The sequence below is a fragment of the Sphingobacteriaceae bacterium genome (assembly GCA_002319075.1).
In the GTDB taxonomy this organism is placed as follows: domain Bacteria; phylum Bacteroidota; class Bacteroidia; order B-17B0; family Aurantibacillaceae; genus Aurantibacillus.
The window spans coordinates 5,071,323-5,186,665 of the sequence record NVQB01000001.1; the positions used below are offsets into that span (position 1 = coordinate 5,071,323).

Sequence of the window (115,343 nt, forward strand, 5' to 3'; positions counted from 1 at the left end):
AGGTGGAAACGAGAGTAATTGCTAAAAGTGAGATCCTATTCATGATTTTATAATTTTAGATTTAATTTTTTATTCTTTTACAACGTTGTTGGTTTTAAGAATAAGACGCTTATTCATTTTAAATTGTTACAGGTAAAAGTTATTTTTTTTCTACACTGAAAGAATTAAAAGATAAACGGTAATTGTTTTTTGAATTTTCCTGACCATCAATAGATTTAACGCCAAGTTTATTTGCCTGCTGAGCCAGTTGCACAGCGCGCCTCCATAATCCTTTTTTTCCGTTAAGAGAAGATTCTTTTACTTCTATCAACTCATCTTCATAAGCAATGTCTTCTGCCAGTGGCAAATAATTCTTTTTATCTGTACTATCCAGTATTTCGGTGTTTAGAATACTCGCAATTTCGGTTTTATCTTCTTTTTCGCTTGAAGTTTCCTTATTAACGGCTTCTTCTTTGTTTGCAATTTCCTTAACGTCTTTCTCTATCCCTGTTTGTAACGCTTCTTCAGGCTCTACTAAGGCAAACATCTGTTTTGTCGCTGAAAAAACAGCCTTCTTATTTGAAGAATCGTTTTTACCCTTGTTTCCTCCACTATTTACTTCAGTTCTCAAAGTTGCAGTTGGTGCAGTTGGTGCAGTTAAAGTGTCGATGTCTTTTTTTGAAGAGGTATTAGCAGATAACGCAGAAGACTCAGTTCTTTTATAACTGTAGTAGTTATAAACAACGGCAAGTCCGACTACTAAGAGCAGAGCTGCAGCTATAGAACCAGCTATTCTTAAATTAAAGAAAATGATTTTGGCTTCTTTTTTAAGCGCTTCTTTATCCGGATGCAAAATGCTTTTATCTGCAACTAAAACTGTTTTAGTATAAAGATCTAATTCTTTCTGAAGCGATACATGAGTGCGGATTTCTTTTTCAAATTCTGATTTTTCTGAATCAGTTAATTGATTTTCGAAATAAGCCAGTAAACGGTCGTTCACCACCAGGTCGTTTTCAGATTTATGAAGGCTGGTTTTAGAACTAAAAGTAATTTCTGTATCGGTAACAAGGATAGTTTTTTTGTACTTTTCAAAAGATGCTGATAGCTCTTTGTCATGCTCAAGCTTTAACTCCAAACGGATAGTTTCTTCTAAAGACAAATTGCCTTCGAGGTAATTGAGAAGTTCTTCATCCGGAACCTGCTCTTCGGTTTTCTTCAATTCTTGTTTGAACTCAAATCTATGATTCTCTTCATTAAGATAAACAAGACTAAAATCTTCAAGATCAATTTCAAGTTCGGGATGTTCCAATAAAAAGGAACTTAACTCAGCAACTTCCGCAGCATTTAAGTTTCCTTCACTGTAATCCAGTAAAAAGCCTTCATAATTATGTAAACCAATAGCGCTCATTAAATAACGGCTTCAACTTTCCCGATATAGTTTTTTAAAAAAGTCCTGGCTCTGAAAATATAAACCTTGACCTGGCTTTCGGTTAATTGGGTAATATTTCCTATTTCCGCATAATCGTAACCTTCATAATCTCTCAACAATAAAACAGTCTTCTGAATTTCAGGTAATTGCTCGAGGCCTTTATTCAAAACTTCTTTGAGGTCGGAGTATTGTTTGTTATGGCTGTGTTGATTAAAATCTACTTCATTAAAACTGGCCTGCTTTGCTCCCCTTCTGGTGTAATCTACCAGGGTATGATAAGCTGTTGTAAAGAGATAGGTCTTTGATTTTGAAGCATCAATTGTTTCAATCTTACGCCACATTTTTTCAAAAGCATCCTGAACAATGTCCTTAGCCACATCTTTATCTTTAATTTGCTTCAATATAAATCTATACACGCCATCGGCATGCAGATCTACACAGCTATTATAATCAGATAAAGTCAATTTCTAAGTGTAAGACGAAGTTAGCCAGGATTTGTTACAGACTAAAATAGATTTTAACCGACTGGTTATTAGTATTTTAGCTAAACGCTGAAATTTTTAATCTTCTCCGAAGTCGTTAAGAAACGAATTAACGTGTCGTGATTTTTTTCGCCACCGCTTACTTCGTAGGTGATGATGAGATCGCTTTCTACTTTAGTATAATTTAGCCACACGAATTTTAGTTTGTATGATTTTATAGCGGCTTCAATTTCAAGTTTTAATTCCAGATCGTTAGAAATAGTGATTCGATAAACCATTTCTTTATTGTATTTATCTATGAATTGCTGCACCCAGGCAAACCCCAAAAGAATTAACAATACGGTTACCGTTACCATTACAGCAAGTTCGTACTGACCAATACCACAGGCCATTCCAATCGCAGCGCTGATCCAAATAATAGACGCGGTTGTAACGCCCCTCACACTCACGCCGTCTCTGAAGATGGCGCCGGCACCCAAAAAACCTATTCCTGTTACTATGTTAGAAGCAACTCGTGCAGGATCATTTTTCTCTCCTATAATAAAAGAAATTATTGTAAAAAAAGTAGAACCTAAAGTAATCAGTATAATAGTTCTAAAGCCAATGTTTCTGCCCTTGTACTCCCGTTCTGCTCCGATTGAAGCTCCCAGAATTAAGGATACAAGAAGTTTTATAGATGTGTCATAAAAAAAGTGGTAATCAAAATGCATAAGCAAACTAGTTTAGCTGACTCAAAATTGCCTTTTCAATGTCAGGAGATTCCCAATTTGTTTCAATGTCAGGGCGCTCCATTATTTTATCCATGATAGCCTGTTGCTTGTTACCCTGATTGTATGCAGTGCTGTATCGTATCTCAGGACTAAATGTCACCATACTGTAAAGTGGCATCCATTTATCTGGATGTTTTTGAGAGAATTTTGCTTCAATTTTTTTCTGCAATATAAATTTGGGGTCTGCAGTTTTATCACGCATTTCTATAAAATTATCTACAGCCAAACTTGCAATAGCGTCCGCATCGGGCTTGCGCAGTAGTTCATACTCTTTTAAAATGGCAGGCCAGTTCTCTTTATGTTTTTCAATGAGATCATTTAGTACAACACAGTCTTCAAAGCCGCAATTCATACCCTGTCCGTAAAATGGCACAATTGCATGAGCTGCGTCGCCTATTAAAGCGATTTTATCATCAAATGTCCATGGAAAACATTTTACTGTTACTAACGACGACACTGGATTGGTTTTAAAATCTTCGAGGTAGGTTGGCATTAAAGGCAGAGCATCATAAAACTCTTCTTCAAAAAAACGTTTAATTTGTTCATCTGTTTTTAAGGCGGCAAAAGATTTTTCGCCTTCAAAAGGTATAAACAAGGTACATGTAAAATTTCCATCGGGGTTAGGCAGGGCAATCATCATGAAGGTACCTCGAGGCCAGATATGCAGAGCATTTTTCTCCATCATAAACTTGCCATTTTCGCCTGGAGGAATAATGAGTTCTTTATAACCGCAATTGATGTAATGTTGATTGTATTCAAAACGATCACTTTGCAACTGCATATTTAAGCGTGATGCGGCAAAAGCTCCATCAGCTCCAAAGAGAAGATCTGATTTTACTTCTGTGATTGCTTTTGTAACATTGTCCTCAAATGTGGCTTTTAAATCCACACGATTGATATTGGCACATCTTTTATCAAAATGGATGTTTACACCGGGTTGTTCCTCTGCAAGATCCATTAATTTCATATTGATGTCGGCGCGTGATACTGAATAAATGGCCTGGTTGTCTTTACCATAGGGAATGTAAACCTGTGTGCCATCTTTATGGTGAATTTGCCTTCCGTACATTGGAATTCCGATCTTTTTAATTTCTTCGGCAATACCAACAGCCTCCAAACCTTTCCAGCCTCTATCGCTCAATGCAAGGTTAATAGACCGCCCTGCCAGCAAATTGTTTTTGCGCATATCAGGGCGACGCTCATAAATATTGATTTTATATCCCTTTTTCGCTAGATAAAGAGATAACAGAGATCCTACTAAACCGGCTCCTACTATAGTAACACTTTTACTCATGCGTCAAATTTACTTAAAATTAAGTGCTGGAATTCAGTTTATGATAAATTTCATACCCCTAATTTTGCCACACAGCTAATTTCTTTTTTTCTTTTTTAAAAGAGCCTGCTAAAAGCGGATATAGCTTTTAAATCAAGCGCTTTGTTGCCTTTTAAAACAAAATGCACCTCCTTTTGTTCAGTAGTTTTCCAGTATTTTACAGCTTGTGCTTTATAGCGAGCTAATGGTCGTTGCAAAGTCTGATTCTCTAACAAGCCCCCCTTATCATCGCTTGTTTTTTATTGTAAATAGCGAAATAAGGTTGTAAATAAATCACCTTCCCGATGTTTTGTTAATCTGCTATTTAGCTTTTCGCTTCAGTTTATCAGCAGACATTGCCCGTAGTTTCAAAACAGCCTGGGATATACGCCTGATACGGGTCTCTTCTTTTTTGGCCAATTCTATCCATTGCGTGTGAAACTTTTTTTGGGAAGGACTAAGAGCTTCAAATTGTTTCAGAACGCCTGCTGCTTTAAATTCTCTTTTTATATTTCCACTTAAAGCTAGGTCTGGTGCAATTACTTTCTTACCAGCCTTATTGTTGTCAATGGCCTCAAAAACATACTCAAGAATAATGTCCTCATGAATATCCTTAGCGCTCTTTATGTGAAAATGGCGTGTGTTAATACTTCCTGTATTTTCCAGTAGTTTACGCTTGTCTTTGAGCAAAGAGCCTTTAAAGAAAACAAAATTCACATGTTTTTGAAAGGCCGCGTAGCCACAAACCATTCCGTTCAGGTAATAATTCGGACCCCATTTCCAATCTTCAATTATCTTAGGATCACTCTTTAAAACGATCTCCCGTAAGCGCTGACATATTTTTTTACTGAAGTCGGGTAAACCATTTATATAGTCATTTACGCGTTCATCTGCGTTGCTTACGTGTTTTGCTGCCATTTTACTACCTTTATAGGGTGTTAAAAGAATTTGAGTCAAACATAGTTAAAAAGGAACTTTTTCACAAAAAGGAGAAGTTGCTTTTGGCAATCAGTGGTGGCAGTGACTCTGTTGTTTTGGCTCATCTCTTAAAAGCAGCGGGGTATAAATTTTCTTTAGCGCATTGTAATTTTCAGTTGCGCGGAAAAGATAGTGACACTGATGAGAATTTTTGCAAAGCGCTTTCTAAAAAACTCGGTGTTAAACTTTACACAAAACACTTCGACACTCAGGCCTATTGCATAGCAAACAAGGCAACAATTCAGGTGGCTGCCAGAAATTTACGTTACCAATGGTTCAACGAACTCCTGAAAGAACATGACTATGCTTATCTGTTAACCGCTCATAACGCCAACGACGTTGTAGAAACAATTTTTATTAACTTATTGCGTGGAACGGGCATAAAGGGTATAAAGGGTATCTCAGAAAAAGCAGAGCAGCTGATTCGTCCCCTGTTAAACTTCACCAAAGAGGAAATAGAATCTTATGCTAAAAAAAAGGAGATTCAATTTCGTCTGGATCAAAGTAATCTGGAAGATAAATATGAACGTAATTTTTTACGATTAAATGTTATTCCGCTTCTAAAAAAAATAAATCCAAACCTGGAAGAAACTTTTACAAAGAATGCAGGCAATTTTAAAGAAGAATCAGAAATAGTAAAAGATTACCTTGAGCAGCGCTCTATGGACTTATTGACACAAACTCCCGGTCTTATATTTATAAATAAGAAAAAATTAAAGCGTGAAAAATATATAAAAAGTGTACTTCATTATATAGTATGCGGTTATGGCTTTAACGAGACCCAGGAAAAAAATATCCTAAAAAACATAATAACTGACGCTTTGCCGGGAAAGACCTTTACATCCGGCACACATCAGTTAACTATTGATAGAAATGACCTGATTATTAAGCCGCTTTTAAAGGAAGTTTTCAGCGATGAGATTTATTCTACATTTGAGGATCTTGAAAATCAGAAAACCTTTATTGTTCAAACACTTAAGAAATTTGTAATACCTGAAAAAAATGAACTTATTCTTCAAAAGGATCACTTAGTTTTTCCTTTAATTTTAAGAAAAAAACAAACCGGCGATCGCTTTAAACCCTTCGGTATGAAAGGCTTTAAACTTCTGAGTGATTTTTTAAAAGATGAAAAGGCGAATTCTGTGGAAAAAGAAAACTGTCTGGTACTGGTGAATGGCAACGCGGAAATTATTTGGGTTATCGGTCGAAGAAGTGATGATCGCTATAAAGTAGATCAAAATAAAAAAGTATTTTTAAAACTCAGTTTAATTGAATAGCGACGAAATACTCTTCGAAGAAAAACAATACCTCGGACACAATCGTCTAAGCATGGTGATCCGTACCATGTTTGCATTATTTTGCTTTATGGGCTATTATTGGAGCGAAAATCCGAAACCAGTGCAGGTATCTTTTTTTAAAATAGGCTCCTACCCTATTCAAAATATCAGTAATTCTGGTTTAATATTTTTTATTGTAGGTACCAGTATTCTTGTTTTGAGCGCTGGACTTACCTATGTTTTACACATACAAACAAAGGTCTATCACGGCTATATGATTCTTGATGGATTCTGGACTTCCCGCAAAATAAAAATAGACCTGAGTAACATTACTTCGATCAGAAAGAGCCGTTATAAAAAAAATATTTTCAGAAGAGCGGTCTACAATTTGCACAATATGGGCGTTATCAGGTTTTACACGAGTGGCGATGATTTTATTGAACTTATTGATAATACAGGGTTTACCTATAAAATTGGAAGTCAAAAACCCCAGGAGTTTTACACTATTCTTAAAGCAGAACTCGAACAAAAATCCTGATTTTACTTGTTTTTGTAGCCTCTATTTTTTAAATTTGATATTGAGTAAATAAACCAAAATTAATTTAACCCCCCGATCTATGGTTGCTACAGATTTTGAAAACATTGAAAAAGAAATGATTGAGAACCTAAAATTCCCATCATCGGAAGTATTAAATGATCCAGCAAAAATTACACAAAGAACTGCAGATCTCGAACGCGCTCTGTCTTTAGGGAACCTGGAACATTCGAAGATTAAGATTTATTTTGAGGATGAAAATTCCTGCAAGCTTGTTGAAACTACAGTTTGGGCGGTTACTGACAAACGCGTTATCTTAAAACAAGGCGTTGGTATTCCGATAAACAGGATACATTCTTTAAGCGTTTAATAGCTTAACCACTACATAAACAAAAGGAGCAACAAATATCAGACTGTCAAAACGGTCTAAAATACCTCCGTGTCCCGGCATCAAATTACCTGTATCTTTTATTCCGGCCTGACGTTTGATCATACTTTCTACCAGGTCGCCAATGGTTGCCATTACTGGCACTACAGTTCCTAAAATTAACCACATGAAAGTGTCTCCATGAATGAAAAATCGCGCTACAATGTAGCCTGATCCTATCGTCATTAAGAAGCCAAAGAGTGTTCCTTCCCAGGTCTTTCCTGGAGAAATACGTTCAATCATTTTGTTTTTTCCGAAAAGACTACCTCCCAGGTAAGCAAAAGTATCGTTACTCCAGATCAATAAAATAATCCCAAACAAGATCGACGGATCAAAATAAGGAAGTACCTTCTCGCCTTCCTGGCTTATAACTATGCCATGTAAGAGAGCAAACGGTACTACTGAATAAATAAGTCCCGCAATAGTAAAAAGTGAATTTTGAATAGGTTTATCGCGTTTTGAAAAAAGTGCTACTGTAAAAATGATAAAGGGAATTAGGATCAGAAGAAGCCTGAAATCAGGAAAAGGATTGCTGTAGTCATTTAAATAATTGAAATCAATGAAGCTTGCGTAAAGTACTATTGAGCAAATAAACCCTGTGACTCTATAGGGTTGCGAATTTAAATTAACTGACAGTTTGTAAAACTCATTTAAACCCATTAAGGATACAACAAAAAAGAAAATACTGAACGAATAGTAATTCCAGAGCAAACAGCCCAATAGAACAACTACGAATACCAGTGCTGTTAGTGCTCTTGTTCCTAATGTTTTTAAGTTTAATGCCATCTGGTCGAATTTGTGCACGCAAAAATAGTACAATTTTGTTTGTATTTTATTAACGAAAAAGATAAATAAGCGAGTATATTGACTTGCTTTAAAAACTTATTTTTGCGCGCATGTTTGACCCGGCATTATTTATAACCATTCTTATCGGTTTGTTTTCTTTAATAAATCCATTAAGCGCTTTGCCGATCTACTTGGGTTTAACGCAGGATGATTCGGAAGAGAATAAATTAAGAACGCTTAAAAAAGCCTGCCTGTATGTTTTTGTCATTTGCTTAGTATCGTATTACCTGGGCGTTTATCTGCTTCATTTCTTTGGCATTACTATTCCAGCCCTGCGTGTGGCCGGCGGACTTATTATCTTTAGATCAGGTTGGCAGTTATTAAATGTTCAGCACAAAAAAGAATTGCGTGGCAATATTAAAGAAGAAGTTGGAAGCCGTGATGACATTTCTTTTTCGCCACTTGCCATGCCTCTTTTGGCAGGTCCCGGCTCAATGTCTTTTTTAATTACCTTATTTTCGAACAGAAGCAATAATGTTAACGAGGCCATTTACCAGGATGTTTTCGCAATCATCGCAATTCTTCTTGTTATCCTGTCCATTTATTTTGTGTTTAAATTTGCCCCAAGGCTTATGAAATACGCAGGACAATCAGGCTTGACAGCGCTTTCAAAAATAATGGGCTTTATTGTAACTGGTATTGGTGTTCAAATGATTCTCTCGAGTTTATCCACCGTAATAAAAACAATTTACCTCGATTTACACAGTTAGTTCTTTTTCACCAGGTTTAAGAACTCAATGTAAAACAACTTCATTTTAGTAGTGAAGACATCGTTATGGAAAATGGAAATGAGTTCTCCATTGTATTTTTTTACTTCATTCACTAATGGATTAGCAAGATCTACAAGACTTTTCCCTTCTTTTTCCTGCGCCAGAAGATTATTTTCGGTAATGGCAAAAGAATGAATGGTTAAAGAACTTACCGATTCAATATCAAGACTGTACCATTTGTAGGGATAACAGTACGAAGACCTAAAACCATTAGCATTCTTGTATCCCATAGAATAGTCAGCCGTTAAACCAGCCTGCAGTAGATCCTTATAGGTAAGAGGAAAAGTTAACATGGAAAAATGCTGGCGCGTTTTTGTAATGAGTTTATGTGTGATGTTACCAAGTCGGCTTGTTTCAACTTTGAGCTGACGCAAATTGTTGTTGGACCCAAATGAAGGATGCACTCCTACCATGGAGTAATCGGCCAGGTGTTTTATCAAGGATTGAAACCGGAGGTCTGACGAAGAGTGATTTTTATCGTTCGGACCGTAATCGCCTAAAAGAAAAAAGTAAATAGCCTTTGTTTCCGTTTGTTTGTGGGCATCAATTAAAAATTCATAACAATCGAAGGGATCTTTTTCTTTACCAAGAATGATGCGCATGCGTTGTTTAATTTTTGCGAAGTTGCGATCAGAAATTAATCCCGCCAGTGTTCTCACGAAGCCCTTATTTTTGTATTTATAAACGTTATCAATATCTATGGTAGAAATAAAATTGTAGGTCCTTTTCTTAAATTCAAGATCCGGGAAGTTTTCAGCGAGCAGTTTTTGAAATTCGCTCAGCCAGACGTTTACCAGCGGATAATGCAGGAACTCGTATTGATAGGCCAAACTCGATTTAAAATTGAATCGATTATATTGATCTCCTTTGTGTGGGAGATATTCCTCGTAACGTGATAATAACCAAAAGGCAGCGCCAAACAAATCGAAAGGAACAGGATGTGTTGAATTCTTAAAAAATATTTTTTCAAACTGAGCATTCGTATTCACCTGTAAATGGTAGTCGCGGATGCCATGATCAAAAAGAATAGTATGTGGCTTTATGGCAAAGGCATCTTCAAATGGAAGTTCTGAATAATTTATCTTTGGTTCAGCACTCTCTGTAAATTCTTCAGGGGCGGTAGTAATTCGGAAATCAAGACCTAGTCCTTCGCTGAGCAATGTCTTTAAAATATAAGTAAGACGATTACTGTTTTTTTCTGAATATACAAGTATAAAATTAATAGCCCTAAGTTAAAAAAGCTCGGTGGATTTGAAAAACAAACCGTGGAAAGTTATGGGGAAAAGAATGTTAATTCTCCCTGCTCATATACTGCAATACAGATCCCGTGTTAAATAGTTGAGAAACTGATATATTGAGAAAGCGAGTAATGCAATGGCTAAAAGAGAATAGGTAAAGGCTTGAAAAAAAACAATAAAGCGATCCTTTAAATTTAAACGCGGGTGTAGTAGTTTTTTTCTTTTCAAAAATTCTTTATTCAAGGCAATCAGAATAATTGGAAAAACGATAAAGATTATTACGGCGGCTATTGCACACATTAGCAGCCCCAGAGCTATCGCGGCTTGCAGATGAATCAGTACAAACATAAAAATCAAAAATAATGTGAAAAAACAATTATTCCGGCAGCAACAGCAAACAAACAAACTATAAGAACCGCGCCGGCAGAAACGTCTTTAATATATTTAATTCTTGGATCAAGTTCAGGCTTAATAATATTGCAGAGCTTCTCAACGGCTGAATTTAGCATCTCTAGGGCAATCACCAATGTGATAGCTAAAAGTAGTAGGATCCAATGTTCGTTACAGACTTCAAAAAAAGCAGCGAGTCCGATCACTAAAAGGGCAATTACGGCATGTATCTTAAGATGCGTTTCCTGCCGAAAAGCTTGGTAAATGCCTGAAAATGCGTAGCCAAAAGCATTTATTCTATTCTTAAAGTAGCCCATTTGTTTTTCCCCCCTCTCTCGTTTTAAACGAGTCGTAAATTTCGTAAACTAAATATAGAAAAATAGTGAATGTAAACGTTACTCCCAAAGTCTCTTTGCAATTCTTACTATCAAAAACGGAGTAAAACATTTGCAAAACCAAATCATCGGGATTTGAGAGAACATCCCAGCTATTAAATCTTAAATACCTTCCCAGGTAAATGCCATAGCCGTTTGACAAGAGAATCAAAAATTTAAAGAGGTTAAGTTGTACCCTTGATTTTATCTGATCAGAGAGAATATCTAAAATACGTGCGATTGTCATAACAAAAAGGGAGAGACCCAATAGGGAAAAACTGAGGATCAGAATCAGATCAAACCACATAGGGGCTATTAAATTTTTTGTGAGGTGAAAAAGATCGGTCAGGATATAGGGTGCGTTTGGTAAAAAGAGTAATGTCAGCACTAAAATTAAATTTCTCTGAATGGCTTTAGCGAAGGGATTATACTTTTTGATGAGTGCATAAGGGATACAGGCCAAAAAAAGATTCCATAAAAGGAAGAAAAAACTCAGGTTACCAGTTTGTAAAGCCCTTAAAATTAATAAGAGAATACAGAAAGCAAATAGCTTAAGAAAATAAGTCGTCTTCATACTTTAATAGTTTATGCTGTTTAGAATATCCCGATCTCTAAGATCCCAACTCTGCCACTCTTTTTTATAATCTTTGAGATAATATTTGATTTTCATTTTCATAAGTGCCTTAAAAGTTCTTCCTGTATGGTTCTGTGTTTGGTAAACTCGCAAATCTTTAAAGTTTTTTAAAGGACCATTTATAAGTTTAAAGTTTTTATCCTGCGAAACCTTAAGAAGCTCGGGGATGTTAGCATCTGATAACGAAAACAGGTAGTTAAAATCTACTTCGGTTAAAGGTTTATTTTTTAAATTATACCGGGTAATTAGAACGTCCCAATTAAAAACGCTGCTTATAGCGAGGAAAGCGAACCATACCGTAAAATTGCTGCTAATAAGAAACCAGTTAGATCGCTCTTTCAAGATTTTGTAAAAGGTAATACTCAAGCCAACAGTCGCTAGAATCAACCAGACATACACTCCTACTCTTTTGTAGGTAAAATTGTAATCGTGAATGTAGAGCTGATTGCGTGTTGCCGTTGAAAATAACATGATGAGATTTTGGAAAATCCATGCATAAACCATAAATCTCAACAGTTTAGAGTTCCTGATTGCCTGGAAATTTTTCCGAAACAAAAACATAATCAGAGCTGTGGCGATAAGTATTGAAAGAACAATCATGTTAACGCCATCATGTACAAAATCAGAATGCGAAATTCCTTTTGGAAGTGCTTTATGAAACCAGATTGTATTTACATCTCCACTATTTAAAATCACGAGCATAAAATTTAAAAAGAGAAACAATAGAATTCCTGCGGAAATTTCTGTTTTAAAATTGGATTCCTTTTGAAGGTCTGCCGCTTCGTTTAAAGACTTTAACCCTTGTTCAAAATCTAAAACCGTTTTAATTTTTCTGCTATAGAATAGGCCGTAAACAGTGAAGAAAGCAAAGGTTGTAAATAAGAGCCAGGAGAAACTGATAAAGTTAAAATTGATCCATTCTGTATTTGCTGCGAATAAGGGATTCGCCTGTTTGTAGAGAACGAAAAATAGAATGCAGAGTAAGCTCACTATAAAAACGCTTAAGAAACCATAGCTGGAGAAAACATGTTTTTCTTTCTCTTTATTTTTTTCAGAGCGGATGGCTGCGTCCGTCACCGCAAAAATAACCGAACTTACGAGTGAATAGCAACCAAACAGAAAGGCAAGAATTGAAGAATTTGTTCGGTTCATAGAATAGGCAGATAACAATAAGAGTCCGCAACAATTCGTAATAATAGCCAGTGCACTCGAGTTAAGTACTATGCCTGTTGCTGAAATCAGGCACATTGTAGCAGAAAGTATCCATGGCTTTTGACGGAGGAGACTTTTGTCCCGGTAAACTAATACAGAAGTAAACACGAGGTTAAACAACAAAAAATTGATACCGGCATTTTGCTGGTAAAATAAATAGGTAAAAGCTGCCGTAGCAATTATTATTAAACGATCATTCGATTTCATATCACAGAGTTTTAATTTTAGTAGTAAATAATTGACTTCTTATTTGTTGTAAATCCTCGGAAAGAATACTTTTTAAATTCAGTTGAGAAATATCTATGCAGCTTTTTCCGCGGGCGAAAGATGTACGTAGGTAAGACCAATGAAAAGGAAGAAGGCACCAGGCGCCGATCGCAGTGCTGAAAGAAGCTATAGAATTTTTACCATTACCTCTCAGAAAGAACTGAAGTGCTACTTCATCTTTAAAAGAAGAAGTAAAATCAAACAGCACATGATAGACATCGTGTGATTCAGCTCCGGCAATGGGTTCAAGTTTGTTTAGTTTTAAAAACTCACCAAGTTTTCTACCGACAGTTTCCTCGGGAAAATTCAAAAACTCGTTCGTTTTCATGTTCCAGGGAGTTTCCTTTGTTCCGAAATTGAAAACAACAGGACCTATGAGATGTGCGGTATAGGAAGAAACTTTTTCGTGTATTCTCCATAAAAATGCGATGAGCTTTGGACTCTGTTTAACGGGTGTATTCATGAGTTGTAGTATTAAGGTGTTTAACTTTTTTGTAGACATAGAAAAGGGGTATAAAACCAAAGAATCCGAAAGAACAGTCTATGAGTTGGTGAAAAAATGGAATACCTCTAACTGGTCCACAAATAAAGGCCAATGGAAATACCGCAAAACAGGCGGCCATAGCAATGATGAGATTTGCTTTGTACCTTTTAGGATCGATAAAGACAGGAATGAAAAATAAAGCTATGATAATATGTGCAAAGGCCAACCAATCTGTTCCGTAAAGAACAAGATCGGGTGTTTGTGAAATGGCCAAATAAATAGCTTCAATCCATAAAGTGATAAAGTCTGGAAACGCATTTTTGTGTTTGATTAAAAAGTCCATTTCTGTTCTTAGTGGAAAAGCGGTGACACCGCTTATTACGAGTAATACAATAAAAATGACTAAGGCTGCTCTGATTTTAGTTAGTGGTTTCATGTGTTAAATGTTAGGGTTAAATATTTTGTTTTGTAATAGACCTAGATCTTCATTCAGCAACTGTTTGAAATCCCAGTGCCTTATAGAAGTAGATTGTAGTCCTTTTTTAAAAGACAGAGTGAAATAGCCTATTTTGTCGGGAAATAATAGAGCCGTGAAGATACAGGTACCTGTAGTGAAAAAAGAAGGCTTACCATTTCCGAGTAGGAAAAATTGCATCGCTGCTTCGTCTATAACATTTGTTGAGTAGTTTAATAAAATATGAAAGATATCGTGTCGTTCTGCTTTAGGAATGGGTTCAAATTTTTCCTTTTTATAAAATTTACCTAAACATTTTCCTAGTGTTCCATCCGGGTAATTTAAAAAGTCTTCAGGCGTTAAATCCCAGGCAACCCTACTCTTGTTTAATCCGGCATGAATAGGAACACCTTTTTCAAGTAGCCATAAAACTGTCTTGGCTCTCCATGATTTCTCGGTTTGATAATTAATTTCAATCATTTTACATTATATTAAAAAGCACTTTGTATTTCAAAGTAATTGGACAAAAAAATATTAATCTAATTTTCTCAATAATTTTTCAAGAGCATCGAGGTGTTCTTCAAATGCCTTCACCCCGGTTTTAGTCGCGCTATAGGTAGTTAAAGTCTTTTTTCCAACAAACTCTTTTTTTATGTGTACGAATCCTTCTTTCTCCAATGCAGAAGAATGGCTCGCGAGATTCCCATCTGTTACCTGCAGTAAATCCTTTAAAGTATTAAAATCAACACTATCGTTCACCATAAGTACACTCATAATGCCAAGTCTAACCCTGCTTTCGAAGGCCTTGTGGAGTTTATGAATGTTAGGATTGATCATTGATAAATAAAACTATTAACTACTGACTATGTTATTTCCTATCGTACTTAAACCACATGATTGTTCCGTAAACAATATGCAGACCACCAAAACCAATAGCCCAGAACAAAATGCCGTGATTCACATAGAATGCTGAGATTAATCCCAGAAGTATCTCCAGGCAGCCCAGGTAGCGGATATCATGGATGGTGTACTTGCTCGAATTCACTAAAGCTAAGCCATAAAAGATCAACATACTTGGCGCCACAAATTCAAGTGAAGCATAGCCTCTCAAAATAAGTGCAATGCAAAAAATACCGCCCGTACTTAAAGGAATCATCATATTAATAAGTAAACGAATGGCTGTAGGTTCTAATAATTTCTGCCCGGTTTTTGCTGCTTTCTTTTTTGTTAAAATTAAAGCCGTAGTAACAGCAGCTACCAAAATAGCTGCGCAGATTAAAAATCCTTTGAACATGGTCCAATAATAAACTTGTTGGTCACGTTCGCTATAAGAGTATTTCGTGACGTAGTCATGAATAAGTTCATGACCGAAATAAGCACCAATGAGCGCGTAGATACCAGCTAAAATACCTGAGAAACCGCTCAATGATAAAAACCGGGTTGACTGTTTCATCATCTGGCGAATGTCCTGTAAAGCTTCGAGTTGTTCCTGATTACTTTTCATGTTTAAAGCACTTTGTGATACAAAGTTAAAGCTAATGTTTCGATCCGCAAGTTTTTTTCTTCTTTTTAACATTCAACTTATTAACAGGTATCTTTTTTTGAGTTCCTAAGATGAGACTGTTGATATAAAAATAGATTGCAGGACTCTGAAGCACTAATGAATTTTACTTTTAGAAGATATAATTACACTTGCATGAGCGATATAGCCCATTTTTTTAGTCCTGTAAACACAGAAGATCTTCTTGAAGGCAGACCGTTAAAGGAATTTCAGTTTGGAACAATGTTTTCTATTCACGATGATTCCGGTTTTCCTATTTTAGATATGGTAGATATTGCTATTATCGGAGTAACCGAAGATAGGAATGCTGAAAATAATGATGGCTGTAATCTTGCCCCAGATGCTGTGCGTGCTTATCTCTACAAGTTATATGGTGGAAGTTTTTCACTACGCGTTGCTGATCTTGGCAATATTAATCCGGGACATTCTACCGAAGATACTTATTTTGCACTTAGAAGCACTATAGATGCTCTGATCCGGAGAAACATCGTGCCCGTTATCATTGGGGGATCGCAGGATCTCACTTACGCGCAGTTTCTCGGATACAAAGATCTGGAGCAAACGATAAATATTGTGGCCGTGGATAGTGTATTTGATCTCGGTAATCCGGATGAAGACATTACCAATACTTCCTATCTTGGAAAAATAATTTTGTACCAGCCAAATTTTCTCTTCAATTATAGTAACATTGGTTATCAGACTTACCTGGTAGATCAAAACAGTTTGCAGATGATGAACAAATTGTATTTTGATGTTTATCGCTTAGGCCAGGTGCGTGATAAAATAGAAGAGGCTGAACCTATCATTCGTCAAGCCGATATGATTACTTTTGATATGACTGCCATTAAACACTCAGATGCGCCAGCCAATCCAAATGCTTCCCCAAACGGATTTTATGCTGAAGAAGCCTGTCAAATGATGCGTTACGCCGGCATGAACGATAAATTATCTTCTCTTGGAATTTATGAAATTAACCCGCAGTACGACGAAAGTGGAAAAACAGCACACCTTGCAGCACAAATGATCTGGTGTTTTATGGATGGATTTTACCATCGCAAGAATGATTTTCCAAATCGTACAAGTCCGGATTACACACGTTTTCATGTGATCCTGCAAGATGACAAATACGAAATCAATTTTTATAAGAGTAAAAAAAGCGACCGTTGGTGGATGGAAATCCCCTACCCGCCTCACAAAGATTTAAAATTTGAAAGACATACTTTAATTCCCTGCAGTTATAAAGATTATGAAATGGCCACCAACAACGAAATTCCTGACCGCTGGTGGCAGACGTATCAAAAGTTAAGTTAATTTAAAAAGTAAAAGCCTCTTTGCAGGGGCTTTTACTTTAGTGTAGTATTTAAACGTTACCGTAGGAATTGGATTGTCCGCCATCAATTGCAATTACCTGTCCGCTGACATAGCTACAATCATCACTTAATAAAAACACAACAAGTTTACCAACTTCTTCAGGCAAGCCCAAACGTTTGGTAGGATTAGCCTGAGCATATTCTTCTTCCGCTTTCTTCGGATCTTCGGCATTAACCTGTTTAAAGGCTTCAGCCACCATAGGTGTTAAGATTGCTCCCGGAGCTATAGCATTGGTTAGAATGCCATAACGTCCATATTCCAGGGCCGCATTTTTAGTAATCCCTGCAACTGCGTGTTTCGTTGCTACATAAGGAGTTTGGTTCATTACACCTCTTATACCTCCCACAGAAGCTACGTTTACTATTCTACCATAATTTTGTTTTTGCATTATAGGAAGAATATGGCGCATGCCGTAATAAACCCCCATTAAATTAATGTCCACTACTTTTTTAAAAACATCCAGATCGTATTCAATCATGGACGCCTGCTTACCTTCGATACCCGCATTGTTGTAAAATCCATCAATACGACCATATTCTTTCACTGTTTCAGCGATGTAGTTTTTCACGGCATCTTCATTTGAAACGTCAGCAACGGAAGTATGAATTTTTGTTTCTGGATAATTTTTGAGAATCTCTGCCTTGGCTTTTTTAAGCATCTCTGCATTATAATCTACCAAAGACAAAGAAGCTCCGTTCTTTGCTGCTTCTAAAGCTGTTGCGTAGCCAAGTCCCATAGCTGCGCCGGTGATTACGATTACTTTGTTTTTTAATCTGCTCATGTTTTCTAAATTTTAAATTAAACTTATTTTAAGTAAAATTCAGAAAACACTCCTTCAATGATAAGCATAATCCGGCCAATGATTAGCACAATTTGAACATTGTATTTAATTGTGAATTACTTTAAATTTCTTACTGTCTTCTTCTCTGAACCGCTCGGGTGTTGTGCCTGTATGTTTTTTGAAGAAGCGGGCAAAGTAAGACTGGTCAGCGAAGCCGAGGTTGTAGGCTATTTCTTTTACCGAAGATTCACCATGAAACAATGCCCGTTTCCCTTCAATTAAAAGTAATTGAGAAATTAACTGACTCATGGTGCTTCCTGCTTTTTCTTTCAGGATTTCGTTTACGCGCTTGGGTGTTAAACCAATTTCTTTGGCGTAAAAATTCGGCGATCTCTTCTCTTTAAAATTCTCTTCCATTAATTGGAAAAGCTTCATCATGCGGATGTCTTCGCCAGCTGCTGCATGCAGACGGTGTTTTCCGAAACGATTGAGATTTTGTAAAAGCGCTGTTGTGTATTTTAAAAGCAAGCTTCTGTCTGAAGAGCCTTTATACTCAAGAAGTATCAGATCAAATAAATTTTCTAAAGGTTTAACCATTTCATCTGGAATTCGGACGCCTTCATTTTCAAAAGGTAAGAATAACTGGCGCAACTGTGTTTCCTCTATGTGATGAAAAAACTCCGTAGAAAAAACTATCACCCTTGATTTTGGCAGTTTAGCTGAAGGAATGGAATGCACCTGATTTTTGGAAATAAAGTAGACAAGGTTTTTCTTAATGGGATAAGATGTGAAGTCAATAAAATGCTCGCCAGCGTCCTCTATAAACCAAACCAGGGCGAAGAAATTAATCCTATGACTGGATGTGTGCTCTCCAAAAGCAAGTGATACATCAGATGCCAGAAACTGTGCATCGGGAAGTAAATGCAATGGAATACCGTCTGGTCTTGAAATTGCAGCCATTAGTTTTCCAGAATTTTTATTTCGACACGACGATTAACTTGTTCATCCGCGGGTGACCTTTCAACCTCTATTTTTGGATAACGGTGTCCATACCCCTTATACGTAAGCCGATCTGCGCTAATGCCATTTCTCACCAGGTAATTATAAACAGCCTTCGCCCTGTTTTCAGAGAGATTTCGCTCTTTTGTATCAAAGTCCAAACCGTCTTCTTCATCCGGATCGAGGCAGCAAATGTGACCCTGTATTTCTATTTTCAATTCCGGATGTTCTTTTAATGTCTCCAGTAATTCTTCCAGAACACGGATAGCAGATTTGACAACAACATGTCTACCGGGAATAAAATTTAACCCTTGTATAGCTAATGTTTCTCCTTTCTCCAGATCTTCCAGACTTTTTCTTCCTGAACTTGTTTTTGGTTTCCTCTTGTTTTGAAGGGTATTAAGTGAATCTTCCTGAATGACATTTTCTCTTGTGCCAATTTTTTTCACGACCCTTCGCTGACTTACTATTACATCCACTCTTCTCTGGGAAGCGTCACCCTTTTTATCGTTTCTGTTAGCTGAATTTTTCTCACCCAGACCTTCGCATTTTAAAAAAGACATAGTGGTGGAAGCACTAGTTTGTTCTAAATATTTTTTAATTTCATCGGCCCGCTTTTGAGACAACTTTAAATTATAATCTGTGTTGTGCAAATAGTCTGCATAACCGTAAATAGTAATTTCGCAAGTTCCAGAGGTTAACAAAGAAATAATGGAATCAACCCTTCTGAAATTATCCTGAGAGTTTGATTCATTAATAGCATAATAAAGACTAAGGGTAAATGTTTGATTTTGCGCATGAACCCTATTGAAAAAAAACAGTCCCGCTACGATAGAAAAAAGCCATTTCATACAACTACTAAGTTAAGCATCTAATACTCTTTTTAAAGAAATTAATTGTGCTTAACAAGGAGTTTTTTGATCTCGAAGGTTTTATTAACAGACGAGCTAATTTGTAAATAATAAATACCTTCTTTTAAATTTTCGGTCGTCAATTTAATGGAGCTTTCTGAAGGGAGAATAAGAGATTCAATAGCAATCTCCTGGCCAAGTGCATTTTTTAATGAAAGCTGAGAGGCATTTATTACACTTTCTAATATCAAGGTTTCATCTGATGGATTTGGATAAATCTTAATTTCAGGAGTTTTGACTAAATAATTGATTACAGCTAAGGGCGAGTAAGATTTTACATTATCCAAATCTACCTGCTCTAAGCGGTAATAAGAGATTCCTTCAATGGGTTTTTTATCTATTTCCACGTAAGATAGTGTGGTATTGGAATTTCCCTTCCCTTTTATTTCTTTAAGCGTCTGCCAGTTTACACCATCCGCTGATCTTTGCAAATTAAAATGATCGTTGCCTCTCTCTGATGCAGTCTCCCAGTTTATGCAGACTTCGTTCTCACACGTAAAAGCTTTAAAATTTAATAGTTCCACGGGCAATGGTGTTGCAGAATTATTAGAGCCTATAGTCATATATCTTGTCGAGCCTGACGGAATCATGACTGTTGAAATGCCCTGCACTGTTATGAGAGAGGTAGCATACGAAAACGTTAATCCGTCGGCTGTGGAATATGCTGTTGCGTCAGAAAAGTCTCCATCAGTATCAACCAACAATCTTAAATCGCTGGTTGCAACAGACCCCGGAATACCAATGGCATTTAATTTCATACTAAAATTAAAAGTGGAAGTAAGTCCTGTATTGGTAACTTTCCATTCTCTCTGGATACGCGAATAAATACCGCCAGGTTTTTCCGTTTGCACACCGGATAGTCGGCCGTTGTTTGCACCTATCACAACAAATTGATTATTAGCGAGAGTGCCGGTGTTTGCGCTATTGGCTGCGCTTAGTGCAGAGATAAATATGCGGGTGCTATCATTGTAGTTTTTCGACTGTTTTTGATATAAAAGACTATTGTCATCGCGCCCTATTCCTATAACGTTTGCTGTATACCCGCCGGCGGGCGAGAAAATTACGGTGCCTCCGGAGTTTATATAATTGGCATTTAAAGTAATTCCATATTTAAGCCCGAGGTAAGAATTTATTTTTGACGCGTTGGTAACACTTTGTCCGCTATTGTAAACGATTATTTCAGCTATATCTCCGTAAAAACAGTACTGTGTTCCCGAACCATAGCCTGTACCGATATAAGAATTTCCATTGTCGCCCACAGATCCCGGTGTATAAGCATCGGTGCCTTGTGAACTCGCATCCTGAAAATACTGCACGCTATTTGTGGTGGTTCCATTCCAAATACCTGACATTAAACTTGGAACAGAAAGCGTTGTGGCTTTTGACACCACGTTTGTGCTATAGTCTCTTACCCAAAAACCAAAAGAAGTGTTCCCGGAATTTGAAGCTGTTAAGCCGTAACCTCCGCCGGTCCAGGCTGGACCATTAGCCTGACCTAAAATTATACTTCCCCAGGTATCGTTTCCGGTTCCGGTTTGCATTGCTACTGCAAAGGCAGACAAGCCCGTTACAGTAGAGGTAGTAAGATCTGGGATATTTAAAAAATTATCAAGCCCGTCAAATGTAATGGTGGGATTGTAATTAAATCCTGCAGAATTAATAGAAGGTCGCAAAGAGCCATTCGTTTGAGTTCCATGAAACAAATTTCCGCTCTGGTCATCCCAGGTACTTACATTGCTTACACCCGAGAGAGTGACGCCCCTGGAAGCATCGTACCAACCGCGTAAATTTGTTGATATTCCACCAGGATATTGCGCTGCACAAGCAAAGCACAATAACTGGGACAAATAGAATGATAGGAGCGTTTTCATCTGATTAATGACTGTCAAAATTAGTAACAACAATCAAAAATAGTTTAAGAGAAAACTTTAAAAGAACTAAGTGTTTTATTGACTACTGTTTTGAATAGCCTGGAAACTGTTTCGGGTAATTTACCGCCACTTAAAGTGAAACCTGAATTAGCATCAGACGAATTTCTGAAGTTTGTTGTAATGGCATAGCGGGTGTTTGCGCTTTATAAATAATGTCGCAATAAATAACACAGAAAATAAAAACTGTCTCATTTACGCACTATCAATTTATTCAATTTAATTAAATTATTGCAGTGATAGTACTACGCTGAGAGCACAATTTAACCGGTTTCGCCTCTGTTATCTTTTATTCTGCCTTGTTTAAATTACTTCTGCTTTTGCTGTAAAGGAAGTAAACAAGAATACCAAAAGCGCCCCATATTATAAAGAATACCCAGGTAGCAGGACGAACCTGAGTCATTAAAAACAGGTTAAATAAAACACCTAAAGTTCCAACTACATATACAGCAGGCGTTCTGTAAGGCCTTTCCAATTCTGGTTTCTTATAGCGCAAAATCATAACAGCCACGCAAACCATAGCAAATGCCAGTAAAGTACCCATGCTGCACATCTCAGAAATCTTATCGATTGGCGTAACCGAAGCAACTATAGAAATTACTGCGCCTACAAGAACAGTACTTTTGTAAGGTGTTTTGAATTTAGGATGTAAGGTGGCAAATAAACTTCTTGGCAAAAGTCCGTCTTTAGCCATCCCTAAAAATATTCGGGTCTGACCGAGCATCATCACAAGCATTACTGAAGTTAATCCGGCAGTAGCAGCAATAGTAATAATAAACACTGCCCAATTAATTCCAATACCTGAAAAGGCCGAAGCAACTGGAGCAGCTTTATCTAACTGATCATATCTAACCATGCCTGTTAAAACCAGCGATACGAGTATATAAAGTACAGTACAAATAATCAATGACGCGATAATGGCAAAAGGAACGTCTTTTTTCGGATTGATGGCTTCCCCTGCTTGCGTTGAAACAGCGTCAAACCCGATATAAGCAAAAAACACAATGGTAGCGGCAGTTAAAACGCCTCCAAATCCAAATTTAAAGCTGCCGGTGGGATTTCCCAGACTATCTAAAACAGCAACTTTATCAGGAATGAAAGGTGTCCAATTGGCAGTGTTCACATAAAAAGCACCTACTACAATTACAAATAATACAACTGCTATCTTAACTATAACTATAACATTATTAGTATTCGCGGCCTCCTTAATACCTTTCACAAGAATATAAGTTACAACCCAGGTGATTAAGAATGCGGGAAGATTGAACGCCCATGTGGGAGCTTCGAGTCCTAATGTTGCGCATTTATCGGTTGCTGTAGCCAAATCGTTACACCATTGAATAGGAACTTCTATATTAAAAAGGTGAAGCAACTTTACAAAATAACCACTCCAGGCCACTGCAACAGTTGTTGCGCCCATCATGTATTCTAATACCAAATTCCAGCCAATAAACCAGGCGAACAATTCTCCCACGGTTCCATAAGCATAAGCATAGGCTGAACCTTCTACCGGAAGCACTGAAGCAAATTCGGCATAGCACAAAGATGCGAACATACAGCCTATCCCGGCAATAACAAAAGCAAGGGCTAACGCGGGACCGGCGTAATCATGAGCTGCGATTCCCGTCAATGTAAAAATTCCACCGCCAATAATGGCTCCTATTCCTAAGGAGGTAAGCCCCCATCTTGTTAAAACACGTTTTAGATCACTTTTTTTCATATCGGCCTCAAACGCCGATACCGGTTTTACTCTCCAAACTGACATATATCTAGGATTGTTTTATTGTATGTCCAAATTAACTAATTTAAGTCCAAATAACCAAAACTACAAAGCAAATCACCCCTTTGGTTTTAAGTAAAAATCCATTTCGGGAAACCTGGTTATTTGGTTTTGTACCTTTTAACAGAAGCCTTAACTTTTCTAAATTAAAATTGCCGATATTTGTGCCATCAATTTATTTAAAAAATATTTATTCGCCCTTATCGTTAGTTCTTACGTAATTACGGCGATCGGCATACCTGTTTACTATCACTATTGCGGTGGCGAGCTGGAAGAGATTAACTATGTTTTAAAAGGTAATAGCTGCTGCGGGGCTGACGAAGATGAATCAGAAACTGCTAACGATTGCTGCAAGGACGAAAATCTTATTTTAAAAAGTGATCTCGATTTTACGCTTAAAAGCTTCCACGATTATAGCGTGGTAAAAACTTTTAGCGAGGTGTTTTTTATTTCACTTCCTTTTTCAGTTTCTTTACCTGAACCTGCTTCTTTTTTTGAAAATAATTTTACTGAATCTCCTCCTCCCAAACTGGTGCAGGATTTTATTGTTTCGACTTCTGTTCTCAGAGTCTAGAATGTGTTTGTGCCAAAATCTATTATTTTCAGTTATCTGAAAAACAAACAATTTTCTAAACAATTAAAAACAAGATCATGAAAACAATCATTTTAGTAATTATTTCCCTAGTTATATCACTTTCAGGCTTTGCACAAGACGCTACTTTAAAGACATCAACACTTAATGTAAAAGGCAATTGCGAAGAATGCAAAAAACGTATAGAAAATGCTGCCGACATAAAAGGCGTTAAAGTTTCGAATTGGGACGAAAATAAACAAACCCTTACAGTGACTTACAAATCAGATAAAGTTACACTTGAGCAAATTGAAAAAGCTATTGCTGCCAGTGGTCACGATGTTGCAGATTTAAAAGGCAACGAGGCTAATTACAAAAAACTTCCCGAGTGCTGTAAATACCGTGACAAAGCGTGTGAGAAAAAATAATCATGCGAAACATACGGTATTTAATTGCTTTTGCTGCCATATTATGTTATGCCGGCATTAAAGCTCAGGTGCAGGGAAAAATTGTAGAAATCTCTAAAAAGTCAGATACCACGGTAGTTCCGGGTGTTGTAGTGGTTTGGGAAGGTTCAGCCATTGCCGCCACTACAGATGAAAATGGCAATTTTTCCCTTCCTGTTTTTTCAGAAACAAACAGACTAAAAATTGGGGCTGTTGGTTATGAGGATAAACTGGTCGTGGTAAAAGACACCAGTAAATTTCTTTTACTTGTTCTTAAAAGTGGTGTTGATCTGAATGAGGTGGAGATAACTTATTTCACCAGTGGTACAGAAATTTCCTATTTAAATCCTATAAAAATGGAAGTTATGAACGAGCGTTCTTTAATGAAGGCAGCCTGTTGTAATCTTTCTGAAAGTTTTGAAACGAATCCAAGCATTGACGTAAACTTTGCGGATGCTGTAAGCGGAACAAAACAGATCCAGATGTTGGGATTATCGGGCCAATATGCTCAAATAACCAAAGAGAACATGCCTTATTTACGGGGACTAGCAAATAACTACGGATTGACTTTTGTTCCCGGAACGTGGATACAATCTATCCAGCTTAGTAAAGGCGCAGGTTCTGTAGTAAACGGATATGAAAGCTTTACGGGACAAATTAACACTGAGCTTCAGAATCCTGAAGGGACCGATAAATTAAATTTCAATACTTACGTGAATGAAAATGCACGTAACGAGTACAATTTAAACTTGTCGCACCGCCTCAATCCCAAATTATCTGTGGGACTTTTGAGCCATGTGAGTTATAATCCTTTGGTGCAAGATCTCAATAAAGATGGATTCGCCGATATTCCTACAGGAAGACAATACAACTTTATGAATAAATATGCCTTTAATCATAAAGGATTTGAGGCGCAAATCGGCGCAGGATACCTAAAGGATGAACGCAAGGGTGGTCAGTATGCTAACCTACTAACACATTATACCGATACAGTGCCCCTTTATAAAATTGGCATTGATAACGAAAAATGGGAGGTCTATAGTAAAACCGGTTATGTTTTTAAAAAACATCCCGGAACAAGTATGGGACTTCAATTGTCGTATCTCGATCATAAGCAGCATAATTTTTATGGTTTAAATGATTACAACGGACTTCAAAAAACTTTTTATGCCAACTATATTTTCCAGGGAATTTTAGGCACAACTGATAATACCTATAAAATTGGAGCAAGTTTTATGAATGACGAGGTGGGCGAATCTTTTAATTTGTTCAAATATAAACGTACCGAGCAAGTTGGCGGCGCATTTATCGAGTATGCCAAAAACTACAAAGAGAAGTTTAATTTGATTGCGGGTATTCGTGCAGATCAGCATAATTACTATGGGTTATTTTTTACTCCGCGTTTGCATTTGCGTTATGCGTTTAAACCCAGCACAGTGCTGAGATTCAGTGGTGGAAGAGCCTTACGGACCGCGAATATTTTTACGGACAATTCTTACCTTATGGCTTCATCGCGTCAATGGATAGTCGAAAGTTCAGACCTGAGTTTACCTTATGGTTTAAAGCCCGAAACAGGTTGGAATTACGGATTAAACTTTACGCAAAAATTTAAGATCAATTACCGTGATGCATATATTACATTGGATGTATATCGGACGGATTTTACAAACCAGGTGATTACTGACATTGATGCCAATACACAGGAAGTTCACATTTACAATTTAAAAGGCCCCTCCTACTCCAACACCTTCCAATTTGAATTTAATATGGAACCACGCAAGCGTTTGTTCATTAAAACCGCTTACCGTTACGTGGATACGAAAGTTCAATACAAACAAGGTTTGCTTCAGAAAGCAATGGTATCAAAGCACCGGGCTTTCATAAATTTTGGTTACGAAACTAAAGATTCGCATTGGTTGTTTGATTTTACAACTCAGTATAATGGAGCTAAACGTTTGCCATTAACGCAAACAAATCCTTCAGAATACCAGAGAGAAACTTTTTCACCAGGATTTTTTAATTTGTTAGGCCAGATAACTTATGTTACAAAAATTAAAAAAGCTGATTTTAATGTTTATCTCGGTGTTGAAAATCTTTTAAATTACAAACAAGCCAATCCCATAGTTGCGAGCGACGCACCTTACAGCAAGTATTTTGATGCAAGTATGGTTTGGGGTCCTATTTATGGCAGGATGCTTTACGCGGGGCTAAGACTAAAAATTAAATAATTTTTAAATAAGTCTGAAGAGCATTTACGAATGATTTGATCACATAGTATTAATAAAAAAAGATCCCCGGTAAATTTACCGGGGATCTTTTTTTTAGTTGTTGTTATTTCGTTTTCTTTTTTGTTTTGTCTGCAGGAATCGGCTTAGGTTCAGTTGGAGTGGTATAGTTTCCGTTCTTATCAAAATAATATGTTTGCCCATCTACAGTGCTATAATAACTCTTAATGCCTGTAGTATCTTGTTTGGCGTATACTTTGTAACGCGTTCTGCTTGGAAGATTTGTTGTGTGGTAATCTCCAATACTTCCGGGATAACTGTTTGCCTGAAGTTCTGATTCAGACCTTAAAGTTCGTCCATTTCTGTTATATACTACCATACCGGCAAGGTTAGTTGCAGGATCTGTATAATCGGCTCTCCAGTCGTCACCTTCACGCGACCATATAGGATTAAAAGCCGGGTAGTCTTTTTTAAATTGTTTAGCTATAACCTCCGGAGTTTCAGAAGACGAAGTTTCGTTCTGTCCTTTAGCGATGCCAAAGGTTTGTGATTGAACATTAAGAGCCGTAATAACGAATAAAAGAATGATGAGTTTTTTCATAATACATAGTTTTACTACTGAAATACACAATACTATGCCAGTAAACAAAACCACTGAAAACACTATTTCAGAAGGTAGCCTTGTAGAAATAATTCAACGCTTTTAGAAATACCTTACAGGTTAACTGTTCTTAGAAAGATTTGCTATTCAGTAAAACCAGAATAATGGGCCCTACGAACAGAAAAATATAAAATAGTAAAACCAGAATGCGTTTAAAAACATTCAGGTCCTGTTTTAAGTTGACCTGCAATACTGCTGTTATTTGCTGAACAATAACTGGCTCGATGGGTGAATATTCATAGTGTCCTGCTCTGATACTACTATATTTTTTTGGGAACGAAAAAATAAGACAATCCCTTATTAACCAGTAATCTTTGTCGGGAAGATTTTCATAATCGGTGTAATAATTTATTCTTTCCTGTTTTAAATACTCTCTTATTTTTTGATGTTTGCTTTCATTAAAGAGTTCAAGTCCGATCATAACAGGAATTACAACCAGAAGCAAACTTTTTGTAAAAATAAAAATACAGGTCAGGGCGATAATCGAAATAATACCAAACACCAGACGGATAATATAATTTTCTTTAAAAAATAAGGTCTCCACTAATCGTCCGCCATCTAAAGGATGAAAAGGTAAACAGTTTAAAAGGTTTATCGCCAGGAAACAAGATGCCAGCATTGTTAAAGTCTCGTTGTGCAAATCTTTGTTTAACCAAAAAATCACCGAACCAATTATAATCCCGCTAACAGGTCCGCCCAGAATAATTAAAGTTAATTGCCATTGCGAGACTTTTTGCTTTTTTCCTGAAGTAAATGCACCTAGTAAAGGAACAATGAAAATTTTGACATTACTGTAATTAAATAGTTTCATAAAGAGAAAATGGCCCATTTCATGAACTATTATTACAAGCAGAATGGCTGCGATGTACACGATGTTTTGATTGAAGATAAAATAAAACAGCAACGCGTATACGAAAAGACTTATCAGCGAACGCACTAAAGAATTTTGACTTTTCTCAGCAATTATCGGCTTTGGTGGAAAAATTCCCCGTGAAGGGTTTTCTTCTGATGAATTCTGAGCTGAGTTAAAGGGTTCGTCCACTGGAAATTTGGTTTTTGTTGAATAAATGAAAGATCAGGTAAATGCAACTTAAAAATAGGAAAAATGCACCAGTTTGGTGCAAAGCTCCCATAATAACGGGAACATTATAAAGCAAAGTTAGTACACCTAAAATGAATTGAATGGTTACGCCAAAAATAAGCATGTTGATTGCTAATGTCTGTTGTTTAGTTAACTGTAATTTATCAGACTTGTACCAGAGCAGGCAAACCAATGCCACAATAATTAAAGCAATTGTTCTGTGCATAAACTGAATCCCGCTGGGATTTTCAAGGATATTTTCAAAAAACGTATCCTTCATATACACCTGCTCTGCTACCCATTGGTCGCCCATTTTTGGCCAGGTATTAAAGATATGTCCAGGTCTTATTTTTGAATTATCGCCTTCAGCATACCCTGCTGTAAATGCGCCATAAATAATTTGAATAATAAGCACGCAAAAAAACAAAATGCTTAAGCCTTTTAATTTCTTTCCTTCCGTTTCAACCACCTTTTCCTTTGGATAAAGTAATCTTAAGGCAAACCAAAATGTAAAAGCAAAAAGCGTAAAGGCACTCATTAAATGGGTTGCCAGGCGGTAATGACTAACGGCCGGTTGATTCTGAAGTCCGCTATAAACCATCCACCAGCCAATTACAGCTTGCATAGCGCCCATAAAAAATAAGAGAATAAAGCTTGGCACCATAGTGCGGTTTATTTTTTTCTTAACGAGAAAATAAATAAACCCAATTGCAAAAACGTACATCATAACACGACCAATCATTCGGTGTATGTATTCCCATAAAAAAATCGGTTTAAATTCTTCCAAAGTCATTTCAAAGTTTACCTTTTGAAATTCAGGACTCTGTTGATATTTTGCAAAACGCTGCATCCACATATCATCGTTTAAAGGTGGAATAGAACCCATAAAACTCCAGTCTGTTATGGAAAGTCCTGAGTGTGTTAAACGCGTGAGGCAGCCAACAACTACCATTACATAAATTAAGAAACAACCAGTTAAAAGCCAGTAAATAATCTGCTTGTTGGGGGTCTGAGAATTAATCTCTTGCGAATTTGAAGTCATTGTTAATTGCTCGCAAAGTTAAAACGAAATTGATTAGCTAGCAATTAAATAAAGTATTAATGGCAATGATTTTTAGCAATTGTCATGGAAGTATCATCGCCTTTAAAAGAAATCTTCTTACTGTGTCTCGTAGGCACCAGCGGTTACGCTAGTTGTATTCCTAAGCTTGGCGTTAATGTCCACATAGGGCATGCCAAAATATTTGGCGTATTGTTCGGCAAGAGGTCCGGTAAAATTTGTAATGCGATTTTCTTTTGCCAAAGGCTCGAAATTATAAACAGCAATATCTTTGTACTCCAAGACGTCAGCTTTTGCACCTTTCCTTACGTTGATAAAATTTAATGGATCGGTGGTGTTAATATTCGTTTTCAACCAGCAATTAGCAAATGTATAAGTTACCTGGGTGTTTACAGCGGTTTTAATATCCAGGTTTACCTCATTCTCAAGTTTTCCGTCCACAATACAATTTGCTATAACAAGATTTAGAGGAAGGGTTTGAACGTCGTTGTAATTATTAATACTTAGCGTGGCCTTCTCTCTTACTTTATCCTTACTCCAATAGTTGGCAAATGTGCAATGGGCAAACCGGTAACCCCCGCCCAAAGAAATGTTAACGCTATGTTCCTGGCAATTACTGATTACGGTGTTGTTTGCATACACTGTAAAGTATTTGCAATATAAGCCCCAATAGCTCATGTTTTGAATTTTTGTATTAGTCAACACCAATTGAGCTGTATCCTTGTATTTTACATCATCTCCAAGAAATTCGCACTGCAAACCTATATAACCATTTTTAATAATAGCATAATCAATAATATTATTGGCTTTCCCTTCATTGATCCAGATTCTGTCCCACTGCCCTGCTTCGTCAGCATAATCTTTTTCGCGGCGAGCTCCCTGGAAAACCACTTCCTTATCTTTTTTACCAAGTACTTGTATTTGACCACCTGCATATACCCAAATACCAGCTTTATAATTCAGGTAGACTTTAGTATTTTCAAGTATTTTTAATTTTTGGTACTCGTCCACTACGAGGTAACCGTATATAACGTGGGGTTTATCATTCTTCCACACTATTTCGTCACCCACTTTATTATACGAATTTGGAACGGCGGTAGCTACTGAGTATGGAAACTGAGACCCATCCTGGAATTTAATAACGCTATCTGGGCGGTGATAATAAGCATCCTGGCCCCATGCTTCAAGAATCATTGTTTGTTCATTGCCATTTACTACAAATTTTATCGCATCCGAAATAATAAGTGGGGAATTGACATTTGTAGGATTTACATTTACCTGCACAAAAATATACATGCTGTCGTGGGCAGCAATTTCCAGATCGGTAAAATTTGTGCCCTTGGCTCCATCAACGTTGATAATGAATGGAGATGCACTACCCCCTAAAAGCTGAATCGAAGAAATTTTAAGCTTTTGATTGTAGGTATTTCGTATTCTCACGTTTCTAGTAGCTGAACCTATGCCCGTAAAAACGGTGTCGAAAAGAACGGAATCCTGCGAGAATTCCAACTTTGCACTTGCGTCTTTTAAGAGTTTATCTTTTTTGCAAGAACTAAAATTGCTCACAAAGAAAATAAAGAGACAGAATGCGGTTATTTTAAAAATTAGTTTCAAGACTTACAAATATACAACGTATATCTTGCTAAAATAGTATGAATAAAATAAAAAGAGGTCGTCCTTTTGAGACAACCTCTTCTTTGTATATCTAAAAAAATTATTTACTAACCACAATCTTATTTTGAATAGCGCTTCCACCATTTAAACCTTTTATGAAATAAATCCCGTTGCTAAGATCGGTTACATTTTGTTTATACTCATTTTCCTGATTAAAGCTTAATTCTCTTACAACCTGTCCGAGTTGATTAACTAAGCTCAATTGCATTTGTGATTTAACTTCTATCACAAAATTGCCATTGTTTGGATTAGGGTAAAAGTTCAGCGAAGATTCATCATTTTGATATTCAGCCAGCCCTGTGCAGGCGTTTACCTTTACTGCAAATGTACCGTTAGATGCACAGCCGTTTGCATCAATACCAGTTGCAGTGTAAATAGTTACCGAATTAACAATCGTCGGTCCAACTTGTACGGTGCGTGTTGCTGCGCCTAAACTTGGCCAGGTGTATGTTGAGCCGCCATTTGCAGTCAATACTAATTTTTCGCCTTTACATATAGCTGTTCTCGTTGCAGCAACTGTAATAGTTGGGTTGGGATAAATACCTAGTTCTACCGTTGCGGTAGTAGTGCAATTGGAAGCTCCAGGAGTACTTGTTTTAACTGTTACCGTATAAATTGCAGCCACCGTGGCAGTAATATTATTTGCGTAAAAATAAGTACCGTTGCTCCATGTATAAGTAGAGCCGGCTCCAGCACCTGCAGTGAGTGTAACAACCGATCCATCACAAACCGTTGCAGAGCTACTTACTTGTAAGTTAGGGATAAAGACTGCAACTTCCACCGTTTTTGATGAAGCACATCCAGTACTTGTGTAGGTTCCGGTAACGGTGTAAACTGTAGATGTTACGGGATTAACTACTGTAACGCTGTTGGTTGCAGTAGTACTCCAATTATAAATGTTTGCCCCATTTGCCGTTAGCGTTGCAGAACCAGCAGAACAAACAATAGTTTTATTGGTTATAGCGTTTACAACCGGATTCGGGTATAAAATTAAAGGGTGAGCTGCACTGGCAAAACAACCTGCACTGCTTAAACCAATAACGTTGTAAGCAGCAGTTACACTGGGTGTAATAACAAAAGTTGATCCACTGTTTATGCCTTCCCAGGTATAGGTTGACGCGCCGGTAACGGTTAATGTGGCAGTTTGTCCATCACACACTGCGGATGAAGAGGCTGCGGTCATCAAAGTAGGAGTTGGATTAACGGGTACATTTATAGTGGCAGATCCTGTTCCACATGAGTTGGATCCCACAAGTGTATATGTTTGCGAAACTGATGGTATAAAAACGATACCATTAGTTGGAGTTACCGCACTACCAGACCAGCTATAACTGGTTGCACCTGCACCTGTTAATGCCAAAGTATTTCCTGAACAAACCATAGAGCTGCTACTGCTAGCAGTAACTGTAGGAGCCGCTGGGTCTACACTAATAGTTACAGCAGTTAGTGAAGAGTTACAGGTAGATTGAATTGATCCCATTACAGAGTATGTAGTTGTTGTTGATGGATTAACTACGTATGCAGAGGTTTGCGGACCTCCCGACCACGTGTAGGTAGTAGCACCTGTAGCGTTTAATGTATATGAAGAATTAGCACATATACGCGGCGGCGCAGCAATAACAACGTTCGGAGCAGGAATAACAGTTACTATTACTGGAGTTAATGTTGAGTTACAACCTATAGTGGTGTAAACTTCTACTCTACCAATACTACCTCCTACTTCCGTCCAAAGGTCCTGAGGCGTAGTATTTGCGAGATCGTATTGCATTCCCAGCCTTGTCAAAGTTAATGTATTGGTTCCTACTCCCAACGTAGATGTATAAGGGCTCGCAGCATACGAAACGTCGCTTCCTCTTTCTCCAAGAATACCAATAATGTCACCTGCGTAGATAGGAATGTTCACAGCAACAACATTTGTACCCGTAATGGCCTGATCAAGATAAAGGGTATTAAAAGAACTAGTAGTTGTTGCATATGTAGGAGGTACGGCGCTGAATTTCATAACGGCAATTCCTGAATTTGCAGTACCCGTAATATCTAATGGAACTCTTAATCCGGTTATGATAAAATCAACGGGTGCAGTAAACCAAAATCCCCGTGTTAAATGACCAGTATATATACTCGCCTGAGCGGGCAAAGTCATTGATGCACTTAGGGCACCAGAAGCCTGACCTACATAATAAGTAGCTCCTGAAGTCAATGTTGGAGAGGTAAAAACTGAATTAGTTGACAGAGCATTTCCTCCAAAAGAATTTGCATACCAGCCTACGGGGTTAGTTCCGGTTCCGGAAGCCGTTAAAGTAAATGCGCTACTTGACACGCATGCGGCAACTGTTGAACCTGAAACGGCCGGTGGTGCCGGAGCAGTGCATTGAGCTTCTACAGTGTTTACCGAAACAGTAAACAAAGACAGAAGGGATAGAAGTGTTGAGTAGTTTTTTTTCATAAGTCTTACAGGTTTGTTAGTTATAAATTGCGAGTCTTATAAAAATATTTAATTTATAATGAAAACCTGAGTTTTTTCTGTTAAAACTTTCCGAAATCTTGGCTGAAAGAGGAGTGCTTTAAAATTTAAATCTATAAGCGTATCCTAAAAAAAAGAGGCTACCATTTCTGGTAGCCTCCCTTAATCACTTAAGACCTCACTAGTTATTCACTACAATCTTATTTTGAATAGTACTTCCACCATTCAAACCTTTAATGAAATAAATTCCATTGCTAAGATCCTTTATATTTTGCTTATAATTATTTTCCTGGTTAAAGCTTAATTCTCTGATGACTTGTCCCAGTTGATTAACCAAACTCAACTGCATTTGCGATTTAACTTCGATTACAAAACTTCCGTTGTTTGGATTAGGATAAACATTTACCAAAGTTTTATCGTTTACCAATTCAGTAAGTCCCGTGCAGGCATTTACTTTTACCGCAAAAGTAGCTGTAGCTACACAACCGTTAGCATCTGTACCTGAAACCGTATACACAGTAATAGAGTTAATTACTGTAGGCCCAACTTGTAATGTTTTAGTAGTAGCACTTGTGCTTGGCCACGCATAAGTGGAACCTCCGTTAGCAGTTAAAGTTAATTTTTCTCCCTTACAAAGCGCTGTGCTTGTGGCTGCAATAGAAACAGTAGGATTCGGATTAATGCCTATTTCTATTGTACCGATACTTTTGCAATTAGAGGCTCCAGGAGTGCTTGTTAAAGCTGTTACAGTATAAATGGCTGCTATGGTTGCTGTGATATTATTGGATGCGAAACTACCTCCGTTGCTCCATGAATAGGTTGAGCCTGCTCCGGCATTCGCTGTAAGTGTTATCGCTGATCCATTGCAAACTGTTGCCGAATTACTCACCTGTAAATTTGGTAAGAATACTGCAACATTCACTGTTTTTGTAGATGAACAACCTGTTGCCGTGTAAGTTCCCGTAACTGTGTAAACAGTAGACACTGCAGGATTTACAACGGTTACATTAGAAATTGATCCTGTACTCCAGCTATAAGTATCGGCGCCATTTGTAGATAATGTTGCAGGACCCGCTGAACACACTATAGTTTTATTTGAAGCCGCGTTAACTGTGGGATTTGGATATACTACCAAAGCTTGTGCACCTGACGCCGGACAACCTGCAGCGCTAACGCCCGTTACATTGTACGAGCCAGATTGTGTAGGTGTTACGACAAAAGTTGCACCCGGAGCCGTAGCATTACTCCAAACATAAGTAACTGCACCACTAGCGGTAAGCGTAGCTGTTTGTCCTTCACAAACCGATGTTGGACTGGAAGCAGTTAAAAGCGTTGGTGTTGGATTTACCAGAATGGAGACAGTCTTAGTGCCAATGCCACAGGAGTTAGCTGAAGATAAGGTGTAAACCTGACTAGACGCTGGTGTAAAAGGAGAGCCATTAATAACAGTACCGCTTACAGCAGACCAGGTTAATGTTGTAGCTCCACTACCCGTTAATGTTATGGGATCACCAGAACAAACAACTGTGGTAGTAGCTGTCACACTTAATGAAGGAACCGCTGTTTGTACACTTATTGTAACTGAACTCAGTGTAGAGTTACAAGTTCCCAGTACACTTCCCATTACCGAATAAGTGGTGCTGGAAGAAGGAGTAACAACGTAGGTGGAAGTCTGAGGACCTCCGGACCATGTATATGTAGAAGCACCGTTAGCCGTTAAGGTATAAGGTGAATTCGCACAAACGAAAGGAGGTGGTGTTACTGTAATAGTAGGAACAGGAACAAGACTAACCGTTACAGGTGTTAAAGTGGAATTACAACCTCTCGAAGTATAAACTTCAACTCTGCCAATATAATTGGTAGTCTCAGTCCATAGATCTGGCGGGGCTATTGTATTAATATCATTTTCGGTTCCAAGTCTGAACAGACTTACGGTTGTACCAGCGATACCCAAAGTGGAAGTAAAGGCATTTGCACCATAAGACATTTCATCACCCCTCTTGCCCATTACTCCAATAATGTCTCCCTGGGAAACAGGAATGTTTACTGAAACAACATTGGTGCCTGTAACACTTTGATTTAAATAAAGTATACTAAAAGTGGTTATAGCATTTGCTGTCCCAGCAAGAGGTACAGCCGAAAGTTTCATTACACCCATCGCAGAATTAGAAGTGCCGCCTACAGAAAGCGGTATTCGTAAACCTGTAATTATAAAATCGTGAGGGGCGGTAAAAAAGAACCCCCTGGTAACCGAAGCATTTACCAAAACTGATGTTTGGGTTGGCAGAGCCAAAGTATCTAAACTTGTTATGGTCGACTGTCCTACGTAGTAGGTTTTAGTTTGTGTGACTGTTGGTGTGCTAAACACGGTGTTAGTGGATAAAGCATTTCCACCAAACGAATTAGGATACCATCCTATTACGTTCGTTCCCGTGGCGGTTCCGGTTAATGTAAATACTGCACTGTTTGTACAAGCGGCTATTGTTGTTCCTGAAACGCTTGGAGGAGAGGGCGTGGTGCACTGTGCATTAATTAATTCTCCCGAAGTAGAGAACATTAATGCAGTTAATAAAATTTTAACGTAGGTTTTTTTCATAGTTGACGGGTTTTGTATGGATAAAAGAGTTATAGTGTGCTAAAAATATCTAATTTTAAATCAAAGCCGGCTTTTTTTCTGTTAAAACTTTGAGAAATTGATTATCGTGTCAAAAAGCAGTAGCACTGGGATCCCACAAGATTAATCAAACATACAAAAAAAGAGGCTACCGTTTCTGGCAGCCTCCCTTAATCACTTAAGACCTCACTAGTTATTCACTACAATCTTATTTTGAATAGTACTTCCACCATTCAAACCTTTAATGAAATAAATTCCATTGCTAAGATCCTTTATATTTTGCTTATAATTATTTTCCTGGTTAAAGCTTAATTCTCTGATGACTTGTCCCAGTTGATTAACCAAAGTCAACTGCATTTGCGATTTAACTTCGATTACAAAACTTCCGTTGTTTGGATTAGGATAAACATTTACCAAAGTTTTATCGTTTACCAATTCAGTTATTCCCGTACAGGCATTTACTTTTACCGCAAAAGTAGCTGTAGCGGCACAACCGTTAGCATCTGTACCGCTAGCAGTGTAAACATTTACAGAATTAATAATAGTTGGTCCTACTTGCACAGTACGTGTAGCTGCGCCTAAACTTGGCCATGTGTAAGTTGATCCGCCATTTGCCGTTAATACTAGTTTTTCACCCTTACATATAGCTGTTCTGGTTGCTGCAATTGTAATAGTTGGATTTGGATAAATACCTAATTCTACTGTTGCCGTAGTAGTACAATTCGAAGCTCCGGGAGTGCTTGTTTTAGCTGTTACAGTATAAATGGCTGCTATGGTTGCTGTGATATTATTGGATGCAAAGCTACCTCCGTTGCTCCATGAATAGGTTGAGCCTGCTCCGGCATTCGCTGTAAGTGTTATCGCTGATCCATTGCAAACTGTTGCCGAATTACTCACCTGTAAATTTGGTAAGAAAACTGCAACATTCACTGTTTTTGTAGATGAACAACCTGTTGCCGTGTAAGTTCCCGTAACTGTGTAAACAGTAGACACTGCAGGATTTACAACGGTTATATTAGAAATTGATCCTGTACTCCAGCTATAAGTATCGGCGCCATTTGTAGATAATGTTGCAGGACCCGCTGAACACACTATAGTTTTATTTGAAGCCGCGTTAACTGTGGGATTTGGATATACTACCAAAGCTTGTGCACCTGATGCCGGACAACCTGCAGCGCTAACGCCCGTTACATTGTACGAACCAGATTGTGTAGGTGTTACGACAAAAGTTGCACCCGGAGCCGTAGCATTACTCCAAACATAAGTAACTGCACCACTAGCGGTAAGCGTAGCAGTCTGTCCTTCGCAAACCGATGTTGGACTGGAAGCTGTTAAAAGCGTTGGTGTTGGATTTACCAGAATGGAGACAGTCTTAGTGCCAATGCCACAGGAGTTAGCTGAAGATAAGGTGTAAACCTGACTAGACGCTGGTGTAAAAGGAGAGCCATTAATAACAGTACCGCTTACAGCAGACCAGGTTAATGTTGTAGCTCCACTACCCGTTAATGTTATGGGATCACCAGAACAAACAACTGTGGTAGTAGCTGTCACACTTAATGAAGGAACCGCTGTTTGTACACTTATTGTAACTGAACTCAATGTAGAGTTACAAGTTCCCAGCACAGTTCCCATCACCGAATAAGTGGTGTTGGAAGAAGGAGTAACAACGTAGGTGGAAGTCTGAGGACCTCCGGACCATGTGTATGTGGAAGCACCGTTAGCCGTTAAGGTATAAGGTGAGCCAGCACAAATATTAGGCGGAGGTGTCACTGTAATAGTAGGAACAGGAGCAAGACTAACCGTTACAGGTGTTAAAGTGGAATTACAGCCTTGTTTGGCATATAACTCTACAAGGCCTATAGTCCGGTTGCTTGTTTCCGTCCAAAAGTCAGCAGGTGCATCCACCGAAAGATCTTTGAAGGTTCCTAATCTATACAAATTTAACGTGTTAGTAGGTATTCCAAGAGTGGATTGGACTGGAAGTACATAGGGCCCGTAACAGCTGTAGCCTCCTCTTGCCCCTAACACCCCGATAATATCTCCTGCATAAACCGGAATGTTTACGGGAATAACATTTGTTCCTGTTGCTGCTGGATTATAAAACAGCGTCACAAAACTATTCGAAGTACTGGCGTACAAGGGAACAGGCGCCGAAAATTTAACAACAGCAAGCGCCGAAAGCGTTGAAGAGTTAATAGCCAAAGGTGCGCGAAGACCGGTGATAATAAAATCGTTAGGTGCAGTGAAGAAATACCCTCTGGTTTCATTGCTTGCAACGGTTTCGGAATATTGAGGCATTGCAAGGGTATCAATCTTTGTTGAACTGGCTGATTGCCCTACATAATAGGTTTTAGTCTGGGTTAAGGTTGGTGTAGTAAACACAGTGGATGTAGATAAAGCATTTCCACCAAACGAATTAGGATACCATCCTATTACATTGGTTCCTGTGGTTGTTCCAGTTAATGTAAACACAGCACTGTTTGTACAAGACGCGAGTGTTGTTCCTGAAACGCTTGGGGGTGTGGGCGTTGTACATTGAGCATTCACTACTTCTCCCGAAGTACTTATGGTTAATGCAGCCAATAAAATTTTTAAGTAGTTTTTTTTCATGGTCAAGTGTTTAGTGTGTATAACAAGAAATGTCATTATAAAAATATCCAAATAAAAATAAACCCCTACTTTTTTTCTGTTAAAACTTCCGGGAATCAGCTTATTCAGGAATATTATACAGCTCAGGTAAAAAAATAAATAAACTTCAATTAAGTTTAAATACACAGAATGGCAAGCAGTGTTAAAAAATTGAGGGTGCTCAAACTAAACAATGTATAAACTTTTTCATTGAGGTCTAATACAAAAACAAACACCGAGAAGAAAGACATGAGACCACATAAAAATAATAGGGGACTCGCAGCAAAAAGTCTATAAGCCTCGTCCGATTCTTTCAGAGAGCCTTTTAGCTCTTTCTGCAATAAAAAGTCTTTACCTATAACAAACTGAATTTTTTTTGGTTGTGACGGTAAATAATTTTCGATCATAAATTTATACAGCGGCTTACCTGCTTCATAAATATCCAACGAATTTATAAAGGGTTTCGCTGCAGAAACACTTCCCGGACCATAATGCTGTACTGTATTTATAGACGTTCGGGTTTCGTAATGGCAGGGCCCGAAGAAACAAAATAAAATTTCGAGGTAAATAAACATACTCAGAATATTGAATACATTTAGAAGCTTATAAGTTTTACTTTTTTTAAGTTTGCGAAGCTCAACAAGTTCTTTCTTTTTCTTGTGAGCAATAATGTTGGCTACTTCTTCAGAAGATAAAGGATTACGGCGAGGTCTCTTATAAGGTTCGCTCGTCATGACCTTTAACTTATTTTTTTGTCAACCAGGTAGGTATTTCGTATCGAACTGTTTCGGAGAATAAGCTCTCCTATAAATCCGGCCAGGAACATCATACTTCCTATAACCATACAGGTAAGCGAAATATAAAAGGAAGGTCTTTGTGTAATAAGTCTTGCTGGATGATGCGTAATAGCTGACCATAATTTATAAGCACCAAGATAAAATGCAAAACCAAACCCTAAGAAAAACAGAAGAGTTCCGATCACCCCAAAAAAGTGCATGGGACGTTTCCCGAATTTTGAAAGAAAAGTAATTGTAAGCAGATCAAGAAAACCATTTATAAAACGGTTCCAGCCAAATTTACTTACACCATATTTGCGAGCCTGGTGCTGAACTACTTTCTCTCCAATGTTTGAAAAGCCTGCATTCCTTGCCATTACTGGTATAAAGCGATGCATTTCTCCATAAACCTCAATACTCTTCACTACTTTGTTTTTGTAGGATTTTAAACCACAGTTCATGTCATGAAGCTGTATGCCACTGATCTTGCGATTTACGTAATTATAAAGTTTAGAAGGCAGGTTTTTTGTAAAAGCATTATCAAAGCGTTTCTGTTTCCAGCCACTCACCAGATCATATCCCTCGTCTTTAATCATGCGGTAAAGTTCTGGGATTTCATCTGGACTATCCTGTAAATCAGCATCCATGGTAATCACCACGTCGCCCTGTGCCATTTCAAATCCTACGTGCAAAGCAGGCGATTTTCCGTAATTTCTCTGGAAATGAATTCCCTTTACATTTTTGTTTCTGGCTGAGAGTTTTTCCACAACAGACCATGAATTATCGTTACTTCCATCGTCCACGAAAATTATTTCATACGAAAAATTATTTTTTTCAACCACACGCACAATCCAGTCATGCAGTTCAGGCAGAGACTCTTGTTCGTTAAATAAGGGGATTACAATTGATAGATTCATAAAATGCTGCGTAAATAACGCAATTCATTAGACACAAATTTTGCTATTTTTATTGTAAAATAAAAATAATTGTTACTTTTGCAGCGGGTAAGTCTTTCACGACCAGCTCCTGCTGAATCCCCCAGGTTGGGAACGAAGCAAGGGTATGTGGTTGAGCGGTGCGATGGAAGTAGCTTACCCATTTTTTATGCCCTAAAGTCTGGGATTTCAAAAACCAATACCTTTTTCCTTCAAGTGCTTCCAAACTAAAACGGAATCATGCTCAAATGCTGTGGTGAAGAAACTAAAGTTTGATTGTAGCGTGGATGCTAAGCCTATAAATAGCTTTCTATCTGCGGGTTTAACCGAAAGCGGTGTTACCCTGTATTTGTTTCTGGCTTAAATATAAGTGTGACGGCAGAGCTTTAGAAAAAGTATAAAAAGGCGAAAGCTTTTTGGTTCGTCTTCGTTTAATAGCTGCTGACGGGATAGCAGGTGTCTTGCATGTCTTCACTTTTTCATGAGACTTTTTAATCAGCCCTTTTATGAGCAGAAGATCATACAAGCAAAGGTTTTCGCTTATTTTGAATTCCTTTAAAAGTGCCAGGGCTTCTATTGTCTGCATGCCCTTCATTGGGTCGCGCTTTCCACGAAGGGAGACCTGATCGTTATCTGCGAGCAGGCGCATCAACTTAATAAGGCGGTGGTAAAGGCTTTTGTCTTTGTGAGCAGTTTGTACTATTACCAGGCGGCGCAGAGCAGCAGCAGCCCGTGCACAAGTTGTGAATTCCTCGCTGTTCTCTCTTGATCGGACAAATACTGGTGAGGTTTTGAATTGTTTGCGCTTTGGCCCTCCCTTGGCCCTGACCAGCCAGCCAAAGACGCTTTTGTAGAAAGAAATACCATTTACAGTACCTGAGAGTTTTATATCACCGACCTGAAATGCCATATACAAAGATAGCTGGAAATTGAATGAAAAATTTGACGAATGAGTAAGAGTGCCTTGACCTCTGAGGGAAGGTGTATGGGAAGCTGAGTGAACGGATGTGTTTCGTACTAAAAGACGGGATATGTACGGGGTAAGTAGGGAGTATTGCGCAAGGAACCAGGGAGCTGGTATAAAGCTGGTGAATTTTACATCACTCTTCTTGGGCCTGATCCCTAAACTGTCGCAATTGGCCTTTCATTTGTCGCATCCGGATACCAGGTATCTAAATTGAGCATGTAACTTTATCATAAAAATATGGATACGGAACTTTTAAACGGTATTGAAAAAGCATCTGCGGATCTTATCACTCTTCTTTCATCTTTAAGCGACGAACAACTTAATAAAGTTCCTTTTAAAGGAAGCTGGACTGCCGGGCAAGTGGGTGACCACGTGTTTAAATTTTATGGTATAGGAGATGTCATTAACGGGACTGTAAAAGATACTGACCGCGACCCCGGTGAAAAAATTCCGATGCTGAAAGAAACCTTTTTAAATTTCGAAATAAAAATGAAATCCCCTGATTTTATACTTCCGGTAGAAACTTTCATTCATACAGAAGACCTTATAAAATCTATTAAAGAGAAAGTTGAGCAAGTTAAAGGAATGATTCAGACTTTAGATCTTACCAAGACCTGTCTTGATTTTACCGTTCCTGGCGAAACAGCTTTTACTGGTTTAGAATGGCTTTACTTTATACTCTTTCATACTCAAAGGCATTTACATCAATTGAAAAACATAATCAAATATCTCTAGTTGGAACGAGGCCTGACACTCGCTAATAGCAGCAGAGCCCGAATGAATTAGAGAATGCCCACCCCTACTTTCTTATCTTTTTAGAAAACAAACCTCCTTACAAAGACTTCGTTACTCTTTAATGACTTTTAATTTTTTTAGGACCCTGCCAGATTTTAATATAACTACCTCATAAATGCCGCTTGCAAAATTCATCAAATTGATTTTGGTATCAAGCGGCGTATATTTCTGGCTAACAAGCCTTTCGCCATAAAGATTGTATACTTCCACAAGTTCAGCGCCTTGTTTAGGATCTATTTCCAAATTAAACATTCCGTTAGTAGGGTTAGGATAACCCGAGATTGAACTTTCTGACCCTGAAAGGTCGCCAAGGCCGGTACAATCATTTACTAATTGAGTTGCAGAAAATTCAGCTGAACAGCCGTCTGATGAAGTTCCAATGACGGTATAAGTGCTTGTTATTGTCGGAAACTTAACCATCGTGAAAGTAGAGTCTCCTGTACTCCAGCTGTAAGTGCTCGCACCCGATGCGGTAAGAATAATTTTTTCGCCTGCACAGATTGGATTAAGGTTACCCATAATAGTTACTGTTGGCAAAGGAGCAACATCTATTTGAACAGCATTTGAATTTTCGCAACCGTTCACATCTACACCCGTCACCGTATAACTGTTAGAAATTTGGGGTGTAAAGGATATGTTATTAATAACACCATTTGTCCAGCTGTAAGTTGCAGCACCACTTCCGAAGAGGAGCAGTTCTTTGCCTTCGCAAATAAGTGTTGCACTGCCATTTGCCATCACCATGGGTAATGGATTAACTGTTACAAATTTGCTTGCGGAATCCCGACAACCGTTAGTTCCGGTGACACTTACAGAGTAGCTTGTGCTTATTGTAGGAGTGAAAACAACAAGATTCGCATTGGAGCCATTACTCCACGTATAGGTTACAGCAGAGCCATTGACAAGTAAAGTTACAGGTAAGCCTTTACAAACACTACTACTGCCACTTAAGGTAAAAACCGGAAGCGCATTCACAACTACTGTAGCTATGACTGTGTTTGTTGATTTACAGTTGTTTACACTAAACCCTGTTATGGTGAAAGATGAATTTGTTAAAGGACTTACAACCTGATTGCCTCCCGAAAAAGAATAACTGGCTGCGCCTGAAGGATTTAAAGTGAAGACGTTGCCGCTGCAAATAGTTCCATCGTTAACAGCAATAACAGGCAGGGAATAAACGCTGACAGCTATACTCGCCCCCCTGATGCATCCATACTGATTCTCTCCGCTAACAGAATAGGTAGTACTGGTTAATGGAGTATCCATGAGTGAATTTGTATTGGTGCCACCCGTCCATGAATAAGTTAAAGCGCCATTAGCAGTAAGGGTAACTGTCGAACCAAAACAAATACCGTTTGTACCTGTTATTGTGACTGTTGGACTTTGGTTAACACTTACAGTGGCAGTCACCGAGTTTGTTGCCGGACAACCAAACGAACTTGTTCCTGAAATTAAATACGTACTTGTATTAACCGGGCTAACGACAGCACTACCACCGGAATACGTGTAATTAAATGCACCCGAAGGACTAAGTGTATAAGAATCTCCCGAACATATAGAGCCGCTGACAACACTCAAAGTCGGATTTGGGTTTACTGTAACAATAAGTGTGGCCCTGGTAGCGCTGGCATTACAGAGTTTTGCCTCTGCAAAATAGCTGTACGTGCCCGCTGCAAGAACTGGTGTGGCCAGAGTTGAACCGGTTCCCAGGCTAACGCTACCTGTTAAGTTTGTGTACCAGGTAGCGGGAGCATCGGACAAAACTGTTAAAGTTGTGGTTGTAGCTGCGCAGATGTTCTGCCGGGCTGGAACTGTGGTATTTACAGGAACTGCAGGTGTGGAGCATAGTTCGTACTTCCATAGTTCGTTTACTACCACAAAACTACTCGATAAGACACTTCCCGATCCTCCAAAAGTCCACAAATTATTTGAGGCGTCTTTGAATGCAGCCATTGTTTGTTTGGAGCCTGCCATATTTAAAGTTGATGCTAAACCTTGAACACCATAAACGCCTGTTTGTGCATTTTGATCGTTACCGTTAACCCAGGTCCAGATATTGTTACTAACCGAATATTTCCAAATATCATTTAAATGAACGTAACTAGTATTAGCATTTTGCCCGGAGCCTCCAAACATGTATAAATCTCCGTTTATTTCAGGCCAAACGGCCGAAAAAGCCCGCCCTCCGGGAGTAGTGGTCGCATTTCCAACACCCATTGTTCCGTAGAGTCCAGTACTGCTAAGTCCGCTACTGCCTCTTACCCAGGTCCATTGATTATTCGTAATATCATATTTCCATAAATCAGACAAACTACCTGCACTGCTGCTACTCGAAGCATAACCATTTCCTCCATAAAGCCATACAAAGCCTGATGCATCTTTCCAAACCGCGGACCCGTTTCTAGCGCCCGGACTATTTGTAGATGAGGCAACAGACTGTGTGCCGTATTGTGCAGCCTGATTTAATCCATTGCTGCCACCCATCCAGGTCCATTGATTGGAAGCAATGTTATATTTCCAAAGATCTTTCAAATATCCAAAACCGCCGCTGGCAGCATAACCTTGTCCACCAAAAAGCCAGAGATTTCCTGAAGCATCGCTCCATTTACTATAACAACTTCTGCCACCGGGATATACGGTTGCGTTAGAAACACCCATGGTGCCATATAAGCCATTCTGAGCAGTGGAAGTACTTCCACTAATCCATGTCCACTGATTTGTGCCCGGAGCATACTTCCAGAGATCATTTAAATGTCCAACTCCAGAAGACGTATAACCAAAACCTCCAAACAACCAAAAATTTCCCGAAGCATCTACCCAGCTGCAAGAACCAGATCTGCCACTAGGCATATTTGTTGATGACGCTACGCCTTGTACTCCGAATGAACCCACATTATTGGCGGTAGCCGAACCGTGCATCCATGTCCATTCATTCGTGCTAACATTATATTTCCAAAGGTCGTTCGAAGAAGCCGAAGCTGAAAAAGAACCTGATCCGCCAAACATCCAAAAATTTCCGGAGGCATCCATCCAGGTAGCAGCATTTGTAGTGGCGCCGGGATAATTAGAAGAGGAGGCAATTCCCAACGTTCCATAAACTGCAGAAACCGGCGCTACAGAACTTGTTCCGTTACCTCCGCCCATCCAAGTCCATAATTGTGCTGAACTGAACTGTGACTGCGTAAGCAGTAATACTAAAATAAATAATCTCATAACGCAGGGGCTTTTATAAAAGTTTGGAGAAGACTCTCAAAAATAGAAAATAGAAATTAAAATCGCAATCCATCGATTACAGGTTAATGGGTGGTAAACCTGCTAAATACGGCTCTACTTCTCCATTATGAGTTTTAAAATTCAACTACGACGTCTATTCTTAACCGTTCGTTCTGACTTCCTATAAAAACCTTACTTTTGTACTGTTCAATGCAGAAATTCAAAACCTATATTTCTATTCTTTTTCTCGCTTTGCTGCTTCTTCCGGTAGCCGAAAAAGTTATGCATGAGCTGGGACATTTGGAAGAAGATCAATGCAGGGTTTCGGAAACACATTTTTGCAAAGCAGAGCACCACTGTTCTATTTGCGCATATGTGTTCGCGTCATCTTCTACTCCACCCCACAACAGCGAACAGCTTTCTATTGTCCCGAGTCCTGCTAAAGAAAAATCATTTCCTGTTTATCAGTGTGAAAAATTCAGCAGAGCTACATTGAAGCTCCTGCTACGCGGACCTCCTGCTGCTTAATAAACAAAATCCAATTTATTAATCAGAAAATTATCATGCTTAGCATGATCACATCTCATGTCCTTAAAAAAACACATATTTTTATGTGTTCTCATCTTAGCATTTTCGCTTGCAAGATCACAATCCTGCAAACTGCAAATGAAGGGAACACTTATAGATGAAGACAATAGCGAAGCACTTGAATTCGCCGTTGTAAAACTTTTATCTCCCGAAATAATTCTACAGACAAATGAAAAAGGTGAATTTGTTTTTGACAATCTATGTTCGGGCAAATACGATTTACTTGTAAAACACATAGGTTGTAAAGACACCATTTTCACTGTAGATCTTCAAAAATCGCGGAAAGTGATTCTGAAACTTCCACACAGTTCTCATAATCTGAGTGAAGTAGACATAATGGATAAACGGGTAGAAATGAAAAGGACCCAGGCTGTGGATGACTTATCTGAAGAAGACATTCAGAAAAGCAAAGGACAAAGTCTTGGAGAAACCTTAAAAAACATAAGCGGTGTTACTTCTTTAAATACAGGTGCAAGCATCTCAAAGCCCATGGTTCATGGCATGCAGGGTTACCGTTTACTTATTTTAAACAATGGGATACGGCAGGAAGGTCAGCAGTGGGGTAATGAACATGCACCTGAAATAGATCCCTTTATGGCAAAGAAATTTTCTGTAATAAAAGGAGTTGGTGCCATTCGTTACGGAAGCGACGCTATTGCCGGCGTTGTGTTAGTTGAACCAAACGAGCTTCCCGATACCGCCGCTGTAACCGGAGAAGTGAATCTTGTTGGATTAAGTAATGGGCAAACAGGGGCTGCATCAGCCATGCTGGAAGGAAGTTTCGACAAGCTCAAAGGCTTAAGCTGGCGTGTACAGGGTAGTTTAAAAAAAGGAGGCACTGTAAAGGCTCCTAATTACTACCTGAACAATACCGGCACGCAGGAGAGAAATTTTTCTTATGCTCTGGGATATCATCATAAAAAATGGGGCGTAGAACTCTACTACTCTCAGTTCAATGCCAGCATTGGAATTTTTACGGGCTCTCACATCGGTAATCTTACTGATCTTAATAACGCCTTACGCTATAATAAACCACTCGATAGTCTTGCCGTATTTTCTTATTCAATAGGCAGGCCAAGACAGGAAGTGGCCCATGAATTAGTGAAAGGATTGGCTCATTACCATTTTTCGCCGCGCTGGCGTGCGAAGTTGCAGTATGCCTGGCAATATAATCTGAGACAGGAATATGATTTAAGAAGATTAACCACGATAGAAAAAGAAACCGGCATTGTAGCGCCTGACCTTGACTTGCATGTAGCTTCGCAAACAATAGATGCACTCATGGAACACGATAATATAAATTCTTTCAGAGGGTTGTTTGGCGCTAGTTACATGCAGCAAAAAAATGTTTATACTGGAAGATTTTTCATTCCCAATTACCTGAACCAAACCTGGGGGGTATTTATTACCGAGCGTTATGTAAAACACATCATTGAGCTGGAAGCAGGGGTGCGTTACGATGAAAAGTACCTTACTTCTTATTTCTTTGAAGGTAGTGTTTGGACAGAACATGCCCGCACTTTCAAAAATTTGACTTATAACGCCGGACTCATCTGGAAACCGGCGAGTTCCTTCAATTTATTTGTGAACGCAGGTTCTGCCTGGAGGGCGCCGGCACCAAACGAACTGTATAGTAACGGTATTCACCAGGGTGCAGGGACTATTGAACGAGGTAATCCAAACTTTAAATCAGAAACTTGTCAAAATATTACTGTAACAGGAATTTATAAACGTAAAAAATTCAGTCTTGAGCTAACTGCTTATCATAACCAGTTTAAAAATTTTATTTACTTAAATCCCTCAGGTGAATTGGAGCTTACCATTCGTGGTGCATTTCCGGTGTTTATTTACAAGCAGGACAATGTGCGCATAAGTGGGATAGATCTTAAAACTGATTTTCAACTGTCTAAGATGCTTTCTTTCGTTGCTAAAGGCATGATTGTGAGAGGTTGGAACGCCAGTATAAAAGATTATTTAATTTATATGCCCTCCGACAGAGCAGACCTGAACCTGAAAATAAAATTGCCTACTGGTGATAGATTCATAAATAGTTATTTCCAGCTCAACAATCAATTTGTGAGTAAACAATGGCGGGCCCCTGCAAATGTAGATTTTTCGGCACCCCCACCCGCTTATTCTCTTTTAGGTGCAGAAGTATCAACAGAGATTCATGTAAAGAAACAAAAGATGATCTTACACTTTAGCGCTACAAATTTATTAAACAGTCGTTACCGGGAATATTTGGATAGATTTCGTTATTATACCGATGCAGTGGGCGTATCTTATAACTTGAGGCTTACTGTTCCCTTGGTTTTGTACGATAAAAAATAGCAGGTATTACCTTTGAATTTGCCAGCCGAGGGACAAAAATGCCTTGGATTCAATTGGAGTTTATATTCTCCACTTCCCCGCTATTACTTAATGTCGTCATTAAAGGAGCAAAACACTCTTTAATCCCTTTAATGACCGGTAATACGTCAGACTGAAACCTCCCTGAAAAGAGAATGCCTTACCAGTTTCCCGATAAGGCATTAATTCACATTTTACCCAAAAAAAACATGAATGATCAAAATTAAATTTTTCTTCAGAATTTTGCAACTATTATTTTGCCCTAAACTGCATTCTTCTTCAAATACGTTGATAATCAATAGAATTAATTTTTACTGGTTTAAGCGAAAACTCTGAATTAGACACAAAGACCTGTTTAATTGCAACACACAGTGCCTAATTAAGAGAAAAAATTAAAATCCGGAACTTTGGTACCTGATAAAAATCAACATTTCACCCAGGAATTATTTCATTCACTCAGTCAAAGATATGTTTCACTCAAAATTTTAACTATTTTAACAGTTTTTCATTGCCCCTTAGTAAAAATGGATTAAATTTGAGAAACTTTAAACCTTAACGCCATAGAATAGACATTTACTAGCATTAATCATCTAAACGCAAGTAAAATCATGTCTATCCAGTCATTAAACGATAATGAGTTAATTCAACTCTACATTGGCGGAAACGAAGAATCCCTGGCCACCTTATTACAAAGACACAAAAGAAAAATCTTTTCTTCTATCATTGTTGTTGTTAAAGATCATCAGTTGGCTGAGGATATTTTTCAGGATACCTTTTTTAAAGTTATTCAAACTCTTAAAAAGGGACAGTACAATGAAGAAGGCAAGTTTTTGCCCTGGATTATCCGTATAGCGCGTAACCTCATAATAGACCATTATCGCAGAGCAAAAAAAATGCCCCCCGTGCCTGTTTACATAAATGATGAAGGAGAAGAAATCAGCGTTTTTAATTCCTTAGCCGCTCCTGATGATGATATGCGTTCTGCTGAAACCACAAAATTCAAAAAAAGTATTCGTACCCTGATCAATGAACTTCCAAACGATCAAAGGGAAGTTGTGTTAATGCGCATGTATTATGACATGAGCTTTAAAGAAATCTCTGAATTCACAAATGTATCTATCAATACAGCCCTTGGAAGAATGCGTTATGCTTTATTCAATCTGAAAAAAATGATTGAAGAGCGTAAAATGGAAGTTGTTTTAAGATAAGTTATGCTGGCAGATGTTTTCTTGTTTTTGAGCATCTACCTGTGTTTCCTGTTTTTTGTATTCTTCTCTGGATTTTTTTCCCTTCAATTTTTCAAAAGTATTTTTGTCTTAAAAGGGTTTTATACCAAAACTTTCGTTTGTTTGTTATGCGGATTACTGGTGTCAGTGACACTTTTCGCGATTTTTAAGACCCAGTTCCTAACGGTTACTGTTTTTTTTCCTATTGTCTGCATTTTTGCATTTAAGGGTAAGATCATACGTTTACAAGCAAAAGAATCATATATCGACCAAAGAAAACCTGTATTCTTTTTTAGAAACGTTTTCCTGGTTCTTTTGCCCTTTATTTACTTTGCTCTGCAGGTTTTTAAAACGGGAGGCTACCATTATAAAGCTCTCGAATACGATAATGCGGTTTACGGCCATCTTTCTAATTATATAGCCAGTACAGGTATTGAGAATAAATGGTTCAGTTATTTTACGGATCATTCTTCCATTAAATCAATAGAGCCCTATCATTATGTTGAATGCTGGCTGAACGCTTTTGTTAGTTCTGTTTTTAAAACAAATTCCCTTTTAAATTTTTACCTGGTAACCTATCCCCTACTCATCCTCATAAGCTGTTTCGGGATTTTGGCGATAATGGAACACTATGCAAAAGTAACTTTCACCGGAGTTATTTTATCGTTCCTGCTTTTGTTTATTGGCGCTGTTTTCAGCATTAAACAGTCAAACTATCATTTTAATACACTTGCTGCAGAAGTTCCTCTCCAACACTATGGAGAAAAATTTTCGGTGTATTATCCATTCGTTCTTTTTAGTGTATTACTGCTTTTAAACAAGTTGCACGAAGAGGCTTTACTTTTTGGGTTAAGTCTTTGTATTGTTTCCTCCACCATGCTTCCTGCGATTATTGTATTTACACTAGTTATTACTCTGTTTTTTTTCCGACGCCTGAATAAAGTTGTTTTCTTTCGTGCGTTCTTATTCTTATTCTGTTTTTTAGCGTTTTATAAGTACTTCGCATCTTCTGATTATACTTATACTGATAATTGGAGACTTTACGAATTCAGCGATCTGGAAACTCTTAGCTTTTCATTTCAATGGTTTAAACTGGCAATTTCTAATTTTATTTACGCCTTTTTTAAGAGTCTGGTTTATTTCCTTGCGAATTATTTTTATTTACCAATCTTATATCTGGCTGGCTTTGTTTTTCTAAAAAGAGAAGTTGTCAGGCCATTGTTATTTCTCTCAACGCTTTGTTTGTGTGGCCTTCTAGTGGCTTGCTTTTTTTACAAAATGCTGGACAACTATCAACTCTTTACCAATACTTTACCACTACTTCATGTTTTGAGCATTGTAATCCTTTTACAACTTTTACATACTTCTACCGCTTTGGTAAAAACCTTTTCAGGACTCTTTATCCTTGCATTTTTTGGCTACACGGTTTATTGCTCTGTAAAAGAGTATAACATCCTAGATAAAAGTATGAGCGTTTCAAACGATTACCTGATCAAATCAAAAGCCTTGATCTCCGACTCAGAAGATCACCAGGTGGCTTTTATTTATAATCAGGCTGACGCTGATACTTTGCTCTTGAATCGATCGAAAAATTACCTTTACCACTTAAGCTACCTCGGTATGGATGCTGTTCCATTAAGAATGTCTTTGCCTGAAGTCCGTTATACTTCTCCTTTGCCTGTGGTACAGGCCGACTACGATCGATTATTGGAGCATGAATTATTTTACAGTTTTTACAACCAACAAACCGCTGACCGAATTGATAAAGACAGCCTGGAGCTTAACTTTTTAAGAAGTTACAAGATCCGGTATGTGTTATTGAGTCCTACCGTGGCGGTTCCAAATTACATGAATTCTCAGAATTCAATTATTGTAAACGATTCAAAAACCGGGGTACGTTTCATAAAGCTACTTTTTAACTAAAGTCAACCAGATTATAGGCTTTAAAACAGGGTATTCCACAACATTGTGGTGAAACACTTAGTTACTTGCTTTCTTTTTAACAAAAAGCGGCTTAATGGGTCTTAGTGCTATGAAATAAAGCAATTATTTTATACTTTTGCCCACCATTTTATTTTGAAATTGAGGACTTTGCGGTAAAATTTCCGGTGATAAATAATTTCAAATTTTAAGTGACTTGAAGAAGAAACTATTAACCAGCTAATAAAAACTTAAAGACATCTACATATGAAAATTTTAGTTGCCATCAGCAATGTTCCGGACACCACAACAAAAATTCAGTTTACGGACGGAGATACAAAATTTAATGCAGCGGGAGTTACATTCGTTATTAATCCTTACGATGAGTGGTATGCACTTGTAAGAGCTCTTGAATTAAAAGAAGCAAACCTAGCCGAAAAAGTAACTCTGATTCACGTTGGCCTTGCCGATAGTGAAGCTACTATTCGTAAAGGGCTGGCTTTAGGGGCTGATGATGCAGTAAGAATTGATGCTGAAGGTCCTGATGCATTATTCGTAGCAGATCAAATAGCTGCTTACGCCAAAGCAAACGCTTACGATTTAATATTAGTTGGAAAGGAAACTATCAATTATAATGGATCTTCGGTAGGAGCTATGATTTCAGGAGTTTTAGACCTCCCATTTATTTCTTTAGCTAATAAATTAGACCTTGCAGGTAACAAAGCTACCGTTGAACAAGAAGTAGATGGCGGTACACAGATTGTAGAATGCGAATTGCCATTAGTAATCAGCTGTGCAAAAGGAATGGCAGAACAACGCATTCCAAACATGAGAGGAATTATGGCGGCAAGAACAAAACCTTTAACAGTGGTTGCCTCTAACGGTGCAGCGCCCTTAACCTCTGTTAAGTCGTTTACACTGAGCGCAGGTCGTACTGCAGTGAAAATGATTAGTGAAGATAATATGGATGAACTTGTTCAATTGTTGCACACCCAGGCTAAGGTTATCTAATTTAAAAAAATTAATAAATCTAAAATTCAAAAAATATGTCAGTTTTAGTATATACAGAAATTAATAAAGGCCGTGTTAAGAAAGCATCTTTAGAGTGCATTAATTACGCAGCTAAGATCGCTGAACTAACTGGTTCAACAGTTACAGCTTTTGTAAACAATGCAGATGCCGCTCAATTAGAAGAGATTGGTAAGGCAGGAGCAACAAAAATCTTATCGGTAAAAAATGATAAGTTTAATGCGGATAGTATGCTGGTAAGTGCTGCTGTTGAGCAAGCTGCTAAAGCAGAAAATGCTAAGGTAATTGTGTTTGCTTTCGATATAGTTGGTAAAGCCGTAGCTCCAAGACTTTCTGCAAAACTAAAAGCAGGATTAGTTGCAGGCGCTGTAGATTATCCAAGCGTAAACGGATCGTCTTTAGAAGTTAAGAAAAATGTATTCTCTGGTAAAGCAACAGCTTTATACAGCATTAATAGTGAGGTTAAAATCATCTCTTTATTACCTAACAGTTTCCCTGTAACCGCAGGTGATAACAAAGCTACAGTGGTAGATTTTTCGGTTGATCTTTCTTCTGTTAATTCAAGAATTGTAGTTAAAGAGGTAAAGTCAAACGATGCAAACGGCACTACTCCCCTTCCTGAGGCTGAATTAGTTGTGAGCGCAGGCAGAGGTATGAAAGGTCCTGAAAACTGGAAAATCATTGAAGATCTTGCCGGTTCATTAGGAGCGACTACTGCTTGCTCACGTCCTGTTGCGGATATGCACTGGAGACCGCATCATGAGCACGTTGGACAGACGGGTGTTGCTATTCGTCCGAATTTATATATTGCCGTTGGGATCTCAGGAGCTATTCAGCATTTGGCGGGTGTAAACGGTAGCAAAACCATAGTGGTAATTAACAACGATAAGGAAGCCCCTTTCTTTAAATCGGCTGATTACGGTGTTGTGGGTGATGCGTTTACCATTGTTCCTAAGTTAACTGAGGCTATTAAAAAATTTAAAGCAAACCAAAATTAAGCCGGTATTTTTCTTAAATTAGAATTCAGTTAATGAAAAAAGTTCGATTAGAAATTGTTGGATTATCCTACAGCCAGACACAAAGCGGGGCCTATGCTTTGGTTTTGGGTGAAAGCTCAGGGTCAAGAAGGCTTCCCATTATTATTGGCGGTTTCGAAGCTCAGGCTATTGCGATAGAGCTTGAAAAGATGAGTCCCAGCAGGCCCTTAACGCACGATCTTTTTAAATCATTTGCACAGACCTTTGATATTTCAGTTACAGAAGTGTTGATTTATAATCTCGTAGAAGGTATTTTTTATGCAAAACTGATTTGTACAGATGGTACACGCGAAGTGGAAATTGATGCCAGAACGAGTGATGCGATTGCCCTGGCGGTACGCTTTAGTTGTGAAATCTATACTTATGAGTTTATTTTAAAGAGTGCCGGTATTGTTCTCGATGACGATATTGAGGTGAGTTCTATTTCTGAACCCGCATCCAGTGTTTCAGAAGTAAAAGAAGCTGCCAAAAGTGGCGATTTAGATGAGTATAAAGGAAAAAGCAGCGAAGAATTGAAGAGTATGCTGCAGACGGCTTTAGATGAAGAAAAATATGAGATGGCTTCTAAGATAAGAGATGAACTGAATCAACGTAAAAAATCATAATTTTACACAGGTTAAAGACACAAAAAAACCTCTAATCCAGATATCTACTGGGATTAGAGGTTTTTTTAATTAGTAAAAGTATTAGTGTTTTTCTGTTTTTGCAGGCTCAGTTTTCACAGCTTCAGGTTTTTTCTCCACCGGCTTTTTTGACGCAGGAACACCTTTTTCAGTTATTGCCATACGTGTACCACCTTGTTGTTTTTGATCTTTAGAAGTATTAGTTTGTGCTTCTGTAGCTGCCGGAGCTGGTTCAGGTGCAATTAGTGTACCATCAGGATTTACAGTTTCTTTAGCGGCAGGCGCTTTTTTTGCTTCTTTTTTAGTATCCTGAGCGTTAGATGCAAAGCTTATCAGGGCAATAAATCCAAGTGTTAAGAGAGTTTTTTTCATGAGAATTTTTATTTTAAAGATAAGTAAAAGTAATGAATCCCTTTAGAACTACAATTGGCTATCTAGATTTTTTAACTCTTCTACTTTTTCAAGGTATCCCAACTTTTCGTAAGAAAAAATGAGGTTATTGAGACACCTTTTCAAAATCTCGATGTTATTGCAGGGTAGATAGTATTTTGCCTCCGGTTCGAGGTTTAATTGTTTCAAAAACTGATCTATGTCTTTTTGTGTAAACATAAGTCCTTTACTAAAAGGGTTTATGTAGAACAAGATGTTATTTGAAAGTGATTTATTGTTAACATCCATCAAATTTGCGTTGTCGTTAATATAGGCCAATACAAAGTGCTGGGGCAGGTTAATGCCATATACCGGAATATTAAGTTCTTTACAGATGAGCATGTAAACCACGCTCAGCATTAAAGGGTTTCCTTTTTTGCTTTCGAGAACGTTATTTATAAATGAGTTTTGTGGTGCATGATAATTAGTAATGTTGCCACTAAAATTATGAACCTCAAAAATAATGTGATTTACAATCTTTACTTTTTCAAGCGCAGTAAGATCTTCGTGAAGTTCTAACCATACATCCTGTTTGATAGTTTGTAATTGTTTTCTCACTTTAGCTTCATCCAAATCGGGATACTGATAATGTGCGAGAATTAAAATTCCTTTCATCAAATCGTCTGAATCGTCTTTGGCCCACAGTTTAAGAGCCTTTTGAAGCGTCTCAAACTGAATAGTATGGATGATAGTTTCAATGCGCTTTTGCATGATAGCGTCAAAACTGTTCTCCCAGGCTGTTTCAAGGTGCGGAATGGTGGGTGGACCCAGCGTTACAAAACGTTCTTTTACCTGAGAGTAAATTATTTCATCGGGATCGTCCAGTAACGTGATAAGTGCTATCACTTCCTTCAGGCTTATTTCTGTTTTACGTTTCGCTGCCATTACCAACAAAAATAGAGGTATAATGCGCTCGGGACGTTTCGATATTTATTAATTCTTAACAAAAGCTGTGTTTATACATTTTAACAAAGTAGTCTTCATAAAAAATGCTCCTAAAAACGGAGCATTTTTTACTACCTGAAAGCGGTCTTTTATTTGGTAAGTACCAGGCGTTTAACGGTTTTTTCAGTGCTGTTTCCTAATACTACTGAATACACACCGTTTTGATAAGCACTTAAATCAATGTTAATAGTGGGAGAATCAGAAGATGTATAAGCTTTAGTTAGGACCGTTTGTCCTAAAGCATTGTAAACAGTTATTTGTAGACCTTCAGAGAAATTTCTAAGGCTTGAAACAGTAAATACTCCAGATGTTGGGTTAGGAACCAGGCTCACATTAAGGGATGATGCTTTATTAGTTTTAATTCCCGTGCAGTCTTCAGCTCTTGTGGCAAATGTTGCAGTGGTTGATCCCAGACTGTTTGTAGCAATAACGGTGATTGTATAGTCGCCGCTGGCAGGAAACTGAATACGAGGGGTAGCGTTTGTGCTTGAAGGTGAAAAGGTAACGCCGACCGAAGGCTTTACAACCCAAGAATAGGTGGGCGTCGGAGAGCCGTCAGTACCATTTGTAGGAATCCAGCCATCTGAACATACTGAAGCATCTCCAAAAATATCAGCCAGTGGCATGCCTGTGCATTGTGTTGCGGAGCTTGCGCTCAACAGATTGCGAAAATAACTGTTTGCCAAAGCGGTTTGTATGCGGTCGTTTTGATCTGGCGTAAACATATAGTTGTAGGCATCATCGGTGTAATCCATAAAATTCATAAACATATCGCCTTCGGTTGATGCGCAAACGTTAGGATGCAAAGGATAACTTGGCCCACCAAAATTCTGGCCATAAGAACCCCCGTTCTCCCCGCCTTTTTGCGGTGGTGTATCTTCACAATAATCGGTAGCGTCGCAATCACCGGCGGGATTTCCATTTCCATCGCCACCGATATGACGAAGTCCAAAATAATGTCCTGTCTCATGTGTTGCTGTTCTGCCCAGGTTATACGGAGCCTGCACGGAGCCTGATGTTCCGAAGGATCTTGTCCATACCCAAATACCATCATCGCTTCCATTTCCAATATTTGAACTGATACCGTTTAAGCTCGATCCGCCTGGAAAAGTAGCATAACCTAAAATTCCTGCGTTAACATTTACGTCACTGATCCAAATATTAAAATAGGAAGCTGGATCCCAGATGGTGTTTGCCTTAATAGTACCGTCCATGTATGTTTTAAAGTTGTTCAAGCTTGAAAACGAGGTAGGATTTGAGGAAGTTATGGTGTTATAATTGACACGGTGGATGCCCGGCTCGTCTAATACATTGCCATCGGGATCAATCTGCGCGGGACAAAAGGTAATGTTTGTATTAGCCACACCTACTGTAGAAAAACTTGTATTAGCCAGTTGGTAAGAGTTATAACCCATTCCACCAAAATCTTTATTTAAAACATTGAATTGTGAGTACACTTGCGCTGCAGTTACGTTTGGAAAAGTACCTTTTGCAGCGCCATTATGAATAATGTGTACGATTACGGGAATAGTTATAGATACATTCTGCGTTGTTTTATTCGCTGATTTATTTTCTTTATATTCTTTTACTTTTGCGTTAAACCAGGCATCCCAGGCTGCATCTGGCGCAGTGGTTCCGCAGCCCCGTTTTATCATGAGCGATTCTGATGATGTGTTTTGAGAGCTAACCGATAAGGACAATCCTAATGCTGCAAAAAGTAACTTAAAATTAAAATTCATTGATCTTAAAAAAATTAGTGTGATTAATTTCGGAGATTTAAGGCAATTTACAACTTTAAGGCTGAGATTACAAAAAGAAACCGACGTACTGCGGTATTATTGCGATAAACTGGTTGATCTTGCGTTTTTTTATTCGCTACTTTTTAAGCGCTGGGTGCATGGTTCTCGACTACGCTCGAACTGACATCGACTACGCTCGAACTGACATCGACTACGCTCGAACTGTTCTCGACTACGCTCGAACTGACTTTGGCTGTGCTCGAAGTGACATTGGCTGTGCTCGAAGTGACATTGGCTGTGCTCGAACTGTTCTCGACTACGCTCGAACTGACATTGGCTGTGCACAGGCTGGCCTTAACATCCACTGGATGTTAATCCTGCTTGAACTGTTCTCGACTACGCTCGAACTGACATCGACTACGCTCGAACTGTTCTCGACTACGCTCGAACTGACTTTGGCTGTGCTCGAAGTGACATTGGCTGTGCTCTAACTGACATTGGCTGTGCTCAGGCTGGCTTTAACATCCACTGGATGTTAATCCTGCTTGAACTGTTCTCGACTACGCTCGAACTGACATCGACTACGCTCGAACTGTTCTCGACTACGCTCGAACTGACATCGACTACGCTCTAACTGACATTGGCTGTGCACAGGCTGGCCTTAACATCCACTGGATGTTAATCCTGCTCGAAGTGACATATTACGAATTTTTCGCTACAATATATTTTTCCAGGTAATTCTGTAAAAAAAATGTCTTTTTGGAGTGGTCTTTTTTTCGAATTTAAATTAGGTTTACGCCCGGAAAAATACTTCTTATGATTGGTGAAGATCACGTGAAAAAGCTGGCAAAATGGTTGGCGAGGTTCAGGCGCTACACGGTTACCTATAAAAAGGGAGCATATCATTTGTACAATTTGTTTAATTCCCCCCAAACCATGCTTGATAGCTTTGAGAATACCCCTTTTTGCCATCATGATAAAGTAAAAAAGACACAGGTGTCGGATACCATGTTTTTGAAATCAATGAATTACTACTGCAATCCCGAAGATGAGTTGTGGGTATTTATGTCGCACCTTTACTTTAAAAAAAACGTGTCCATGGTAAACCTTTACGATAGAGATTTACCGGTTGAATATCATTTCCTCAATATTCACATTAAAGAAAAAAGTATTGCCAGCAAGTCCTTAATTAATGGCTTGCTTCTTACAGATAGAACCTGGTCAATGTTCAAGGCTGGTCATGCTATTACCGAATTTCATTTTAAAGAATCTACCGAAAAAAACATAACCATTTTTTTCACTAGCCGTTGGCTTGAAAAACAAAAGCAAAAGCATCCGCATTTCAAAAACAGTAAATTCAGTGATTTTTTTGAGTCGCCCAATACCTATATGTTGCTGGAAGAGCAAAGCACCATTTACGATCATATACATGAACACATGATGCGCTTATCTGAAGAAAATTCAGATGGTAAAAACACCAGAAGCATTAAAAATCATGCGTTCGAAATCATTGAGAATTTTATTGTAAAAACCAACCGTGAGCTTATAGCGCAGGGGCACTTTAATTTGAATGACAAAGATCGCAAAAACATACAGCGTGCAGAGCAATTCTTAAACGAAAAATTATTCGGCGAATTTCCAGGCATCGATACTATTGCAAAGAAAATAGGCATATCTCCTACTAAGCTCAAAAACGACTTTAAATGTATTCATGATACGAGTCTCTATAAATATTTCAGTGACCAACAAATGAAGGCGGCACATCAACTTATTACCCAAAAAAAACTTCAGGTTAAAGATGTTGCAAAACTGCTGGGATACGAGAACCCAAGTAAGTTTTCGGCTGTATTTAAAAAGAAATTTGAAGTGACACCTTCTGATTTAATGTTGCAATAGACTATTGCAACGAATAGTTCTGTACCAAGTAAATGTTAAGCTCACCTTCCTGTTAATTTTTTCCGCATTCAGATTTTCACTCTGGTTAAATTATGTCTTATCGGAGCAGCGGTATTTTAGACTCATAACTTACTTTTGCGCAAACCAAAATAAAAAAAATAAAATAGACATGCTTGACAACTTATTTAAACTCTATAAAGCTATTTGCATAGTAGCTTTACTTGCATTTACCCACACAATTAGAGCCCAGGCCGGGGCGGCTCTTAATTTCGATTCAGGCGGAAGTGCAGATAACATTTTATTGCCACAAGCAATAAGCACAAACTATTTAGTAGGCAATAATAAAATCACTGTGGAAGCCTGGGTAAGACCTACATCCGTGACTGGACTTGGCTGTATAGTTGGTAATTATGGCACGCCTTTTAACCAGGTACAGTTTATGTTAAGGAGAGACTATTCCTATTATACCTTCTCAATTGGTTCGGGGGTAGGAACAACGTCGTCGCCAGCAGGTACAGCCCTGGGTACTGCAAGCACTAACGTTTGGCAACATGTTGCCGCGACTTACGATGGAACCTTAATTTCGATTTACATAAATGGGGTTTTAAGTGGAAGTGCCGTGGGCAGTTACACTTTTGCGGCAACTACAAATTCTATTATTCTAGGCACCAACTCCATTAGCGAAAGTTTCGATGGAGACATTGACGAAGTGCGAATTTGGAATACCTCAAGAATGCAATGTGAAATTAGTTCGTTTAAAGACTGTGAGATCCCGACTTCCTATACCAATTTAATTGCCAACTACCATTTTAATCAGGGCTTAGCTTCAGGCAGCAATTCAACAGTAACCACATTGGTGGATGCTTCTGGAAATTTATTTAGCGGAACATTAAACACTTTTTCTCTTACGGGTTCCACTTCCAACTGGGTTGGTACAGGTGGGGTTGTTTCAGGTGCTACCACAACATTAGCGCCAATCAGCATTAGCATTACCGCTAGTCCTTCGTTAACCGTTTGTTCAGGTAACACACTTACCTTAGCCGGCGCTGGGGCTACTAATTATACATGGACCGGAAGTATTTCAAACGCAGCAGCATTTACCCCAACAGCGAATAACACTTACAGCGTTATAGGAACAAATACACTTACTGGTTGCAGCAATAGTGCTGTGGCAACAGTCTCTGTAAAAACTTCACCAAGCATCACTGTAAATAGTGCTACAATTTGTTCAGGCAGCTCGGTGACCATTACCCCGGTTTCCACTGGTATCAATGCTTTTAACATCACTGGTGGCAATTTCACAGTAACGCCATCTACAACCACTTCTTATTCTGTAACTGGAACCGGAACTAATGGCTGTGTAAGTTCTAATACTGCCGTATCAACTGTTTCAGTTAATACAACGCCAACTATTACCGTAAACAGCGCTACTATCTGTTCAGGCAATTCTGTGACCATTACGCCGGTTTCCCCGGTTATCACTGCTTTTAACATCACTGGTGGTAGTTTCACTGTGACGCCATCTACAACCACTTCTTATTCTGTAACCGGAACCGGAACTAATGGCTGTGTAAGTTCTAATACTGCCGTATCAACTGTTTCAGTTAATACAACGCCAACTATTACCGTAAACAGCGCTACTATCTGTTCAGGTAATTCTGTGACCATTACGCCGGTTTCCACTGGCATCACTGCTTTCTACATCACTGGTGGTAGTTTCACTGTGACGCCATCTACAACCACTTCTTATTCTGTAACCGGAACCGGAACTAATGGCTGTGTAAGTTCTAATACTGCCGTATCAACTGTTTCAGTTAATACAACGCCAACTATTACCGTAAACAGTGCTACTATCTGTTCAGGTAATTCCGTGACCATTACACCGGTTTCCACGGGTATCACTGCTTTTAACATCACTGGTGGTAGTTTCACTGTGACGCCATCTACAACCACTTCTTATTCTGTAACCGGAACCGGAACTAATGGCTGTGTAAGTTCTAATACTGCCGTATCAACTGTTTCAGTTAATACAACGCCAACTATTACCGTAAACAGTGCTACTATCTGTTCAGGTAATTCCGTGACCATTACACCGGTTTCCACGGGTATCACTGCTTTCAACATCACGGGTGGTAATTTCACGGTGACGCCATCAACAACCACTTCTTATTCTGTAACGGGAACGGGCACCAACGGTTGTGCAGCGTCTAACACTGCAGTAAGCACCGTTTATGTAAATGCTAATCCCACTATTACTGTAAACAGTGGTACCATCTGCGCAGGTCAATCATTTACCATAGTTCCAGCAGGCGCAAATACTTACACGATCCAGGGAGGAAGCACGGTTGTAAATCCCACTATCATGACTTCTTATACCGTAACCGGGGTGAGTAGTTTAGGTTGCTTAAGTACAAATACGGTAACAAGTCACGTACACGTAAATACACTACCGGCAGTAAATGCCGGCAGCGGGAAAATAACTATTTGTAAAGGGGAATCTACAATCCTTAGTGCAGATGGAGCATTGACGTACGTTTGGAGTACTTCAGAAAATACAAATACGATCAGTATTTCACCAACCATCACAACTATATATACGGTTACTGGTACTGATGCAAATGGTTGTGTTAATACATCTACAGTGTCACAGGACGTTTCTGAGTGCACGGGCATTGAAAACCGTTCTCAATTAAGTTCTTCAGTAAAAATATTTCCTAATCCTTCCACAGGTGCTTTCACAACTCAGTTTGAATTTGAAGGGACTAAAGAAATTTTGATCTTGAATGAAATTGGTCAAACGCTTGAAATACGATCTACTGAAAATCAATCTGAGACCTTTGACATAACAAAACATGGGAATGGCATTTATTTTATCAAAGTAAGAAGTAATGTCGCTTCAGGCAATTTCAGAGTTATTGTACAATAAAAGGGATCTAAATTCATTTAAATAGACAAGAGAGGCCTCAGCAATGTGGCCTTTTCTTTTGATTTAATTCTGGTAGAAAACATCGCATCCATTTTTTAAATATTTACATGACACACTTTTTATGACCCGCTCGATGCATCTCGACTGTGCACTAGCTGGCCTTAACATCCACAGGATGTTAATCCTGCTCGATGCATCTCGACTACGCTCGATGTGACAGTCTGAATTGCTCGATGTGACAGTTGAGTGTGCTCGATGTGACAGTTGGCTAGGCTCGATGTGACAGTCTGAATTGCTCGATGAGGCAGTTGGCTAGGCTCGATGTGGCATTGCATGATCTTGAATAGGCTCGGGTTGAACGCAAAACTTTATATTGATTTTGATGGAGCCAATACAATGCACTCAAAAAAAAAGAGCTTCCGTTGAGAAGCTCTTATCTGTGTTTAATCTGCCTGTAAAAAAGGATACTTATAATCTACTGGCGGTACAAAGGTTTCTTTAATGGTGCGTGGAGAAACCCAACGCAATAAATTGATTTTAGCTCCGGCTTTATCATTGGTTCCGCTACCTCTGGCTCCTCCAAAGGGTTGCTGACCAACAACAGCTCCGGTACATTTATCATTGATGTAAAAATTACCAGCAGCGTTGCTTAATTTTTTGGATGCTAATTCAATAGCGTAACGGTCTGTAGCTAATATAGCTCCAGTTAAGGCGTAAATAGATGTGCTATCAACAAGCTCTAATGTCTCTTCAAATTTATTTTCATCGTAAACGAAGATTGTTAGAACCGGACCAAACAATTCTTCGCACATGGTTACATAGTTTGGATCTTTGGTAACAATGATCGTTGGCTCAATGAACCAGCCTTTGCTCTTATCGTAATTTCCACCGGCAATAACTTCTACGTTGCTATCTTTTTTAGCAGCATCGATGTATTTTGCTAGCTTATCGAAACTCTTTTCGTCAATAACTGCGTTGATAAAGTTGGTAAAATCTTCTGTAGGTCCCATTTTCATAGACTTAAGATCAGCCAACACAAAGTCTTTTACTTCAGGCCATAAATTCGTTGGAATATAGGCACGGGAAGCGGCAGAGCATTTTTGTCCCTGGTATTCAAAAGCTCCACGCGAAATAGCTACTGCTAAAGATTTCGCTTCAGCCGATTTGTGAGCCATAATAAAATCTTTACCGCCCGTTTCGCCCACTATACGTGGATAGGACCTGTATTTATGAATGTTATTTCCGATAGTTTGCCAGATGTTTTGGAAAACTTCTGTGCTTCCGGTAAAGTGGATACCAGCAAAGTCTTTGTGGTTAAAAATCACTTCGGCCGCATCGGGACCACTAGGATAGATTAAATTGATTACACCATCCGGCACACCAGCTTTTTTGAAAACTTCCATTAATACGTTAGCGCTATAAACGGCAGTATTACTGGGTTTCCAAACTACAACGTTACCCATCATGGCACAGCTGCTTGGTAAATTTCCTGCAATGGCCGTAAAATTAAATGGTGTAAGTGCATAAACAAATCCTTCCAAAGGTCTCCATTCTAAACGGTTCCAGACTCCAGGTGAAGAAATAGGTTGTTCAGAATAAACTTCGGTCATGTACTGCACATTAAATCTCAAGAAGTCAATGATCTCACAGGCACTGTCGATCTCTGCCTGGTAAACGCTTTTACTTTGTCCCAGCATTGTAGCGGCGTTCATTTTAGCACGGTAAGGACCGGCAATTAGTTCAGCAGCTCTTAAAAAGATACTGGCGCGGTGTTCCCAGCTTAAAGCAGCCCATTTTTCTTTTGCGGCTAAAGCGGCATCAATTGCCTGCGTTACATGGTTTTTATCGCTTTTGTGAAAATGTCCAAGTACATGCTGATGATCGTGCGGCGGATAGATGCGGACGGTTACGTTGCTTTCAACCTCCTTGCCACCAATGTGCATTGGAATGTTAGTTTTTACGCTACGTAATTCTTTTAGCATAGCTTGTAATTCCTTGCGCTCCGGACTTCCAGGTGCATAATTTTTAATGGGTTCGTTAACCGCTACGGGCACTTTATAAATTCCTTTTGGCATATCTATTTATTTCGAGTTGTTTATTTATTATTTCGGGTTAGGGCCGATTTAAAAGAGTTCAAAGATACTATCTTTAGTGAAATTTTGAGGCATATTAGGAATTTTTAGTGTTGGTTTTCTAGTACAGGAAGGTTGCCGCTCCCGATAGCTATCGGGACTCGGATTTCAATCATCCAGGGTGGCGTTCACGCTGATTGCCCAGATAACACTGATCTTTGTGCCTGTGGTTGCCGCTGATTGCACCAATCTGTGCGCCTAAAATTAACGGAACTGATAACCATCGGGATCGCTTGTAGCGAACTGATGGATTTAGCAGAACTTTATGCCTAGTTTGACGCTGATCGCACACATATCGCTGATCAAAACCGCGGAAAAAAATGAAACAGATAAAATCGCCTTTGGCGATTTATTGGATTACAAAGATTTTATGAAATTTTAAAAGGTGCAAACTTTTTTCATGACGGGTCAAAAAATAATCGGCGAAATCTGTGCAATCTGTGGCAAAAAATGCCGTGTGTATTTGTTTTGTGTGTAGCTTTGTGCCGCTATTAAAAATCAGAGGACATATTACCTTCTTACACTTTTTTTTGTTCTCGCTTTTTCGGTGTTTTGCGGCACCCGCCTTTTAAATCTCAAATTTAATTACGACTTCGAAGCTTTTTTTCCCAACGAAGATGCGGAACTTGAGCATTATAACACTTACCGTAAAACTTTTGAGTACGACAATGAGTTTGTATTGGTTGCTGTGGAAAATAAGGCCGGAATTTTTCAAAAAGATTTTCTATTGCGGGTTGATAGTCTCACTAAAGAAATTGCTCAACTGAAACATGTAAAACAAGTTACCTCACCCAGCAACTTAAAAACATTATCGCTAGGTGGACTCTTTCCTGTTCAAACGCAGGTGTTACATATTGAAGATCCCACCTCGTATAAATCAGATAGCACAGCTATTTACAATTCCCCTTTTTTAATAGGCTCGTATTTTCCTAAGAACGCAGGGTCGCTGAGTTTATTTATTAAAACGGACGACATTCTCACCAAAAAACAATGTGATTACCTGGCTTCGCATTTAGAAAGTACGATAGCAAATTATCATTTTGATGAAGTGCATATGGTAGGGCGGATATTTGCGCAGAATGTTTATCTCGTCACGCTGCAAAAAGAATTCGGCATCTTTTTAATCCTTGCCTTTATTGTTGTTATTATTTTTCTGTGGTTAAGCTTTCGCTCTGTTTACGGCATTGTGGTTCCGGTTAGTATTGTTCTGATCGCTATTTTGTGGACGCTTGGCATCATGGATCTTTTTGGCAAGCCTATTGATATTATGAGTGCCATGTTGCCTACCATGATTTTTATTGCCGGAATGAGCGACGTGGTCCATTTCTTTTCCAAGTATTTTGAGGAACTGGCAAAAGGAACCGAACGCGAAAAAATTTATCCGCTTATTTTGAAAGAGGTAGGCTTCCCTACTCTGCTTACTTTGATAACCACCATTGTAGGTTTTTTATCCTTACTTTTTTCCAGTATTAAACCTATTAAAGAATTTGGTATATATACTTCTGTGGGTGTTACAGTAGCATTTGTTTTAACCTATACTCTTCTTCCGGCGCTTCTTTATTTTTTCACGCCAAAAAAATTAGTCACCGTACACGGCACTAACAACCGCACAAATAATTTATTGCGTAAGGGACTTTTCTGGATCTTCAGAAGTCAGAAAACTATTTTAGCGATAACCGCTTTGTTAATTGTTTTTTCGGTTATTGGAATCAGTAAAATAAGGGTTAACAATATTTTACTGGAAGACCTCAGTGACAAAGTAAAACTGAAACGCGATTTTAATTTCTTCGATACCAATTACAGTGGTGTTCGTCCATTCGAGCTTAATGTTGTTTTAAAGGACAAAACAAAATCTGTTTGGGATTATGAGGTGCAGAGCGAGCTTTATAAGATCGATGAATTTGTAAAAAAAGAGTACGGCGCGGGATTTATTCTTTCGCCTTCCAGTCTTGTAAAGACTATTTATGCGAATTCAGTAAATGATCCAACCGATGGATTTCCCGGCAAGGAGGATTACGAACCTATTGCAGATTATTTAAAACAGAACCGTAAGAATAAAGATATTAAACGGATCGTCAGCGTAGATGGTCTGCATACCCGAATAAGTGCCAAGATCAGCGATCAGGGAAGCCTAAGAATAAACGAGCACGATAAAAAACTAATGGCTTATATTGAAAAGAATATTCAAAAAGATCTTTTTAAGTTTGAAGTCACCGGTGCTGCCCATTTAATTGATCGTAATAATGAATATATGGTAAGCAACATGACCCAGGGTTTTGTTTTTTCCATTATTGTTATTGGCATTTTGACTTTCTTTCTTCACCGGAGTTGGCGCATGGTTTTGGTTTTTATTATCCCAAATGTTATCCCACTGATTATTATAGGAGGTATTATGGGCTTTGCAGGAATTGAGTTAAAAGCCGCCACCTCATTGGTTTTCAGTATCGCTTTTGGCATCGCTACGGACGACACTATTCATTTTATTTCGCGTCTCAAAATAGAACTTGCTTATGGTAAAAGTTTGATGTACGCTTTTAAACGTACTTATTTTGAAACAGGTAAACCCATTATTCTCACTACCTTTATTTTATTGGGAGGCTTTATGAGTTTGATGATCAGCGATTTTAACAGCACTTTTTATTTTGGATTTTTAATTTGTATTACGGTGGTAATTGCAGTGATGGCCGATATATTTTTATTGCCCGTATTGTTGTTTTTGATTTATAAGAAGAAGTAGTTTTTATCCGCTTACAATTTTTCTTATACAGTCTTTGGCTTTCGACCCAATATTTTTATTTCAACTTAGTAAATGTAAAGATGAAGACCACCGAACAAACTAAAATAGAATCGCTTATAAAGAGTTTTTTAAGCTCGGCTAATAAATTCGATGTCGAAAAAGTGCTCACACTTTTTGCTCCTGAAGCGGTTATCGATGACGTATCGGTTGGTAGTGAATTTAAAAACACCTCAGGTGTCCGAAGATATTTAGAGACTTTTTTTGTGGGTTACAAAACCAAAACAAAATTACTGTCATTAAAAGTGATTGATTCGTTACACTTTCATGCGCACGTAGATTTTACAGGAAATTTTGGCCACGAGACCGGAACTTTAAATTTTACAATCAACGCTGGTGGATTGATTACAAGGATTGATGCGGATTTGGATTGATTATTAAATTTTAGATGAGCTCTTTTGATTTTTTTTCGAATGCGCTTAAGACATAGATTCCGTTCGGTAAATTCTCTAATTGAGTATGTTTAATCTCTGACTTCTTATTCTTAGTCGCATTTATCCCCTTGCAATCAGCAACATCGTGCGTGATAACTTCTGCATTGATACAACTGGCAAGAATCGCGACATAAAACAGACCCGAATTTTTCAATCGACGCGCCTGCTTGTAAACCACTCCCTTTTTTCTAATGCCCGTGGGCCAAATCCACTTTAAAACAAAGGAAAAATTCACCATTTCGAATCTTTAATTTAACAGAAATTTTCTCTAAAAAGTCTATATTTGATCTGCTTAATAAACCCTTTTTACTTCACCCTTTATAATTTCAATATTTTGAAATCATTTTTATCTAAACTCAACGTCGTTCTTTGCTGCATACTAATCTACACAAGTTCATCCGTTTCGGCACAGACGGGCTCTTCCCTTAATTTCGATGGGTACAATACTAATGTGACCCTTCCTGACTATGCATCCTCCTGGGATCTGGGTGACGACTTCACCGTGGAAGCCTGGATAAACCCAAGCACCGTATCGGGCACGCGTCTCATTCTATATTCCGGTTTTGGCTGCCTGGCTTGCCCCTCCTGGGTTATGTCGCTTGGACCTGAATCTACCTGCGGAGGCGGTGGCACTTCTGGTCACCTCGTATTTAATGCTGCAGGCTTCGTTGTAGAATCTGATAACGTGATCTCTACAACTGGGTGGACACATGTAGCCGCTACTTACAACGGTTCAGTAATGCGCTTGTATATTAACGGGGCTTTGCAAACCTCTTCTGTTGTGGCCACCTTTACCGTAACCAACTCACAGTACAGGGTTATTGGCGGTGATCCCAGTTATTGGTTTGGCTGTTCTCCACGGTATATGTACCAGGGCGACCTGGATGAAATTAGAACCTGGAACCGCGCCCTCTGCGCTTCGGAGATTGTTAACACCATGAGTTGCGAAATTCCGACTAACAGCACAGGGCTTACGTCCAATTATCACTTTAATCAAGGAGTTGCAGCCGGTTCTAATACAGTTACAACGCTCACGGATGCCACATCCAATGCTATTCATGGTTCACTCAACGGTTTTTACCTTAATGGCACTACGGGAAACTGGGTCGGAACAAGTCCTTTCCTGTCCGGTACCAGCTGCACTATGACTTCCTTACCAGATATTAAAATTTATGGGAATGGAAATTACATTCCTTTAAATTTTGCTACACCAGCAACTAGCAATAACACCCAATTTGGAAATGTTGCACTGGGATCAACGCTATCACATTCTTTCGTTATTAAAAACAATGCTTCAGGAACGTTGAGTATAACGGCTGCAGCTATATCCGGGAGCGGTGCCTCTCACTTCTCAATTACTACACCAACTGCTTTAACTGTTGCTGGAACTTCCAGCACCTCTATTGTTGTTTCTTTTTCGCCATCAACGGTAGGAACAAAATCGGCAACGCTGACTTTAACCAGTAACGACTGTGATGAAAGTCCTTATGTTATAGCTTTGGAAGGAACAGGTACAACCCCTGCTTCTGCCCTTGATTTTGATGGGACGGATGATTTTGTGGGCGCTCCAAACTCTTCTACGCTTATGTTAACTACCGCTTTAAGTCTTGAAGCCTGGGTAAAACCAACAAACATATCCGGCGTTCAGTATGTTGTTTCGAAAGGCACGAACGATATGTTGAATGGACAGTATGGACTTGTACTGATTAATGGAATACCACAGTTTCACATGTATAATGGCAACGCTCATATAGGCGTAACCTATAACTATACAGTAGCCTCTGGAGTGTGGACTCACCTGGCAGCCACCTGGAACGGCACAATGATGAATGTTTACGTAAATGGTACTCTTAATTTATCTGGGCCTTACCAGGGAACATTATCCGCCAATACCGAATCTCTGCAAATAGGAAGGCTAACGGCGTTAGGTTATTATTACAGCGGATCGCTGGACGAAATCAGAATTTGGAATTTGGCTAGATCTGCTTGTGATATACAAGCTTACATGAATTGTGAGATACCGGGCGCGGCTACCGGACTCATTGCCAATTATCATTTTAACCAGGGATCAGCCGGCATAAATAATTCTCTGGTAACTAGTTTGAACGATGCCTCTGCCTATAACATTACGGGCACGCTAAACAACTTCAATTTAACAGGCACCAACTCTAACTGGATTTCTCCCGGTGCAGTTACGAATGGTTATACTGTAGCAGTTCCGTCTACAGCTTCGATCAGTGTAACGGGTAATTCAAATCCAATCGTTAACAACTCGACAACGGTTACCCCTCTTAATTTTACAGATTTTGGTTCTGCGGGCAGTCACACTTTTGTTATCCAGAATTCAAACACGGGTACATTGAACATTGGCGTTCCTTATTTAACGGGTGCAAATGCAGCCGAATTTTCCATTACAGGGCTACCTTCTTCCACGCTGGCAGCATCTGCCAGCAGTTCTTTTGTTGTGGCTTTTACGCCTACTGCCGGCGGAACAAGAACTGCAACTGTGCGCATTGATAACAACGACTGTAATATTCCTATTTTTAATTTTGAAATTCATGGTGCAGCACCGTTGGCTTCTGCGCTTAATTTTGATGGTATCGACGATTATATCAGCGTTCCTTTAAACGCAAATATCCCGGTAGGAAACAGTCCTTATACCATTGAAGCCAAAATAAAACCAAATTTCTTCGCTGCAGAAGGCATTATTGGCTGGGGGAATTATGGAACAACTAATCAAGTTAATGCCCTGCGTCTTGGACCGAGCGGAGCTGTATACAACTATTGGTACGCTAATGATTTAATGATCACTGCACCAACACTTACAAATGGCAGCTGGCATCATCTGGCTGCAACCTTTGATGGCACAGTACGTTCCATCTACGTAGATGGTATTCTCTATGGGCAGGATTTTCCTGCAGGTCATGCAGTACCCAATAATGCCAATATGCAAATTGGTTATACCTGTGGTTTTTGTGGCGGCGAACCCTTCAACGGAAATATAGACGAAGTGAGAGTTTGGAATATTGCCCGTTCTCAGTGTGAGATTCAAACTTACCAGGATTGTGAAATTCCTGCGGGGGCAAGCGGATTGGTTTTAAACTACCATCTCAACCAGGGGGCAGCCGGTTTAAATAACACAGCAATTACAACTGTTACCGACGCTTCTTCGAACGGTTTAAACGGCACGCTTACAAACATGAGTTTAAACAGTGCAAACTCTAACTGGGTTGTACCAGGTTCGGTTGCCAATAGTTATTCCATTACTAATGCACCTACGGCCTCTATAAGTGTTAGTGGTAATGGAAATACAATTTCCTCTAATGCGACAAGTGCGAGTACATTAAATCATACCGATTTTGGAACGGTAACTACCCGCACCTTTGTGATACAGAATTCAAACACCGGAACTTTGAATGTGGGTGCTCCATTTTTAACAGGCTTAAATGCTGGACAATTTTCAATCACCGTCTTACCTTCGCCAACCCTTTCTGCAGGAGCAACAACCTCGTTTGTTATTGCATTTACACCCACTGCAGGAGGCGTGCAAAGCGCTGTTGTGAATATTAAAAATAATGATTGTACCATTCCGACTTTTAACTTCGTCATTAATGGACACGCGCCGCCCGGAGAGGCCCTTAGCTTCGATGGAGCCGACGACTATATAAATCTGCCTTCTACTAATTTGCCTACAGGCAATTCAGATTTTACCGTGGAGTTCTGGGTGAAAATAAACTCAACACAAACCAGTCACCGCTGGATAACATATATGGGAACTCCTACCGCCGGCTCTATGGTGACAATTGGCTATGACGGAAGCAATGGCAATAAAATCAGAATTCATCATCTCGGACCTGATCTTATGGCTTCAACCGCATCCATAACTCCAAACGTATGGACGCACGTTGCAGTCAATTATAGAGGATCCAGTTATACTAATGATCTATTTATTAATGGAAGCTATATTGAAACATTAAGTTTTGGCACACCGCTCACTTTGCCTGCTGGTGGAGCTTTTCAAATAGGCACCTTCGATTCCTATAGCCAATACTGTCCTAATGTTGATCTGGACGAATTCAGGATCTGGAACCGGGCACTTTGTGAGAACGAAATTCAAAACAATATTAGTTGTGAGATTTCGTCCACAGCGCCAGGACTTATTAGCGCTTACCATTTTAACCAGGGGAATGTGAACGTAGATAATACAGCAGTAACAACCCTTACTGATGCAACAAGCAGCGCTAATACAGGGACACTTGTAAATTTCGCATCTACTTCAACAGTTTCAAATTGGGTGGCGCCGGGCGCAGTTACTACAGGATCTTCCTGTACGGTTTTTCTGAACTCAGAGATTGGTATCACAGGCAACGGATCAAGTATTTTAAATGGGTCCAGTACGCCTACCCTAAGTAACTTTACCGATTTCGGAGCCCTCTGCAGCAATACGGCTATTGTAAAAACATTTTCTATTCAAAATAGCGGCACAGGCGCTCTCACCATTAGTTCGGTGTCGATGAGCGGAACGGATGCATCTTTATTTGCTGTGGGAGCATTAAGTGCAGCATCGCCTATTGCCGCGGGATCTGGTGCGTCGTTCAATGTTACGCTAACTCCTGGAAGTAGTGGAATTAAAACTGCCACACTGAATATCACGAATAACGATTGTGATGAATCTGCTTTTACGTTCGTTATAAGTGGAACCGCTTTGGCATTGCCAACGGTTACCGCTTCTACAAGTCATTCTATCATTTGTAATACCGCCTCTACCAGTGTTTATGGTTTGGGGGCAGATACTTATACATGGACAGGTAATATTCCGGTAATTAATAATATACCTTTTAACCCTACGATTACGGCAACTTACACGGTGGCAGGCTCAAGCACATTAACAGGTTGTACCAGCACTAATCTCGCTGTTCAGATCATAACGGTAAATGCCTTACCGACAGTGACGGCAACAACCAGTAATTCCTTGATTTGTAATAGCGGCACAACCTCTTTAATTGGAACGGGTGCAGATACCTACACCTGGAATCCTTTAATAAGTAATGCTACAAGCTTTGCTCCGTCCTCAACGGCTACTTATACATTAAGTGGAACTTATACACTTACCGGCTGTACAAACACTAATCTTTCTGTACAAACTATCAGTGTAAATCCCAGCCCTACTATTAGTTTAAGCGTTATCAATCCAACACTTTGTGCAGGCAACGTGCCTACTCTTACAGCGGCTAACGCGGTCACCTACACCTGGATTCCTGGTAACTTTACAACAGCTATTATAAGCCCCACCCTTAATGCAACAACAATTTTTACGCTTAACGGAAGCAGTGCCGCTGGTTGTTTAAGTAGCAATACACTTACTCAATCCATTACGGTTTATGCCCTTCCGGTAGTAACTGCAAGCGCTTCTAACCTTGTAGTTTGCTCAGGAAATACAACGTCTGTTTTCGGAGGCGGTGCACAGTCTTATGTTTGGACTGGCGGCATTTCAAACAACACAAGCTTTTCTCCATCAGCGACCAGTGTTTACACGGTGACCGGGACAGATGCTAACGGTTGTCAGAATACCGCTATTTTAACCCTAACTGTAAACCCTACGCCTAACGTAAGCACTAATATAAGCTCCACAGTAGTATGTGCCGGAACCTCTATAACACTTTCGGGAACTGGCGCTGCAACTTACAACTGGTCAGGTGGTATTACAGATGCACAGGCTTTTGCCCCTGCCGTCACTATGGTTTATACTTTAACTGGAACCAGTGCCGCTGGTTGTACAAGTACTGCCAGCGCGCAGACTTCTGTAACGGTGAACGCCTTGCCAACTGTAACAGCAAGTGCAACAAATCCGGTGATCTGCTATGGTCAGACCAGTACTTTGAATGGTAGCGGTGCGTCTACCTATACCTGGTCAAACGGTGTAACCAATGCTATCTCATTTTCTCCAACGCTTACAAACGTTTACAGCCTCACTGGCGAAGACGCTAACGGATGCAAGAATACGGCAACTGCAACCATAACCGTTAACAACTTACCGATCGTGAATATTGTAAGTTCCAGTACCCTTCTTTGTGAAGCTGCTGAAGCTACGTTAAGCGTTAATGGAGCCTCTACCTACACCTGGAGTACAAAAGTTACTTCTTCTGAATTGGTTATTACCCCAACTGTAAGCACGACATACTCTGTAACAGGAACGGATGTTAACGGCTGTATAAACTCAACAGCCTTTACACAATCGGTATCTCCTTGCCTCGGTACACTTACTGCCATAAGTGCATTTACCAATGTAAGCTGTGGCGATAAGACTGATGGAAAAATAACCATTAACGCCAACCAGACCTATTCAAACAGCACCCTTTCTTATCACTGGTCAGCAAACATCCCATGTGCATCCATGACTTGCAGTACGCTGGAAAATTTACCGGTAGGAAACTATAGTGTGATTGTAAAAGCTACCTACACTTTGAACAACATTTTGGTGAAACAAGATTCTATTGTTATTCCCTCAATAACCATTGCGAGTGACAATGGTCCGTGTAGCCTGAAGATCTTTAATGGCATAAGCGCTAACGGTGATGGCATTAACGACACCTGGGCAATTGAAAATATCAGTGAGTTTCCAAAAAACAAGGTGATGGTATTTAATCGCTGGGGCATAAAAGTATATGAAGTAGAGGGCTATAACAATCTTGACAAAGCCTGGCCGACTGGAAAAGATCTTCAGACAAATGGATCAAACACCTACTTCTACATTATTGACCTGGGCAACGGTAGTGCTCTAATTAAAGGCTGGATAGATTTGAATGTGAATTAAATTGGTTAGTTAGAACGCTAAGGAATATTTTGCCACACCCACTATAAGTACATCATAGTTTGTAGCGGGAACTACTACTAGGGGCTATATTACTAGTAGTTCCTGAAGGCAGTTTGTAACACTTCTGTAAAGGCCTTTTAACAGCTATTGTCTCTTCCTCAAAATATCGCTTGTTGGGAGGAAACAGATGGAAAAACAGGTCTAGTTTCTATGCAGAGACATTCCAACGGTATTCTATAGTTACATCTGGACTTCTTACAGGTAGTGTGGTTAAAATTCTACCGGCGGAAATTTACTGCGTTACTATAAAAGTTACATATGCGCTAAACACATATTTGTTAAACAAGAGTCAATTGCGATTAAGCCAATTACTATTCTTAACGAGAACGGCGCTTGTAGCATAAAGATCTTTAACGGCCTAAGGCCAATAGGTATGAAGTTTACGAGACATGCCAAATTGAGAATATTACGGGCATTCTCAAAAACACAGTATTACTTTATAACCGTGGGGGTGTTAAGATTTTTGAAGCAAAAGGTTATGCTAATGTGGAAAAGTATGACCAACAGGTGCTGATTTATAACTTGCGGTTTAACCCCTATTTTTATGTAATTGACCTGGGAGACAACAGAAAGCCCATTACGGGCTGGATGGATCTGAACACAAATCAGAAGACTTGGTTTACAACTTTATCATGAATCGTTAAGTTGAAAAATGCAAGGATTTAGCCTTACTTTGTCTAAAACCTTTATATTTGTATTCCCTTGGATATTAAAATTTTAGGTCCACAAACCCGATCTTTTACTACAACAAAAAAAAGAATAGACAAACACACTTATATACCGTGAAAAACATTTACAAAACCTTGATCAGGAATTCCTTCCTTTTTATTTTATTTTTTTCATTTCATACTTCTTTTAAAGCCCAGATTGGTGAAGCTTTGAACTTCGATGGAACTAATGACCACGTTCAAATGTCTTCGTTTTCTTTTGGTACAAGCTGGACCGCCGAAGCATGGATAAGACCAACAAATTTAACCGGAAATTGGAATACTGTATTAGGACAATCCTATTACAATAACATGCAGGGCTTTGTGGTTGCTGTTCAAAATGGTTCTGTGTTTGTTGATGGTCCGCAGGGAGGGTTTATCACCACTGGTATTTCTAACGCAGTTTGGACCCATATTGCTGTAACCTTTAATAATGGAATTTATGCGTTTTACAAAAACGGGCTTATTGTTGGAACTAAGGCAGCGCCCTTCTCTAACTCATCAAACCCTTTCTATTTAGGAATCAGAACAAATAATACGAACTCGGGGCTGCTTGATCCCTACCAGGGAGACATGGACGAAGTACGTATCTGGAGTACAGCACGTTCACAATGTGAAATTCAGCAGTTTATGAATTGTGAAATAACTACAACTGCTACCGCTTTGGTGGCCAACTATCATTTCAATCAGGGACTGGCGAACAGTGTTTTAAATATACTCGCAGCTCCGTTTACGCTGTCAGATGCAACCGGCAACGGACATTCCGGCGCGGTGACTAATTTTGGTCTCAATCTTTCCGGCACTTCAAATTGGGTGGCACCCGGTGGTGTAACATCCGGTTATACGACAACAGCCTCTGCTCCAACAGCAGAAATCGATGTTAAGGGTAATGCTACTACAATAGTAGATGGCGATGTAACACCTTCTACCGGCGATTTTACAGACTTTAATGGTGTAGCCACAAGAACGTTTATTATTTACAATACAGGTTCTCAAACATTAAATGTGGCCTCGCCAGTTATTACAGGTCCTGACGCTTCATCATTTTCAGTATTTCCAGTTTCTTCAAATATACTGGCTACGTTAAGCGGAACAGCAAGCTTTATAGTGGCTTTTACTCCTACTTCTCTCGGTGTAAAAACTGCAAGCATTAATATATACAACCAGGATTGCAACGAACAATTTTATATGTTTGGTATTACAGCAACCTGTGTTGCGGGCGCAGCTTTAAGTTTTGACGGTTTGGATGATTACGTTGAAACAGGCGCTAATCTCGCCCAACTCGGTCAGGCAGATTTTACCATGGAAGCCTGGATTAAGACTACCGGGGTTTCTGAAGGAATAATTACTTACTGCGACAACGATGCTGGTTGGGAACCTGGAGAAATGAGTCTTTATCTTGACGCCTCGGGAATTCCAAATTTTGTAGGGTTTAATAACGGCTATATTACCGGTAATATTGCGGTGAACAATGGCGCCTGGCATCACCTGGCCCTTGTTTGGGACTATTCAGGATCAGGTAATTCGGGAACCGGGCATATGTATGTGGATGGTGTGGATCATACCGGAAGTATGGGATACTCTGCTAACAGTAATAACGGTGCAGGCAGCTTTAAAATCGGGAAGCAAAATTATAACAATTATACGCCGGAGGCTCCCAATAACTTTGTCGGAGAAATAGACGAAGTAAGGGTGTACGACCGTGCGCTCTGTCTTCCTGAAATTTTACACAATATGAATTGCGAAATTCTGTCGCCGGGCAGCTACCCTGATCTTAATGGCTATTATAAATTTAATCAAGGTATCGCTTTTGGTACAAATTCAACTTTTACTATTGCGGCAGACGCTGCTGTATTTAATAACCCGGGCGTTTTGACCAACTTTACACTTACCGGTGGACCGAGTTCAAATTGGAGTGCTCCCGGAGCTGTAGCAAGTGGGGTAAACTGCCCGGCATATCTGGATGCGGAAATAAATCTTAAAGGAAATACGGTTAATATAGTTAATGGAAACATGACACCTTCCACTTCTGACCATACTAATTTCGGATTTATTGGTTTAGGTTCGGTACTGAGCAGAACATTCGTTATTCAAAATACAGGCACAGCTTCTCTAACTATTTCATCTTATAATATAACAGGCGCCAACGCCACGAGTTTCACTATAACAACAAATCCAACTGCATCAGTTGTTGCCAGCGGAAGTACAGCTATAGTGGTTTCATTTTCAGCCTCTACGCTGGGTGCCCGAAATGCTCTTCTCACCATTAACAATAACGATTGTGACGAAAGTGTATATACTTTTTCAATTAGTGCAACGGGGGCAGCAGCTGCGGCCGCTTTAAACTTCGATGGCACCGGTGATGCCATAAACACAACAGATCCGGTAATTGGACTTAGCGATTTTACTATCGAAGGCTGGATTAAGCCTTCCGCAGCAGGTGGCTTCATTGTTTCTTCGCGTTTTAGTGAAGGATTTCAAACCGGTTATTGGTATACTATTGGGACTAGTAGCACGGGCATTATCGGTATGGAAATGGCGGAATGCGGAAATGGAGGAAGTAACTATGCTACTTTTAATGCTACTCATTCCATCACACCAGGTACCTGGGGTCACTACGCAGTGGTTAGATCAGGAAGTAACTACAAGCTTTACATAAACGGTAATCTCTCCACAACCTTTACTGAGACCGCATCACACAATTTTGATAATTCAACGGTAAATCCTTCAAACATTTTAAATATCGGAGGGTGGATTCAGAATAACTGTTGTTGGTACACCGGTTCGATGGATGAATTGCGTATCTGGAAGGTAGCGCGAACACAATGTGAGATCCAATCCTTCATGAATTGCGAGATTCCAACAACCGCTTCCAATCTTGTTTCCAATTATCATTTTAACCAGGGGGCTGATGCTCTCGCTAATCCTTCGATTAACAGGCTTGTTGATGCGTCTGCCAGTGCCTACACAGGAACTTTAAATGCCGGCTTTGCGTTAACAGGGTCAACGTCAAATTGGATAGCCCCCGGAGGTGTTACATCTGGTAATACAGCCTCTGTGACCTCTCTCATTGAAATAGATATTACTGGTAACGGTACCTCTATCCCTGATGGAAACGCTGCTGCATCTACAACAAATTTTACAGACTTTAATGGTGCGATGACACGTACTTTTGTGGTTCAAAATACAGTAGCCGGTGGAACTTTGCTTATTGGCACACTAAGTATTACTGGAGCCAATGCCAATCAGTTTTCGGTTACCACTTTACCATCCAGCTCTATCAGCGGTATTGGAAGTACTAGCTTTGTAGTTTCATTTATTCCTACTTCTGCCGGCGCAAAAAATGCTACCGTTAACATTGCGTCTAACGATTGTAACGAATCGCTTTATGATTTTGTAATAACGGCAACGGGTATTCCGGGAGCTGCGATGAATTTTGACGGTGTGAATGATAATATAACCGTTGCTTCCGGCATTACCTTAAACAATCAATCTTTCACTATAGAATTTTTGGCAAAAAGAACCGGCACACTAAACAATATGGTGGCAGGACTTGGTTCTATAGTAAGCAACAATAATGCTTTGCATATAGGCTTCCGTAATGCGCCGGGAAATCAATTTACATTTGCGTTTTATGGCAACGATATTAATTTTACAACAACAGCCAGTACAGATCAACAGTACCATCATTGGGCCTGTGTTTATGATGCTACGGCAACGGGCACAAACCGTTTCGTTTATCTTGACGGTATCCTGGTCGCCAGTGATCAGTCTCCAAGCGCTTTTTTGGGAACCGGGCCTTTTATCATTGGTGATGCAGGGTATGGTGGAAATTTATTTGATGGTTCTGTGGATGAATTACGTGTCTGGAGCACACCACGCTCACAGTGCGAGATTCAGGATCATATGAATTGTGAAATTCCCACAACGTCCACAGGATTAATAGCAAACTACCATTTTAATCAAGGGGTTGCAGGCGGTGCAAATGCAACCAACACTTTGCTAATTGATGCAGCAGGCACACATACAGGCACATTATCTAATTTCACATTAAGTGGCCTTAGTTCAAACTGGACAAGCCCGGGTGGAGTCATAAGCGGTTCAAATTGCCCGGCATTTACTTACCCAGATATAGCTGTGCAAGGCAGTACGATGAATATTGCAAACGGATCCACTGTTCCAAATCCAGCAGATTTTACACAATTTAATAATGCCTTTGTTGGTTCATCATCAACGCGTACTTTTGTTATTTTCAATGCAGGAACAAGCTCACTTTCCATCTCCAGTTTCAGTTTATCTGGCATCAATGCTTCTGATTTTAGTATTACCACGAATCCCGCAACTAGTATTGCTCCTTCTGCAAGTACTTCCATAGTCATTACGTTTTCACCCGCAACAATTGGTCTTAAATCAGCAACCCTCAACATTATAAGCGATGATTGCGATGAAAACCCATTTAGTTTTGCTATTCAAGCTAATGGCCTCATGGCCGCTGCTGCATTAAATTTCGACGGTGCAGACGATTATGTTGATTTAGGGAGTTCAAATACCTTAAAACCAACCACAGCCCTTACTGCCGAAACCTGGGCTTACAAGTCAAGTTGGACAGGGACATTTTCTATCCTTGGAAACCCATCTGGGGGAGGATTCTCTATTCGCACAGCTACTGCAGGCAATACTATTGGGGCATATGTATACAGAAATGGTGCATTTGGAACAGTAACATATCCACTTGCAAGTCTTAGCGTTGGCTGGCATCACTTTGCACTTACTTACGACGGACGGTATACTCATTTTTATATTGATGGTATCTTAGGAGGCGTAAACGATGCTGGCGCCAATTACCCAATAACGTATGCTGGTAACAACACCCTCCTGGGAGCAGAAGCAGGAGCGGGTGCAACCCCTCAATCTGGGTATTACTTTAATGGAGATTTAGATGAAGTGCGAATTTGGAATACAGCACGAACTCAATGTGAACTTCAAACCTACATGAATACTGAAATTACGAGTACCTTTACAGGACTTGTAGCCAATTACCATTTTAATGAAGGTCTCGTTAATTCTAACAATGCGGGATATGCTACTCTACCTGACTTTAGCGGAAGTTCTAACACAGGAACTTTAACTTCGTTTGCCTTAACCAGTACGGTGTCCAATTGGGTGATTCCGGGTGCAGTTCAATCTGGTGTATCTTCTCCAAGTATTCCTGCTTCGTCTATAACAGTTAGTGGAAATTCTAACGTCATTACAAATGGTTCTACTGGCACTTCAACCCTCAATTATACTAATTTTGGAACTTTGAGCTCTGGAACATTTGTCATTCAAAATTCAGGAAGTGGAACGTTAAATATCTCTGCACCTTATTTTACGGGAGCTAATGCTTCTGAATTTTCTGTGACAACTTTACCTTCATTATCGTTAGCTGCTTCCGCTACTACTTCTTTTGTGGTGGCCTTTACGCCTACTACCGGAGGTTTTAGAACAGCTACTTTAAATATTAATAGCAATGATTGCAATATTCCTCTTTTTAATTGCGCTATCGGTGGTACCCCTGCAGCAGCATCTGCTCTGGATTTTGATGGGACGGATGATTATGTAGCCTGCGGGAATATTTTAACTAGCTCCTATACAAAAGAAGCCTGGGTTAAACTAAACACAGTTAATATTGCCAATAACGTGATGTCCGGAGATGCCACTACTCCTCATTCATTCTGGATGCCGGGCGGAACACTGAGTGCAGCGCATAACTCAAGCCTTGCTGATGTTGCCGACACTGGTACCATGTTGCCTGGAATATGGTACCATGTCGCGGTGAGTTACGATGCACCCTCCACAACTATGAGGCTATTTAAGAATGGCGTGATGATTTCCCAAAACACAGCGGTGTCACCCCTGACTTCCGGGGGAATGGTTTACATCGGCGCTTACATGGCTGCATACAATATAAACGGCGTGATTGACGAGGCGCGGGTGTGGAATTATGCACGCACGCAATGCGAGATCCAGTCTTTTATGAATTGTGAAATACCAACCACTGCTAGTGGCCTCGTTGCAAACTATCATTTCAATCAGGGTGCTGCCGGATTAGCCAACCCTACTCAGTCGTTGCTTATTGATGCTGCCGGTACAAATAACGGCACCTTAAGTACATTTAATCTTACTGGAGCTACTTCCAATTGGGTTACTCCCGGTGGAGTTATTTCAGGATCTTTTACACCTGCTCCTCCAACCGCTTCAATTTTAATTACAGGTAATTCAAATTCCATCACTCCCGGTGCAACCACTTCCAGTACTTTAAACTTTACAGATTTTGGCGGTTCAACCACACGCACTTTTTTTATACAAAATAGTGCAACGGGCATTTTAAATATTGGCACTCCACTACTACTCGGAGCAAATGTATCTCAGTTTTCTTTGGCAAGTCAGCCTTCTCAAAGTTTAGGCACATCAGCAAGTACCTCTTTTGAAGTTGTATTCACCCCGACTTCAACAGGAGTTATTAGTGCAACAATTCTAATTCCTAACAATGACTGCGCTCATGGTGATTTCAGTTTTGTGATCACAGCCACGGCAGTAACAGGAGCAGCCCTTTCTTTTGATGGAATCGACGACTATGTTGATCTCGGAAATTCGAATATCTTAAAACCCACCGCGGCGTTAACTGCTGAAACATGGGTTTACAGCGCCACCTGGCCTGCCCTCGACCGAACGATTTTGGGTAACACAGAGAGTGCGGGGTATGGCATTTTTACAAGCGCAACTGGCGATTTACAAGGTTTGGTGAGAAGAAATTCTTCCTGGGGAACTGTGAATACTCCATTATCGGGGCTAAGCCCTGGTTGGCATCATGTAGGTCTTACCTACGATGGAAGGTATACGCGTTTGTATTTAGATGGGCTTTTAAAATCTACAGACGATGCGTTAAACAATTACAACATTGATTACATTGCCAATAATACGCTATTAGGTGGAGAAGCTTCTGCGGGGTCTTCGGCGGTGCCAACCTGGTTCTTTAACGGTAAACTGGATGAAACACGTTTTTGGAACAGGGCACTTTGCGAAGCAGAAATTCAAAATTATTTGCAGTGCGAAATTACAACAACGGCAAGTGGCCTACTGGCTAATTATCATTTTAATGAAGGAGTTGCTTCTGGTGCAAATTCAACTATTACCGCTCTTCCTGATGTATCTGGAAATGCTTTAAACGGATCTTTTATGGCTATGTCTAAGGTTGGTAGCACCTCTAATTTTATAGCACCGGGAGCCATTATATCCGGATCTTCCTGCTCTGCCTTCACTTCGTCTGAAATTGATGTAGTTGGAAATGGCGTGTCTATTATTGACGGGGCAGTAACTTCAACTATTTCCAACAGCACCGATTTTTCAACTGTTTGTGTTAGCTCCACCGTGATCAAAACTTTCACTCTGCAAAACACGGGCACAGCTGTTTTAAGCGTTACGAGTTTGAGTTTATCGGGTGCCAGTGCTTCTTCATTTAGTTTTGGCGTCATTTCGCCCGCTAGTCCTATTGCTACAAATAGTTTTGCAGTATTCTCACTTTCATTTACGCCGCAATCGGTAGGATCACACTCCGCTATCTTAACAGTTAATAATAATGACTGCGACGAAGGTGCATTTGATTTCGTTATTACTGGAACTGCAAATGCACTTCCAACAGTTTCTGCAAGTATTACAAACTCTGTTATTTGTGCAGGTAGTGCGGTAACATTAAATGGATCGGGTGCAGACACTTACACCTGGACACCAACAGTGAGCAATGGAGTCTCTTTTATTCCGGCTGCCAGCCAGGTTTATACACTCACAGGAACTTATACGTTAACAGGATGCACCAACACGAATATTGCAACACAGTCGCTTATTGTAAATGCTATCCCGACAGTAGCAATTTCTGCTCCGCTTACAACAATTTGTTCTGGAACAAATGTGACACTTACAGCATCAGGTGCGGGCACCGGCGGAACTTACACATGGACACCAGCATCCAATGCTACAACTCTTATTGTTTCTCCACTATCCAGCACGACTTATAGTCTTGCCGGAACAAGCACAGCAGGTTGCACAAGTACAAATAGTATCAGTCAGCTCATTACAGTAAATACAACGCCTACTATTTCAGCAACGTCTGTAAATACTGCTATTTGTAATACATTTTCAACGACCATATCTGTAAACGGCGCTACAACCTATTCATGGTTTCCTGGAAGTTTAAGTGGCGGAACTATTACTGTTTCTCCCTCTACAAACACCACCTACACTGCCGTTGGTTATGGAGCAACAGGTTGTATAAGCTCGAATTCAATTACACTCACGGTGACGGTTAATAGTTTACCTGTAGTTACAGCAACTGCAAGTAATCCTGTTATTTGCAACACGGGAAGTACCTCTCTTATTGGAGGTGGCGCAGATACTTATACCTGGAATCCCACTGCAGTAAACGGTCAAATCTTTACACCGCCTGCTGGAACAACAGCTTACACGGTTACAGGAACCAACACTTTAACTGGATGTACGAGTGCAAATCTGGCTGTACAAAGTGTAACGGTTGACGTAGTGCCGACAGTATCTATTAGCACTACTAATTCAGTGATTTGCAACGGAACTACAGCAACGCTTACTGCTTCGGGAGCTGCGACCTATACGTGGAATCCAGGAAATTTCGTTGGATCCGTCTTCAATCCTACACCATCGATACTCACTACTTATTCAGTTGTTGGAACAAGTTCTGCCGGTTGCACAAGTACTAATCTGGCCGTACAATCTGTAAGCGTAAACGCATTACCAACTGTAAGTGCTTCTATTTCAAACTCTGTTGTTTGTGCGGGTGAAGCAATCACAGTAAATGGTTCAGGAGCTTCCACCTATTCATGGAATAACGGAGTTGTTGATGGAGTAGCCTTTACTCCAGCTTCCACAGGTTCTTATTCGGTAGCAGGAACTAACAGCGCAGGTTGTACTAGTACGAATGTTGCTCTTGTTTCGGTAACTGTAAATACTTTGCCAGCTCTGTCTGTTTCAGTTACAAACTCTGTGATATGTCTGGGTGGTCAGAGTACGCTTAACGGAAGCGGCGCTCTCACTTACACCTGGAGTAATGGAGTCGTAAACGGTACCGCCTTCTCACCCACTACAACGGCACAATATACTTTAACGGCAACCGACAATAACGGTTGCTCTGCTGAAGCTTTAAGTACAATAACGGTTAATAACTTGCCGCTGCTAACTGTGGTAAGTTCAGCGAGTGTGAGTTGCGAAGCGCAATCGGTAACACTTACTGTAAACGGAGCTGCCTCTTATACATGGAGTACTTCAGAAAACGGAGCATCTGTTGTAATTACGCCTACAGTTACCACTGCCTATAGTATAACTGCTATCGATGCAAATGCCTGTACAAATACCGTTTCGTATACACAGTCGGTAACGCCTTGTCCTGGCACCTTTACGGCAACAATCGACAAAACGGATATAAGTTGTTTAGGAAAAGATAATGGCGCTATAGTAGTTACAGCAGTGAGTTCGTATTCAAATCCCGTTTATAGCTATCACTGGAATTCTTCAACGCTGTGTTCTGCAAACAACTGCGACACGCTTAAAAATTTACCTTCGGGAACTTATTACCTGACCGTAAAAATCACTTATACCGTAAATAAAACCTTAATAAAACAAGATTCATTGGTTATGGCCCCAATCGTGTTAACTGATCTTAATGGTCCTTGTGACGTGAAAGTATTTTCCGGCCTCTCTCCAAATGACGACGGTGTAAATGACGTGATGGCTATTGAGAATATTGAGGAGTTTCCGAATAATAACGTTACGGTTTATAACCGCTGGGGTGTAGAAGTTTTTAAAATAAAAGGCTACAATAACCTTGATAAAGCATTTCCAGTGAGAGATGAAATTAAAAACTTACCTTCGAATACCTATTTCTATATCATAGATCTTGGTGATGGCAGTAAAGTTATTAAAGGTTGGATAGAGCTAATCAAGAATTAAGCTTTTCTATAAATAAATTGTAGTGGCTAATTCTGATCCTAAAAAAATTATTGTGATTGGCGGAGGGGCTGCCGGCTTCTTCGCTGCTATTAATTTAGCGCAGCAAAAACCCGGTGCGCAAATCACAATTCTTGAAAAAACAAATAAACTTCTTTCTAAAGTGAAAGTTTCAGGCGGGGGACGGTGCAACGTTACTCACCAGTGTTTTGAAGATCAGCAGCTGGTGAAAAATTATCCTCGTGGAAGTAAAGAGTTACTGCAAGTTTTCTCACAATTCAACGTACAGTCAACTATAGACTGGTTTAAAAAACAAGGTGTTGTTTTAAAAACAGAAGAAGATGGAAGGATGTTCCCCTACTCTAACGATAGTCAAACTATCATAGATTGTTTTCTTGATTTAACAAAACAATATCGCATTCAAATTATTACTCAGTGCGAGGTTTTTGCTATTCAGAAAGTGAATGAAAAGTTTGTTTTAAAAACCAACAAAGATGTTATGGAATCAGATGCTTTGATCTGCGCTTTAGGAGGACATAACAAATCAGGCGCTTACGATATTCTTAAAAACCTGGGGCACACAATTGATAATCCTTTGCCCAGTTTATTCACGTTAAATTTTCCGAATGAGCTAATAAAAAAAGAATTACAAGGTGTGAGTGTTAAAAATGCGCAGGTTCTTATTGACGGCAGTAAATTAAATTACAACGGTCCTGTACTCATTACCCACTGGGGTTTGAGCGGTCCGGCAGTTTTAAAATTATCCGCTTTTGCTGCGAAAGAATTTTTTGATGTCAATTACGTAGCAGGTATAAGAGTTAACTGGGCTTATCCCCTCAAACATGAGCAAGTTTTGTTTAACCTAAAACAAATTCAAAAAGAAAAACATAAAGCACTACCGAGAACGAACGCTCAGTTTGAGCTGCCAAAAAGGCTTTGGGAATTTTTATGTGAAAGTGCAGAAATCGCTAACGATAAGCCCTGGGCGGAAGTCAGTAACAAGCACATCAATAAACTCGTGGAACTGCTTTGTAACAGCCGATATAAGATGGAAGGCAAAACCACTTTCAAAGAAGAGTTTGTAACCTGTGGCGGTGTTAATTTAAAAGAGATAGATTTTAAAACTATGCAAAGTAAAGTTGTACCTGGACTCTATTTTTGCGGCGAAGTGATGAATATTGACGGTATCACCGGCGGTTTTAATTTCCAGGCGGCCTGGAGTACAGCTTATATTTGCGCATCCTCGGTTCCGGTATAGTTTACCCCGTAAAAGCATCGGATAAGTGAAATATCCCCGGTTCTACCGTAAAAATCTTAAAAGAAACGAAAACAAATTTTCTTTAACTCCACTCAATATAGTATCTTCACGCTTCAAAATTTAAACTAAAAACAATGAAATTTTTTATTGACACGGCCAACCTGGCACAAATTAAAGAAGCTCAGGATATGGGCGTTTTGGATGGTGTAACTACAAATCCTTCCCTTATGGCTAAAGAAGGCATTAAGGGACAAGACAATATTTTGAAACACTATGTTGATATTTGTAACATTGTTACCGGCGATGTAAGTGCTGAAGTTATTTCCACAGATTTTGAAGGAATGGTAAGAGAAGGAGAAGCACTTGCTGAACTTCATGAGCGTATTGTTGTAAAAATCCCTATGATTAAAGATGGTGTTAAAGCCATAAAATATTTTACAGAAAAAGGTATCAAAACAAATTGCACACTGGTGTTTTCTGCTGGACAAGCTTTGCTAGCTGCTAAAGCCGGAGCAACTTACATGTCACCATTTATTGGTCGTTTGGATGATGTTAGTACAGACGGACTTCGTTTGATTGAAGACATTCGTTTAATCTATGACAATTACGGTTTTGAAACGCAAATTTTAGCTGCAAGTGTTCGTCATCCTATGCATATCATAGAGTGTGCCAGAATAGGCGCCGATGTTATTACCGGACCTCTATCCGCTATCAGCGCTTTGTTAAAACATCCTTTAACGGACATTGGTTTAGCTCAGTTTTTAGCAGACGCAAAAAAATAACAATTCGTATTTTAACAGAAAATCCGGTTCGAAAGACCGGATTTTTTAGTTTAAGAAAGTTGAGTAGTTCATTTAGACTAGTGAGAATAGATTTGAGGGCTTACCCAACCTTTCAATTAATAAATTTGTTTAATAAGTTAGGGACGCCCTAAAAATCCCACACACTTATTAATAACAAAAACCCTTTACTATGAAAAAACTACTTTTACTACTTTCCCTCGCTCAGCTGACTTTAAGTTCACTTGCACAGGCTCCTTCTAGTTTTACAATTACTAACAACTCGGGGTCAACTAGTCTAACCTGTTTAACTCCTTCACTTTCATTTTCAGCAAATTCAGCCGTAGTACCGCCTATATATTTTGTGTGGACAGGTCCAAGTACCTCGCTCACCGGACCCAACGTGACTATTACACTTCCCGGCAATTACACAGTCACTATTGCAGACTCAACAAACACCGTTTTTGATACGCAATATCTAAGTGTTACAACTAACACTACTCCCCCCAATTCTTCAGTAAGTCCTCCTTCACAAACCATAGCTTGCAACACTGCACTCGGAAGCGGCGTTTCTTCTAATTTCCCCGGAAGTGCCACCCACACTTTTGTGAGTCCCTACGGCGCCTCTGTGATTGCAACCGGAACTGTGGCGTACGCACCCTTAGGTCCGGGAACATACACGCATATTTTAACGGACAATAGCAATGGCTGCACAAGTTCATCAACATTTGCGATTGTGAGCAGTCAGAACTTTCCGACATTTAGTGTGGTAAGTCCTCAGAATTACACGCTTGGTTGCCGCACGAAGAGTGTTGTGACAGTAAATATTATCAATGCAACCACAAGTCCTCCGGGCGGTCCTGTATCCTACACCTTTATGCCTCTCTCTGAAACAAATCCTGCACCCAGCGGAAGTCTAAGTTCGTTAAGTTCCTACACTGTGGCTACTCCAGGAACTTATTATGTTATCGTTAAGGACAATACAAGTTTCTGCGTTACGCAAATTCCTGTTACCATTTTACAGAATACAGTCTCGCCGAATGTAACCGTAACTACACCTACCACCGTCTTGAACTGTAGTCTCAATCAATTGATCTTACAAGGTTCGAGTACTAGCACAAACGTTTCACTAAACTGGAATTCTGCAAATGGTGCAGTTTACGGCCCAACGATCACTGCTTCTGCGAATGCCAACGTCACTCAAACAATAGCAAACACATACACTTTTGTGGTGACGGATAATAATAACACTTGTACCAGTAATTCAGTTATTCCGGTATATCAGAATTTATTTCCCCCGATAGCTTCTATTAGTGCCGGTGGCATGTATACTCTTTCCTGCACAACCCCAACTATTGTTTTATCCAATGTAAGTTATTCGGGCATCCCGCCTTCTACAGGTTTTCCGGTGAATCAGCCTGTAGTTGGGTTGTCTTGGTTCGCGCCCTCTCAAAACTCATTAGCAGTATCAACAACGTATACGGCATCCACCAGTGGAACTTACACCATGATCGCTAAAGATCTCAACAATGATTGTACCGCACAAACCACAGCTGTAATTTTTGGAGATTGTAATTTAGTAGGTTTAACTAAAAACACGGTGTCTCAACTCTCTATTCATCTCTTTCCAAATCCGGCGCACGATGTTGTAACACTTTTAACAGAAGGAATTGAAAGCGCAGGAACATTTGAAGTTTTTAATGCTTTAGGAGAAGTAGTTTTAAAACAAGAGTTAAGTCTTTACAAAACAGAAATACAGATAGGTAGTTTATCGCGTGGCGTATATACCTTGCTTATTACTCAAAAAAATGGTTTTAAGCAGACTACTAAATTTATTAAAGATTAGGAATAAACTAATTTACAAGAAGCCCTGCATAATGCAGGGCTTTTTTTTGAACTTAAGAATGCTAATGATCACTAATATTCTCGGTGAAAAAGAACCTTACAGGTATTGGATGGCAAATTAAATAAGCTGTAAAGCAATATTCTCTATAAAAAAATCCCGGGTTGTTTTATCAACCCGGGATTTAAAATTCATTCAAGAATTATGTGATGACTATCTTACTAAAGTAATCGTACCCTTTTTATCGTATTTAGAACCGTCTTTCCCGTTTGCTTTGATAATGTAGAAGTAAACTCCTGGAGCAGCTTCTTTTCCTGATTCGTATTTTCCATCCCACGATACATTGCCAGAGGCGCTTTGGATATCAAAAACAAGATTGCCCCAACGGTCAAAAACCTGCATGGTGATCTTATCAAGATTTGAACTTTTTAAGAAGAATAAATCATTTACATTGTCACCATTTGGGGTGAAAATATTTGGAATCTCGATGGCCGAAGGAATATCTACCTGTATAACAAGCTGCGCTGTATCCAAACAGCTGCCTTTGGTAACATATAAACTCACCGTATAAGTTCCAGGCTGGGTGTAGATAGCATTAGCCGTTGATAAGGTGCTTAGAGTTGGGGTAGCTGTACTGTTTCCAAAATTCCAATAAGCATTTATTCCAGAGCTGTTTAAACTCGATGAAGAGGTATTGCTAAAGGTAACATTCAATGGAGCATAACCACTCATGTTATCTGCTGTAAAGCTGGCATCCAGTGTTCCATTTATAACCGTTACCTGTGCAGGGGTAGAACATCCGTTAGCGGTATTGGTAATTACCACACGGTAGTTACCTGCTTTGTTTATACTTATACTAGCTGAGCTGGATGAAGAAATAGAAGCATTGGAAGGAGCGATCCAACTGTATGCATAATTCTTATTTTCGGGCGAAAGTATTAAGGGTGGAGTGATGTTGAAAAAATTTGAACCACAATCCAGGGTATCGATACTGATGGTAGAATTTGGTTCTAAGTCAGGGTATTTTCTATAGTCGCCAATAACAATTGTGCCTGTAGAGGTACAACCATTGTTTAAATCTTTAGCAGTGATCGTATAAATACCCGTTGTTCCGGCAATGTAAGTAGTGGTTAATTGTCTTGGTTCCTGCGGAGAGGGCCCCTGCCATAAAAAGCCTATAGCGGGAAGTCCTTGAGAGAAGCCCGTAGCGGGTGGAATGGTGCTGCTGCTTTGATTGGTTAAAACAATGGTAGAGGTTAAACAGGTAAGAGAAGGTGAACCTGCAGAGATTGCTGCAATGGGTTTATATAAATTCTGGCGCATAATCACCACTGTATCTGTTTTACAAGTACTACTGTTATCCCTTATTGTCAGGGTATAATTACCAACCACTGAACTGGTGGGAGCTATGGAGTTGGAATAAACTGTAATGCTATCTCCCTGCAAACTACCCGGAGTACCGGCAAATGACCATAGGTAATTTACATTGGGAGTGCTACTGCTTCCCCTCAAAGTGATAGTTGGAACATAACAATCCAATATGGTTCTTGGAACGCTGGTGTTAAGGTCTGGGCCTAAAGTATTTGATAAAATTGAAATCGGTGTACGGGTTTCACAAAAACTCGTGTTATCTTTTGTAATCACCGTCCAGGTACCCGGTACATTTACTGAATACGTAGATAAAACACTAAGATTTCCACTTAACGTTACACTGCTTGCTCCCGGGGGAAGTAAAGTGTAAGACACCGGTCCGCCCTGGGGAGAGGTATTTCCGTTGACGATATTAATAACAGCCACACTTTTTGAATTACACCCAAGAGTGAAATTATCAGGACTCAAAACATTGTAAGTAGGAAATCCCTGGTTGGAACTCACTGTAAAAATACGGCAAGAGGAGCAACCATTAATATCATTGATAACACAATGCGTAAAGTTACCTACCCCACCGGGTAAATAAACCAGGGTATTAGAGGTAGTTGCAAAAGTTCCTCCAGAGGGAGACTGTATTTGCTGGGTAATATTTATCGTTGGACTAGCAACTGATGTAATTGTTGTTATAGAGGTTAAATTACAAGTAATGTTCTGAAACAAAGGATTTAATGTTGCTGAGGGCGTGGATATGTTGAGCCCCACCGTAAAGGTCTGAAAAGAGGTACACCCTGAAACAGGATTTAGAGCATAGAGCGTGTAATTACCAATCGTTGAATTGGTAATGGCTGCCACTGAACCATTAATCACCGTACTGGTTCCATTCGTCCAGGTATAAGTATTAGTAGATACCTGAGAAATTAAATTTACAGTTGGAGTTAAACAGGTAACCGAATATACAGGCCCTGCCGGAAGTATGGTAATAAGAGCTGGTGCAGGAACAGGATTAAGCGTAAAATTCGCCACCGCTGAACAACCACCCGCTGCCGTTACCGTAGCCGTATAAGGACCCGCCGGAATACCACTGCCCGACAAAAATGTTGTTGTATTAGATGTTACCCCATTAGGAACCGAAGCCCAGTTAACCGTGTAACCAGGAGCAGGCGTGGCCGGGAAAAAACTCAAATTTAAATTAAACGCGTTCAGAGTACTCGTACAACTCGTATTCGTTACCGTGGGAACTACTGTGGGCTGGGGATCCACAGAAACCGTTGAAGCCGCTGTTTGTGTGATTACCACACTTGCTGCAGTTGTACCTGAAATATAAACCGTATACACCGTTGTAACCGTAGGTGTTACAACAAAACTACCTGTTGAACTCGTAAGATTTCCGGGATTCATTGAATATGAGGGGGTTGTTAAACTAGATGTGTTGGTGGCAACTACTGTTCCTGAACTTCCCGCACATATCTTTGAATTATTGGTGAGCAAAGCGCAATTGGTTGTTCCATTACCGCCAAACTGACTAAATTCTATATCCTGTTGAACATTGGCAAAGTTGGTGATTAAAACCATATAGTATTGCCCTACAACACCGTTCGAGATGTTTAGAGTTTCGGTATAACTTCCTGAATAACTGCAGTCCACCGTATTGCCAGCAGTGAGACTATTGCATGCGCCAGTAAGACTGTTAAATGGTCCATAGCAAATAAAATCCACATCCGAACCGGGTCCTGGAGGCGAAGTAGCCTGACCCTGTATGAGGATATCCAGATTTCCACTATTACTTATTTGAAGATAATACCACGCAGGATTGGGAGTTGACCCTAAACATCCATAGTTAGGCCCTGTCTCAGCGCTTTGAGGGGTACCGGTTGTGCTCGTTGCTGGAAATGTTATCCCAGATTGACCACCAGCACAGAATGGTGCAGCATTTGCACAACTGGATTGTGCGCTTAAGTAGTGACCTACTAAAACAAAGAGTACAACTATTATTTTTTTCATATCCTGATGTATTGTGTGTGTGTGTAAAATTCAACCTGTTTAATCTGTCATTCTATAATCAAGAAATCTCCCGACGCTGATAAGGAGATTTCTCAAATGAATTATTATTTTCAACTATCTAAAAATACGAAACAGACCTATACTTTATAATCTATTTTTACCTGTATAAACTAATGGTTCCTTTTTTCTCGAAAGTCTGACCATCTTTTCCTTTAGCTTTTAATGTATAAAAATAGGTTCCCTCAGCAGAATCTTTTCCTGATTTATTTTTTCCGTCCCATGCAACGTTGCCCGTTCTGCTGATGATATCATAAACAACATGCCCCCATCTGTCAAAAACTACCATCGAAATTTCTTCCAGATTAGCCGCTTTTAAGAAAAATAAATCATTAGCACCATCGCCGTTAGGTGTAAATACATTCGGAATCTCAAGTGTGGCTGGAATGTCAACTTCAACATATTTTACCACTGTATCCAGGCAGGTTCCTTTGGTAGCAAACATCGTTACTTTATATGTTCCTGGTAAATTGAAAACATTACTAGTAGATAGAGTATTGGCATTGGTAACTGTTGAAGTTCCATTTCCAAAACTCCAGTAGGAACTGATGTTAGACGCCCCTAAGCTGGACGTTGAGTTATTAAAGAAAGTAACTGATAAAGGAGCTGGACCTTTTGCTGGTTGCATTTCAAAATCCGCATTCAATGTTCCGTTGATAACTGAAACTTCACCCACCGATCCACAACCGTTCACAGTATTTGTAACAATAACTCTATAAATACCAATTTTACTAATGGTGATTGTGGCCGAATTCGCCTGGCTGGGAAGGGGGGCTCCTGGAGGAGCATTCCAAAAATACGAATACTGTGAAGTAGACCCTGTAACTGCCGCATAAATTGATCTAATATTTGAGCCACAGTCTAATGTAAATGGTTCTGGTGCCACAGGTTTATTAACCTCTGGATAAGTCCTGTTATCACCAATACTAGTGGTAGCAACACCGAGACAACCGTTATTTAAATCTTTAGCAGTTAAAGTGTAAAGTCCTGTAGTAGCTGCAGTATAAGTCGTGCTCAATTGCAATGGCTGCTGCGGTGAAGGGCCTTGCCAAATATACCCGATAACATAATTTTGATAAGGGAAACCAGTAACGGGTGGAATACCTGTTTTACTTTGATTTGTAAGCACGAAGGTTCCTGTTTTACAAGTTAAAGAAACGCTACCACCCGATATCGCGACTTGCGGGGGATATAAATTCTGACGAATCTGAACAACTGTATCTGATTTACAAGTACTGCTGTTATCTGTAATAGTTAGAGTATAATTTCCTACCATTGAATTTGTAGCAGAGGTAGATACAGAGTTAACAGTTATAGAATCACCCTGCAGCGTACCGGGATTTCCTGCGAATGACCAAAGGTAACTCACGTTGGGTGATGCACTCGATGCTTGTAATTTTACTTTTGGATTATCGCAATCAAGAACAGTTCTTGGCACAGACGCAATCAGATCTGGACCTAAAATATTATTCAGAATAGAAATAGGTGTACGGGTTTCACAGAGGCTGTTATTATCTTTTGTAATAACCGTGTAAGTTCCAGGTGCAGTTATAGAGTATGTGGATAAAGTACTCAAGTTTCCACTTGGGGTTACACTGCTTGCACCAGGAGGTAGAATGGTATAGGATACCGGACCTCCCTGAGGACTTGTGTTTCCATTTATAATATTTACGACTGCAACACTTTTTGAGTTACAACCCAAAGTAAAATTGTCAGGACTACTAATGTTATAAGTTGGAAACCCCTGATTTGAAGCTACTGTAAAGGTTTTGCAACTCGTACATCCATTAGCGTCATTAACCGCACAAACGGTAAACACGCCTACCCCACCGGGCGTATAAATAGTGCTATAGGATTGTGCTGCAAAAGTTCCACCAAGAGGCGAACTGATAATTTGTGTAACGTTTACTGAAGGACTTGCTGTTGCAGTAATAGTAGTAATGGAACTTAAGTTGCAGGTAATGTTCTGAAACGCAGGAGCGATGGAAGAAATTGGAGTGATAGTATTCTGACCAATTACAAAAGTGCGGGTCCCTACGCACCCGGACACTGGATCAAGACCAGTTAAGGTGTAAGTGGCAACCATGGTAGGTGTGAAAACAGCAACCGATCCGTTAAACACCGCAACCGTACTCGACCAGGTGTAATTATAAGCGGGATTCATAGCCGTTAAAGTCACATTCGATATACAAGTTATTGTATGCGTTGAGCCTAATGGATTTACTATCAAATTAACCGATGTAGGCTGAGGATTGATAGTGAAACTGGTAATGGTAGCGCAGCCCGCGGCAGTAGTTATCGTTGCTGTGTAAACTCCAGGCGCTATACCGCCTGTAAAGGTAGTCTGCGAAGACGTCGTGACCCCGTTTGGTATCGTCGACCAGTTAATAGTGTAGCTAGGCGCCGGGTTAGTAGTAGGAAAAAATGTTAAGTGAAGATCTACTGCATTTAAAGTACTGGTACAACTTGTATTAGTAACTGTTGGAGCAACAAGGGGAACTGGATTTACAGTTATTGTAGAAGTTGCAGTAAGTGTTTGTACTGAGTTAACAGAATTAATACCGGTAATGAGCGTTGTGTAGGTAGTTGTAACAGATGGTGTAATTACAAAACTACCCGTAGTATTCGAAAGATTAAGTGCGGGAATAGCAAATGTAGGACTTGAAAGGGCTGCGTAATTCACAGGTGTAACCGTAGCAGATGAGCCATAACAAACATTATAATTCGGACTGCAATTCGGACTACAAGATAAGCTCGCGGTACCCATACTTAAAAAACTCACGAGGGTATTTACACCACTGTAGTTGGAAATACAAATTATAAACTGCTGACAAGCGTTTACCTGTAAAGGCGGCTCGAAGTCTGCCGCATTTCCGTTAAAGGTTGCCATGTTGGAAGCCGAAGCTATACCCGTACCACCACTGCATGTGCCATTCCAGTTGCAACGAATGGGAGCCAAAGTGTTATTAAAAATATCAGCGCATGTGGTTGGTGAATAAGGCCACATGGCCCAATCATAACATCCTACCTGCGGATTGGCACTATTACCCGCGCCAAAAACAAATTCCAGCAAACCTGCATTTCCTATAGTAATTAAAAGCCATTGAGGGTTTAATTCTCCGGAGTGCAGGCACCCGCTATTCGCAGAACCAGGGTTAGTACCGGGATTAGAAACTGAATAAGTGGCCGGAGTGGAAAAGTCAACTACAGATCCAGGGCCACTACCCGCATTAAAGGTAAAACTTGGGGTGCTGCATAATGGAATCGCGTCGACACAATTATTATTTATCTGGCCGAATGTTTTAGAAAAGCTTACCAGTAAAGCAAAGAAGAATAGTATTTTTTTCATATCGGTATGCTTAGCGCGTGATTAAATGATTAATTGAACTGAAAACATTTGGTGAACTGAGATTTCTGTAAATCTCATTTCCATCTTTGTCAAAAACCAAATTACTGGTATTAGCATCAAGGCCAGGCAGCTCGCTCAATTTAACAGAAATCATTTTTGTTACGCCATCTTTTTTCAGGGTTATAACGGCTTCACTGGTGAGCTCATCTTTATTAATCGCCAAAACTATCAGTCCTTTTCTACCTCCTTTTAAAATGGCAACTTCATAAACACCGTACGCTTTTTCAAAACTTTTATTGGCTTCACGACTTTCCATGTTATCAAGACTCCATACATTCATGGCAATCAATTTATTATCTATGTTAATTTCAGGGGCCGTTTCAGAGATAATCCTCTTTAAATTCGAAAAAAGGTTAGTTTGTGCCTGAGCGAAAAGCCCTACCGTTATAAGGCAAAATGTTAAGAGTATTTTTTTCATAATTTTTTTTAATGAACTGTAGTACAATATATTAAACTATTAGTTTGTAATCAAGGACTTCCGTCAAATAATGAAGATTTAAGTACAAAAATATCCAATAATTAACAGCATAAAATCTACAAAAATCGGACCAATTATTGGGCTGTATAAGGAATTAACTGGTTTGGCCGAGATTTAAAAATTAATTGGTTGAGTAGATTTAACTCATTTTGTTTGAGAGTGATTGCAATAACGTTTATATGCATTTCTGTAGATACTTTTCCAAAATCAGATTGATTAATGCCATAACTATTAGCAAGATTTAGAAAATAAGCGTTCGCCCTGTTAACACAGGCCGACAGATTCTCAACATCCTTGGAAAGTAATATCAGATCAGCAACTTCTTCATGAACTGCAGCTGTGTTAATCTTAAGAGAGTCGTTAGAAACTTTCAAAGTATCTAAGATCTGTCTGCGGTTAGCTATTTCTTTTTCAAACCAGGCATTCATTTCCTTGCCAGGGTCTTCATTTCTGCAGAAACTAAAGATCAAGCTTATCAGAACACAAATTATTGAATTTCTCATGCGTATTGTTTCAACAAAGATAAAAAATTCGATGAGCTATTTTCGGCTAAGAGTATAGATGCCATTGTACTCTAATTCTTCCTTATTGGGATAGATTTTTTCAAAATCGAAATTTCTCTTAAAACCATTTTTTTCCAGCATTTTAATGGAACGCACATTGCCCTTTTGTGTGTAAGCATCAATTCTGGAGAGTTTCATAGTTTCAAAACCATAATTATTAACAGCGAGAAGGGCTTCTGTCATTAAACCTTTACCAAAATAATCGGGATGAAGGCTATATCCTACCTCGGCAACATGATTGTCTTTTTCAATATTCCACAAACAAATTGTACCAATTAATTCCGTTTGACTTTTTAGCGCAATTGCCCAGTTAATGCTTTCATTTTTTTCCTCCAGGGTTAAGACTTTAAGTATCCAGTTTTTCGCATCCTCTTCGTTCAATGCTAGATCGCGCTTAATAAATTCGTTGATTGCAGGATCTGAACGGTGTATAAAAATTTCAGGAGAATCTTCTATTCTTAACCGTCGCAAAATTAAATGCTGCGTTGTTAGTACAGGAAAAGGTATAAAATTGGGCTCAAGCATGGGTGATTAGAAAAGAAACAAATCTATTTCTTTAATTCGGTAATTCCTTTTTTTTCTATTTCTACCGGCGTTTTTTTCGTACTTATCTTATCCATACGCGCCATACCTGTAACTTTTAAATGGTAGTTCACTTTATCGTTATCGGTAACAACACTCACAAGTGTTTTAAGAAGATGTTTAAATTCAACGGTAATCGGCAACACTACCAGTGTTTCGGTTCCTGGCTTTAAATGAATGTCCTGATCATCCTTTCCCTCTACCTTTAAATTTTCTTTTACAGTAAGTTTATATTTGATATCGCTCAAATGAAGGTCTAATTTTCCTTTGTTTATAACCTTTACGTAGGCATCAAAATAAAAAAGGTTTTTCTCTCTTTTTTTATAGTCTAATTTTTCGATCTCAAATTTGGGCGGAATGGGAACAGCGATCTTTACCGTCTTTTTATAGGGAAGGTTGGCCTTTCCCAGCCATGTGGAATAAACAACTCGCAGATCATAAGTGATATCAACACTATCCTGATCTTGAAGATTTTTTATTTCTTTACTTAGTCTTTTAAATGGCAAGGATACAGGTAAACGAACAGTATCTTTTGTTGAAGGTAACATCTTTATGTTGAGATTTTGAGATTTTGAAAGAAGCGTTAGGGTGTCTAGTTTCACATGATAAATAAAGCTGTCGATAGTGAGTTTAAAAATACTTTTGTTTTCAAACTGCACATCTGCATCTATGAGCAATGTATCGCTCAATGGTGTTATATGAACATTTTCAATGTTCTCAAATTTTGGAATAATAATGTCTAAAGCCCGTTTTGGATGGAAAAAGAAATAGCCTCCCACAGCGGCGACCAACACAAAGCAAACCAGAAAAATTTTTAAACCTTTCTTCATAATACGGTATAATTTTTATCATGAATTAAGCTTTGAACAAAATTCACAGGGTCGTATAGCAACCCTGTGAATTTTATATAAAAATTATGCCAGAGCCATCTCGTCGGCACTCGGTCCATAGCTACCGGGAATAGGAATATCCAAAAGCCTCAGAAAAACGCCCAGTTGTGCGCGGTGATGAACAATCTGGCTGTAAGCGTGACGGATAGTTTCGCCTTTCGTGGCCACACTGAAAACCTGTTCCCCATTTCTTAATGTCCAGTTGGGTAAAAGATCTGCTTCTGTTGCTTTTTCCAAGTGTGCTTTTCCATCCGTGTAATTTTTTTCCGCGTACTCTAAAAGCTCCGTTGTACTATTTATCGGATGTGGATTATAAGTTTCTTTTGCAAAATCTAATCCATCGGTAGTTAATGCCATTGTGACCCAGGAGGGCAACTCTGCAATGTGTGTAGCTAATGTTTTTACAGACATGCTTTTCGTATGGGGCTTCCAATCATATTTATCATTGGGTATACAGGACAGCATTTTTTTAGTGGTTTGAAATTCGGCATCCATCTCTTTTAAGAGCATTTTAATTAATGTCATAGTCTTATCGTTTTAAGTTTATGCGACAAAATTAGGAGGAGGCAGTGACAACCTTATGGCAGTCTGTTTTATTATTTATTTGGCAATAATGTTTAAATCCAAAAAGAGATCATCTTTATTGCACTTAAATGAGGGTTGCTTAAAACGTAACCGGCAGCTGCTTAATGTATTCTGCAAGTTCCATATGCTCGGTACGCGTAAACGGCGTGCCTGTGTGTTTCAGGGATTTAACCCGAGAAAGCTTAAAATCTCTGTATTCACTGCGTTTATGACACCAGGCTATTACATGCCAGCTTAAGGCGTAAAATACCAGGCCTATAGGTTCAATTTCTCTTTTACTTGCCTCTTCTTTCGAATTAGCATATTCCATTTCAATAATCTGTCTCGAAGAAATTGCCTCCTGCAGCGGCGATAGGTAGTCGAGTTCTGGTGTGATGCGCGAAGGTAATTGAAGATGCGTCGTATTGTTCAATGCTTCCAGTTGTTCCTTTTGTTTTGCATTCAACACAGCCTTAATTTTATTTAAAGCGCTTGAATAATTTTTTTTTATTGACTTATCAGAAAATCCGTAGACAATGCTTTCTATTAAAAGCAGCGCATTTGCTTCATCAGAATTAAATGATATAGGAGGCAAAAAATATCCGTTTACTATAAAATAACCTTTAGTTTGCTCAAAACTTACCGGCACGCCTTGCTCACAAAGTGCTTTCACGTCACGGTACACGGTTCGGATACTGATATTAAATTTACCTGCAATAGTTTCGGCCTGTACATATTTTTTCGATTGTAACAGTGTCAGAATTCCAAACAAACGATCAATGCGATTCATTCTTGCTTATGGTTTAAAAGTTGCAAGGTACTTACATATTCCTTGAGCAAATTATCCTGCAGCATCATGGATTTAATTTTTTCCAGCTGCGTTTCAGATAACGAGCAATGCCTACTGATAACATCTACACCCTTTGGCGTGAATGCAGTTTTTGAAAAATAAATCACCGCCCACTCACCGCCCTCATCCTTTAACGCGACCTTCCATTTACTTTTTAATAAACTTAAAATACCTTTTCCTTTCCATACAAAAGCAGACGAGTCTTGTTTATCAGGATGATCGAACCCTTTGATAGTTCTTATTTTGGTTTTCTTTTTATACTTCACTTCGTCAAAAAGTAATTCTGAACCCTCTTTCTTTTTTATAAGGGTGTAAGTAAAAGTCGGATTCAGTTTATCTCCTTTCGTCCACATTGGAAAGTTGGTATAATTAATAAACCAGGTGCCGATTAAAAAGTGGAGTAGCGTGTTCATAGATAACGTTTCATTAAAATATCAGTTTGTTTATCGGTTCCTAAAATAAAAGGATGCTGTCCAAATTCAACGAAATCATTTCGTTTATAGAATCGTATAGCTCCAGGATTGTGTTCCCATACACCCAGCCAGACCTGCTTTAAATTATTCTCCTGCGCTACAGCATATGTTTTTTCAAGTAAGTGCAGGCCGAGATTTTTGTTTTGAAACTCTCTGAGAATATATATTCTTTCAATCTCTACCGCCTCTTTCAGACTTTCCTTTTGATTTTCACCAAGATTTAATTTCAAATAACCAGCCGCTTCACTCCCAAAAAAAATAAGATAGTAAAGCGTTTCATGGTCTTTTAATTCCTTTTCAAGAAGAGCATCATTAAACGTATCTTTTAAATAAAGGTCCATGTCCTCCATCGTATTAGCATTTGCAAAAGATTCGCTAAAGGTTTGAACGCTGATATTTTTAAGAAGAGAAAGTTGCTCTTGCCCTGCCCGGATAATCTGTATTTGTGCACTTTCTTTCATTTTATTCCTGCTTTAAAAATAGCAAAATAAGACGGAAAATTCTGCTTATTTTTGCAGAGTTAATTTTTAGATGGATCGTTACTTTATTATTTATAAACCTTACAAAATGATCTCGCAGTTTGTGAGTCCATATGACCACAGACTTCTTGGAGATCTTGATTTTGTTTTCCCTGCAGGAACAAATGCAGTTGGAAGATTGGACGATGACAGTGAAGGTTTGCTAATATTGACAACAGACAAAACCCTTACCAAACGTTTACTTCATCCTGAACGAAAACATAAACGCAATTACATTGTTCAGGTAGAAAGAAAAGTGGAAACAGAAGCCATTGAAAAGCTGAGTAATGGACTGGATATCCTGATTAAGAAAAAAGGAACCTACACTACCCTGCCCTGCGAAGTAACTATTATCGACAAACCTGCAAATTTACCGGAGCGTGCTCATACCTTTAAGGAGTTTTTACCACACTCCTGGCTGGAGTTTATTCTTACAGAAGGAAAAAACAGGCAGATACGGAAAATGTGTGCTGCAGTGAGGCACGATTGCAAACGTTTGATCCGCACAAAAATTGAAGATCTCGAACTTGGAAACATGCAGCCTGGCGATGTGAAAGAGATTGAACAAAAAGAACTTTTTCTGCTCCTCCGCTTAACCGAAAATAATTGACTAATGCCTAAATAAAAAAATCCCGAAAGCAACAGAGAGCTCCCGGGATTTTTTAATTTTATCAACTTCTTATTCTGAAATCACTTTAATCACTTCTTGTTTATTATTAGCCTGAACTTTTACAAAATACATCCCCGAATTTAAATGGGAAGCAAAAGTGTAACTCAGTGTTCCCATCGCAGCTTGCTCAAAGTTTTTCTCTTCCACAAGTTTTCCGGTTATATCGATAACAGAAATTTTAACATCACCAGGAGTTTCAACTTCCACCTTTACATTAAAAGTGCTTTTAAATGGGTTTGGATAAACATTCACCGAAGATGTATTATGCATTTCCGTAATTCCGGTGCCTGTTACTACCGTAGAAGTTCCGGTTGTGCTGTAAGTAATAGTCAGTTCTGCAACTTTTGTAGGATCTCCTTCAAAGGAATACACCTGACGCATTCCAGGGCCTTTAAAGAAAAAAGCCATCGGATTTCCAGGTGCCCAGGTAGATTTAAACACCAAAGGCGTTACCAGAGATTTTATATCCGGAGTTTTTTGATCGGCTGTTACTGAGCCTACGGTGCTCCATGATGTTCCACTTACATTCCAGCTAACCGAACCCGGGGCAAGTGAACGCGAACTCAAATTTGAAGCCGCGTCAGAAAATGTTGCCGGATTTACATTATTTTCGGCATAAATTGACATAGTGCAGGGATCCACATTTGATGTACCCTGAACATTAAATTGAATATAGGCGCTAATAATAGTTGCAAATTTTGGAACTGTGATGTTTGTAAATCGCACACCCACCATAACTGGATTCGACGTAGCGGTTTCACTTCCTAAATTTAATGCTGTACTTGCTGAATACATATCACCTGCTGTGCCGGTTACAGGAAGGGGCCCTGAAATTTTCTCTTCGTGATCGTCGAGTGCTGCTGAAATTTTCGAAGTTACGGTTGTTTGTGCAGAAACGGCTAAGGCGCTGCCTATAAGCAGACTCATTAAAAGTAATTTTTTAGTCATGGGCTAATTTTTAAAAAGGTAAATTATTTTCAAATCTTTTGTATGAGAAAAAGTTGAAGGTCTTTCCTTAAACTTCTGCTAAAGTATTAATAAGTTTGAAAAGTGCAAGACTGCTTTGCCTTTAAGCCCGCGTTTTAGGAAAAAGCAAGCTGTATTTTCGACGGAAGACGAAAAATGAACTACAGATTATAACTAAAATTTAAATAGAAAGTCCGAGACCCTGAACTTTCATTCTCTCAGAATCCCTTTTCAATTCTTGTTTGAGTTGAATGATTCTTCTGGCTAAGGCCACAAAACTAACAACTCCTTTAAGATGATTTTTTTCATCCACCACGGGAAGATAAGAAGCGTGATTATTTCTCATTAGTTTCAGTGCTGATGCCTCGTCATCATAAGTATTCACAAGCAATGCATCCACCTTCATAACATCACAAACAAGGAGGTTGGAAAAATTATCCTGTGACATTTTAATCTGAATATCTTTGTAAATAAGTGTTCCAATAACTTCTGAATTTACGTCGACGACAGGCAGAAACTCTAGTTTAGAAATTGACATTCTAGTTGCAACAGTTTGTAAACTGTCATTTCTTCCACAAGAAGTTGGAAGTTGGCGCATAACATCTTTCACTGCTTTCATAGGTCCAGGGTTTTAGTACAAGGTTAAGATAACAAAACTGTTTGAATGTTATGCATACTTTAACGATTTAATAAAAAAAATTCTCTTTTTTAGTTTGAGTTTTACGATCAATGTGCTTTTTTTTCAAGTTTGTAAACGTACCAGGCTATTGATCCAAAACTCCCCCCGGTTTTCTGATAAAGCTTCCGGGCCGGAACATTGTTCATCTCAGTTCCCACATACATTTCCGGGATACCTCGTTTAGCGGCTATTTTTTTCAAGCATTCAATGAGTTCGGTCGCTATATTTCTTTTTCTATACGTTTCATCAACCCCTATTTCATAAAGAAAAATCTCATTTACTTCTTCCTTATACATGGGTAGTTCAAACGCCGTTAAGCCACCTACCACCTTATCGCCATCCATAGCCACAAGCATGTGAAAATCATCCCGTACAAGTAAATTTCTTAAATAATAATCAGATGGAGCAACAGGCTGAGGAACCAAATCGTCTTCCTGGAACCAAAGAATTAACGTCCTGGCAAGAGTGGTCTCTGTTTCTTCAAGTTTTTTGTAGCTTATCATAGAACTGATTTTTAATCAATATAAAACAAAAAACGCCATTACGTTTCTGTAATGGCGTTTTAATTTCTTTGTCTTCTTTATTTTGCGGGCATAACTTTTGCCACACATTCGCCGAAGCCCAGCCGAATGCCGTCTTTTTCGCAATACCCCTTAATAATTATTGTATCATTGTCGTTTACAAATTTACGCTCCGATCCATCTTTTAAAGTAATCGGTTTTGTCCCCCTCCAGGTAAGCTCCATCATACTTCCATATTCTTTTGGATCTGGTCCACTGATGGTGCCACTTCCCATTAAATCTCCAGTATTTACATTACATCCGTTTACTGTGTGATGCGCTAACTGTTGCTCCATGGTCCAGTACATATATTTATAATTGGACGAACAGATAAGATTATCTTCTCCGTTTTCTGGTTTTAAAAACACGTCTAATTTAATATCAAGATTTTTATCTCCGCTGTATTCAAGATAAGGCAAGACTTTCGGATCCTGCACATATCCTTTTGTGCGGAAAGGTTCCAGCGCTTCTAACGTTACAATCCAGGGAGAAATAGTACTCGCGAAATTCTTAGCAAGAAAGGGCCCAAGCGGCACATATTCCCATGTTTGAATGTCTCTTGCACTCCAATCATTAAACAAAACCATTCCAAAAATATAATCGTCTGCTTTTTCTGTGCTGATGCTATCTCCCATTTGTGTAGATTTTCCAATAACAAAAGCGGTCTCCAGTTCAATGTCCAGTAATTTGGTGGGACCAAAAACCGGTAATTCAGCATCAGCGGGTTTTTGCTGACCTTTTGGACGGTAGAAAGAATGACCGCTTACACAAACGCTACTAGCCCTGCCATGATAGCCTACAGGCAAATGTTTCCAATTCGGCATCAAAGCATTTTTTGGATCGCGAATCATAGCTCCAATATTGGTGGCATGATCAATGCTACTATAAAAGTCAGTGTAATCACCCACTCTAACAGGCATTAGAAGTTTTACATCCGTTTGCTTCTTAAATACCTTAGAGAACAATTCTTTATCTGTTTTTAAAGATGAATCAGAACTTAAAAGTTTAATTATGGAAGTCCTAACAGCATTTGTTATGGGTTTTCCCAAATCAATAAAGTCGTTTAAAAATTGCGCGTCTAAAACAGACTTATCAACCTGTAAAAGTCCGGCATCAGCCAGTTCATAAAGGTCAATAATATAGTCACCAATGGCTGAAGCAGCGCGGTGTTTCACGGATTTATCGCTATAAATTCCAAAAGGAATATTATGGATAGAAAAATCGGATTTTACATCCACTTCTAACCATGATGTTAAAGTTTTATCAGACATACTTAAGAAATTCTTGCTTTAATATTATCAACCAGGTCGCTCACCAACTCTTTGTTCGGACTTTTTTCAGACTGCGCAATTTCCATCGCTTGGGTCAGTGTTTTCTCATCCAAAACCCCTTCGATACTTTCTACTACCGATAAAGATTCAAGAGCTAACTGAAAATCATCATGCGTTGCAAGTTTTACAAAATCCAAAAAATACGGTGTAAAATCCAGGCCACATTCCCAACAAGCTGCAGCTATAATGGTTTTTTCGCTCACGCGCTGCGCAGTTTGCAAAGCATCCATCATCACTTTTTGCGAATTGGTTTCTTTTAATTTTGAAAAGATAGCTTCACTTTCCTGGCGGGTAATGCCCTTCTCCATTAAGGATTCAAGAAGATCTGCTGTACTATTTTCTTTTTTATTAAACCCTTCACGCCCTATAATCAGCGTACTGTATTCTTCTTCGTTAAATAGTTTTTCAGGATCAAACGCATCCTCATCTAATAATTCATCAACTCCCATTTTTCTCTTACAATAATTGTTTAATAATTTCTTCTACAGTAACACCCTCTGCTTCTGCTTTATAATTTAATACCACGCGGTGACGAAGGATAGGCACTGCAATGGCTTTTACATCTTCAATATCCGGACTAAATTTTCCATTCATGGCAGCGTGACATTTTGCGCCAATAATAAGGTACTGAGATGCACGCGGACCGGCCCCCCACTGTAAATACTTTTTAGCCACTTCTGTAGTATGCTCACTATTTAAACGTGTTTTATGAACCAATTTAACAGCATACTCAATCACATTATCCGCTACCGGAATTTTACGGATCAATTCCTGGAAGAATACTATTTCTTCTGCATTTAATACTTTATTTAATTTTGCTTTTTTATCGGAGGTGGTCAATTTTACAACCTGTAACTCCTCAGCAAATTTTGGATAATCTAACCATACATTAAACATAAACCTGTCTAACTGCGCTTCCGGCAAAGGGTATGTTCCCTCCTGCTCTATAGGATTTTGCGTTGCCAATACAAAGAATGGATTATCTAAAATATATTTTTTTCCCGCAGCTGTAACCTGTCTCTCCTGCATGGCTTCTAACAAAGCAGCTTGAGTCTTAGGCGGGGTACGGTTAATCTCATCGGCAAGAATAATGTTTGAAAACAAAGGTCCTTTTATAAACTGAAAGTGACGTTGTTCATCAAGAATCTCGCTTCCAATAATATCGCTGGGCATTAAATCGGGAGTAAACTGAATACGGTTAAAACTCAAACCCAAAGCATCGGCAATGGTATTTACCAATAAAGTTTTCGCTAATCCGGGTACACCCACTAACAAACAATGTCCCCTGCTAAAGATAGAAATCAGGACATTTTTTACTGTCTCCTCCTGACCAACAATTACTTTTCCAATTTCAGCCGTAAGTTCTTTGTGCTTTGCAACGAAAGCTTCAATAGCTTCGGTATCACTTTTATAATTTGTAGACATAGGGTACTAAGATACATATAAAATTAAATTTCAGGCCTTCGAAAAGAACAGAATAGTCTGAGGTTTTTTATTTTTTTGGGAAATTCATAGCAAGAAATACTACTTTCTAAAGTTGCCATTTCAGCAACCGATTTCATCTAATTTTTGACTACTTCCACCAAAATATAACCAAACTTAGACCGGTTAAAATCCATTGTTTTTTTTGCAGGAACTACTACTTTTTGATTGGTATTAGAAGGATACAGAACGTAACATGTGTCTTTATAATCAAGAGCTACTTTCATCGAAAAATCCTCACGCAAGTTATTTTTCCATTTGTATGTCATGGTTGAGTGTAGCGAATCCATAGGGATAAAAGAATATTCAAGAATAGGCGGCTGCACCTGGTTCAGGTAAATATCAAAATAGGGACTAAAATCTCTGCCTGATGCTTGATTAAAAAGCTGAATGAATTGCGCTGTACGGATATTACTTTTGGCGAAAACCTTCTGCGCTTTTTTAAGAATACCGAAAAACAAAGCGTCATTGTTTAACTGACGGCGTAAGGTATGAAGAAGCATGGCGCCCTTCGCATAAATATCCTGGTCTTGTGAGTGAATCATAGCGTTGTAATTGACCTCATACTTTTTAAGAACCGGCCGTTTGTTCTGTACAGTTGTTGCATAGTACCGCACAAAATTGTTGTAATCATCCGCCCCGTAAAGCCCCTCAGCCGATACAAACTCGCAAAACGTAGCGAACCCTTCGTGAAGCCAGATGTCTGCGTAGTCGTAACCCGTAATATTATTTCCCCACCATTCATGACCTAACTCATGAGCAAGAGTAACACTCATTTTTTTATGATCGTAATAATACCCCTCTCCCATTGAAATACCCGATTGATGTTCCATAGCATTGTTATGCAAATTCGATTCAATAAACTTGCAACCGTCATTCCACCAGGGGAAAACGCCGAAGAGATTTTCATAATTACGCATAAGCAAAGGCACCTGGTCGTAAAAAGTATCAGCCTTAGCTTTATTGTAACTCAAAACGTATATTTCGATCTTTCTTTTTTGCTTGTTAATGTCGGTATAATCTTTTTCCAACTCTACATAGTCTCCCACATTGAACGAGATGTTATAAATGTTAATAGGATTCATCACCGCCCAGTTAAATATAGTTTCATCTGGAGTATCTCTTATACCTAAAAATTTTCCATTTGCTATGCCCGATAAACCTTTTGGTACGCCCACCCTGATAAAACAGCTGTCTGGTTCGTCTCCCAAAAGCATTTTGCAGGGGATCAGGTGTTGGGGTCCAACACCTTCTGTAGAAGTACAGACCAACGGTTTATTGTTCTTGTCTTTTCTCCAGTAAACGGTGCTATAGCTTAGAACATTTATAGGTTTCCCGTGATAAAAAATTTCCAAAAGCACTTTGTCATTTTTTTGAAGTTCTTTAGAAAAGGTAAAGTATACAATATCTTTTTTCCGAGTCCACTTTTTTAAAGGAACAGTACTCTTAACACTATCTATTTTCATGTGCCTTTCAAAATCCAGCATGATCTTTTTTTGGGCAGAATCCATTCGGAAATAAATTTTCATGACCGACTTAATCTTTTGCTTTTCCGGATCAACACTCACATACCAGTCGTAACAGGTAACATTGTAGGAGCTTCTCAGAGCATTTGTATTTGAGCCAACGTATTTTTCCCATTTATTAAAATGCGGTAAATGCGTTTTAGCAGAAGTATGATAATATTTAAGATAAGGACTGTACCTGCAGGATTGTAGTGCAGCGAACACTAACAGCGCAAAAAAGAAAATCTTTCTCATAATTGGGTTATGAGCCTATAATTCATTTTCAAAGTAAAGTGACAAAAAAATTATTCGTAAGAGCCACCGCCCGATTGTGCCCTCTTGCGGAAGCCTAAGGAAAAGTAATCGAGAAGGTCGTTAATGTTTTCTTGTTCGCTTTTTGTATTATCAACGTAATATCCTGCCTGTACGATTTCCATTTTCGACGTAATGGCATCTTTAGAATTCTGAACAAACACAGCACTCCACTGTTCTTCTTCATTTTTTAATTTAAGACTTTTATAGATGTAAAGTTTGCCATTCTGATACTTGTTCGCTGCTTTCACTTCTTTTACAAGAATAAGACTATCTTTTTTCAACTTGTCTTTCTCATAGTTGTAAAAACTGGTAAGTTGCTTTTGACTGCTAAGCACAGATTCTATAAGGCTTTGTTGAGTCAAATATTTTTTATCAAATTTATCAGTGAGCTTTTCTTTTTCAAGTTCGCTGTAAAAATAGGCGCGGGTAAATTTGTTTTTACAATAAAAGGCAACCAGCGTATCATTAATCACAATGTTTTGTTTAAGCAAATCGATAGTAACGGGCATAGCAATACTTTGTGTTTTAATTTTTGTAATCTTTCCAAAAAACTGCTTTGTTTTTTCATCGGTTTTGTAAAACGGAGACAAAAGCCATGCATAGTTTACGAGGGGAGAACGGTTATAAGATTCAAGACTTCTTAAGTAACGCGACCCCTTGTAATTTGTGTTGTTAGCTAATCCTTCCAAACTTCCTTTAATTGTTTCGGCAAGCTCTTTTGCTGATTTCTCAAGATAATCAAAATTACCTTGCTCGCTCGCAGACGGAGCTCTCTGAGCCATGGGATTATAACGCTTTAACGCTAGGTTAGCGTCTATAAGAATATTGTCTTTTTGTTGAATATAAACGGCCGGTGTAATTATTTTTTTGCTAAGCATGTCGGCCATAAGGCTATAAACGGCCTCTCGGTACTCATCGTACTTAGTAAGCGTTAACATTCCTGGAAAAAACTTCTTGCAGAGTTCCAGAGAGTCGTGTAAGGTCGAGAAGACATCTCCTACTGTATTACCGGCTCCCACTAGCGGCACCTCGCTCATTAAGAGGTTATAAAATTCGGTATACGAGTTTTGTGTTTTTAAATAAGCAAGCCCCTTTAAGAGACACAGTTGTAAATAAAAACTATCCGTATACTGTTTGTAAAGCGTTTTATAAGGCAGAATTATTTTTTCGTTTTCAATCGTTCCTCCATTCACAAATAATTGCGCACGGCTATCCTCATTAACCAGGTTAAGTTTAGGGCTGGATAAAAACTTGACAAACTCATCACCAAAAGCCTTTTGAAAACCAATAGAATTAACCGAAACGTTGGCTTTTTGTCTTATCAGTGTATCGGTCGAAGCAAGGTCGTTAAGTAATTGACCAAATTTATTCTCGAAAATATTTTTGCCAACAATAGAATCAATCGGATGAAAAGACTCCATGAATTCTTTGGCCCAGCCTTTTAATCCAACAGTAGTATCGTAGGGTACCGAAAGTTCATGCATTAAACCATTTTTAATAAAGACTTTAACATCTATGGCTCTCGAAGTAGCGGTATCTTTCAAACTACAGGTATAAGTAAAAAGTCCATCTTTAAAGCCGGTTTTTTTATGGCTCACAAACATACTTGTTGTGCTTGTTAAAATCTTTGTAATCTTTTCATCAATCTCTTTGCTATCGCGGTAATCGTAGTCGTTATATTTTTCGTAGGTAATATTTACATATTCATTGCTCGAAGGAGAATAATAAAACTTGTTCTCAGTTCTGAAATCAAAATCTTTTTTAACGGAATCTTTTTTAGTTCTACTTGCTTCATATGCTTTTGCATACGCCTCATTAAAACGGCTGAGAGCATTATCGCTTACTTCATCTTTCGCTTTAAAATAAAAATCTTTGTCCGTTACCTCCTTGATTGGATTTGTGAAATTGAAATCCATCAATTTAAATGACTTAAAAAAATCTGACTCAAAGGATGTTTCCTGTTCTGAAATTAAATACACGAAATAATAGTGAACACCTCTGATGTAAACTTTACCGTGAAGGCTTGCTCCTGATGCATTTTTAGCGCTAAGCTCAATGCAGGGAAAGCCTTGTTCTGTCTTAGTTAATAAAGTAGTTGCCTCTTTAAACTTATAATTTAAAAGGATATTTTTCGCTAATTGATTTAACTCGAAAGTATCTTCTTCTAGATAACTAAAGTCATTGTATACAGCTTGTTGCACACCGTAGAATTGTTTTTTTGATTTACTGTAGGCATACAACTCTTCAACAATGCCGGCAACAGAAGCCCCTGAATGTTTGGAATAACTATAATCAGCCGGGAGATTTACGCTGAAACCTTTTGTTTTAGAGCTAAAATTGACAGGCTTATCTGATTTTGAGGAAAACTGAATTGAATTAAAAAACTGCTTTGACTCTGTACTACTCGCATAATTGTGTTTTCCTCCAAGCTTAAACATAATAAGCTCCAGGTCAGTAAAAAAAATCTGGTAATGTTGTTCGTCACCGCGGCGTGTTTTATTGATAATTTCCAGGCCTTTAACCCCGGTATTACTTACAATTTCTTTTTTCAAGGTAATTTTTCCCGGAATGTTTTCAAACAATAAACTATCCGTTCTACGCATTAAAACTTCAGGAGTAACATTAAAAACCGGACCAAGATGTCTTAATCGCACAATAGTATAAAAGCTGCCATTAACCATATCTGCGTAGATGTAGTATTTTAAATGCCCAATATTTACAATAGGATAAAGCTTACCAGGAAGGTTTACCGAGAAAAGCGAATCAGGAATAAATTGTTTTTGAAAACTCACAGGTTTAATTTGCTGATCTAATTCTTCACGTATTGTCGTACTTTTTTTAGAAACTTTTGGTGTTATAGGTTCAACTGTATACCCTTTTTTTCTTAGCAATTCAATAACGCCCTCGTCTCCTGGCAGGTGCGCTGCTCCTACACCACTAAAAAGAGCTTTGGTTTTTAAAACAGAATCTATTGTATTTACAAAAAACACATTACGGTCGTTGATCAGGTAGCGTTGTGTATTTTTAGAACTGCCAAGTTTACTTAAGCTATCCAACTTATCGAGATTTCCTTCGCGGTACGCATCTTCAATAGTTTGTGTGCCGTAAGCAAAATTTCGCGAAGTTGTAGGTTCGGGATCTTCATCGGGTAAAGATGAAAGACGTGCCTTAATTTCAGATTGCGCAAAGTTTTCGAGGCTTATTAATTGTTTACCAAGTTTTGAGGCCGACTGATAAATAAACAAATCAATATATGTACTCTCTTCAAAATTTTCTTTGGTTTTGTTTTGTCTATAAAGCAATCCGTTAATGATATCTGGATCGTAACTTAAAATTCCCTGCAGCATTCTCTTTTCGGGAAACGATGCAGTAAAAGCATTCTTGTAGAAATCATTATTGTAGAAATTTGGATTGCGTAATTGGCTAAGTTCATCCAACTCTCCGGTACTTTCCATATTCTCCAGCCACTCCCCTGGATTTGTTTCCAGTCCTACAACATCCACAGATTTAAGAGCATCGAAAAACTGTTCAGATAAGTAATAAGCAACACGGTTACTCACGTGCATGGTACCATACAAATACGATGGCTTCTTTAATCCGTTACCACTTATTTTCCACAATAAAGCCGGATATTTTTTTGAAGATTGAGCGGAAAATAAAAAGGGTATTAGAATAAATAAGACGATCAGTCGCTTCATATCTGAGTAAAAATTTTACACATAAACATAGTGATTTAATTTCGCAACATCAGGCAATTGTGGGGAATTTATTTTTTTTTGTGGAAAACGCTAAAAAGAGATCGATTGGCATTTTAAAACGCACAAATCTCTATAATACTAAAAAAATAAACTGATTACTTTTTTGTATTGATAATATCGTTAAACAGGTTATTAATCGCATCAATTGCTTTTCCCTTGATTTCGTTGATCTTATCAAAATCACTGTTTTCAATATCAATCAGAGAGCGTTTGTAGTTAAGAAGGTCGTTCACCGTTTTTTTGGTAGCCTTATACTCATTCATTTCCTCATGCATCTCCCTGATTGAAATTCTATTTTCAAAATCAGCAGAATTATTCAGATGATCGATATTTTCGCTTACCATAGCTTAAAGGTTGTCAAAAAGCTGCAATAAGTCAAATAAGAAGGTGTCAGAAGTTATCAACAGATTAAATGAGAAGGTTAACAACCCTCTCATTCAGTATGAAATGGACTAATGAATTTCAGCGGCTGCCAGATAACGTTCTGCATCCAGCGCGCCCATACAACCACTTCCAGCAGCCGTTACAGCCTGACGGTAAGTTTTGTCTGCACAATCGCCTACTGCGAAAACGCCATCAATATTCATCTTTGAACTTCCCGGAATTACTTGCAAGTAACCAAGCTCGTCCATCGTTAATTGTCCTTTAAAAATATCTGTATTTGGTTTATGACCTATAGCCACAAAAAACCCAGTAACATTGAGTGTTTTAGTTTCTCCTGTTTTGTTATTTTTTACAACAACTCCTTCAACCGCATCCTGCCCTAAAACATCGGCTGTTTCTGAATCCCATAAAATTTCAATATTGGGTGTATTCATCACACGGTGCTGCATTGCTTTACTGGCACGCATTTCACCTTCTCCTTTACGAACAATCATGTACACCTTTTTGCAAAGTTTTGACAGGTAGGTTGCTTCTTCAGCGGCAGTATCCCCTGCTCCAACAATTGCAACTTCCTGACCTTTAAAAAAGAATCCGTCGCAAACTGCACAAGCACTCACACCGCCTGCGTTCATACGTAAACGTGTTTCGTTTGGAAGTCCTAACCACTTAGCACTTGCTCCTGTCGAAATAATAACGGTATCAGCAGTAATCTCAGTTGTTTCGTCTATCCATAAACGTTTTGGACTAACACTTAAATCTGCTTTTGTTACAATTCCAAAACGCACTTGTGTACCAAAACGTTCAGCCTGAGATTTTAAATCTTCCATTAACACAGGCCCGGTAATTCCTTTCGGATACCCGGGAAAGTTATCTACTTCAGTGGTTTCAGTCAACTGTCCGCCTGGTGTTAAGCCCGTGTATAAAACAGGTTTAAGATCGGCACGGGCAGCATAAATAGCAGCAGTATAGCCAGCAGGACCGGATCCTATGATCAGGCAGGTAATATGTTCAACTTGAGACATAAATAATAAAGTTTTTTCGACTGCAAAGGTAGTGTTAGCCTTGAAATAATGAGGCATAGCACAAGCTATTTTTTAACAATTTGTGAATTGTGTCGTTAAATGCCCGAGTACCTAAAAAAACAGAGAGTTAGCTTGCAAAAAAATTCAACATGATTTAATAAAAGTTTCTCAAAAATGCTGTAAAGGAAAGGGTGGAACGAAAAGCAACAACTTAAATTAACGCATGTGCCCGGTCTAGGTGTTCACTCCGTAATATTCATTTAATTGACTCCCATACATGAATAAGTACCTCTTGTATAATCGCTAATTTCCTCCAGCATAATATAGTATTTCCATCTTATTCCCTATCCCCTGTTTCTTTAGCATGAGACTGCCGTTTGGAGCATGTTTCACAAAGCCTCCCTCACTGGTTTCAATTAAAAAATTGCGGTCATCGGTTATCTGAGAGAGTCCTGCCTTTTCAGGACTGATGGCAAGTTGAACACGGATAGGATATTCTAACAAGAAATATTCACTCTGATTATTCTTAACGATCGGTGTCAGAGGGAAGGGTCTGTTAGAACGATAATCGCCCAGAATATCGATGTTTGTAAGCTTGCCGGTGGATTCAAATCTGTAGATCTTTACGGTGAGATATTCATTCGCTTTAATTGCGTCGTTATATTTTACACCTTCGGCAATAAAGTACTTCGTTCCACCCGAAGTGAGCGCGTAGAGTGGCACATATCTTTCAGGAACAGGTGTTACCTGCGAAGCATTAATGGGTACTGGCGGTTGAAAGGTGCTAACATACTTGGTCTTTTCACTTCCCTTTTCTTCATCATTTGCCGGAAAAACCAATTTCGCTTCGCCACCTAACGTAAACTCATGCACCTGGGCGTATGTTTTAAAGATTTTTTCACGGTTATCGCTGAGCACATAAAATTTATTGCCTTCAAACCAGCACATTTCAGGTGACAAAGAATTGAGTTTATCTTTTCCTGTAGAATGTATCCAACCATGTATTTTAAATTCTGGATCCATAACAAAAGAATATTGCCTGCTTATCTCTTCGCCCTTCTCGTCTTTGTATTTGTAGTGAAAGTTTGTAAAAGCGCCTACCGGTTGAGCTTTCATGTTATAAGCAACTGCCACAGATGTTACCAATACATCACCGTTGATTTTCGCTGAATCAAGACACTCAAATGCCAGATCATTCTCGGATAGATAAAACTTCAGATACTCGCTAGTACCTTTACTTTTTGTTACCACATAAGTTAGTTCGCCCACCGAAAAACGTGTTTGAACTTTCTCTCCGCGCGGTAAATCGCCTCTCATAGATTTACGTGCATCACCAATAGCTTTAAATTGCTTCTTCATGTCCTTAAAATCATCCACTATGGTTGGATTAGTCCACCCGTTTTGTCGCGATTTATCTACTTGCGCTGCCTGAGTGTTGGGGTCAACAGGAATATACCTGGCACAAAACTTTACCAAAACCAACTGTTCTTCGTCGGTCATATTTGGCAATTGTTGAACATTATAAATACTTTTTGTGAGTGTAGTTCGGTTTGTTACAACAGGCTCCTTAGCGTTTTTAGGAAAATAAAGTTTATAGTTGCTTTGAGGGTCGAGCTTCCGCAGAGAAAGTAAATGCTCTTCGCTGGACAATTCTTTGCCTGTAACATCCAGTACCTGGCGCTTTATCAGCAAAGCACTGGTACTATTTTGAATCGGTTCCTTCCAGTTTTTGTCTTTAAACACTACTGACCCAGTATCCTGAACAAACTCGCCAGGAGAAAGTACGCTGCCCGATACAAAATAATAATAAAGAATACTGAACTGATTTTTTACAGGCGAGTCAAAATGCATAACGGTAAAGAGCACATTCGGGTCGGGATGCAGTGGCGGAACATTAATGGTTTGCGGAATGGTTTGACTGCTAAGTGAAAGGGCCAAAAATGAGATGGGTAAAATCTTTAAAAGTTTCATTTATAAATATAGCTCATTAGTGTCAGTTATCCTATTGTGCAGACTTCCGCATAAAATCACCCAGTGACCGCTACTTGAGAACCATTCTTTTTAGTACATTCTTGCA

At 39.1% G+C, this 115,343-nt stretch carries 86 protein-coding genes and 1 other RNA gene (1 of these 87 only partly in view); 28 read left to right on the forward strand and 59 right to left on the reverse strand.

Features of this window, described 5'->3' with window-relative positions:
• The 6 genes from CNR22_21995 to CNR22_22020 all read right to left on the reverse strand — a co-directional run.
• Positions 1-43, reverse strand: partial view of a hypothetical protein gene (locus CNR22_21995; GenBank protein PBQ34332.1) — the 5' portion only. It extends 1,394 nt beyond the left edge of the window; 43 of the gene's 1,437 nt are visible here — the first part of the coding sequence; the start codon lies at positions 41-43; its stop codon lies off the left edge, out of view.
• A gap of 96 nt (positions 44-139) precedes the next feature.
• Entirely contained in the window at positions 140-1,387 is a 1,248-nt protein-coding gene (locus CNR22_22000; protein PBQ34333.1) for a hypothetical protein, read from the reverse strand.
• Positions 1,387-1,872, reverse strand: a complete 486-nt coding sequence (locus tag CNR22_22005; GenBank protein ID PBQ34334.1) for an RNA polymerase subunit sigma-24 — start codon at positions 1,870-1,872, stop codon at positions 1,387-1,389. The genes CNR22_22000 and CNR22_22005 overlap by 1 nt, the downstream gene beginning before the upstream one ends.
• A gap of 80 nt (positions 1,873-1,952) precedes the next feature.
• Positions 1,953-2,600, reverse strand: coding sequence for an MgtC family protein (locus tag CNR22_22010; GenBank protein ID PBQ34335.1), 648 nt, complete (start codon positions 2,598-2,600; stop codon positions 1,953-1,955).
• 7 nt (positions 2,601-2,607) lie between these two features.
• Positions 2,608-3,954 carry a kynurenine 3-monooxygenase gene (locus CNR22_22015; GenBank protein ID PBQ34336.1) on the reverse strand — a complete coding sequence of 449 codons (1,347 nt, stop codon included), beginning with the start codon at positions 3,952-3,954 and terminating at the stop codon, positions 2,608-2,610.
• A gap of 339 nt (positions 3,955-4,293) precedes the next feature.
• A complete protein-coding gene (locus CNR22_22020; protein ID PBQ34337.1) occupies positions 4,294-4,890 on the reverse strand; it encodes a hypothetical protein in 597 nt (198 codons plus the stop codon).
• Here CNR22_22020 and tilS point away from each other — a divergent pair.
• The 3 genes from tilS to CNR22_22035 all read left to right on the forward strand — a co-directional run bounded on the left by tilS (position 4,881) and on the right by CNR22_22035 (position 7,132).
• Complete coding sequence (gene tilS, locus CNR22_22025; GenBank protein ID PBQ34338.1) at positions 4,881-6,227, forward strand: tRNA lysidine(34) synthetase TilS; 1,347 nt, start codon at positions 4,881-4,883, stop codon at positions 6,225-6,227. The two genes, CNR22_22020 and tilS, sit on opposite strands and share 10 nt — an antisense overlap.
• A gap of 88 nt (positions 6,228-6,315) precedes the next feature.
• On the forward strand, positions 6,316-6,765 hold the full coding sequence (locus CNR22_22030) for a hypothetical protein (GenBank protein PBQ34339.1): 450 nt from the start codon (positions 6,316-6,318) through the stop codon (positions 6,763-6,765).
• A gap of 79 nt (positions 6,766-6,844) precedes the next feature.
• Positions 6,845-7,132 carry a hypothetical protein gene (locus CNR22_22035; protein ID PBQ34340.1) on the forward strand — a complete coding sequence of 96 codons (288 nt, stop codon included), beginning with the start codon at positions 6,845-6,847 and terminating at the stop codon, positions 7,130-7,132.
• Here CNR22_22035 and CNR22_22040 read toward each other — a convergent pair.
• A complete protein-coding gene (locus CNR22_22040; protein PBQ34341.1) occupies positions 7,121-7,975 on the reverse strand; it encodes a hypothetical protein in 855 nt (284 codons plus the stop codon). The genes CNR22_22035 and CNR22_22040 overlap by 12 nt on opposite strands.
• Positions 7,976-8,085: 110 nt before the next feature.
• On the opposite strand from CNR22_22040, the gene CNR22_22045 reads away from it, so the two are divergent.
• On the forward strand, positions 8,086-8,745 hold the full coding sequence (locus tag CNR22_22045) for a stress protection protein MarC (GenBank protein ID PBQ34342.1): 660 nt from the start codon (positions 8,086-8,088) through the stop codon (positions 8,743-8,745).
• Here the strand turns inward: CNR22_22045 and CNR22_22050 are convergent.
• From CNR22_22050 to CNR22_22095, 10 genes are all read right to left on the reverse strand, one after another.
• Positions 8,742-9,965 carry a hypothetical protein gene (locus tag CNR22_22050; GenBank protein ID PBQ34343.1) on the reverse strand — a complete coding sequence of 408 codons (1,224 nt, stop codon included), beginning with the start codon at positions 9,963-9,965 and terminating at the stop codon, positions 8,742-8,744. The two genes, CNR22_22045 and CNR22_22050, sit on opposite strands and share 4 nt — an antisense overlap.
• Positions 9,966-10,109: 144 nt before the next feature.
• Complete coding sequence (locus CNR22_22055) at positions 10,110-10,391, reverse strand: hypothetical protein (protein PBQ34344.1); 282 nt, start codon at positions 10,389-10,391, stop codon at positions 10,110-10,112.
• 5 nt (positions 10,392-10,396) lie between these two features.
• The gene (locus tag CNR22_22060) at positions 10,397-10,750 is read right to left on the reverse strand and encodes a diacylglycerol kinase (GenBank protein PBQ34345.1); all 354 of its coding nucleotides are present in this window, start codon (positions 10,748-10,750) and stop codon (positions 10,397-10,399) included.
• Complete coding sequence (locus CNR22_22065; GenBank protein PBQ34346.1) at positions 10,737-11,381, reverse strand: hypothetical protein; 645 nt, start codon at positions 11,379-11,381, stop codon at positions 10,737-10,739. Before CNR22_22065 ends, CNR22_22060 begins: the two co-directional genes overlap by 14 nt.
• Before the next feature lie 3 nt (positions 11,382-11,384).
• On the reverse strand, positions 11,385-12,860 hold the full coding sequence (locus CNR22_22070; GenBank protein ID PBQ34347.1) for a hypothetical protein: 1,476 nt from the start codon (positions 12,858-12,860) through the stop codon (positions 11,385-11,387).
• 1 nt (position 12,861) lies between these two features.
• The gene (locus CNR22_22075) at positions 12,862-13,383 is read right to left on the reverse strand and encodes a hypothetical protein (GenBank protein ID PBQ34348.1); all 522 of its coding nucleotides are present in this window, start codon (positions 13,381-13,383) and stop codon (positions 12,862-12,864) included.
• Entirely contained in the window at positions 13,367-13,840 is a 474-nt protein-coding gene (locus CNR22_22080) for a hypothetical protein (GenBank protein PBQ34349.1), read from the reverse strand. Before CNR22_22080 ends, CNR22_22075 begins: the two co-directional genes overlap by 17 nt.
• 3 nt (positions 13,841-13,843) lie before the next feature.
• Positions 13,844-14,338 (reverse strand): hypothetical protein, encoded by a 495-nt coding sequence (locus tag CNR22_22085; protein PBQ34350.1) that lies wholly within the window; start codon positions 14,336-14,338, stop codon positions 13,844-13,846.
• A gap of 54 nt (positions 14,339-14,392) precedes the next feature.
• Complete coding sequence (locus CNR22_22090; protein ID PBQ34351.1) at positions 14,393-14,695, reverse strand: transcriptional regulator; 303 nt, start codon at positions 14,693-14,695, stop codon at positions 14,393-14,395.
• Between the two features lie 31 nt (positions 14,696-14,726).
• A complete protein-coding gene (locus tag CNR22_22095) occupies positions 14,727-15,362 on the reverse strand; it encodes a hypothetical protein (protein ID PBQ34977.1) in 636 nt (211 codons plus the stop codon).
• A 192-nt stretch (positions 15,363-15,554) separates the two neighbouring features.
• Here CNR22_22095 and CNR22_22100 point away from each other — a divergent pair, with 192 nt between their 5' ends.
• A complete protein-coding gene (locus tag CNR22_22100; protein ID PBQ34352.1) occupies positions 15,555-16,730 on the forward strand; it encodes an arginase in 1,176 nt (391 codons plus the stop codon).
• 49 nt (positions 16,731-16,779) lie between these two features.
• Here CNR22_22100 and CNR22_22105 read toward each other — a convergent pair whose 3' ends face one another.
• The 5 genes from CNR22_22105 to CNR22_22125 all read right to left on the reverse strand — a co-directional run bounded on the left by CNR22_22105 (position 16,780) and on the right by CNR22_22125 (position 23,174).
• Positions 16,780-17,571, reverse strand: coding sequence for an oxidoreductase (locus tag CNR22_22105; protein PBQ34353.1), 792 nt, complete (start codon positions 17,569-17,571; stop codon positions 16,780-16,782).
• Positions 17,572-17,676: 105 nt separating this feature from the next.
• Complete coding sequence (locus tag CNR22_22110) at positions 17,677-18,531, reverse strand: AraC family transcriptional regulator (GenBank protein PBQ34354.1); 855 nt, start codon at positions 18,529-18,531, stop codon at positions 17,677-17,679.
• Positions 18,531-19,421, reverse strand: a complete 891-nt coding sequence (locus CNR22_22115; protein PBQ34355.1) for a hypothetical protein — start codon at positions 19,419-19,421, stop codon at positions 18,531-18,533. Before CNR22_22115 ends, CNR22_22110 begins: the two co-directional genes overlap by 1 nt.
• 41 nt (positions 19,422-19,462) lie before the next feature.
• Positions 19,463-21,352, reverse strand: coding sequence for a hypothetical protein (locus CNR22_22120; GenBank protein ID PBQ34356.1), 1,890 nt, complete (start codon positions 21,350-21,352; stop codon positions 19,463-19,465).
• A gap of 346 nt (positions 21,353-21,698) precedes the next feature.
• Positions 21,699-23,174 carry an amino acid permease gene (locus tag CNR22_22125; GenBank protein ID PBQ34357.1) on the reverse strand — a complete coding sequence of 492 codons (1,476 nt, stop codon included), beginning with the start codon at positions 23,172-23,174 and terminating at the stop codon, positions 21,699-21,701.
• Positions 23,175-23,840: 666 nt separating this feature from the next.
• On the opposite strand from CNR22_22125, the gene CNR22_22130 reads away from it, so the two are divergent.
• Both CNR22_22130 and CNR22_22135 read left to right on the forward strand, forming a co-directional pair.
• A complete protein-coding gene (locus CNR22_22130; GenBank protein PBQ34358.1) occupies positions 23,841-24,188 on the forward strand; it encodes an ATPase in 348 nt (115 codons plus the stop codon).
• Between the two features lie 2 nt (positions 24,189-24,190).
• A complete protein-coding gene (locus CNR22_22135) occupies positions 24,191-26,434 on the forward strand; it encodes a TonB-dependent receptor (GenBank protein ID PBQ34359.1) in 2,244 nt (747 codons plus the stop codon).
• A gap of 103 nt (positions 26,435-26,537) precedes the next feature.
• Here CNR22_22135 and CNR22_22140 read toward each other — a convergent pair whose 3' ends face one another.
• The 9 genes from CNR22_22140 to CNR22_22180 all read right to left on the reverse strand — a co-directional run bounded on the left by CNR22_22140 (position 26,538) and on the right by CNR22_22180 (position 40,306).
• A complete protein-coding gene (locus CNR22_22140; GenBank protein ID PBQ34360.1) occupies positions 26,538-27,032 on the reverse strand; it encodes a hypothetical protein in 495 nt (164 codons plus the stop codon).
• A gap of 130 nt (positions 27,033-27,162) precedes the next feature.
• Complete coding sequence (locus tag CNR22_22145; GenBank protein PBQ34361.1) at positions 27,163-28,161, reverse strand: hypothetical protein; 999 nt, start codon at positions 28,159-28,161, stop codon at positions 27,163-27,165.
• Entirely contained in the window at positions 28,118-29,215 is a 1,098-nt protein-coding gene (locus tag CNR22_22150; GenBank protein PBQ34362.1) for a heme A synthase, read from the reverse strand. Before CNR22_22150 ends, CNR22_22145 begins: the two co-directional genes overlap by 44 nt.
• A gap of 117 nt (positions 29,216-29,332) precedes the next feature.
• Positions 29,333-30,847, reverse strand: a complete 1,515-nt coding sequence (locus CNR22_22155; GenBank protein ID PBQ34363.1) for a hypothetical protein — start codon at positions 30,845-30,847, stop codon at positions 29,333-29,335.
• A 100-nt stretch (positions 30,848-30,947) separates the two neighbouring features.
• Positions 30,948-33,353, reverse strand: coding sequence for a hypothetical protein (locus CNR22_22160; protein PBQ34364.1), 2,406 nt, complete (start codon positions 33,351-33,353; stop codon positions 30,948-30,950).
• A 199-nt stretch (positions 33,354-33,552) separates the two neighbouring features.
• Positions 33,553-35,967 (reverse strand): hypothetical protein, encoded by a 2,415-nt coding sequence (locus CNR22_22165; GenBank protein PBQ34365.1) that lies wholly within the window; start codon positions 35,965-35,967, stop codon positions 33,553-33,555.
• A gap of 207 nt (positions 35,968-36,174) precedes the next feature.
• The gene (locus tag CNR22_22170) at positions 36,175-38,760 is read right to left on the reverse strand and encodes a hypothetical protein (GenBank protein ID PBQ34366.1); all 2,586 of its coding nucleotides are present in this window, start codon (positions 38,758-38,760) and stop codon (positions 36,175-36,177) included.
• Positions 38,751-39,347 (reverse strand): hypothetical protein, encoded by a 597-nt coding sequence (locus CNR22_22175; protein PBQ34367.1) that lies wholly within the window; start codon positions 39,345-39,347, stop codon positions 38,751-38,753. Before CNR22_22175 ends, CNR22_22170 begins: the two co-directional genes overlap by 10 nt.
• Before the next feature lie 5 nt (positions 39,348-39,352).
• Complete coding sequence (locus CNR22_22180; GenBank protein PBQ34368.1) at positions 39,353-40,306, reverse strand: glycosyltransferase; 954 nt, start codon at positions 40,304-40,306, stop codon at positions 39,353-39,355.
• A gap of 85 nt (positions 40,307-40,391) precedes the next feature.
• On the opposite strand from CNR22_22180, the gene ffs reads away from it, so the two are divergent.
• Positions 40,392-40,489, forward strand: an RNA gene (gene ffs / locus CNR22_22185) — signal recognition particle sRNA small type.
• A gap of 157 nt (positions 40,490-40,646) precedes the next feature.
• Here the strand turns inward: ffs and CNR22_22190 are convergent.
• A complete protein-coding gene (locus CNR22_22190) occupies positions 40,647-41,234 on the reverse strand; it encodes a hypothetical protein (protein PBQ34369.1) in 588 nt (195 codons plus the stop codon).
• A 294-nt stretch (positions 41,235-41,528) separates the two neighbouring features.
• Between CNR22_22190 and CNR22_22195 the strand changes: the two genes are divergently transcribed.
• Positions 41,529-42,026: a hypothetical protein gene (locus CNR22_22195; protein ID PBQ34370.1), complete on the forward strand. Its 498-nt coding sequence runs from the start codon at positions 41,529-41,531 to the stop codon at positions 42,024-42,026.
• Positions 42,027-42,137: 111 nt separating this feature from the next.
• Here the strand turns inward: CNR22_22195 and CNR22_22200 are convergent, their stop codons facing one another.
• Positions 42,138-45,299, reverse strand: coding sequence for a hypothetical protein (locus CNR22_22200; GenBank protein PBQ34371.1), 3,162 nt, complete (start codon positions 45,297-45,299; stop codon positions 42,138-42,140).
• A gap of 210 nt (positions 45,300-45,509) precedes the next feature.
• Here CNR22_22200 and CNR22_22205 point away from each other — a divergent pair, with 210 nt between their 5' ends.
• From CNR22_22205 to CNR22_22235, 7 genes are all read left to right on the forward strand, one after another.
• Complete coding sequence (locus tag CNR22_22205) at positions 45,510-45,827, forward strand: hypothetical protein (GenBank protein PBQ34372.1); 318 nt, start codon at positions 45,510-45,512, stop codon at positions 45,825-45,827.
• A gap of 57 nt (positions 45,828-45,884) precedes the next feature.
• The gene (locus tag CNR22_22210) at positions 45,885-48,218 is read left to right on the forward strand and encodes a TonB-dependent receptor (GenBank protein PBQ34373.1); all 2,334 of its coding nucleotides are present in this window, start codon (positions 45,885-45,887) and stop codon (positions 48,216-48,218) included.
• Between the two features lie 626 nt (positions 48,219-48,844).
• Positions 48,845-49,444, forward strand: coding sequence for an RNA polymerase subunit sigma-24 (locus CNR22_22215; protein PBQ34374.1), 600 nt, complete (start codon positions 48,845-48,847; stop codon positions 49,442-49,444).
• Between the two features lie 3 nt (positions 49,445-49,447).
• Entirely contained in the window at positions 49,448-51,385 is a 1,938-nt protein-coding gene (locus tag CNR22_22220) for a hypothetical protein (protein PBQ34375.1), read from the forward strand.
• 264 nt (positions 51,386-51,649) lie between these two features.
• On the forward strand, positions 51,650-52,393 hold the full coding sequence (locus tag CNR22_22225) for an electron transfer flavoprotein subunit alpha (protein PBQ34376.1): 744 nt from the start codon (positions 51,650-51,652) through the stop codon (positions 52,391-52,393).
• 35 nt (positions 52,394-52,428) lie between these two features.
• Positions 52,429-53,409 carry an electron transfer flavoprotein subunit alpha gene (locus tag CNR22_22230; protein ID PBQ34377.1) on the forward strand — a complete coding sequence of 327 codons (981 nt, stop codon included), beginning with the start codon at positions 52,429-52,431 and terminating at the stop codon, positions 53,407-53,409.
• A 32-nt stretch (positions 53,410-53,441) separates the two neighbouring features.
• The gene (locus CNR22_22235) at positions 53,442-54,053 is read left to right on the forward strand and encodes a hypothetical protein (protein ID PBQ34378.1); all 612 of its coding nucleotides are present in this window, start codon (positions 53,442-53,444) and stop codon (positions 54,051-54,053) included.
• A gap of 81 nt (positions 54,054-54,134) precedes the next feature.
• Here CNR22_22235 and CNR22_22240 read toward each other — a convergent pair whose 3' ends face one another.
• From CNR22_22240 to CNR22_22250, 3 genes are all read right to left on the reverse strand, one after another.
• On the reverse strand, positions 54,135-54,443 hold the full coding sequence (locus CNR22_22240; protein ID PBQ34379.1) for a hypothetical protein: 309 nt from the start codon (positions 54,441-54,443) through the stop codon (positions 54,135-54,137).
• Between the two features lie 48 nt (positions 54,444-54,491).
• Positions 54,492-55,385: a hypothetical protein gene (locus tag CNR22_22245; GenBank protein PBQ34380.1), complete on the reverse strand. Its 894-nt coding sequence runs from the start codon at positions 55,383-55,385 to the stop codon at positions 54,492-54,494.
• Between the two features lie 149 nt (positions 55,386-55,534).
• Entirely contained in the window at positions 55,535-57,184 is a 1,650-nt protein-coding gene (locus CNR22_22250; GenBank protein ID PBQ34381.1) for a hypothetical protein, read from the reverse strand.
• 158 nt (positions 57,185-57,342) lie between these two features.
• Here CNR22_22250 and CNR22_22255 point away from each other — a divergent pair, with 158 nt between their 5' ends.
• From CNR22_22255 to CNR22_22265, 3 genes are all read left to right on the forward strand, one after another.
• Positions 57,343-57,675, forward strand: a complete 333-nt coding sequence (locus CNR22_22255; GenBank protein PBQ34382.1) for a hypothetical protein — start codon at positions 57,343-57,345, stop codon at positions 57,673-57,675.
• Positions 57,676-58,000: 325 nt separating this feature from the next.
• Complete coding sequence (locus tag CNR22_22260; GenBank protein ID PBQ34383.1) at positions 58,001-59,080, forward strand: hypothetical protein; 1,080 nt, start codon at positions 58,001-58,003, stop codon at positions 59,078-59,080.
• A gap of 169 nt (positions 59,081-59,249) precedes the next feature.
• Positions 59,250-62,006 carry a hypothetical protein gene (locus CNR22_22265; protein ID PBQ34384.1) on the forward strand — a complete coding sequence of 919 codons (2,757 nt, stop codon included), beginning with the start codon at positions 59,250-59,252 and terminating at the stop codon, positions 62,004-62,006.
• 443 nt (positions 62,007-62,449) lie between these two features.
• Here CNR22_22265 and pruA read toward each other — a convergent pair whose 3' ends face one another.
• Complete coding sequence (gene pruA / locus CNR22_22270) at positions 62,450-64,081, reverse strand: 1-pyrroline-5-carboxylate dehydrogenase (GenBank protein PBQ34385.1); 1,632 nt, start codon at positions 64,079-64,081, stop codon at positions 62,450-62,452.
• Between the two features lie 604 nt (positions 64,082-64,685).
• Here pruA and CNR22_22275 point away from each other — a divergent pair.
• Positions 64,686-66,875, forward strand: coding sequence for a hypothetical protein (locus CNR22_22275; protein PBQ34386.1), 2,190 nt, complete (start codon positions 64,686-64,688; stop codon positions 66,873-66,875).
• A gap of 80 nt (positions 66,876-66,955) precedes the next feature.
• Positions 66,956-67,306 carry a hypothetical protein gene (locus tag CNR22_22280; protein PBQ34387.1) on the forward strand — a complete coding sequence of 117 codons (351 nt, stop codon included), beginning with the start codon at positions 66,956-66,958 and terminating at the stop codon, positions 67,304-67,306.
• Between the two features lie 10 nt (positions 67,307-67,316).
• Here the strand turns inward: CNR22_22280 and CNR22_22285 are convergent, their stop codons facing one another.
• Positions 67,317-67,604, reverse strand: coding sequence for a hypothetical protein (locus CNR22_22285; GenBank protein ID PBQ34388.1), 288 nt, complete (start codon positions 67,602-67,604; stop codon positions 67,317-67,319).
• A gap of 45 nt (positions 67,605-67,649) precedes the next feature.
• Here CNR22_22285 and CNR22_22290 point away from each other — a divergent pair, with 45 nt between their 5' ends.
• The 6 genes from CNR22_22290 to CNR22_22315 all read left to right on the forward strand — a co-directional run bounded on the left by CNR22_22290 (position 67,650) and on the right by CNR22_22315 (position 88,841).
• Entirely contained in the window at positions 67,650-74,180 is a 6,531-nt protein-coding gene (locus CNR22_22290; protein ID PBQ34389.1) for a hypothetical protein, read from the forward strand.
• 456 nt (positions 74,181-74,636) lie between these two features.
• Positions 74,637-74,876 carry a hypothetical protein gene (locus tag CNR22_22295; protein ID PBQ34390.1) on the forward strand — a complete coding sequence of 80 codons (240 nt, stop codon included), beginning with the start codon at positions 74,637-74,639 and terminating at the stop codon, positions 74,874-74,876.
• 146 nt (positions 74,877-75,022) lie between these two features.
• A complete protein-coding gene (locus tag CNR22_22300) occupies positions 75,023-84,961 on the forward strand; it encodes a hypothetical protein (protein PBQ34391.1) in 9,939 nt (3,312 codons plus the stop codon).
• A gap of 46 nt (positions 84,962-85,007) precedes the next feature.
• Entirely contained in the window at positions 85,008-86,216 is a 1,209-nt protein-coding gene (locus tag CNR22_22305; protein ID PBQ34978.1) for an aminoacetone oxidase family FAD-binding enzyme, read from the forward strand.
• A 134-nt stretch (positions 86,217-86,350) separates the two neighbouring features.
• A complete protein-coding gene (fsa, locus tag CNR22_22310) occupies positions 86,351-86,998 on the forward strand; it encodes a fructose-6-phosphate aldolase (GenBank protein ID PBQ34392.1) in 648 nt (215 codons plus the stop codon).
• A 190-nt stretch (positions 86,999-87,188) separates the two neighbouring features.
• Positions 87,189-88,841 carry a hypothetical protein gene (locus tag CNR22_22315; GenBank protein PBQ34393.1) on the forward strand — a complete coding sequence of 551 codons (1,653 nt, stop codon included), beginning with the start codon at positions 87,189-87,191 and terminating at the stop codon, positions 88,839-88,841.
• Positions 88,842-89,051: 210 nt separating this feature from the next.
• Here the strand turns inward: CNR22_22315 and CNR22_22320 are convergent, their stop codons facing one another.
• The 10 genes from CNR22_22320 to CNR22_22365 form a co-directional block, all read right to left on the reverse strand.
• Positions 89,052-92,210, reverse strand: coding sequence for a hypothetical protein (locus CNR22_22320; GenBank protein ID PBQ34394.1), 3,159 nt, complete (start codon positions 92,208-92,210; stop codon positions 89,052-89,054).
• Positions 92,211-92,367: 157 nt separating this feature from the next.
• Positions 92,368-95,616 carry a hypothetical protein gene (locus CNR22_22325; protein PBQ34395.1) on the reverse strand — a complete coding sequence of 1,083 codons (3,249 nt, stop codon included), beginning with the start codon at positions 95,614-95,616 and terminating at the stop codon, positions 92,368-92,370.
• 10 nt (positions 95,617-95,626) lie between these two features.
• Positions 95,627-96,094, reverse strand: a complete 468-nt coding sequence (locus CNR22_22330) for a hypothetical protein (GenBank protein PBQ34396.1) — start codon at positions 96,092-96,094, stop codon at positions 95,627-95,629.
• A 134-nt stretch (positions 96,095-96,228) separates the two neighbouring features.
• On the reverse strand, positions 96,229-96,657 hold the full coding sequence (locus tag CNR22_22335) for a hypothetical protein (protein ID PBQ34397.1): 429 nt from the start codon (positions 96,655-96,657) through the stop codon (positions 96,229-96,231).
• Positions 96,658-96,693: 36 nt separating this feature from the next.
• A complete protein-coding gene (locus CNR22_22340) occupies positions 96,694-97,242 on the reverse strand; it encodes a GNAT family N-acetyltransferase (GenBank protein ID PBQ34398.1) in 549 nt (182 codons plus the stop codon).
• A gap of 23 nt (positions 97,243-97,265) precedes the next feature.
• A complete protein-coding gene (locus tag CNR22_22345) occupies positions 97,266-98,129 on the reverse strand; it encodes a hypothetical protein (GenBank protein ID PBQ34399.1) in 864 nt (287 codons plus the stop codon).
• A gap of 84 nt (positions 98,130-98,213) precedes the next feature.
• Positions 98,214-98,714 (reverse strand): damage-inducible protein DinB, encoded by a 501-nt coding sequence (locus CNR22_22350; protein PBQ34400.1) that lies wholly within the window; start codon positions 98,712-98,714, stop codon positions 98,214-98,216.
• Positions 98,715-98,853: 139 nt separating this feature from the next.
• Positions 98,854-99,543, reverse strand: coding sequence for a DNA-binding transcriptional regulator (locus CNR22_22355; protein PBQ34401.1), 690 nt, complete (start codon positions 99,541-99,543; stop codon positions 98,854-98,856).
• Positions 99,540-100,016, reverse strand: coding sequence for a hypothetical protein (locus CNR22_22360; GenBank protein ID PBQ34402.1), 477 nt, complete (start codon positions 100,014-100,016; stop codon positions 99,540-99,542). Before CNR22_22360 ends, CNR22_22355 begins: the two co-directional genes overlap by 4 nt.
• A complete protein-coding gene (locus CNR22_22365) occupies positions 100,013-100,537 on the reverse strand; it encodes a GNAT family N-acetyltransferase (protein ID PBQ34403.1) in 525 nt (174 codons plus the stop codon). The genes CNR22_22360 and CNR22_22365 overlap by 4 nt, the downstream gene beginning before the upstream one ends.
• Before the next feature lie 70 nt (positions 100,538-100,607).
• Here CNR22_22365 and CNR22_22370 point away from each other — a divergent pair, with 70 nt between their 5' ends.
• The gene (locus tag CNR22_22370; protein ID PBQ34404.1) at positions 100,608-101,204 is read left to right on the forward strand and encodes a pseudouridine synthase; all 597 of its coding nucleotides are present in this window, start codon (positions 100,608-100,610) and stop codon (positions 101,202-101,204) included.
• Between the two features lie 69 nt (positions 101,205-101,273).
• Here the strand turns inward: CNR22_22370 and CNR22_22375 are convergent, their stop codons facing one another.
• The 11 genes from CNR22_22375 to CNR22_22425 all read right to left on the reverse strand — a co-directional run bounded on the left by CNR22_22375 (position 101,274) and on the right by CNR22_22425 (position 115,237).
• Positions 101,274-102,212 carry a hypothetical protein gene (locus CNR22_22375; protein PBQ34405.1) on the reverse strand — a complete coding sequence of 313 codons (939 nt, stop codon included), beginning with the start codon at positions 102,210-102,212 and terminating at the stop codon, positions 101,274-101,276.
• A 199-nt stretch (positions 102,213-102,411) separates the two neighbouring features.
• On the reverse strand, positions 102,412-102,849 hold the full coding sequence (locus CNR22_22380; GenBank protein PBQ34406.1) for a hypothetical protein: 438 nt from the start codon (positions 102,847-102,849) through the stop codon (positions 102,412-102,414).
• A gap of 107 nt (positions 102,850-102,956) precedes the next feature.
• Positions 102,957-103,412, reverse strand: coding sequence for a hypothetical protein (locus CNR22_22385; GenBank protein ID PBQ34407.1), 456 nt, complete (start codon positions 103,410-103,412; stop codon positions 102,957-102,959).
• Positions 103,413-103,489: 77 nt separating this feature from the next.
• The gene (gene fahA, locus CNR22_22390) at positions 103,490-104,740 is read right to left on the reverse strand and encodes a fumarylacetoacetase (protein PBQ34408.1); all 1,251 of its coding nucleotides are present in this window, start codon (positions 104,738-104,740) and stop codon (positions 103,490-103,492) included.
• A 2-nt stretch (positions 104,741-104,742) separates the two neighbouring features.
• Positions 104,743-105,249, reverse strand: a complete 507-nt coding sequence (locus CNR22_22395; protein ID PBQ34409.1) for a hypothetical protein — start codon at positions 105,247-105,249, stop codon at positions 104,743-104,745.
• Between the two features lie 7 nt (positions 105,250-105,256).
• Positions 105,257-106,225 (reverse strand): AAA family ATPase, encoded by a 969-nt coding sequence (locus tag CNR22_22400; GenBank protein ID PBQ34410.1) that lies wholly within the window; start codon positions 106,223-106,225, stop codon positions 105,257-105,259.
• Between the two features lie 137 nt (positions 106,226-106,362).
• The gene (locus CNR22_22405) at positions 106,363-108,042 is read right to left on the reverse strand and encodes a hypothetical protein (protein PBQ34411.1); all 1,680 of its coding nucleotides are present in this window, start codon (positions 108,040-108,042) and stop codon (positions 106,363-106,365) included.
• 50 nt (positions 108,043-108,092) lie between these two features.
• The gene (locus CNR22_22410; protein ID PBQ34412.1) at positions 108,093-111,800 is read right to left on the reverse strand and encodes a hypothetical protein; all 3,708 of its coding nucleotides are present in this window, start codon (positions 111,798-111,800) and stop codon (positions 108,093-108,095) included.
• 155 nt (positions 111,801-111,955) lie between these two features.
• The gene (locus CNR22_22415) at positions 111,956-112,204 is read right to left on the reverse strand and encodes a hypothetical protein (protein ID PBQ34413.1); all 249 of its coding nucleotides are present in this window, start codon (positions 112,202-112,204) and stop codon (positions 111,956-111,958) included.
• Positions 112,205-112,312: 108 nt separating this feature from the next.
• Entirely contained in the window at positions 112,313-113,266 is a 954-nt protein-coding gene (trxB, locus tag CNR22_22420; GenBank protein PBQ34414.1) for a thioredoxin-disulfide reductase, read from the reverse strand.
• 303 nt (positions 113,267-113,569) lie between these two features.
• Positions 113,570-115,237 (reverse strand): hypothetical protein, encoded by a 1,668-nt coding sequence (locus CNR22_22425; GenBank protein ID PBQ34415.1) that lies wholly within the window; start codon positions 115,235-115,237, stop codon positions 113,570-113,572.
• Positions 115,238-115,343: the final 106 nt, after the last annotated feature.

What these genes read in the sequence shown, in the direction of transcription:
- CNR22_22000 (PBQ34333.1), bottom strand. Translation starts at nt 1,387, where the DNA reads ATGAGCGCTATTGGTTTACATAATTATGAAGGCTTTTTACTGGATTAC.
- CNR22_22010 (PBQ34335.1), bottom strand. Translation starts at nt 2,600, where the DNA reads ATGCATTTTGATTACCACTTTTTTTATGACACATCTATAAAACTTCTT.
- CNR22_22015 (PBQ34336.1), bottom strand. Translation starts at nt 3,954, where the DNA reads ATGAGTAAAAGTGTTACTATAGTAGGAGCCGGTTTAGTAGGATCTCTG.
- CNR22_22020 (PBQ34337.1), bottom strand. Translation starts at nt 4,890, where the DNA reads ATGGCAGCAAAACACGTAAGCAACGCAGATGAACGCGTAAATGACTAT.
- CNR22_22030 (PBQ34339.1), top strand. Translation starts at nt 6,316, where the DNA reads ATGGGCTATTATTGGAGCGAAAATCCGAAACCAGTGCAGGTATCTTTT.
- CNR22_22035 (PBQ34340.1), top strand. Translation starts at nt 6,845, where the DNA reads ATGGTTGCTACAGATTTTGAAAACATTGAAAAAGAAATGATTGAGAAC.
- CNR22_22040 (PBQ34341.1), bottom strand. Translation starts at nt 7,975, where the DNA reads ATGGCATTAAACTTAAAAACATTAGGAACAAGAGCACTAACAGCACTG.
- CNR22_22045 (PBQ34342.1), top strand. Translation starts at nt 8,086, where the DNA reads ATGTTTGACCCGGCATTATTTATAACCATTCTTATCGGTTTGTTTTCT.
- CNR22_22055 (PBQ34344.1), bottom strand. Translation starts at nt 10,391, where the DNA reads ATGTTTGTACTGATTCATCTGCAAGCCGCGATAGCTCTGGGGCTGCTA.
- CNR22_22060 (PBQ34345.1), bottom strand. Translation starts at nt 10,750, where the DNA reads ATGGGCTACTTTAAGAATAGAATAAATGCTTTTGGCTACGCATTTTCA.
- CNR22_22065 (PBQ34346.1), bottom strand. Translation starts at nt 11,381, where the DNA reads ATGAAGACGACTTATTTTCTTAAGCTATTTGCTTTCTGTATTCTCTTA.
- CNR22_22070 (PBQ34347.1), bottom strand. Translation starts at nt 12,860, where the DNA reads ATGAAATCGAATGATCGTTTAATAATAATTGCTACGGCAGCTTTTACC.
- CNR22_22075 (PBQ34348.1), bottom strand. Translation starts at nt 13,383, where the DNA reads ATGAATACACCCGTTAAACAGAGTCCAAAGCTCATCGCATTTTTATGG.
- CNR22_22080 (PBQ34349.1), bottom strand. Translation starts at nt 13,840, where the DNA reads ATGAAACCACTAACTAAAATCAGAGCAGCCTTAGTCATTTTTATTGTA.
- CNR22_22085 (PBQ34350.1), bottom strand. Translation starts at nt 14,338, where the DNA reads ATGATTGAAATTAATTATCAAACCGAGAAATCATGGAGAGCCAAGACA.
- CNR22_22090 (PBQ34351.1), bottom strand. Translation starts at nt 14,695, where the DNA reads ATGATCAATCCTAACATTCATAAACTCCACAAGGCCTTCGAAAGCAGG.
- CNR22_22095 (PBQ34977.1), bottom strand. Translation starts at nt 15,362, where the DNA reads ATGAAAAGTAATCAGGAACAACTCGAAGCTTTACAGGACATTCGCCAG.
- CNR22_22100 (PBQ34352.1), top strand. Translation starts at nt 15,555, where the DNA reads ATGAGCGATATAGCCCATTTTTTTAGTCCTGTAAACACAGAAGATCTT.
- CNR22_22105 (PBQ34353.1), bottom strand. Translation starts at nt 17,571, where the DNA reads ATGAGCAGATTAAAAAACAAAGTAATCGTAATCACCGGCGCAGCTATG.
- CNR22_22110 (PBQ34354.1), bottom strand. Translation starts at nt 18,531, where the DNA reads ATGGCTGCAATTTCAAGACCAGACGGTATTCCATTGCATTTACTTCCC.
- CNR22_22115 (PBQ34355.1), bottom strand. Translation starts at nt 19,421, where the DNA reads ATGAAATGGCTTTTTTCTATCGTAGCGGGACTGTTTTTTTTCAATAGG.
- CNR22_22120 (PBQ34356.1), bottom strand. Translation starts at nt 21,352, where the DNA reads ATGAAAACGCTCCTATCATTCTATTTGTCCCAGTTATTGTGCTTTGCT.
- CNR22_22125 (PBQ34357.1), bottom strand. Translation starts at nt 23,174, where the DNA reads ATGTCAGTTTGGAGAGTAAAACCGGTATCGGCGTTTGAGGCCGATATG.
- CNR22_22130 (PBQ34358.1), top strand. Translation starts at nt 23,841, where the DNA reads ATGAAAACAATCATTTTAGTAATTATTTCCCTAGTTATATCACTTTCA.
- CNR22_22135 (PBQ34359.1), top strand. Translation starts at nt 24,191, where the DNA reads ATGCGAAACATACGGTATTTAATTGCTTTTGCTGCCATATTATGTTAT.
- CNR22_22140 (PBQ34360.1), bottom strand. Translation starts at nt 27,032, where the DNA reads ATGAAAAAACTCATCATTCTTTTATTCGTTATTACGGCTCTTAATGTT.
- CNR22_22150 (PBQ34362.1), bottom strand. Translation starts at nt 29,215, where the DNA reads ATGACTTCAAATTCGCAAGAGATTAATTCTCAGACCCCCAACAAGCAG.
- CNR22_22160 (PBQ34364.1), bottom strand. Translation starts at nt 33,353, where the DNA reads ATGAAAAAAAACTACTCAACACTTCTATCCCTTCTGTCTTTGTTTACT.
- CNR22_22165 (PBQ34365.1), bottom strand. Translation starts at nt 35,967, where the DNA reads ATGAAAAAAACCTACGTTAAAATTTTATTAACTGCATTAATGTTCTCT.
- CNR22_22175 (PBQ34367.1), bottom strand. Translation starts at nt 39,347, where the DNA reads ATGACGAGCGAACCTTATAAGAGACCTCGCCGTAATCCTTTATCTTCT.
- CNR22_22180 (PBQ34368.1), bottom strand. Translation starts at nt 40,306, where the DNA reads ATGAATCTATCAATTGTAATCCCCTTATTTAACGAACAAGAGTCTCTG.
- CNR22_22190 (PBQ34369.1), bottom strand. Translation starts at nt 41,234, where the DNA reads ATGGCATTTCAGGTCGGTGATATAAAACTCTCAGGTACTGTAAATGGT.
- CNR22_22195 (PBQ34370.1), top strand. Translation starts at nt 41,529, where the DNA reads ATGGATACGGAACTTTTAAACGGTATTGAAAAAGCATCTGCGGATCTT.
- CNR22_22200 (PBQ34371.1), bottom strand. Translation starts at nt 45,299, where the DNA reads ATGAGATTATTTATTTTAGTATTACTGCTTACGCAGTCACAGTTCAGT.
- CNR22_22205 (PBQ34372.1), top strand. Translation starts at nt 45,510, where the DNA reads ATGCAGAAATTCAAAACCTATATTTCTATTCTTTTTCTCGCTTTGCTG.
- CNR22_22210 (PBQ34373.1), top strand. Translation starts at nt 45,885, where the DNA reads ATGTCCTTAAAAAAACACATATTTTTATGTGTTCTCATCTTAGCATTT.
- CNR22_22215 (PBQ34374.1), top strand. Translation starts at nt 48,845, where the DNA reads ATGTCTATCCAGTCATTAAACGATAATGAGTTAATTCAACTCTACATT.
- CNR22_22220 (PBQ34375.1), top strand. Translation starts at nt 49,448, where the DNA reads ATGCTGGCAGATGTTTTCTTGTTTTTGAGCATCTACCTGTGTTTCCTG.
- CNR22_22225 (PBQ34376.1), top strand. Translation starts at nt 51,650, where the DNA reads ATGAAAATTTTAGTTGCCATCAGCAATGTTCCGGACACCACAACAAAA.
- CNR22_22230 (PBQ34377.1), top strand. Translation starts at nt 52,429, where the DNA reads ATGTCAGTTTTAGTATATACAGAAATTAATAAAGGCCGTGTTAAGAAA.
- CNR22_22235 (PBQ34378.1), top strand. Translation starts at nt 53,442, where the DNA reads ATGAAAAAAGTTCGATTAGAAATTGTTGGATTATCCTACAGCCAGACA.
- CNR22_22240 (PBQ34379.1), bottom strand. Translation starts at nt 54,443, where the DNA reads ATGAAAAAAACTCTCTTAACACTTGGATTTATTGCCCTGATAAGCTTT.
- CNR22_22245 (PBQ34380.1), bottom strand. Translation starts at nt 55,385, where the DNA reads ATGGCAGCGAAACGTAAAACAGAAATAAGCCTGAAGGAAGTGATAGCA.
- CNR22_22250 (PBQ34381.1), bottom strand. Translation starts at nt 57,184, where the DNA reads ATGAATTTTAATTTTAAGTTACTTTTTGCAGCATTAGGATTGTCCTTA.
- CNR22_22255 (PBQ34382.1), top strand. Translation starts at nt 57,343, where the DNA reads ATGGTTCTCGACTACGCTCGAACTGACATCGACTACGCTCGAACTGAC.
- CNR22_22260 (PBQ34383.1), top strand. Translation starts at nt 58,001, where the DNA reads ATGATTGGTGAAGATCACGTGAAAAAGCTGGCAAAATGGTTGGCGAGG.
- CNR22_22265 (PBQ34384.1), top strand. Translation starts at nt 59,250, where the DNA reads ATGCTTGACAACTTATTTAAACTCTATAAAGCTATTTGCATAGTAGCT.
- pruA (PBQ34385.1), bottom strand. Translation starts at nt 64,081, where the DNA reads ATGCCAAAAGGAATTTATAAAGTGCCCGTAGCGGTTAACGAACCCATT.
- CNR22_22280 (PBQ34387.1), top strand. Translation starts at nt 66,956, where the DNA reads ATGAAGACCACCGAACAAACTAAAATAGAATCGCTTATAAAGAGTTTT.
- CNR22_22285 (PBQ34388.1), bottom strand. Translation starts at nt 67,604, where the DNA reads ATGGTGAATTTTTCCTTTGTTTTAAAGTGGATTTGGCCCACGGGCATT.
- fsa (PBQ34392.1), top strand. Translation starts at nt 86,351, where the DNA reads ATGAAATTTTTTATTGACACGGCCAACCTGGCACAAATTAAAGAAGCT.
- CNR22_22315 (PBQ34393.1), top strand. Translation starts at nt 87,189, where the DNA reads ATGAAAAAACTACTTTTACTACTTTCCCTCGCTCAGCTGACTTTAAGT.
- CNR22_22320 (PBQ34394.1), bottom strand. Translation starts at nt 92,210, where the DNA reads ATGAAAAAAATAATAGTTGTACTCTTTGTTTTAGTAGGTCACTACTTA.
- CNR22_22325 (PBQ34395.1), bottom strand. Translation starts at nt 95,616, where the DNA reads ATGAAAAAAATACTATTCTTCTTTGCTTTACTGGTAAGCTTTTCTAAA.
- CNR22_22330 (PBQ34396.1), bottom strand. Translation starts at nt 96,094, where the DNA reads ATGAAAAAAATACTCTTAACATTTTGCCTTATAACGGTAGGGCTTTTC.
- CNR22_22335 (PBQ34397.1), bottom strand. Translation starts at nt 96,657, where the DNA reads ATGAGAAATTCAATAATTTGTGTTCTGATAAGCTTGATCTTTAGTTTC.
- CNR22_22340 (PBQ34398.1), bottom strand. Translation starts at nt 97,242, where the DNA reads ATGCTTGAGCCCAATTTTATACCTTTTCCTGTACTAACAACGCAGCAT.
- CNR22_22345 (PBQ34399.1), bottom strand. Translation starts at nt 98,129, where the DNA reads ATGAAGAAAGGTTTAAAAATTTTTCTGGTTTGCTTTGTGTTGGTCGCC.
- CNR22_22350 (PBQ34400.1), bottom strand. Translation starts at nt 98,714, where the DNA reads ATGACATTAATTAAAATGCTCTTAAAAGAGATGGATGCCGAATTTCAA.
- CNR22_22355 (PBQ34401.1), bottom strand. Translation starts at nt 99,543, where the DNA reads ATGAATCGCATTGATCGTTTGTTTGGAATTCTGACACTGTTACAATCG.
- CNR22_22360 (PBQ34402.1), bottom strand. Translation starts at nt 100,016, where the DNA reads ATGAACACGCTACTCCACTTTTTAATCGGCACCTGGTTTATTAATTAT.
- CNR22_22365 (PBQ34403.1), bottom strand. Translation starts at nt 100,537, where the DNA reads ATGAAAGAAAGTGCACAAATACAGATTATCCGGGCAGGGCAAGAGCAA.
- CNR22_22370 (PBQ34404.1), top strand. Translation starts at nt 100,608, where the DNA reads ATGGATCGTTACTTTATTATTTATAAACCTTACAAAATGATCTCGCAG.
- CNR22_22375 (PBQ34405.1), bottom strand. Translation starts at nt 102,212, where the DNA reads ATGACTAAAAAATTACTTTTAATGAGTCTGCTTATAGGCAGCGCCTTA.
- CNR22_22380 (PBQ34406.1), bottom strand. Translation starts at nt 102,849, where the DNA reads ATGAAAGCAGTGAAAGATGTTATGCGCCAACTTCCAACTTCTTGTGGA.
- CNR22_22385 (PBQ34407.1), bottom strand. Translation starts at nt 103,412, where the DNA reads ATGATAAGCTACAAAAAACTTGAAGAAACAGAGACCACTCTTGCCAGG.
- fahA (PBQ34408.1), bottom strand. Translation starts at nt 104,740, where the DNA reads ATGTCTGATAAAACTTTAACATCATGGTTAGAAGTGGATGTAAAATCC.
- CNR22_22395 (PBQ34409.1), bottom strand. Translation starts at nt 105,249, where the DNA reads ATGGGAGTTGATGAATTATTAGATGAGGATGCGTTTGATCCTGAAAAA.
- CNR22_22400 (PBQ34410.1), bottom strand. Translation starts at nt 106,225, where the DNA reads ATGTCTACAAATTATAAAAGTGATACCGAAGCTATTGAAGCTTTCGTT.
- CNR22_22405 (PBQ34411.1), bottom strand. Translation starts at nt 108,042, where the DNA reads ATGAGAAAGATTTTCTTTTTTGCGCTGTTAGTGTTCGCTGCACTACAA.
- CNR22_22410 (PBQ34412.1), bottom strand. Translation starts at nt 111,800, where the DNA reads ATGAAGCGACTGATCGTCTTATTTATTCTAATACCCTTTTTATTTTCC.
- CNR22_22415 (PBQ34413.1), bottom strand. Translation starts at nt 112,204, where the DNA reads ATGGTAAGCGAAAATATCGATCATCTGAATAATTCTGCTGATTTTGAA.
- trxB (PBQ34414.1), bottom strand. Translation starts at nt 113,266, where the DNA reads ATGTCTCAAGTTGAACATATTACCTGCCTGATCATAGGATCCGGTCCT.
- CNR22_22425 (PBQ34415.1), bottom strand. Translation starts at nt 115,237, where the DNA reads ATGAAACTTTTAAAGATTTTACCCATCTCATTTTTGGCCCTTTCACTT.